Source organism: Streptomyces sp. NBC_01390, from assembly GCF_045040105.1.
Classification (GTDB): Bacteria; Actinomycetota; Actinomycetes; order Streptomycetales; family Streptomycetaceae; genus Streptomyces.
The window spans coordinates 7,107,380-7,221,322 of record NZ_CP109551.1 but is presented as its reverse complement, the minus strand read 5'-3'; the positions used below and the strand labels follow the sequence as shown (position 1 = coordinate 7,221,322).

General features: G+C 69.6%; 99 protein-coding genes and 2 pseudogenes (1 of these 101 running past the window's edge). 49 read left to right on the top strand and 52 right to left on the bottom strand.

Annotated elements, in window-relative coordinates; translation table 11 throughout:
- Nucleotides 1-42: 42 nt before the first annotated feature.
- Both OG241_RS32620 and OG241_RS32615 read left to right on the top strand, forming a co-directional pair.
- Complete coding sequence (locus tag OG241_RS32620) at nt 43-915, top strand: helix-turn-helix transcriptional regulator (RefSeq protein ID WP_405826523.1); 873 nt, start codon at nt 43-45, stop codon at nt 913-915.
- Nucleotides 916-925: 10 nt separating this feature from the next.
- Nucleotides 926-1,102, top strand: a complete 177-nt coding sequence (locus OG241_RS32615; protein ID WP_405820386.1) for a DUF397 domain-containing protein — start codon at nt 926-928, stop codon at nt 1,100-1,102.
- Here the strand turns inward: OG241_RS32615 and OG241_RS32610 are convergent.
- The gene (locus OG241_RS32610) at nt 1,092-1,835 is read right to left on the bottom strand and encodes an ANTAR domain-containing protein (RefSeq protein ID WP_405820384.1); all 744 of its coding nucleotides are present in this window, start codon (nt 1,833-1,835) and stop codon (nt 1,092-1,094) included. The genes OG241_RS32615 and OG241_RS32610 overlap by 11 nt on opposite strands.
- A 303-nt stretch (nt 1,836-2,138) precedes the next feature.
- Nucleotides 2,139-2,321 carry a hypothetical protein gene (locus OG241_RS32605; RefSeq protein ID WP_405820382.1) on the bottom strand — a complete coding sequence of 61 codons (183 nt, stop codon included), beginning with the start codon at nt 2,319-2,321 and terminating at the stop codon, nt 2,139-2,141.
- A gap of 43 nt (nt 2,322-2,364) precedes the next feature.
- Between OG241_RS32605 and OG241_RS32600 the strand changes: the two genes are divergently transcribed.
- Genes OG241_RS32600 through OG241_RS32590 form a run of 3 tightly spaced genes read left to right on the top strand, consistent with a single transcriptional unit; the run spans nt 2,365 to nt 3,725 of the window.
- Nucleotides 2,365-2,571, top strand: coding sequence for an anti-anti-sigma factor (locus OG241_RS32600; RefSeq protein ID WP_405820381.1), 207 nt, complete (start codon nt 2,365-2,367; stop codon nt 2,569-2,571).
- Entirely contained in the window at nt 2,568-3,527 is a 960-nt protein-coding gene (locus tag OG241_RS32595) for an anti-sigma factor RsbA family regulatory protein (protein ID WP_405820380.1), read from the top strand. The genes OG241_RS32600 and OG241_RS32595 overlap by 4 nt, the downstream gene beginning before the upstream one ends.
- Before the next feature lie 15 nt (nt 3,528-3,542).
- A complete protein-coding gene (locus OG241_RS32590) occupies nt 3,543-3,725 on the top strand; it encodes a hypothetical protein (RefSeq protein ID WP_405820378.1) in 183 nt (60 codons plus the stop codon).
- 21 nt (nt 3,726-3,746) lie between these two features.
- Here the strand turns inward: OG241_RS32590 and OG241_RS32585 are convergent, their stop codons facing one another.
- Nucleotides 3,747-4,121: a YybH family protein gene (locus OG241_RS32585; RefSeq protein ID WP_405820376.1), complete on the bottom strand. Its 375-nt coding sequence runs from the start codon at nt 4,119-4,121 to the stop codon at nt 3,747-3,749.
- Nucleotides 4,122-4,168: 47 nt separating this feature from the next.
- Between OG241_RS32585 and OG241_RS32580 the strand changes: the two genes are divergently transcribed.
- From OG241_RS32580 to OG241_RS32570, 3 genes are all read left to right on the top strand, one after another.
- Complete coding sequence (locus OG241_RS32580) at nt 4,169-4,420, top strand: hypothetical protein (protein ID WP_405820374.1); 252 nt, start codon at nt 4,169-4,171, stop codon at nt 4,418-4,420.
- 28 nt (nt 4,421-4,448) lie between these two features.
- A complete protein-coding gene (locus tag OG241_RS32575) occupies nt 4,449-4,616 on the top strand; it encodes a hypothetical protein (protein ID WP_405820372.1) in 168 nt (55 codons plus the stop codon).
- Between the two features lie 606 nt (nt 4,617-5,222).
- Complete coding sequence (locus tag OG241_RS32570; protein WP_405820370.1) at nt 5,223-5,897, top strand: hypothetical protein; 675 nt, start codon at nt 5,223-5,225, stop codon at nt 5,895-5,897.
- A 287-nt stretch (nt 5,898-6,184) separates the two neighbouring features.
- Here OG241_RS32570 and OG241_RS32565 read toward each other — a convergent pair whose 3' ends face one another.
- The 3 genes from OG241_RS32565 to OG241_RS32555 all read right to left on the bottom strand — a co-directional run bounded on the left by OG241_RS32565 (nt 6,185) and on the right by OG241_RS32555 (nt 10,626).
- Nucleotides 6,185-7,678 carry an aldehyde dehydrogenase family protein gene (locus OG241_RS32565; protein ID WP_405820368.1) on the bottom strand — a complete coding sequence of 498 codons (1,494 nt, stop codon included), beginning with the start codon at nt 7,676-7,678 and terminating at the stop codon, nt 6,185-6,187.
- Entirely contained in the window at nt 7,675-9,405 is a 1,731-nt protein-coding gene (locus tag OG241_RS32560; protein ID WP_405820367.1) for an amidohydrolase family protein, read from the bottom strand. Before OG241_RS32560 ends, OG241_RS32565 begins: the two co-directional genes overlap by 4 nt.
- Nucleotides 9,406-9,507: 102 nt before the next feature.
- Nucleotides 9,508-10,626, bottom strand: a complete 1,119-nt coding sequence (locus OG241_RS32555) for an LLM class flavin-dependent oxidoreductase (RefSeq protein ID WP_405820365.1) — start codon at nt 10,624-10,626, stop codon at nt 9,508-9,510.
- A gap of 183 nt (nt 10,627-10,809) precedes the next feature.
- Between OG241_RS32555 and OG241_RS32550 the strand changes: the two genes are divergently transcribed.
- A complete protein-coding gene (locus OG241_RS32550; protein WP_405820363.1) occupies nt 10,810-11,355 on the top strand; it encodes a GNAT family N-acetyltransferase in 546 nt (181 codons plus the stop codon).
- A gap of 63 nt (nt 11,356-11,418) precedes the next feature.
- On the opposite strand, the gene OG241_RS32545 is transcribed toward OG241_RS32550, so the two are convergent.
- Complete coding sequence (locus tag OG241_RS32545; RefSeq protein ID WP_405820361.1) at nt 11,419-12,195, bottom strand: SDR family NAD(P)-dependent oxidoreductase; 777 nt, start codon at nt 12,193-12,195, stop codon at nt 11,419-11,421.
- A 235-nt stretch (nt 12,196-12,430) separates the two neighbouring features.
- Between OG241_RS32545 and OG241_RS32540 the strand changes: the two genes are divergently transcribed.
- Both OG241_RS32540 and OG241_RS32535 read left to right on the top strand, forming a co-directional pair.
- Entirely contained in the window at nt 12,431-13,165 is a 735-nt protein-coding gene (locus tag OG241_RS32540) for a hypothetical protein (RefSeq protein WP_405820359.1), read from the top strand.
- 160 nt (nt 13,166-13,325) lie between these two features.
- On the top strand, nt 13,326-14,117 hold the full coding sequence (locus OG241_RS32535) for a hypothetical protein (protein ID WP_405820358.1): 792 nt from the start codon (nt 13,326-13,328) through the stop codon (nt 14,115-14,117).
- A gap of 47 nt (nt 14,118-14,164) precedes the next feature.
- Here the strand turns inward: OG241_RS32535 and OG241_RS32530 are convergent, their stop codons facing one another.
- The 6 genes from OG241_RS32530 to OG241_RS32505 form a co-directional block, all read right to left on the bottom strand.
- A complete protein-coding gene (locus OG241_RS32530; protein WP_405820356.1) occupies nt 14,165-14,953 on the bottom strand; it encodes a response regulator transcription factor in 789 nt (262 codons plus the stop codon).
- Between the two features lie 77 nt (nt 14,954-15,030).
- Entirely contained in the window at nt 15,031-16,026 is a 996-nt protein-coding gene (locus OG241_RS32525) for an LLM class F420-dependent oxidoreductase (protein WP_405820354.1), read from the bottom strand.
- Between the two features lie 101 nt (nt 16,027-16,127).
- A complete protein-coding gene (locus tag OG241_RS32520) occupies nt 16,128-18,536 on the bottom strand; it encodes a hypothetical protein (RefSeq protein WP_405820352.1) in 2,409 nt (802 codons plus the stop codon).
- Nucleotides 18,537-19,421 (bottom strand): hypothetical protein, encoded by an 885-nt coding sequence (locus tag OG241_RS32515; RefSeq protein WP_405820350.1) that lies wholly within the window; start codon nt 19,419-19,421, stop codon nt 18,537-18,539.
- A 2-nt stretch (nt 19,422-19,423) separates the two neighbouring features.
- Nucleotides 19,424-20,266 (bottom strand): vWA domain-containing protein, encoded by an 843-nt coding sequence (locus OG241_RS32510; protein ID WP_405820348.1) that lies wholly within the window; start codon nt 20,264-20,266, stop codon nt 19,424-19,426.
- Nucleotides 20,267-20,454: 188 nt separating this feature from the next.
- Nucleotides 20,455-21,693, bottom strand: a complete 1,239-nt coding sequence (locus OG241_RS32505) for an amidohydrolase family protein (protein ID WP_405820346.1) — start codon at nt 21,691-21,693, stop codon at nt 20,455-20,457.
- 200 nt (nt 21,694-21,893) lie between these two features.
- Here OG241_RS32505 and OG241_RS32500 point away from each other — a divergent pair, with 200 nt between their 5' ends.
- The gene (locus tag OG241_RS32500; protein ID WP_405820345.1) at nt 21,894-24,917 is read left to right on the top strand and encodes a BTAD domain-containing putative transcriptional regulator; all 3,024 of its coding nucleotides are present in this window, start codon (nt 21,894-21,896) and stop codon (nt 24,915-24,917) included.
- Nucleotides 24,918-25,135: 218 nt separating this feature from the next.
- Complete coding sequence (locus OG241_RS32495; RefSeq protein ID WP_405820343.1) at nt 25,136-25,336, top strand: hypothetical protein; 201 nt, start codon at nt 25,136-25,138, stop codon at nt 25,334-25,336.
- 139 nt (nt 25,337-25,475) lie between these two features.
- Here OG241_RS32495 and OG241_RS32490 read toward each other — a convergent pair whose 3' ends face one another.
- From OG241_RS32490 to OG241_RS32480, 3 genes are all read right to left on the bottom strand, one after another.
- Nucleotides 25,476-26,750: a hypothetical protein gene (locus OG241_RS32490; RefSeq protein ID WP_405820341.1), complete on the bottom strand. Its 1,275-nt coding sequence runs from the start codon at nt 26,748-26,750 to the stop codon at nt 25,476-25,478.
- A gap of 358 nt (nt 26,751-27,108) precedes the next feature.
- A complete protein-coding gene (locus OG241_RS32485) occupies nt 27,109-27,789 on the bottom strand; it encodes an ATP-binding protein (RefSeq protein ID WP_405820339.1) in 681 nt (226 codons plus the stop codon).
- Complete coding sequence (locus tag OG241_RS32480) at nt 27,786-28,013, bottom strand: hypothetical protein (protein ID WP_405820338.1); 228 nt, start codon at nt 28,011-28,013, stop codon at nt 27,786-27,788. Before OG241_RS32480 ends, OG241_RS32485 begins: the two co-directional genes overlap by 4 nt.
- 132 nt (nt 28,014-28,145) lie before the next feature.
- On the opposite strand from OG241_RS32480, the pseudogene OG241_RS32475 reads away from it, so the two are divergent.
- The 4 genes and pseudogenes from OG241_RS32475 (at nt 28,146) to OG241_RS32460 (ending at nt 30,105) form a co-directional block, all read left to right on the top strand.
- A pseudogene (locus OG241_RS32475) lies at nt 28,146-28,986 on the top strand (helix-turn-helix domain-containing protein).
- On the top strand, nt 28,967-29,170 hold the full coding sequence (locus OG241_RS32470; RefSeq protein ID WP_405820336.1) for a DUF397 domain-containing protein: 204 nt from the start codon (nt 28,967-28,969) through the stop codon (nt 29,168-29,170). Before OG241_RS32475 ends, OG241_RS32470 begins: the two are co-directional and overlap by 20 nt.
- Nucleotides 29,171-29,202: 32 nt before the next feature.
- Nucleotides 29,203-29,388 carry a DUF1737 domain-containing protein gene (locus OG241_RS32465; protein ID WP_405820335.1) on the top strand — a complete coding sequence of 62 codons (186 nt, stop codon included), beginning with the start codon at nt 29,203-29,205 and terminating at the stop codon, nt 29,386-29,388.
- A gap of 198 nt (nt 29,389-29,586) precedes the next feature.
- Nucleotides 29,587-30,105: a DUF4328 domain-containing protein gene (locus OG241_RS32460; protein ID WP_405820333.1), complete on the top strand. Its 519-nt coding sequence runs from the start codon at nt 29,587-29,589 to the stop codon at nt 30,103-30,105.
- Nucleotides 30,106-30,129: 24 nt separating this feature from the next.
- On the opposite strand, the gene OG241_RS32455 is transcribed toward OG241_RS32460, so the two are convergent.
- From OG241_RS32455 to OG241_RS32430, 6 genes are all read right to left on the bottom strand, one after another.
- Nucleotides 30,130-30,501, bottom strand: coding sequence for a fic family toxin-antitoxin system, toxin component (locus OG241_RS32455; RefSeq protein WP_405820332.1), 372 nt, complete (start codon nt 30,499-30,501; stop codon nt 30,130-30,132).
- Nucleotides 30,498-30,725, bottom strand: a complete 228-nt coding sequence (locus tag OG241_RS32450; RefSeq protein WP_405820330.1) for a hypothetical protein — start codon at nt 30,723-30,725, stop codon at nt 30,498-30,500. Before OG241_RS32450 ends, OG241_RS32455 begins: the two co-directional genes overlap by 4 nt.
- 59 nt (nt 30,726-30,784) lie before the next feature.
- The gene (locus OG241_RS32445; RefSeq protein WP_405820329.1) at nt 30,785-31,186 is read right to left on the bottom strand and encodes a PPOX class F420-dependent oxidoreductase; all 402 of its coding nucleotides are present in this window, start codon (nt 31,184-31,186) and stop codon (nt 30,785-30,787) included.
- Nucleotides 31,187-31,245: 59 nt separating this feature from the next.
- Complete coding sequence (locus OG241_RS32440) at nt 31,246-32,406, bottom strand: epoxide hydrolase family protein (RefSeq protein ID WP_405820327.1); 1,161 nt, start codon at nt 32,404-32,406, stop codon at nt 31,246-31,248.
- Between the two features lie 76 nt (nt 32,407-32,482).
- Complete coding sequence (locus OG241_RS32435; protein ID WP_405820325.1) at nt 32,483-33,058, bottom strand: PadR family transcriptional regulator; 576 nt, start codon at nt 33,056-33,058, stop codon at nt 32,483-32,485.
- A 271-nt stretch (nt 33,059-33,329) separates the two neighbouring features.
- Entirely contained in the window at nt 33,330-34,883 is a 1,554-nt protein-coding gene (locus tag OG241_RS32430; RefSeq protein ID WP_405820323.1) for an alpha/beta hydrolase, read from the bottom strand.
- Between the two features lie 128 nt (nt 34,884-35,011).
- Here OG241_RS32430 and OG241_RS32425 point away from each other — a divergent pair, with 128 nt between their 5' ends.
- A complete protein-coding gene (locus tag OG241_RS32425) occupies nt 35,012-35,311 on the top strand; it encodes a hypothetical protein (protein ID WP_405820321.1) in 300 nt (99 codons plus the stop codon).
- A complete protein-coding gene (locus tag OG241_RS32420) occupies nt 35,308-35,751 on the top strand; it encodes a VOC family protein (RefSeq protein ID WP_405820319.1) in 444 nt (147 codons plus the stop codon). The genes OG241_RS32425 and OG241_RS32420 overlap by 4 nt, the downstream gene beginning before the upstream one ends.
- Here OG241_RS32420 and OG241_RS32415 read toward each other — a convergent pair.
- Complete coding sequence (locus tag OG241_RS32415; protein ID WP_405820317.1) at nt 35,745-37,337, bottom strand: FadD3 family acyl-CoA ligase; 1,593 nt, start codon at nt 37,335-37,337, stop codon at nt 35,745-35,747. The two genes, OG241_RS32420 and OG241_RS32415, sit on opposite strands and share 7 nt — an antisense overlap.
- Before the next feature lie 176 nt (nt 37,338-37,513).
- On the opposite strand from OG241_RS32415, the gene OG241_RS32410 reads away from it, so the two are divergent.
- The 4 genes from OG241_RS32410 to OG241_RS32395 all read left to right on the top strand — a co-directional run bounded on the left by OG241_RS32410 (nt 37,514) and on the right by OG241_RS32395 (nt 41,002).
- Nucleotides 37,514-38,665, top strand: a complete 1,152-nt coding sequence (locus tag OG241_RS32410; protein WP_405826522.1) for a lipid-transfer protein — start codon at nt 37,514-37,516, stop codon at nt 38,663-38,665.
- Nucleotides 38,666-38,668: 3 nt separating this feature from the next.
- The gene (locus OG241_RS32405; RefSeq protein WP_405820316.1) at nt 38,669-39,085 is read left to right on the top strand and encodes a Zn-ribbon domain-containing OB-fold protein; all 417 of its coding nucleotides are present in this window, start codon (nt 38,669-38,671) and stop codon (nt 39,083-39,085) included.
- Nucleotides 39,082-39,852 (top strand): enoyl-CoA hydratase/isomerase family protein, encoded by a 771-nt coding sequence (locus OG241_RS32400; RefSeq protein ID WP_405820314.1) that lies wholly within the window; start codon nt 39,082-39,084, stop codon nt 39,850-39,852. Before OG241_RS32405 ends, OG241_RS32400 begins: the two co-directional genes overlap by 4 nt.
- Nucleotides 39,853-39,988: 136 nt before the next feature.
- The gene (locus OG241_RS32395; protein WP_405826520.1) at nt 39,989-41,002 is read left to right on the top strand and encodes an alpha/beta fold hydrolase; all 1,014 of its coding nucleotides are present in this window, start codon (nt 39,989-39,991) and stop codon (nt 41,000-41,002) included.
- 34 nt (nt 41,003-41,036) lie between these two features.
- On the opposite strand, the gene OG241_RS32390 is transcribed toward OG241_RS32395, so the two are convergent.
- Entirely contained in the window at nt 41,037-42,500 is a 1,464-nt protein-coding gene (locus OG241_RS32390) for a vanadium-dependent haloperoxidase (protein WP_405820312.1), read from the bottom strand.
- 476 nt (nt 42,501-42,976) lie between these two features.
- On the opposite strand from OG241_RS32390, the gene OG241_RS32385 reads away from it, so the two are divergent.
- The 4 genes from OG241_RS32385 (at nt 42,977) to OG241_RS32370 (ending at nt 45,234) form a co-directional block, all read left to right on the top strand.
- On the top strand, nt 42,977-43,366 hold the full coding sequence (locus OG241_RS32385) for a sortase-dependent protein (RefSeq protein ID WP_405826518.1): 390 nt from the start codon (nt 42,977-42,979) through the stop codon (nt 43,364-43,366).
- On the top strand, nt 43,363-44,013 hold the full coding sequence (locus OG241_RS32380) for a class F sortase (RefSeq protein WP_405820310.1): 651 nt from the start codon (nt 43,363-43,365) through the stop codon (nt 44,011-44,013). The genes OG241_RS32385 and OG241_RS32380 overlap by 4 nt, the downstream gene beginning before the upstream one ends.
- Before the next feature lie 131 nt (nt 44,014-44,144).
- Entirely contained in the window at nt 44,145-44,642 is a 498-nt protein-coding gene (locus OG241_RS32375; RefSeq protein WP_405820308.1) for an RNA polymerase sigma factor, read from the top strand.
- Nucleotides 44,626-45,234, top strand: a complete 609-nt coding sequence (locus OG241_RS32370; RefSeq protein WP_405820307.1) for a hypothetical protein — start codon at nt 44,626-44,628, stop codon at nt 45,232-45,234. Before OG241_RS32375 ends, OG241_RS32370 begins: the two co-directional genes overlap by 17 nt.
- 170 nt (nt 45,235-45,404) lie before the next feature.
- On the opposite strand, the gene OG241_RS32365 is transcribed toward OG241_RS32370, so the two are convergent.
- Nucleotides 45,405-46,787 carry a mucin-1 gene (locus tag OG241_RS32365; RefSeq protein ID WP_405820305.1) on the bottom strand — a complete coding sequence of 461 codons (1,383 nt, stop codon included), beginning with the start codon at nt 46,785-46,787 and terminating at the stop codon, nt 45,405-45,407.
- Between the two features lie 180 nt (nt 46,788-46,967).
- Here OG241_RS32365 and OG241_RS32360 point away from each other — a divergent pair, with 180 nt between their 5' ends.
- From OG241_RS32360 to OG241_RS32345, 4 genes are all read left to right on the top strand, one after another.
- Complete coding sequence (locus OG241_RS32360) at nt 46,968-47,990, top strand: LacI family DNA-binding transcriptional regulator (protein WP_405820303.1); 1,023 nt, start codon at nt 46,968-46,970, stop codon at nt 47,988-47,990.
- A gap of 118 nt (nt 47,991-48,108) precedes the next feature.
- The gene (locus OG241_RS32355; RefSeq protein ID WP_405820302.1) at nt 48,109-49,449 is read left to right on the top strand and encodes an ABC transporter substrate-binding protein; all 1,341 of its coding nucleotides are present in this window, start codon (nt 48,109-48,111) and stop codon (nt 49,447-49,449) included.
- A 61-nt stretch (nt 49,450-49,510) separates the two neighbouring features.
- Nucleotides 49,511-50,551: a carbohydrate ABC transporter permease gene (locus tag OG241_RS32350; protein ID WP_405820301.1), complete on the top strand. Its 1,041-nt coding sequence runs from the start codon at nt 49,511-49,513 to the stop codon at nt 50,549-50,551.
- 61 nt (nt 50,552-50,612) lie between these two features.
- Nucleotides 50,613-51,467 carry a carbohydrate ABC transporter permease gene (locus tag OG241_RS32345; protein ID WP_405820299.1) on the top strand — a complete coding sequence of 285 codons (855 nt, stop codon included), beginning with the start codon at nt 50,613-50,615 and terminating at the stop codon, nt 51,465-51,467.
- A gap of 98 nt (nt 51,468-51,565) precedes the next feature.
- Here OG241_RS32345 and OG241_RS32340 read toward each other — a convergent pair whose 3' ends face one another.
- Both OG241_RS32340 and OG241_RS32335 read right to left on the bottom strand, forming a co-directional pair.
- Complete coding sequence (locus OG241_RS32340) at nt 51,566-55,861, bottom strand: carboxypeptidase regulatory-like domain-containing protein (RefSeq protein WP_405820297.1); 4,296 nt, start codon at nt 55,859-55,861, stop codon at nt 51,566-51,568.
- A gap of 329 nt (nt 55,862-56,190) precedes the next feature.
- Nucleotides 56,191-59,199, bottom strand: coding sequence for a helix-turn-helix transcriptional regulator (locus tag OG241_RS32335; RefSeq protein ID WP_405820295.1), 3,009 nt, complete (start codon nt 59,197-59,199; stop codon nt 56,191-56,193).
- A gap of 313 nt (nt 59,200-59,512) precedes the next feature.
- Between OG241_RS32335 and OG241_RS32330 the strand changes: the two genes are divergently transcribed.
- A complete protein-coding gene (locus OG241_RS32330) occupies nt 59,513-60,367 on the top strand; it encodes a hypothetical protein (protein WP_405820294.1) in 855 nt (284 codons plus the stop codon).
- Nucleotides 60,368-60,489: 122 nt separating this feature from the next.
- On the opposite strand, the gene OG241_RS32325 is transcribed toward OG241_RS32330, so the two are convergent.
- Together OG241_RS32325 and OG241_RS32320 are read right to left on the bottom strand one after the other, a co-directional pair.
- Complete coding sequence (locus OG241_RS32325) at nt 60,490-62,541, bottom strand: non-reducing end alpha-L-arabinofuranosidase family hydrolase (RefSeq protein ID WP_405820292.1); 2,052 nt, start codon at nt 62,539-62,541, stop codon at nt 60,490-60,492.
- A 49-nt stretch (nt 62,542-62,590) separates the two neighbouring features.
- Nucleotides 62,591-64,225 (bottom strand): glycoside hydrolase 43 family protein, encoded by a 1,635-nt coding sequence (locus tag OG241_RS32320; protein WP_405826517.1) that lies wholly within the window; start codon nt 64,223-64,225, stop codon nt 62,591-62,593.
- A 468-nt stretch (nt 64,226-64,693) separates the two neighbouring features.
- On the opposite strand from OG241_RS32320, the gene OG241_RS32315 reads away from it, so the two are divergent.
- The gene (locus OG241_RS32315) at nt 64,694-66,340 is read left to right on the top strand and encodes a glycoside hydrolase family 27 protein (protein WP_405820291.1); all 1,647 of its coding nucleotides are present in this window, start codon (nt 64,694-64,696) and stop codon (nt 66,338-66,340) included.
- 64 nt (nt 66,341-66,404) lie between these two features.
- Nucleotides 66,405-67,673, top strand: coding sequence for a cellulose binding domain-containing protein (locus OG241_RS32310; protein ID WP_405820289.1), 1,269 nt, complete (start codon nt 66,405-66,407; stop codon nt 67,671-67,673).
- Nucleotides 67,674-68,345: 672 nt separating this feature from the next.
- Here the strand turns inward: OG241_RS32310 and OG241_RS32305 are convergent.
- Together OG241_RS32305 and OG241_RS32300 are read right to left on the bottom strand one after the other, a co-directional pair.
- The gene (locus tag OG241_RS32305) at nt 68,346-68,705 is read right to left on the bottom strand and encodes a hypothetical protein (protein WP_405820287.1); all 360 of its coding nucleotides are present in this window, start codon (nt 68,703-68,705) and stop codon (nt 68,346-68,348) included.
- A gap of 62 nt (nt 68,706-68,767) precedes the next feature.
- Nucleotides 68,768-69,214 carry an ATP-binding protein gene (locus tag OG241_RS32300; RefSeq protein ID WP_405820286.1) on the bottom strand — a complete coding sequence of 149 codons (447 nt, stop codon included), beginning with the start codon at nt 69,212-69,214 and terminating at the stop codon, nt 68,768-68,770.
- Between the two features lie 212 nt (nt 69,215-69,426).
- Here OG241_RS32300 and OG241_RS32295 point away from each other — a divergent pair, with 212 nt between their 5' ends.
- Together OG241_RS32295 and OG241_RS32290 are read left to right on the top strand one after the other, a co-directional pair.
- Complete coding sequence (locus tag OG241_RS32295) at nt 69,427-70,242, top strand: helix-turn-helix domain-containing protein (RefSeq protein WP_405820285.1); 816 nt, start codon at nt 69,427-69,429, stop codon at nt 70,240-70,242.
- 2 nt (nt 70,243-70,244) lie between these two features.
- Entirely contained in the window at nt 70,245-70,418 is a 174-nt protein-coding gene (locus OG241_RS32290) for a DUF397 domain-containing protein (protein WP_405820283.1), read from the top strand.
- Between the two features lie 42 nt (nt 70,419-70,460).
- Here OG241_RS32290 and OG241_RS32285 read toward each other — a convergent pair whose 3' ends face one another.
- Together OG241_RS32285 and OG241_RS32280 are read right to left on the bottom strand one after the other, a co-directional pair.
- A complete protein-coding gene (locus OG241_RS32285) occupies nt 70,461-71,606 on the bottom strand; it encodes a Fic family protein (protein ID WP_405820281.1) in 1,146 nt (381 codons plus the stop codon).
- 59 nt (nt 71,607-71,665) lie between these two features.
- Complete coding sequence (locus OG241_RS32280; RefSeq protein ID WP_405820279.1) at nt 71,666-72,373, bottom strand: TetR/AcrR family transcriptional regulator; 708 nt, start codon at nt 72,371-72,373, stop codon at nt 71,666-71,668.
- Between the two features lie 157 nt (nt 72,374-72,530).
- Here OG241_RS32280 and OG241_RS32275 point away from each other — a divergent pair, with 157 nt between their 5' ends.
- Together OG241_RS32275 and OG241_RS32270 are read left to right on the top strand one after the other, a co-directional pair.
- Nucleotides 72,531-73,658: an FAD-dependent oxidoreductase gene (locus OG241_RS32275; RefSeq protein ID WP_405820278.1), complete on the top strand. Its 1,128-nt coding sequence runs from the start codon at nt 72,531-72,533 to the stop codon at nt 73,656-73,658.
- Between the two features lie 80 nt (nt 73,659-73,738).
- On the top strand, nt 73,739-76,894 hold the full coding sequence (locus OG241_RS32270; RefSeq protein ID WP_405820276.1) for an ATP-binding protein: 3,156 nt from the start codon (nt 73,739-73,741) through the stop codon (nt 76,892-76,894).
- On the opposite strand, the gene OG241_RS32265 is transcribed toward OG241_RS32270, so the two are convergent.
- The 4 genes from OG241_RS32265 to OG241_RS32250 all read right to left on the bottom strand — a co-directional run bounded on the left by OG241_RS32265 (nt 76,875) and on the right by OG241_RS32250 (nt 81,390).
- Entirely contained in the window at nt 76,875-77,693 is an 819-nt protein-coding gene (locus tag OG241_RS32265) for an ABC transporter permease (protein ID WP_405820275.1), read from the bottom strand. The genes OG241_RS32270 and OG241_RS32265 overlap by 20 nt on opposite strands.
- Entirely contained in the window at nt 77,690-78,682 is a 993-nt protein-coding gene (locus OG241_RS32260) for an ATP-binding cassette domain-containing protein (protein WP_405820273.1), read from the bottom strand. The genes OG241_RS32265 and OG241_RS32260 overlap by 4 nt, the downstream gene beginning before the upstream one ends.
- A gap of 177 nt (nt 78,683-78,859) precedes the next feature.
- On the bottom strand, nt 78,860-80,275 hold the full coding sequence (dctA, locus tag OG241_RS32255) for a C4-dicarboxylate transporter DctA (RefSeq protein ID WP_405820272.1): 1,416 nt from the start codon (nt 80,273-80,275) through the stop codon (nt 78,860-78,862).
- The gene (locus OG241_RS32250) at nt 80,272-81,390 is read right to left on the bottom strand and encodes a PrpF domain-containing protein (RefSeq protein ID WP_405820271.1); all 1,119 of its coding nucleotides are present in this window, start codon (nt 81,388-81,390) and stop codon (nt 80,272-80,274) included. Before OG241_RS32250 ends, dctA begins: the two co-directional genes overlap by 4 nt.
- A gap of 145 nt (nt 81,391-81,535) precedes the next feature.
- Here OG241_RS32250 and OG241_RS32245 point away from each other — a divergent pair, with 145 nt between their 5' ends.
- Complete coding sequence (locus tag OG241_RS32245) at nt 81,536-82,441, top strand: LysR family transcriptional regulator (RefSeq protein WP_405820269.1); 906 nt, start codon at nt 81,536-81,538, stop codon at nt 82,439-82,441.
- 79 nt (nt 82,442-82,520) lie between these two features.
- Here the strand turns inward: OG241_RS32245 and OG241_RS32240 are convergent, their stop codons facing one another.
- Both OG241_RS32240 and OG241_RS32235 read right to left on the bottom strand, forming a co-directional pair.
- A complete protein-coding gene (locus OG241_RS32240) occupies nt 82,521-84,905 on the bottom strand; it encodes a PQQ-binding-like beta-propeller repeat protein (protein WP_405820267.1) in 2,385 nt (794 codons plus the stop codon).
- Nucleotides 84,906-85,145: 240 nt separating this feature from the next.
- Nucleotides 85,146-85,865, bottom strand: a complete 720-nt coding sequence (locus OG241_RS32235; RefSeq protein WP_405820265.1) for a VOC family protein — start codon at nt 85,863-85,865, stop codon at nt 85,146-85,148.
- 145 nt (nt 85,866-86,010) lie between these two features.
- Between OG241_RS32235 and OG241_RS32230 the strand changes: the two genes are divergently transcribed.
- Nucleotides 86,011-86,658: a TetR family transcriptional regulator gene (locus OG241_RS32230; RefSeq protein ID WP_319095383.1), complete on the top strand. Its 648-nt coding sequence runs from the start codon at nt 86,011-86,013 to the stop codon at nt 86,656-86,658.
- Nucleotides 86,659-86,778: 120 nt separating this feature from the next.
- Here the strand turns inward: OG241_RS32230 and OG241_RS32225 are convergent, their stop codons facing one another.
- Entirely contained in the window at nt 86,779-87,276 is a 498-nt protein-coding gene (locus OG241_RS32225; RefSeq protein ID WP_405820263.1) for a nitroreductase family deazaflavin-dependent oxidoreductase, read from the bottom strand.
- Nucleotides 87,276-88,463 carry an acyl-CoA dehydrogenase family protein gene (locus tag OG241_RS32220; RefSeq protein ID WP_405820261.1) on the bottom strand — a complete coding sequence of 396 codons (1,188 nt, stop codon included), beginning with the start codon at nt 88,461-88,463 and terminating at the stop codon, nt 87,276-87,278. Before OG241_RS32220 ends, OG241_RS32225 begins: the two co-directional genes overlap by 1 nt.
- Before the next feature lie 192 nt (nt 88,464-88,655).
- Here OG241_RS32220 and OG241_RS32215 point away from each other — a divergent pair, with 192 nt between their 5' ends.
- Nucleotides 88,656-89,825, top strand: a complete 1,170-nt coding sequence (locus OG241_RS32215; protein ID WP_405820259.1) for a thiolase C-terminal domain-containing protein — start codon at nt 88,656-88,658, stop codon at nt 89,823-89,825.
- Between the two features lie 201 nt (nt 89,826-90,026).
- Here OG241_RS32215 and OG241_RS32210 read toward each other — a convergent pair whose 3' ends face one another.
- Entirely contained in the window at nt 90,027-90,551 is a 525-nt protein-coding gene (locus tag OG241_RS32210; RefSeq protein ID WP_405820258.1) for a cysteine hydrolase family protein, read from the bottom strand.
- Nucleotides 90,552-90,688: 137 nt separating this feature from the next.
- Here OG241_RS32210 and OG241_RS32205 point away from each other — a divergent pair, with 137 nt between their 5' ends.
- Entirely contained in the window at nt 90,689-91,273 is a 585-nt protein-coding gene (locus OG241_RS32205) for a TetR/AcrR family transcriptional regulator (protein WP_405820257.1), read from the top strand.
- A gap of 117 nt (nt 91,274-91,390) precedes the next feature.
- Here the strand turns inward: OG241_RS32205 and OG241_RS32200 are convergent, their stop codons facing one another.
- Complete coding sequence (locus OG241_RS32200; RefSeq protein WP_006375535.1) at nt 91,391-91,801, bottom strand: Fur family transcriptional regulator; 411 nt, start codon at nt 91,799-91,801, stop codon at nt 91,391-91,393.
- A gap of 307 nt (nt 91,802-92,108) precedes the next feature.
- Between OG241_RS32200 and katG the strand changes: the two genes are divergently transcribed.
- Both katG and OG241_RS32190 read left to right on the top strand, forming a co-directional pair.
- Nucleotides 92,109-94,331, top strand: a complete 2,223-nt coding sequence (gene katG / locus OG241_RS32195; protein WP_405820254.1) for a catalase/peroxidase HPI — start codon at nt 92,109-92,111, stop codon at nt 94,329-94,331.
- Nucleotides 94,332-95,035: 704 nt separating this feature from the next.
- The gene (locus tag OG241_RS32190) at nt 95,036-97,441 is read left to right on the top strand and encodes an ATP-binding protein (RefSeq protein WP_405820252.1); all 2,406 of its coding nucleotides are present in this window, start codon (nt 95,036-95,038) and stop codon (nt 97,439-97,441) included.
- Nucleotides 97,442-97,640: 199 nt separating this feature from the next.
- Here the strand turns inward: OG241_RS32190 and OG241_RS32185 are convergent, their stop codons facing one another.
- Both OG241_RS32185 and OG241_RS32180 read right to left on the bottom strand, forming a co-directional pair.
- The gene (locus OG241_RS32185) at nt 97,641-99,194 is read right to left on the bottom strand and encodes an RICIN domain-containing protein (RefSeq protein ID WP_405820251.1); all 1,554 of its coding nucleotides are present in this window, start codon (nt 99,192-99,194) and stop codon (nt 97,641-97,643) included.
- A complete protein-coding gene (locus OG241_RS32180) occupies nt 99,187-100,119 on the bottom strand; it encodes a hypothetical protein (RefSeq protein ID WP_405820249.1) in 933 nt (310 codons plus the stop codon). Before OG241_RS32180 ends, OG241_RS32185 begins: the two co-directional genes overlap by 8 nt.
- A 922-nt stretch (nt 100,120-101,041) precedes the next feature.
- Between OG241_RS32180 and OG241_RS32175 the strand changes: the two are divergent.
- A pseudogene (locus tag OG241_RS32175) lies at nt 101,042-101,223 on the top strand (AraC family transcriptional regulator); the annotation flags it as partial.
- A gap of 46 nt (nt 101,224-101,269) precedes the next feature.
- Here the strand turns inward: OG241_RS32175 and OG241_RS32170 are convergent.
- Both OG241_RS32170 and OG241_RS32165 read right to left on the bottom strand, forming a co-directional pair.
- On the bottom strand, nt 101,270-101,521 hold the full coding sequence (locus OG241_RS32170) for a DUF397 domain-containing protein (protein WP_405820248.1): 252 nt from the start codon (nt 101,519-101,521) through the stop codon (nt 101,270-101,272).
- On the bottom strand, nt 101,518-102,333 hold the full coding sequence (locus tag OG241_RS32165) for a Scr1 family TA system antitoxin-like transcriptional regulator (protein ID WP_405820246.1): 816 nt from the start codon (nt 102,331-102,333) through the stop codon (nt 101,518-101,520). The genes OG241_RS32170 and OG241_RS32165 overlap by 4 nt, the downstream gene beginning before the upstream one ends.
- 83 nt (nt 102,334-102,416) lie before the next feature.
- On the opposite strand from OG241_RS32165, the gene OG241_RS32160 reads away from it, so the two are divergent.
- Both OG241_RS32160 and OG241_RS32155 read left to right on the top strand, forming a co-directional pair.
- Nucleotides 102,417-102,836 (top strand): hypothetical protein, encoded by a 420-nt coding sequence (locus tag OG241_RS32160; protein ID WP_405820245.1) that lies wholly within the window; start codon nt 102,417-102,419, stop codon nt 102,834-102,836.
- 25 nt (nt 102,837-102,861) lie between these two features.
- Nucleotides 102,862-103,545 (top strand): pyridoxal 5'-phosphate synthase, encoded by a 684-nt coding sequence (locus tag OG241_RS32155; protein ID WP_405820243.1) that lies wholly within the window; start codon nt 102,862-102,864, stop codon nt 103,543-103,545.
- 237 nt (nt 103,546-103,782) lie between these two features.
- On the opposite strand, the gene OG241_RS32150 is transcribed toward OG241_RS32155, so the two are convergent.
- Nucleotides 103,783-104,298, bottom strand: a complete 516-nt coding sequence (locus tag OG241_RS32150) for an ATP-binding protein (RefSeq protein ID WP_405820242.1) — start codon at nt 104,296-104,298, stop codon at nt 103,783-103,785.
- A gap of 147 nt (nt 104,299-104,445) precedes the next feature.
- On the opposite strand from OG241_RS32150, the gene OG241_RS32145 reads away from it, so the two are divergent.
- Together OG241_RS32145 and OG241_RS32140 are read left to right on the top strand one after the other, a co-directional pair.
- Nucleotides 104,446-105,390 carry a helix-turn-helix transcriptional regulator gene (locus OG241_RS32145; RefSeq protein WP_405820241.1) on the top strand — a complete coding sequence of 315 codons (945 nt, stop codon included), beginning with the start codon at nt 104,446-104,448 and terminating at the stop codon, nt 105,388-105,390.
- Nucleotides 105,387-105,587 carry a DUF397 domain-containing protein gene (locus OG241_RS32140; RefSeq protein WP_405820239.1) on the top strand — a complete coding sequence of 67 codons (201 nt, stop codon included), beginning with the start codon at nt 105,387-105,389 and terminating at the stop codon, nt 105,585-105,587. The genes OG241_RS32145 and OG241_RS32140 overlap by 4 nt, the downstream gene beginning before the upstream one ends.
- A 114-nt stretch (nt 105,588-105,701) precedes the next feature.
- Here OG241_RS32140 and OG241_RS32135 read toward each other — a convergent pair whose 3' ends face one another.
- The 4 genes from OG241_RS32135 to OG241_RS32120 form a co-directional block, all read right to left on the bottom strand.
- Nucleotides 105,702-106,553: a hypothetical protein gene (locus tag OG241_RS32135; RefSeq protein WP_405820237.1), complete on the bottom strand. Its 852-nt coding sequence runs from the start codon at nt 106,551-106,553 to the stop codon at nt 105,702-105,704.
- Nucleotides 106,554-106,619: 66 nt separating this feature from the next.
- A complete protein-coding gene (locus OG241_RS32130; RefSeq protein WP_405820235.1) occupies nt 106,620-107,471 on the bottom strand; it encodes a hypothetical protein in 852 nt (283 codons plus the stop codon).
- Between the two features lie 121 nt (nt 107,472-107,592).
- Nucleotides 107,593-108,075 (bottom strand): SMI1/KNR4 family protein, encoded by a 483-nt coding sequence (locus tag OG241_RS32125; RefSeq protein WP_405820233.1) that lies wholly within the window; start codon nt 108,073-108,075, stop codon nt 107,593-107,595.
- 16 nt (nt 108,076-108,091) lie between these two features.
- Nucleotides 108,092-113,943: the 3' portion of a ricin-type beta-trefoil lectin domain protein gene (locus tag OG241_RS32120; RefSeq protein ID WP_405820231.1), read on the bottom strand. Its footprint extends 2,212 nt past the window's final position; 5,852 of the gene's 8,064 nt are visible here — the last part of the coding sequence; its start codon lies off the right edge, out of view; it ends in the stop codon at nt 108,092-108,094.

Here is a 113,943-nt window from a genome sequence, read left to right as displayed (position 1 = left end):
TCCGGTCCCGATTCCCTCGTGCGAGTGACCCGCCGACGGAACATGTGTGCAGGAGGAGTTCATGTGCCCGCAAGACCCCGCCTGACGGCCCGCCGCCTCCGACTCGCCGTTGAGTTGCGCAAGATGCGCGAGCGCGCGGGTATGACGGCGACCGAAGCCGCCCGGGCGCTCGGCACGAGCCAGGGGCAGCTCAGCAACGTGGAGTCGGCCCGGTTCGGCGTGAGCCCCGAGCGTGTCAGGGCGCTGGCCGGCATCTACTCATGCCCCGACCAGGTGTTCGTCGACTGCCTGGTCGCCGTGGCCACCGACAAGACGTTCGGCTGGTGGGAGTCGTACCGCGAAGTGCTGCCGTCCGGGCTCCTGGACCTCGCTGAACTGGAGCACCACGCGACCGCCGTACGCACCGCCTACACCTCACACATGCCCGGCCTGCTGCAGACCGCTGACCATGCCCGCGAGATCTTCCGCCATGTGATCCCGGCGCCCACGCCCCCTGAGGTGGAGCACCGCGTATCCCACCGGGTCAAACGGCAGGGTGTGTTGTACGGAGCGGACCCGACCCCGTACCGGACCGTCGTCCACGAAGCGGCCCTGCGTATGCGCGTGGGCGGCCGGGATGTGGCCCGCGCCCAGCTTCGGCACCTGATCGACATGGGCGAGCGGGACCACATCACTGTCCGCGTGCTGCCCTTCGACGTGGGCGCCTTCCCGGGTTCGGGCCAGTCCATCAACTACCTGCACGGCTCCGTTCCCCAACTGGACACCGCCCAACTGGACCAGTTCCACGGCCCTGTACTCCTCGACGCAGAAGCCCACCTGGAGAAGTACCGGCTCCTTCTGGACACCGTCGAGGCCACCGCCCTCACCCCCGAGAAGTCCCGGGACCTCATCCTTGCCATCGCTCAGGACCTGTAGAGGAGCCCTTGTGCCCCAGTACATCTGGAGGAAGTCGTCCCGCTGCCAGGAAGGCGACGCCTGCATTCACATATCCGTCACCGGTGAAACGATCCTCCTCGCAGAGTCGGGAACGCCGGACCCCTCAGCCATCATCGCCGTCGGCCACGACCCCTTCGCCGCCTTCATCCGCATGCTCAAGAAGTGAGCCCCCGCCCACCCTGCTGGCGTCGCACCGCGTCCCGTAGTGCCGTTCGTACCGGCTCCGCCGGAGGGGGCCCGCCCGTGCTCACCGTGACGATCGCCTCGGCGACCTCGCGGAGTTTGGTGTTCGTGTGCTGGGAGGCGTCGCGCAGGGCGTTCCAGGCCTCGTCGGCCGTGCAGGCCTCGACGGCCATCAGGATTCCGCGGGCCTGGTCGATGACCGGGCGGGACTCGATGGCCTGCTGCAGTTGCTGAACCTCCGTCTGGAGTCGCCGCACCCGTTCCTCGCGTTCCGCCGCCACCGCCGAGAGGCCCTGTTCGGAGCGGAGGAGGGCGAGCAGCTCGCGGATGTCCGGCGGGAGCCAGGCGGAGAGGCAGCCGGTGGGGTCGGATGCGGCGGCGGGTATGGGCAGGCCGGTGAGCTCCAGGATGCGGAGGGGCTGGCCGTTCCAGTTGACGGTCCATAAGGGGATGCGGGCGTCGGCTCCGAAGTCCTCCAGGCGCTCCAGGAACTGGAGTCCGGCCGTATCCATGAAGGTGACCTTCGTCATGTCCAGGACCAGGCCGTTCGTTTCGCCGGGGAGCTTGCCCAGGGCAGGGTCGAGCACCGTGGTGCAGCCGTTGACGATTTCCCCGCTCGGTGCCAGGACCGCGGTGGTCGCCCACATCTCGGTGCGGATGGTCAGTGGGCCGTTGCCCAGTGACGGCAACGGTCGAGAAACGGGGCCGGCAGACATGTACTCACCTCAAGTCCGGGATCCAGATGGGGCGTCGGGGTCCGCGCCAGGCCGCGCACGGCGATGACATGGCCCGCGACTGTTTTGCTCCCGCGCCTTCCCCGTCCGGGACGGCGTATTCCGGCTGCGGCGTGGAGATACCGGGCCGGATCGCCGACCACGGGTGGGGCCAAGCATGAACGCGGTTCGACGGGGCAGGCGCATGGGGCAGCAGCGTGCTTGTCGTGCTGGAGGTGCGCTCAGCGCCTGTTCTCCGTCGGCGGCACGGTACGGAGATATCGGTACGGAGATAACCGTATGGAGTTACTGGAGCTGGGGTGCGACCGGCACATGGGGGTGGGGCGTGGACAGTTTGCGACGGGCGAATGCCTCGGCGTCGATGCCGGGTCCGTCGGAGGTCGGGGGCGGGGTCGGGGTCGGGTTGCGGATGCGCCCGTTGCCGGACCGGGCAGGCTGGCGGGCCGTCGGCGAGATCACTTCGGCCACGTGCCCGACCTGGGAGCAGACGCTTGGGCAACTGACCCGTCGTATGAACCTGCCCAAAGAGATCGTGTGCCATCTGGAGATGTCCGCCGTGACCTTCGTCGATGTCGCCGGTGCCTCGGCCCTGGCGGTTGCCGCTCAGGACCTTCCGGCCCAGCGGCGCATCGTGATCGAACGGCCGCCCGCCACTCTGCCACGGCTGCTTGATATGTTCTGGCCAGACTTGTCCGTGATCGAGGTGGTGGCCCGATGACTGCCACGAAGACCGCTGGGTCGACCGACGAGTCGGCCGCCGAACCGTTCGTTCATCCCGCCCTGTTCTACCGGGGTGAGGACGAGTACCTGGACGGCACGGTGCCCTTCATCCGTGAGGGGCTGCGGGCCGGCCACCCGGTCGCGGTCGCCGTGCCCGGCGCGAACCTTGCCCTGCTCAGGAAGAACCTGGGCACGGATGCCGCGTCCGTGCTCCTCCTCGACATGACCGACGCGGGCCGCAATCCGGGCCGGATCATCCCCAAAGTGCTACGCGCGTTCGCAGACGCCCACCCTCAGACGCATGTGCGGATCATCGGGGAGCCGATCTGGGCCGGCCGCAGCAGCGTCGAGTACCCGGCGTGTGTGCAGCACGAGGCGCTGATCAACCCGGCCTTCCAGGGCCGGGACGTGACCATCCTGTGCCCGTACGACGCCGTGCGCCTCGACAAGGAGGTGCTCAACGACGCGTATGCGACCCACCCGGTGATCATCTCGGGCGACAGCCGGCGGCCCAGCCCGTCCTACGCGCCCGCGCAGGTCGTCGCCGAGTACAACCGGCCGCTCCCGGAGGCTCCCGCAGCGGCCGAGCCCCAGCACTTCGGCCTCGACGAGCTGCCGGACGTCCGGCATTTCGCCGTCGCCCGGGGCGCCCGACTGGGGCTGTCCGGCGTACGTCTGGACGATCTCGCTCTCGCGGTGGCCGAGCTGACCACCAACAGCGTGGTGCACGGCGGCGGCTCCGGCAGCCTGCGGATCTGGTCCGAGGGCTCCCAGCTGGTGTGCGAGGTACGCGACGGCGGCCAGCTGGACGACCCCCTCGCCGGCCGCCGCCCTGCCACCCGGGACCAGCGGGGCGGGCGCGGCCTCCTGCTGGTGCACACCGTCGCCGACCTGGTCCGCATCCACACCGACCCGGGCGGTACGGCGATCCGGTTCTACCTCGACTGCCAGTAGTGGGCGAGGGCGCGATTGAAGGCCAAGGGGAACTCCTCCGCGTACACCGCCCGCATACTGCGCCGCGAGATGCTCTCGGAGGAGCTGGAAAAATCCGCGCACCTGCGGGCCGAGGCCGGAATCGTGACCACCGCTGCCGAGCCTGCCGAAACCGAGGACGCCACCTTGGAGCGTTGGGCGCGGGTGGCGGGCCGATGAAGCGTCGGTGCTGCCGCCTGGCTACGCGCTGAGGTGTTCGTGAAGCATCTGCCAGGTTCCGGCGTTGTTGACGAGCACGTTGGTGCCGCGGCCGCTTCCTGATCGCAGCTGGCCGTCGATGGTTCCGGTCCAGGTGAACCGGTAGCGGCATACCGCGTGGCCATCGCCGTGGGCGATCCACTCCAGGTCGTTGATCCGGTAGATCTCGTCGCGGATGGTGGCGAAGGTCTCGGCGATGGCGGAGAGGACGGCTTCGCGGCCACGGTGCGATCCGTCGGAGAACCAGTAGACGGCCTCGGGAGCGATCAGCGGGACGAGCTGCGTGATGTCGTGACTGTTGGTCGCCTGCTCGTAGGCGCGGATGAACTCCGTGAGTGGTGAGGTGGGTTCGGGCATTTACTGGTCCTTTGTGGAGGGAACGGCTTCGCTGGCACAATCACTGGATGACCAGCAATGACATCCGGTTCGAGTGCCGGCACCGTGGCGACGGCGGCCCGCTCGTGATCACCCCCCGCATCGACGGAGCACCACTCACCGAGCTGATCGACGGGTTCGAGATCGCGGCCGGGATGCAGCCCGCAGGCGACGCATGGCGGTCTGATCCCGGAGTTCTTCCGGTTCGGCCCGATGCAGGATCACTTCCTCGGACAGTCCACCAACACGATGGGGCCGAAGACACCCGTTCTCGGCTGTGAATGCGGCGAATGGGGATGCTGGCCCCTCATGGCCCGCATCACCGCGACAGCCGACCGCGTGACCTGGGACTCCTTCGAGCAACCTCACCGCACAGCACGCGACTACACGGCGTTCGGCCCGTTCCATTTCAAACAGCCCCAATACGGCGACGCCTTGCTCGCTCTGAGCGCGAAAATCAGCTCCGATAAAAGGTGAGTTCACCTGTGCCATCCCATGAAGCTCAGCAGGAGTCGCCGCATGAATCCAGCAGAAAGTCACACAGACAAAGTCGTGTTGAGCGCTGAAGAGTACGACGCCGTCAGGGCAGCTCTCTGGTGTCACCAGGACCGGACCTGGAGTACAAGCCCACTCCCTCTGCTCTCTCCTCGCACAGTGGGGCGCCTTGGTGGACGCGGTGGAAGAGGGCTACTCGTGGTGCGCGCCTGAGCTCAGCCACGACCTCAGGTGCCGGAACGCACTCGCGGGAGCCTGGCCGCTGCTGCCCTCACGTGTTCGCGCGATCAGGCAACCGGAACTCGATGGCATCGACGAGCGCTATCGCCGCGCCACGATTCCGTGGCCGAGCCGCCCCGAGGAAGATGCTCGATGGTGGACATGGCGTGTTCCCCGGCGCCTTGAGATCGAAGCTTCAGAGCGACGAGATCCGGACTGGCCGCTGGGATGGGAGATGATGCCGTTCCCTCGACCCGCTTCCGTGGAAGTCGTTACCTGACAATGCGTGCCGATCAGACCCTGACCAAGCTGACGTAGTTCAGAGAAGCCTGTCTCAGATGTCCCCTGCTCCTCGTGGACCCAGCCCAGATGTCACGCTTCCAGGAGATCCACGCCAACCTCATCGACCGCCTCCAAGAGGCCAAGGACGAAGGCTGGCTCGGCAAGGTCGCCGCCATCGAGACCACACTGGCCGCCGCCACGCAGAAAACGACAGTGTCCACCCCCGGGCTAAATGGGGCGAAGAACGGGGTCCATCTCGGCCAGGGCTTCGTGCATCTGACGAGCCCCCAGGGCAACGCGGTCGTCAGTGTCCCCCAGCATCTCCTCGCACAACTGCATCGCGTTGTCCCGGTCCTCGGAGAAAATGCTGAACACATCGTGAAGTGCGGTGTGGATCCAATCGCTGTGATTCGAGTCGGCGACTGCCAGTGCGGAGGCGACTACCGCCAACCCGATCCTGTCCTTTCGCCGAAGCAGGGCTTCCGCGGTCACCCGGGTGACGAAGGTGTCACCTGCGTCAAGTACGAGCTCCAGCAGTGGCCCGAGTGCCTCGTGCATCTCGGCGAAACCTGCCAGGCCGTGACCGGCATCCGCCCGGTCACGGTAATCGTGGCTTTGCCCGAGCTCGCGGAGAACCACGACAACTGCATGCCGCCGGTCTCTGTCCACCCGCCTACTCACCCCTCCCGCGATTTCAGGTCAAAATACCACTGGGGCATCCTCCAGATGATCGCTTCCTTCCTGCAGATCAAGGCGCCATAGGCTCCTGGATCCACTCTCCGGCTTCAACCTCAATAGTTCAGAGAGGCAGGGGTGTTCGTGCCCTTTAGGGGATGCCGTAGGGGCACCCGCAGGTGCCGAGGGAGACCTTGCGCAGCTCGAAGTGCTGTGTTGGTAGTCGTGCCACTCTGCCGCGGTCGGCTCGCGGTATTCCTCCTGGGGACGTTCGGCTCGGCGCCGGCGAGTCGTCCCGTAGTCCGGTCAACGCCTCTCTGACAGTCCCCGCCTCACCCCGAGGCGGAGGTTTCGGGCCGCGGCCGTACCCGCGTTCATCCCGCCCAGACCACCGCCTGCACCTCCCCGTACGCGTGCAGCGCGTACGACCCCACGTCGCGGCCGACCCCGCTCCGCTTGAACCCCCCGAACGGTGCCTCCATGTTCCGGCCGACGGTGTTCACGCCCACGCCGCCCGCCCGGAGGCGCCGGGCGACCCGGAACGCTCGGGCCACGTCCGCCGACCAGACGTAGTCGATGAGGCCGTAGTCGGTGTCGTTCGCCAGGGTGATGCCCTCCTCCTCGTCGTCGAAGGGGATGACGGTCACCACCGGGCCGAAGATCTCCTCCCGGGCCACCCGCATGTCGTTCGTACAGTCGGCCAGCAGGGTCGGGGCTACATAGAACCCCCGGTCGTGCGAAGGTCGTTCGCCGCCAGCGACCACCACCGCGCCTTCCTTCCGGCCTAGTTCGACGTACGCCTCGACCCGGTCCCGGTGCGCGGCCGAGATCACCGGCCCGACCACCGTGCCCTCCGCGCGCGGGTCGCCCACCTTCAAGTGGCCTGCGTACGCCGCCAGTTGCTCCACCAGTCGGCCGTAGACACCCCGTTGCGCCAGCACCCGTGTCGGGGCCGTGCAGATCTGGCCGCTGTAGAACGAGAACGTCGTGCCGATGCCCGCGACCGCCGAGCGGATGTCCGCGTCGTCGAAGACGAGTGCCGCGCCCTTCCCGCCCAGCTCCATCAGCTGGCGTTTCATGCCACGGCCGCACACCTCGGCGATCCGATGGCCGACCGCCGTCGAGCCGGTGAAGCTGACCATGTCGACGTCCGGGGAGTCGACCACCGCCTCCCCCACCTCTGCCCGCGTCCCACTGATCACGTTCACGACACCTGGGGGCGCGCCCGCCTCCGCCAGCGCCTCCGCCATCCGGTACACCGACAGCGGGTCCTGCGGAGCGGGCTTCACGACGACCGTGTTGCCCATGGCCAGCGCCGGGGCGATCTTGCCGGCCGGGTTGGCCCAGGGGTTGTTGTACGAGGTGATGCAGGCGACCACGCCCACCGGCTGGCGTATGGCCAGCGCGCCCATCACCGCCGCCTTCCCGAACGGGCCCCCCTCGTTGACCTGTGGCGCGATCGCCCACTCGGCCGGCTCCACCGTCGCGTACCGGCGGAAACGGGCGGCGCCCACGCCCACCTGCATCCCGCGCGCGGTCCCCGTCGTGGCGCCGGTCTCCGCCTGGGCGAGCGCCGCGTACGGCACCAGGTTGCTCTGGATGATGTCCGCGGCGCGGGCCAGGACGGCGGCCCGTTCCTCCGGTGAGGTGCGCGACCACGGCCCGAAGGCCTCGCGGGCCGCCGCCGCGGCGGCGTGCGCCTGCTCCCGCGAGGCCTCCGGCGCCCACCCGACGACGTCCTCGGTCGCCGGGTCGATCACCTCGTAGTGCCCGTCGGCCGGTTCCACCCACGAGCCGCCGACGAACAGCCGCTGTACTTCGCCCACTTGCGGCTTGCCGCCGCCGTGCAGCCGCTGCCCGTACGTCACTTGGTGCTCACCGTCTCCGTGTCCCGGCCCGAGCGAAGCACCGTGCCGGGTACCGCACCCGTCACCGTGTCGTCCCGGATCGTCTCGACTCCGTTGACCCACACGGCCGTTATCCCGATCGCCTTCGAGTCGAGCCGTGGGCTGTCGCCCGGCAGATCGTGCACCAGGGTGGCCTTGTCGGCGGCGATCCGCTCCGGGTCGAAGAGGACCAGGTCCGCGTGGAAGCCCTCCTGGATACGCCCCCGCTCCCGCAGGCCGAACAGCCGCGCCGGGTCGTCGGTCAGCATCTGCACCGCCCGCTCCAGCGACACGAGCTTGCGTCCGCGCAGACAGTCGCCGAGGAAACGGGTGGTGTACGGGGCCCCGCACATCCGGTCCAGGTGCGCACCGGCGTCGGAGCCGCCGAGGAGTACGTCCTCGTGCCGCCAGGTCTCGGCGCGCAGCGCCCAGGACGCGGGGTCGTTGTCGGTCGGCATGGGCCACAGGACCGTACGCAGTTCGTCGGCGACGCAGATCTCGACGAGGCAGCTGAAGGCGTCCTGGCCGCGTTCGGCGGCGATGTCCTCCACCACCCTCCCGGTCAGGCCCTCGTTCGCCGCGCTGTAGGTGTCGCCGATGACATAGCGCCCGAAGTCGGTCAGCCGCCGGAAGACGCCCACGTCCTCGCTCTGCGAGAGACGGACCAGTTCCGCCCGCACGGCGGGGTCGCCGAGCCGGTCGATCCGTTCCGGGACGGGGAGGCCGAGAACCGGGCCCCAGCCGGGGATCAGGTTCAGCGCGCAGAAGGTGCCCAGCGACATGTTCATCGGCGTGAGGATGGGCATGGTGAGCGCGACGATCCGGCCACCGACCTTACGGGCACGGTCACTTGCCTCAAGCTGGCGGGGTACGCGGTCCGGTACGGCCGAGTCGATCGTGAGCACGTTCCAGTTGAGGGGGCGCCCGGCCGCCACGCTCATCTCGACGAACAGATCGATCTCGGCGTCGCTGAACTGGTCGAGGCAGCCCGCGACGATCGCCTCGATCTGGGTGCCCTCGTGCTCGCCGACCGCCCGGGAGAGGGCGATGAGTTCGGCGGGGAGCGCGTGCCGGGACGCGACCGGTTGGCCGTCACCGTCGGAGTGCGAGGACGACTGTGTGGTGGAGAGTCCCCAGGCGCCGGCGTCCATGGCCTCGTGCAACAGCCGCAGCATGTCCGCGAGTTGGTCCTCCGTCGGCTGGCCGCCTACCGCCTCCGGCCCCATGACGTACCGCCGCAGCGCGCAATGCCCCACCATGAACCCGGCGTTGACGGCGATCCGCCCCTCCAGCGCGTCGAGGTACTCCCCGAAGCCGCTCCAGTTCCAGGGCGCCCCCTCCTCCAGCGCGACCAGGGACATCCCCTCGACCTTGGACAGCATCCGCCGCGTGTAGTCGGCGTCGCCCGGCCGGTCCGGGTTCAACGGGGCAAGCGTGAAACCGCAGTTGCCGGCGGCGACCGTCGTGACCCCGTGATTGAGGGAGGGCGTCGCATACGGGTCCCAGAAGAGCTGGGCGTCGTAGTGCGTGTGCGGATCGACGAACCCGGGCGCGAGCACAAGCCCGGCCGCGTCCTCGACCGTCCGTGCCTCCTCGCGCACGTCCCCGATGACGACGATCCGCCCGTCCCGTATCCCCACATCAGCGACGTATGCGGGCGCGCCGGTCCCGTCAACGACCAAAGCGCCCTTGATCAGATGGTCAAGCACGGCTACACCTCTTCCCAAGGCCCGCAGGGACGCGCCCCTCTTTTAGGGGCGCGGGGAACTGCGCGAACAACCACGACGAACCCGCACCCGCCGACGGGACCCTCAAGCCACCCCCCGGAACCGCGAAGTCCGATGCACAGGATCCGTGTCGATCTTCGGAATCACATGTTCCCCGACCAGCCGAATCGTCTGCAGCGTGTCCTCCCTGGAGATCCCGATCGGCATCCCGAAGCTCAGCTGATCCGCCCCCGCCTGCTCCCACCGCTTGCACTGCGTCAGCACCTCGTCCGGGTCCCCGCAGATCAACAGCTCCTCGGCGATGAGGAGTTCGATGATCTCCTCGTTGAACTCGGGCAGCGTCTCCGGCCACACCGGGAACCCCTCGGGGCGCGGGAAGGTGTCGTGGTAGCGGAAGAGCAGCGACTGCAGATAGTGCAGCCCACCGCCCGCCGCGATCCGTACCGCCTCCGCGTGCGTCGGCGCGCAGATGGCCGTCGACGTCACCATCACGTTGTCGTTGACGTAGTCCCCGACCGGCTCGGCGTCCACGATCGCCGTCTTGTACTGCTCCAGCACCCACTCCATGTCGGAGACCTTCTGCACGCTGAAGCCGAGCACGCCGAGCCCCTTGCGGGCGGCCATGGCGTACGAGGGCGGCGAGCCGGCGGCGTACCACATCGCGGGGTGCGAGGGCCCGTACGGCTTGGGCAGGACCTTGCGCGGCGGCAGCGACCAGTGTTTGCCCTGGAAGCCGACGTACTCGTCCTGTGTCCACATCTTCGGGAACTCGGCGATCGTCTCCTCCCACAGCTCCTTGGTGTGGTTCATGTCGGTGATGCCGGGCATGAAGCCGAGGATCTCGTGGGACCCGGCGCCCCGGCCGGAGCCGAACTCGAAGCGGTTGCCGGTGAGATGGTCGAGCATGGCGACCTTCTCGGCCACCTTCACCGGGTGGTTGACCGGGGCGAGGGGGTTGAAGATGCCGGAGCCGAGGTGGATGCGCTCGGTGGCGTGGGCGAGGTAGCCGAGGTAGACGTCGCTGGCCGAGATGTGCGAGTACTCCTCCAGGAAGTGGTGCTCGGACACCCAGGCGTACTTGAAGTTCGACCTGTCCGCCTCGATGACGTACTCGGTCTCCTCCATCAGCGCCTTGTGCTCCGCGAGCGGATCGGTCTCGGCCCGCTTGCCCACGTATCCCTGTACAAAGAGCCCGAATTCCAAGGAGGTTCACCGTCCCCAGTAACCGTTCCCGACGTTTCCAACGTTTCTGACGCAGCGTCAGATTCGATGTCGACTGTTCCACCGGGGGCTTGGAGCGTCAATAGCTGACGGGTCGTCAACTCACGCGTGTGGCGGGGTGGGGTCGGCGTCTGACGCCGGGCTGCGGGCGATAGATTGCCCGCCGTGACTGAACTGGGACCCGTCGCCTGGCCGCCTGCCCCGATCAGGACCGACCGGCTCGTGCTCCGCGAGTCCGAGGCGCGGGACCGTGCGACGTTCATCGAGCTGCTTGCCTCGCCGGAGGTGCACACCTACCTCGGCGGCCCCCGGCCGCGTGCCGAGCTGGAGCGCGAGCTGCCCGGGGTGCCCGAGCGGTGGCCCGGGAGTTTCGTGGTCGAGCTCGACGGGGCGATGATCGGCCAGATCCTGCTAAGGAGAGCGACCGAGCACCGCAGTCCGGCCGCGAGGGGGAAGGCCGACCTCGGCTATCTGTTCCTGCCGGAGGCGTGGGGATTCGGGTACGCAGCCGAGGCGTGCGCGGCGGCGCTCGACTGGTTCGACGGCGCGCTTCCCGGCGAGCCGGTGGTGCTCACCACCCAGTCCGCCAACGCCGGCTCGATGCGCCTCGCCGCCAAGCTGGGGTTCACGGAGGTGGAGCGGTTCCAGGCCTGGGACGCCGAGCAGTGGCTCGGCCTGCGATCACCGGTCGCCACCGCACCGCCCGTCTGAACCGGCCGCCAGGGCCTCCACTTCCGCCTGGGGGGGGGCCGCCGACCTCGGAGCGGTCGGGACTCAGAAGGCACTCACCCCCGCCAGCCACCCCCCGTCGATCACGAACGGCTGCCCGGTGATGTACGACGAGTCCTCGGAGGACAGGAACAGCGCCAGGCGCGCCACCTCCTCCGGGCGCCCGATCCGGCCCAGCGGCACGAGCTTGCGGTACAGCTTGTCCAGGCCCTGCGCGGAACCCTCCGCGTCCGCCGCCGGGTCCAGCACCGCCGGGTTGGACATCGCGGTGTCGATCGCGCCCGGGCACATGGCGTTGACGCGTATCTTCCGGCGGGCCAGCTCCAGTGCGGCGACCCGGGTGAGCCCGAGGATGGCGTGCTTGCTCGCCGCGTACGCCCCGACCGCCGCCATCCCGGTCATCCCGGTGTACGAGGCCGTGTTGACGATCGTCCCACCGCCGGCGTCGGCGATGCGCGGCGCGACCGTCTTGATTCCGAGGAAGCAGCCGACCTGGTTGACCTGCACGACCTGCATGAACTCGTCGAGGGGTGTGTCGAGAAGGGTGTTGAAGCGCAGGATGCCGGCGTTGTTGACCAGCCCGTCGATCCGGCCGTACGCCCTCTCCGCAGCGGCGACCACAGCCTGCCAGCCCGCCTCCTCACGCACGTCGAGATGGACGTACAGCGCGCCCAACTCCTTTGCCAGCGCCTCTCCTTGGTCGTCCAGCACATCCGCTACGACCACCCGGGCGCCCTCCGCCACGAACAGCCGGGCCTCCTGCTCCCCCTGACCTCGTGCCGCGCCGGTGACGATGACGACCCGTCCGTCGAGCTTGCCCATGCGGAACCCCTTCGCATCGGTGGAGGTCAGCATCGTACCGCCGAGTCTGACGATGCGTCAGATGGTGGACCACCCGCATCCCAGGGCATCGAACGGTGCGCGACTGTGTGCGCGAGCACACACCAAGTAACCGGGGAGTAGGGATATTTGACCCTGTCGCGGATCCACGACCGACGCCAATAATCCTCCACGAACAGGTAAAGCGAAGACCAAGATTCCCCAGGGACGGAGCGACATGGCCAAGAGGCGCCTGAAGAACAAGAAGGTCCGGCTCGTGGCGGTCGGATCGGCGCTCGCGACCGGTGGCGCGATCATCGCCCTCCTTCCGTCGGCGAACGCGGCCGAGGAGAGGACACCGGAGCAGATCATCCAGATGTGCGAAAGGTCCGCGGTGGTCAACGGAAAACAGCGGTCGGTGGAAGATTTCGGAGGCGCCTTCGCCGACGGATTCCAGGCCGACAACTGCGACTACGTCGAGACGAATTTCCAGCCGTTCGACGGCCCCACCGAGAAGGCGTCCATCGACTTCCCGAACTGTGAGCCGAACGCCACCGAACCGGCGAAGGTTTCGATCACCTGGAAGGCCACCGTAGCCCAGGGATCGGGCAAATACACCGCGACCCAACAGGGCGCCGGTGGCGGTCTCTTCGGCTTTCTGAGCGGGTCCTGGCTCAAGCACAAGGGAACGACCGACATGACGGTCAAGTCCGTTACCGCCGGCGACACGGAGAACCGGGAAGTACCGGTCGGCAAGGTCCTGCACATGGAGTTCACGCCGAAGATGCAGCGCATGACCGGCGAATGGCGGGTGCGGATCGACGCCGACCCGGGAAGCTTCGCCGTGAACCCCTCACCGGAGAAGAACTTCGTCGCGTCGGAACTCGTCGAGGGGCCTGCGATCCTGCCGGGCGCCGCCGGGGCCGCAGGCATCGCGGACGGAACCGTCACGCCCGTCCTGACCGACTGCTGACCGACTGCCGACGCCGCCTTCCCATGTCCCGCGCTTCCCCACCTTCCCCCCGCATCTCCCCCCACCACGCCTCCATCCGGCCTCTCACCTGGCCATTCACCTGGCTGAACGCTCGTAACTCCCCCCAACCTCCTCCCCCTTCCTCGCAAGGAGACGCACGATGACCCGCACCGGCCGCAAAGGAAGTCACCGGAGCAAGAAGAAGCGCATCGTCATGGCCATGGCCCCGGTAGTGGCCGTCGCGGTGGCTGTTCCGCTGATGAACCAGGCGGGTGCCGCCACCCCCTCCGAAGTGACCAGGGACTGCGCGCAGAACTCCCCCAAACTGGACGACTGCGTGTTCGTCGACGTCCAGTTCAAGAGCAACAACCTGGGACCCAACCAGCGCGTTTCCACCATTACCGAGAACTGCGGTTCCACCAGCGCCCTGTCGAAGAGTTTCAGCGTGTCCGCGTCGGTGACCAGGTCCATCACCCTGGAGGACGGGTTCACCGCTTCCGCCGACTCCAAGCTGGGGAACTCGTTCTTCGAGATCGGCGCGAAGTTCAACACGACGGAACTCACCCTCAAGCGTGACGACACGGGAACCGGATTCGACTTCACCCGGACCGACACCGTGCAACCCAACCACATAGGGTTCTTCATGTGGTCGGAGAAGCGAACCGACGTGAGCGGATTCCTCAAGGCCACGTACAAGGACGAGCAGGACGGCCAGAAGGTGTTCTTCTCGCCCAGCGAGGGCGCCACCAGCGTGCACGTCTTCTATCCGCAGCTCCTGAAGAACGGAACGCCGGACGGCCGTCTCTGGCTGCGTAACGTCGAGTGCGGAACTCCCCAGGCCAACGGACTCCAGAACTCGGAGAACAGCGCCAGGGCGGAACCCGGATTCGGCGAAGGCGGCGAGAACGTCACCGACGTGGAAATCCCGGTGGCGGAGATTCCCGCGCCGTAGCGCGAACCGGGACGGGAATCAGTGAAAAGGGGCGGCGCCGGTTGTTCTCAGATGCGAACAGCCGGGGTCGCCCCCAGCCATCTGAGGACCGCGTCCGTACTCCCCCGGGCGTCGAGCTTGGCGTAGATGTTGCTGAGGTTGTTGCGGACCGTCTTCTCGCTCAACCGCAGCCGCAGCCCGATCTCCTGGGCGCCCAGGCCGGTCGACAGCAGTTCCATGATCTGCCGCTCGCGCGGCGAGAGCAGGCTCCGCAGCCGTTCCATCGCCACCCCGGCGACGGACACACCCCTCGTCCCCTCCACGGACACCTGCTGGGCCCCTTCCCGGAGGGCGGCGCAGGCGATCGGCGAGAGGTAGGTGTGCCCGACCGTGGCCGCCACGACCGCCGAGGAGAGCATGCAGGTGCAGTAGTCGCCCTCGACCAGATATCCGGCCCCGCCCCGGAACACCTCCACCACGGTCTCCGTGTCCCGCCGGGGACTGACGACGATCACCGGAACACTCAGGGGCCCCAACGCCCGCAGCAGTACCGGGAACTCGGTCGCCGGTTCCTCGCAGCGCAGGACGACCACGTCCACGGCGCCCTCCTCGCGCAGTTCACGGTAGGGCGGCTCCACGCGCAACGCCCGCCCCACGTGCCGGTCTTCGGGCTCCGGCCAGTCGCCGTGCGGCCACTTCCCCTCGGCGCAGGCGAGGGCGACGGTCAGCCTGGGCGGGGCCGCGGACGCGGATGCGGACCCGGTGGCGGAGACGGGTGTGGGCGCGGATGCAGAAGCGGGCGAAGACGGGGGTGAGGACGTGGGTGAGTTGAGGTCAACGAGCCGGGAGGTGCGCACCGTGCATGTCCTTCCGCCGGAGTCATGACGTCCGTACGTTCATACGTACGCGCCCAGGCGTGGACATGTTCAAAATTTCAAAGAGAACCGGTCAGGCTGTCAGACAGGTTTCCTTCCGGTTCCCGCTCCAGCAGCGGGCCGACCTTGTCGCCGAACTCCCTTATCTGGTCGGTGAGTTCAGTGAGACCTCGGCTTCGAAACCGGACCTGGATCTGGTCCACGCCCATCGCCCCGTACGCCCGTAGCGACTCGGCGAGCACCTCCGGCGGCCCGCTGAGCGTCCGCCGCCCGACATCCCACCCGGGCTCACCGACGTACAGCGGCTCGGTGATGGCCCCGATGGTGAACGGGCCCTGGACGGCGGCCTCTTCGCGTATCCGCCGGATCCGTGCGATCTGGTCCGGGAGACGGTCGCGCGGGTCGCCCTGCGGCAGCCAGCCGTCGCCCTTGAGCGCCGCCCGGCGTACGGCGGCGGGGGACGACCCGCCGACCCAGAGCGGTACGCGTTCCTGCGCGGGCCGTGGCCGCTGACCGAGGCCCTCGAAGTCGTACAACTTGCCGTGGTGTTCCGGGAATTCGTCCGGCCCGAGCGCGGCACGCAACGCGTCGATCGTCTCGTCGAGTACGGCACCCCGGCGCTCGAAGTCGACTCCGAGGACCTCGAACTCCTCCTGTACGTGCCCTGCCCCGACGCCCAGGATCAGGCGCCCGCCGGAGAGGTGGTCGAGGGTGGCGTACTGCTTGGCGGTGAGGAGGGGGTGGCGCAGGCCCACGACAGCCACGTGGCTGAGGAGTTGGACGCGTTCGGTGACGGCGGCGAGGTGGGCCAGGGTGGCGACGGGGTCGTACCAGACGGTGCTCATCGCGGGGGCGAGTCGGCGCGGGACGGCCACGTGGTCGCAGCTCGCGACGTAGGCGAAGCCGGCGCGGTCGGCGGCGCGGGCGATCTCGACAAGGTCGGCGGCACCGGCCGAGGTTTCCCACGGTTCGGTGTACAGGGTGGACTGGGACTGGATGGGGAGTTGTATGCCGTAGCGGAGGTGGGGGCGGAGGGGCTCGTTGGTGGGGGGCATGGACGGGCCCCTTTCTCTGACGGTCCGTCAACTGTCGTCGCCCTGGCCATCGTTATCCCTGACGAGCCGTCAGGCAAGGGGCCTGCGGTGAACGGCCTCTCTCAGCCTCCGGTCAGCAGGAACCGCAGGTACTTGCCTGTGCCCAGCGTGCCCCGGGTCTCCGTACGCGTGACCGCCAGTTCCGCCTCGACCCGGGCTCGTTCCGCCTCCGCGCCCGCCAACTGCTTCTGCCTATGGAGGAGTTCGGCTCGCTTGCGCTGGGTGTCCATGGCGCGCTGCTGGCGCTGCCCGGTGAGACGGGCGCGCTCGTCGGTGATCCTTCGCTGCAGGGCGGCCTTCTTCTGCAGGGCCTCGGCCTCCGCCCCTTTGATCTCCGCCTTGTGGGTCCGCCGGAGTGTGCCGATGTCGGCCTTGATCTGGGCCTTCGCCGCCGGGGGCACCGTGGTCGGAGCGGACGCCCTGGCCCGGTGTTCCAGGCCCTGCCGCCAGTCGCTGAGGGCGGTGGCGCGGGCCTCTCCGATGCCGGGCACCCGTATCCGCTGGCCGCCGGGACGCACCAGGTACACGACGGACGGGTTGTGCGAGAAGTCCACGCCGATGAAGTCGGCCGCGTTGCGGATGCCCGCGTCCTGGAGGGCCCGCACCATCTTGGCGCCCATGTTGCTGAGCGACCGCGTCTCCTCGATCGACGTCCTGCGCAGCCTGTCCTGGATGTGCGCCCTGATCGCCGGCTCCAGCGCCTTGTCGATCAGGCGCCGCTCCTTCGCGGCCAGCCCCGCCAGCTGCTGCTGGGCCTGGTCCGTACGCCGGTTGAGGTCCATGGTGATACGGGCCTGGCCGTCGCGCAGCTCGATCTGCAGGGCCTGGATGCGCTGGTCGGAGGCGGTGTTGTCCTTGGCGAGGGCGTCGTCGAGGACGCGGATCTCCTTCTCCAGGCGCTGATGGGCGCTCGCCGGGTCGGCCAGCTCACGGGAACGCCGCTTGAGGTCGCGCACCCGCTTCCGCGCCGCCCGGTACTCGGGGCGCCTGCGTCGGCCGAACCCGACCAGGGCGGCCGAGGTGAGCAGGGCCACGCCCTGTGCGGCGGGCAGGGCGTCCACCGGTTGGGCCGCGGCGAGGACGAGCACGCCCGGGACGGACGTACTGAGCAGCGCGCCGAGGCCCGCGAACACGTCACGGGGGCCGCGCTTGCCGAATGTGGCGAACCCGGCGCCCTGGGTGGCGGGTTGCTGGGCTTGAGTCGGCGCGGAGGCTGCCGATGTGGATGCCGATGCGGCAGCGGACGTCGGGGCCGAGCGTGACACCCGGCCCGCCATCCAGGCCGGGACCCCGGAGACGGGCACCCCCGACGCGGACGTGGATCCGGACCCGGACCCTGAACCGGACCCGGTCGGCGTCCAGGAGGTGACCGTGGGGCGGCTGCCGCTGAGACCGGTCACGTAACCGCCCGCGCCCCCACCCCCACCTCCACCCGCACCCGGCCCGGTTCCGGTCCCCTTGTTCGACCCCGCGCCCGGTGCCGAGCGTTGCCCCGGCAGCCGTACGGCGTCGGCGGTCAGCGGAGGCACGGCGGACGTCGGCCTGCCGAGGAAGCCCCGCACCCGGCCGGCCATGTCCCGGACCCGCTGGTCCGGGTGGCTCAGCAGAACCGGCCAGGCGAGGGAGGTCGCCGGTTCCTTGAAGTCGGCCTCGGAGAGGATCAGGAACTCCCCGTGCCTGTCGTGCAGTTGGGTCCACAGGCCGGGGTCCGTGGCGACGGCGAGGAGGGCCAGTTCGATGGTCCAGGCGGAGAAGCGGTCCATGGCGGGGCCGAAGTCGGCGGCCGTACGGGAGGGCGACTGGTAGTTGCGGTGGCCGTTCTCGGTCGCCTGCTCGCCGCGCAGGGCGGGGACGTACATGCCGTCGTAGTCGACGAGGCGGAAGGTCCCGTCGGCGGCCACGAGGAGGTTGCCGTGCTGGAGGTCGCCGTGGGCGATGCCGTTCCGCTCCAGGTCGGCGGTCATGGCCAGGAACCGGTCGGCGAGCGCGTGCAGGAGGGCCGGGTCGTTGAGGTTGCGTTCGATCCAGCTGATGAGCCCGGTGCCCTGGACCCAGGTCATCTTGACCGCCGGATACCACTCCCGCCCCACCAGTACGCCCTGTTCGAGGAAGTCGAACCCGACCGGCCACGGCTGGGACAGCCCGCCGCCGGAACCGGAACCACCGTTTCCGCCCAGTCCGCCGAGTGCCGAGCTGATGGCGGAGTAGCGCTTGCCGAGGGTCGCGCTGTCCCGGGTGAAGCACTTCAGGGCGTACCGCTGCCCGTTCCGCGCCGTGATGGAGAAGACGCTCGCGAAATTCCCGGAGATCGCCTTCGGGCCCAGTACCGGGTCCTGTTGGACCTTGCCGTCCTTCAAGTCGGGGTCGCTGAAGCACAGTTCGGGGTGCTGCAAGGCCTCCGCGTAGTTCGCTCCCGTCGGAAACCTCCGGGCCGAGCCGGTTCCGGGGGCACCGCCGGGGGACACCGCCATCTACGCCTCCGCTCCCAACCTCGCCCGGACGAGCGTCACGTCATCGTTGCGCATCCGGGCGCGCGCCCGCTGGTCGTCCACCCAGTCGGCGAAGTCCCGCCGGTCGAACGCGGCGAACGCCGGAAGATCCACCGACCGTTCGCCCTCGCCCTTGCAATTGCCCCCGCCCTCGGTCCCGGCAGCCCGGGAGAGCATCCAGGCGGCCAACGCGTCCGTGACCAGCAGGAGTTCGTCGCCGGGCAGCAACTCACCGGACGCCACCCGCATCCGCTTCGCGACCAGCCCCACGTCATGGTTGCGGCTGCCGAGCAGCTGCGGGGTGATCCCGAACTCCTCGACCGCGCTCAACGGAAAGGAGTCGAGGAGGCGTCCGTCGCGCAGCTGGAACAGACAGCTGTCGCCGAGGGCGAAGGAGTACCAGCACCAGCGGGTAGTTCCGTCGTCCAGGACGGTGGCCCGGATCTCGGCCCCCAGCACCGTGGCGAACGCGCCTTTTTCCAGGCCGGGTTGCTCGTACCAGGCGATGGGTCTGCCCTGGCCGGCGCGCTCGGCCTGGTAGCGGGTGAGGAAGGCGTCCCAGTGCAGTGCCGAACGCTCCATCAAGTCCCGTACGAACGTGCCGGGTTCCTGCCACCAGTCACCGGCGAGCCGCATCGACTCGACGGCGTCGCGGACCAGGAGCGTGGCCCAGTCGCGGGCGAGCAGGCTCTCCGAGGCGCCGTCGGACACCGAGGCGTAGAGGGACGCGGCAGCCCGTCCGGCGCTGTCGACTCCCGCCTCGCCGGACTGCCAGACGTACGCGGCGTCCTCGCACTCCTGCTCGCTGCTGCCCGACTTCTGCGTCCACAACCACTGCGCCCGCGGCAGCGCCGGGATGTCCCCCATGGTCAGCGCAGCTCCGTCGCACGGGTGCCGATGTCGAGGAACTCCACGATGGACACGATGTCGGCGTTGTAGACGAAGCCCCGGGTCGTCTCGCTGACGTGGTGGCCCTGCGAGGCGGCGTACGAGCGCATGTGGCTGGGCAGCACGCTGGACATCTGGAACAGCAACTTGGCGTATGTGTCCGGGAGTTGCTCCTCGCTGTCCGGGAAGGTGATGGGGGCGCCACCACTGCCGGAGACATGCAGGTTGAAGAGGAGGACCGGGCCGTCGGCGGTGGCGTGCGAGGCCAGGCCGATGGCGGCGCTGGTCGGGTCGCCGTCGGTGGACTCCCCGTCGGTGAGGTTGAGGACGATGGGCGGGAAGCCGCTGGGGTGCGCGTCGACCCAGTTGGACACGAGTTTGTCCGCGTAGTCGAGGGCGCGCGTCATCGGCGTGCCGCCGTTGGTCACCGGGTCCATCCACACCGGGAACTGCACGGACGTCTCGACCAGTCCGCCGGCGCCGTCCGGCACCTTCTTCGTACGACTCTCCACCCGCGCCGGGTTGTTGGCGACCTCGCCCAGCGGAACGAGGTCGCGGCCGGCGAGGACGCCCTGGTAGGCGGAGCCGACGTGCTGATGGCCGTAGCCGATCACGGCGACGTGGAAGTAGTCGCGTACGCCTTCCTCCTTGGCGCACTTGACCGACAGTTCCGTCAGCAGCCGGTTGATGGCGTTGGACACGACCTCGGCCCGCGGCTGTGTCGTCTCACCGCTCGCCATGGGATCGCTCATGGAGGCGGACTGGTCCACGAGGAAGATGAAGCACCCCGGGTTGGTCCGGCTGATCTCGGCGGTGTACGGCAACGGACGGCCCCCGTTTTCCCTGTGCTGCGATCCCTGCGGTCGCTGCGGACGCTAGGGGGACAGCGGTGATCGGCAGCACGCCTTCACAGTCCGACCACTTGGCCCCCCAAGGAAGTTCACGGTACCGGATGACCAGCGACGCTATGGGTTCTACGCCGTTTCTCCCGCTACGCCGTACTCCTCTCCCGCTACGCGGCAGTCCCCGGACGCCACAGCCCGTCCGGTGTCAGCCCCAGCAGGTCGATCGCGTTTCCTCGTACGATGCGCTCCACGACCTCCGGGTCCAGGTGCCCCATCTGCCGCTCGCCGACCTCCCGCGAGCCGGGCCAAGTGGAGTCGGAGTGGGGGTAGTCGGTCTCGTAGAGGACGTTTCCGACGCCGATCGAGTCGAGGTTCCGCAGCCCGAAGGCGTCGTCGAAGAAGCAGCCGTAGACGTGCTCGGCGAACAGTTCGGACGGCGGCCGGTGGACCTTGTCGGCGACTCCGCCCCAGCCCCGGTTCTCCTCCCAGACGACGTCCGCGCGCTCCAGGATGTAGGGGATCCAGCCGATCTGGCCCTCCGCGTACATGATCTTCAGCTGGGGGAAGCGTTCGAACTTGCCGCTCATCAGCCAGTCGACCATCGAGAAGCAGCAGTTGGCGAAGGTGATGGTGGAGCCGACGGCGGGCGGGGCGTCGGCGGAGGTGGACGGCATCCGGCTCGACGAGCCGATGTGCATCGCGATGACCGTCCCCGTCTCGGCGCAGGCGGCGAGGAACGGGTCCCAGTCGTCGCCGTGGACCGAGGGCAGCCCGAGGTGCGGGGGGATCTCGGAGAAGGCGACGGCGCGGACGCCCCGGGCGGCGTTGCGCCGGACCTCGGCGGCGGCCAACTCCGCGTCCCAGAGCGGAATCAGGGTTAGGGGTATGAGGCGCCCCTGGGCCTGCGGCCCGCACCACTCCTCCACCATCCAGTCGTTGTACGCGCGTACGCCGAGCAGCCCGAGCTCGTGGTCCTTGGCCTCGGTGAAGGTCTGGCCGCAGAAGCGCGGGAAGGTCGGGAAGCAGACGGCGGACTGGACGTGGTTGATGTCCATGTCGGCCAGTCGCTGCGGGACGTCGTAGGAACCGGGGCGCATCTGTTCGTAGGTGATGACCTCGAGTTTGATCTCGTCCCGGTCGTAGCCGACGGCGGTGTCGAGGCGGGTGAGGGGGCGCTGCAGGTTCTCGTAGATCCACCAGTCGCCGATCGGGCCGTCGTCGCCGGGCTCGCCCATGACGGGCTTGAACCGGCCGCCGAGGAAGGACATCTCCTTCAGGGGCGCCCGCACCACGCGCGGGCCGACGTCCAGGTACTTCTTCGGCAGCCGGTCCTGCCAGACATCGGGCGGCTCCACCGTGTGGTCGTCCACCGAGATGATCTTCGGAAAGGTGTCGGTCGTCTCCATAACAGGCACGGTAGCGCTGATCTGACGAACCGTCAGCTACGCGGTCACGCACCCCTTTCCGTGGAACCCTGTGTGGATACGGTGTGAGAACCCCGCAACACCTCCTGCACCAACCTGTGATCGCTGTCTCGACAGCTGACGCATACGCCGGAGACAAGGCAAACTGACGTCCTGGTCTTGATGTTCTGCAGGGAGCTGTGATGGGTGACACACCGGCTGTACCGCGAGTGCCGGCACAGCGGGATCCCAGGGACTTTCCGGTGGAATCCCTGACTGACTCCACGGCGGACTCGCCGGCGACGCTGCGCTTCGGCGTGCTCGGGCCGGTGCGGGCCTGGCGCGACGAGGCGCCCCTGCCCACCGGATCGCCGCAGCAACGGGCGCTGCTGGCCGCGCTGTTGTTGCGTGAGGGCCGGACGGCGACGGCGGCCGAGCTGATCGACGCGCTGTGGGGCGAGGACCCGCCGTCGCAGGCGCTGGCGGCGGTACGGACGTACGCGTCCCGGCTGCGGAAGGTACTGGGCGCCTGGGTGCTGGTGAGCGAGTCGGGCGGGTACGCGATCCGTTCCCTCGCCGAGGGCGCGCTGGATCTGACGGTGGCGCAGGAACTGGCCTCGGAGGCGGAGAAGTCCAGGAGCGCCGGGGATCTCTCCCACGCCCGAGAGGTCCTCAACCGGGCGCTGGAGCTGTGGGACGGCAGGCCGCTGGCAGGCGTTCCGGGGCCGTACGCGGACGCCCAGCGGGCCCGGTTGGAGGAGTGGCTCCTCCAACTCCTCGAATCGCGCCTCGACATGGACCTCGAACAGGGCTGCCACGCCGAGTCGGTCAGCGAGTTGACCGCCCTCACCGCCGAGCATCCTCTCCGTGAGCGGCTGCGCGAGCTGCTGATGCTGGCGCTGTACCGCAGCGGCAGACAGGCCGAGGCCCTGGCGGTGTACGCGGACACGCGCCGCCTCCTCGCCGACGAACTCGGTGTCGATCCCCGGCCCGGCCTCAAGGAGTTGCAGCAACGCATCCTCCAGGCGGACCCCGGACTCGCCGAGCCCTCCGCCCCGCTCGCTCCCGAACCCGCCCCCGCCCTCGTCCGCCCCGCCCAACTCCCGGCCACCGTCCCGGACTTCACGGGCCGCGCCGCCTTCGTATCGGAGCTGAGCAAGGTCCTGTCGTCCGCGTCGTCGGCGTCCTCGGAACAGGGCCGGGTGATGGCCGTGTCCGCCCTGGCCGGTATCGGGGGCGTGGGCAAGACGACCCTCGCCGTCCATGTCGCCCACCAGACCCGATCCGCCTTCCCCGACGGGCAGTTGTACATCGACCTCCAGGGCGCCGGTACGCAGGCCGCCGAGCCGGAGACGGTCCTCGGGGCGTTCCTGCGCGCCCTCGGCACGGCCGACTCGGCGATCCCGGACTCGCTGGAGGAACGCGCGGCCCTGTACCGCTCGGTGCTGGACGGCCGCCGGGTCCTGGTCCTGCTGGACAACGCCCGCGACGCCGCCCAGGTACGTCCGCTGCTGCCGGGCATGGAGGGCTGCGCGGCCCTGGTCACCTCCCGGGTACGGATGGTGGACCTGGCCGGCGCCCATCTCGTCGACCTGGACGTCATGTCCCCCGAGGAGGCCCTCCAGCTGTTCACGAAGATCGTGGGCGAGGAGAGGGTCGCCGCCGAACGCAAGGCCGCCCTGGACGTGGTGGCGGCCTGCGGTTTCCTGCCGCTGGCGATCAGGATCGCGGCGTCCCGGCTGGCCGCGCGCAGAACGTGGACGGTGTCCGTCCTCGCCGAGAAACTGGGCGACGAACGCCGCCGCCTGGACGAGCTGCAGGCCGGCGACCTCGCGGTGAAGGCGACCTTCGAGCTCGGCTACGGCGCCCTCGACGGCCAACAGGCCCGCGCGTTCCGCTTGTTGGGGCTGGCCGACGGCCCGGACATCTCACTCGCGGCGGCGGCGGCCGTACTGGGACTGCCGGTCGACGAGGCGGAGGAGGTCCTGGAGTCCCTGGTGGACACCTCACTGCTGGAATCGGCGGCGCCGGGCCGCTACCGCTACCACGACCTCGTACGACTCTACGCGCGTTCCTGCGCCGAGCGGGACGAACACCCGCCCGGCGAACGGGAGTCGGCGATGTCCCGGCTGCTCGACTTCTACCTCGCGACGGTCGCCGCGACCTACCGCGTGCAGCGCCCCGAGGACAGGCTCGTCGACCACCTGGAGCACGCGGAGTATCCGGGGCTGACGTTCGCCGACAGCCACGCCGCGCAGGACTGGGTACACGCGGAGGCGGTGTGCGTACTGGCCTGCGTCCGGCAGTCCGCGACCCGCCCGAACATGCTGCGCCGGGCCGCCGACGTGCTCTGGGTGGCGGTGGAACTGGCCGAGTCCGGCACCAACTCCAAGGAGTACGAGGCGGTCGCGGCGATCGTGCGGGACGCGGCGCGGGCCGCTGGATGCCAGCGCACCGAGGCACGAGCCCTCACCACCCTGGCCTTCGTGCACCACGTCTCCGGAAGCCTGTTCGACGCGGCCGTCCAGGAATCGGAACGGGCCACGGAGCTGGCGCTCGCGGCCGACGACCAGTACACCGCCTGCTGGTCGTCCAACATCAGCGGAGTCGTCGCCCTCTACCAGAGCCGGCACGACGCGGGCGAGGCCCACTTCACCCGCGCCATCGAGAGCTACCGCGCCTTCGCCGACCACCCCGGCGAGGCGAGCGCCCTGTGCAACCTGTCCCGCATCCACCTCGCCACCGGCCGCACCGACAGCGCGGTCGCCCTCGCCAAACAGGGCACGGCGATGTACGACGCGATGGGCCATACCGTACGAGGGGCCAACGGCCGCTACGCGCTCGGCCTGGCGCTCACCCAGAGCGGCCAGTTGACGGAGGCCGCCGACCATCTCGACGAAGCGCTGCGGGTGTTCAGGGACAGCAGACAGCGCCTGTGGGAGGGCATGACCCTGTTCCGCCTCGCCGAGGTCGACCTCGCGGCGACCCGCTCGGCACGCGCGGCGGCCAACGCCGAGCAGGCCCTGACGGTGCTGCGCGGCATCGGCGGCGAGTGGCGGCGCGGCAACGTCCTCACGGTCCTCGGCCGCGCCCTGCACGGCATAGGCCAGCTGGACCGCGCCCAGGTGTGCTGGCAGGACGCGCTCGGCATCTTCGAGTCGCTGGGGGCGCCGGAGGCGGACGCGGTACGGGGGTTGCTGGGGCAGGCGACGCGTGCGACCTGCTGAGGGTTGCCCGGCGCGGCCGCGGACGATCGGCGTTCATCATTCGTTTATCGCGGTCCGGCAGGCTCGTCCCTGTCGAGCCGTCGCGTCGGGGGGCAGGCGGAACGACAGGGGGCCGGACCTCTTATGGTGAACCGGCCCAGGGCCCGCCCCGCAGTCCGCGGGGGAGTCGCGGGGTGGGCCCTCATTTCCACCGGTCACCATTCAGGGGAGACAGCAAGATGAGCGACACCGTCAAGCCGAACGACGTCCACGCGACGAGCGAGCCGGCCACCGCCACCACTCTGAGCGACGTCCACGCGACGACCGAACCGGCCAAGAAGACCAAGGCCACGGCGACGATCCTGGGCGACGTCCACGCCACGACCGAACCGGTCACCGCCAGCCCGAACGACGTCCACGCGACGGACGAGACGGCCTGAGCCAGACGTACACCTGCACACGGGGAACGACCGCGGCGGCGCGGAGGGGGAGCCGCCGCGGTCGTGGTGTGTCCGAGGGAGGACCCGGCTGTCCATCCGGCCCCTGGAAGGCTGGAAGGCCGGGGTATGCGGCGACGGCTCAGTGTTTTCCGGACGAGACGGTGGCGTTCGCGGGCGCCGACTTGGCTTTCGCGGGCGCGGACTTGGCGTTCGCCCGCTTGGCCTTGGCGCCCGCGACCTCGTCCGTGACCTCGGTGACGAATCCGGAGCCGTCAGTGCACTGCTCGGCCTTCTCGGCCGCGGTCATCTTCCGGGCTGCCCAGGTGACGGTGCCGTGCTTCTCGGGTGTGGGGCCGGTGGCGGTGAAGTCGTCGACGTACCAGAGCCGGTGGCCCCACTTGGGGTCGTCGTACTTCACCTCGAGGGTGCCGCCCGAAGTCTGCATTTTGGTGTTCCGGTTGATCCAGCCCACCTGTCCCGCCGGGACGGTGATGGGAGTCTCGTCGATGGCGGTGTTCTGCCAGTTCCACTCATGCCCGTAGGCGATCTTGAAGCTGTAGCTGAACTCCGACCCCAGGACGGAATTTCCTATCTTGTAGCTGGCTCCCAACTCCACTTCCAGCGAGTTCTTCCCACCGGTGGCGTCCCACCAGGCGATCTTCGTCTGCTGCGGGACGGTGGTGCAGTTGTACCCCCGCGCCACCTCATGGGTCCCGCTGAAGCCGTAGCGGACATCACCCTTCTGCTCGAACTTGCAGGTCGCCACCTTTTCGTCGCAGTCCTTCACCAACTGCTCGACGCTGGGGGACTCCGCGTAGGTGAACCGCATGGAGCTGGCCAGGTTGTCCAGGCCGTCGCGCACGAAGGTCTGTCGGCCGATCTGCCAGTTGCTGTGGTCGCCGTTCAGATCCGGGTCCGAGAAGAGCGCGGCCTGACAGTCGTTGAAGGTCTCGTAGGAACTGACGGCGTCGTCGAACCCCTCCGGCATCGAGGAGATCTGAAAGCCGTCGTTCTCCGGACTGCACTTGGTCTCGGCGGTGAAGCTCATGGACGCGCCTTTGAGATCGTTGTCCAGGTACACGGTGCCGACGACGAACGGCTGGTCGCCATCGGCGGCGGTGGTACCGGCGGCGTTGATCTTCGCTTTGAAGCCGGGGCTGCCCGCGGCGTCGCTCACGTTCGCGGGTGCGTCCTTGACCACACCTCCGGTGGCCGCGGCGATGGCCGCCCGGTAGGTGGTGAAGCATTTCACCGGGCCGCCGGAAACGTCGCTGGTGCAGTGGGAACCACTGCCTTGTTCGCTGTCGGGCATCTCCGCCATGGCGGCGACAGGAATGGCCAGGGCCAGTAGGCCGCTGGCTGCGGCGCCCGCCATCATGGCCTTCTTGGCGCGGCGGTTCAGCCGGTGCTTCATCTGTGCTGGTTCCTCTCCTGGGGGGATGGGCATCTACCGGCTGTCACGACAGGTGAATCGCCGCGTACAGCACGCCCCGGGCAAGAAGCGGACGTCTCGGTGAGTGATCCGTTGACGAAACGGGTGACGCCGTCCGTAGCCGGTGCGCGTCAAAGAGACTCCGCTCGTCCTTTGCCTCTCGGAGATACTGCCTGGGTAAGGAGACGGGTCGACAGAGTCAAATATCCCTACTCGCCAGTCACATCACCTATTCGCCAGCCTTTGGCCGGATGGTCTCCCGCAGGCACGCACAGCAGTGCCCGGACCGCCCTGGGAGCGCTGACACAGATCGTTCCGAAAAGCGCCGCCGCCCACCCGCTCACGGCATCCGCAAGGTCCCTCCCCTTGCCTCCGCCGGCGTCCTCCGCAACTCCCCCTTGACCCGCGTCACGTTGAAGCCCCGGACCAGCACCTCCCCGGGCTCGCCCACCGGCGCCTCAACCCGCACCCCGACGCCCGGGACGTGCCGCCCGCAGTCTTCCCGCCGTTGCGCCTCCGCCACCGCCAACTCCTCCCCGGTGACCGGCCGCCCCTCCCCCTCCGTCCACGCCACCAGCTTCCCGAGCCGCGCCCGCTCCCGGCACCGCTCCATGGCCAGCGGGAACCCATTGCCCGCCAACTCGCACCACACCGTCTTGCCCAGGGCCCCCACCTCGACACCCCACCGCACAGCAAGAGCACCCAGCAGAGCCAGCCCGCGCCCCGACTCGCTGTCTCCGACAGCACTGAGCAGCACGGGAAGCGCTCGCGGGTCGGGGTCACGCACCTCCACCCGGACCCGGGCGGTGTCCACACACGCCACCCGTACGGACACGGGCGTCCCCTCCCCCACATGCCGGATGACGTTGCCGACCAACTCGGTCACACACAACTGGATGTCCGCTTCCACACCCCCGTGCGCCGCCCCTCCGAACCACGCCCGCAGCGCGCGCCGCAGCTCCGGCACGGCCTTGGCGACAGCCACCAGTTCGGTACGGAAGTCCGTCACCGTCGTCTTCACCGCTCGGCCGCGTTCCGCAGCACGGCGGCCGGCTTCCGCGCTGTGGCCGCGTTGCAGCCGCCCAGCGCGACGAGCCCTCTCGACGGCTCGTAACTGCCCGCGAAACCCGCCAGATCGATCCGCAGGGACGGCAAGGTGATGCCATGCGCGTGGAGGGCGTCGCGGAGTTCCTCGACGCAAAGGGTGACGTCGGAGTCGGTGGGGTTCGGTTGCATCGGTTCCATTGCTGGGACCTCCCTGTTCAGCGCACATTCCAGTGCGCTCTGTGACGATTCCCTCACAGAGTGGCGTGACGGTGCGTACCGTGGAAGGGATTCAGGTTGCACAACGCAAATGAAAAGAGAGGGTGATGAGTTGTGCCCGTACGCAAGGATCCCGACGCGTCCGCGAACGTCCCGTCCTTCTACGGCGCCGAGTTGCGCTTCCGAAGGGAGCTGGCGGGCCTGACCCTGGAACAGTTGGTCGAGGGAAGCTGGCGCAGCGTGTCATTCCTGAGCCAGGTCGAGCGCGGCGAACGCCGGATGACGGACGACCTGGCCAAACACGTCGACCAGAAGCTGGGTACGGACGGCTTTCTCGTCCGGCGCTGTGAAGACGCGCGCAGGGCGAAGCAGTCGGGGCATGCGGAGTACTTCGCGGACGTGGCGGAGATGGAGCAGCACGCGGAGTCGATCGAGGAGTGGGCGCCAATGCTGGTGCCGGGCCTGCTCCAGACCAGGGAGTACGCCAAGAAAGTCATCGAGACCGGGATGCCCTGGCTACGCCCGGACACGGTCGAAAAGCAGGTCAAGGCTCGGATGGAACGCGCCAAGCTTTGGACACGCGAGGAGCCTCCCGCGTTCTGGGCCATCCTCCACGAGTCGCTGATCCGTGAACCGCTCCTGCCCCCCAAGGAGATGGCAGAGCAACTGGACCACATCGCTCACCTGATTCGTTCGACGCAGGGCATTCTGCAGATCCTGCCGAAAACGAGCGTTGCCCACCCGCTCATGATGGGCATGATCAAACTAATGACCTTCCCGGACGCTCCCCCGATCGTCTACACCGAGGGACTGCACAGCGGCCAACTGATCGACTATCCACAACTACCGCAGGTCGTACGATCTGCTCAGGGCCGCGGCACTCCCACCGGAAGCGTCCCTGTCCATGATCGAGCAAGCGGCAGAGGACTACCGAAATGGCAAGCATCCAGCGTGACTTGAGCACCGCAGTGTGGCGCAAGAGCAGCTACAGCAATGCCAGCGGCGGGGACTGTGTCGAAGTGTCCTCCGCCCCCGGAGTCATCCCCGTACGCGACTCCAAAACCGCCCCCCACAACGGCCCCGTACTCCTCTTCCAGGCCGGGGCCTGGGCAGCCTTCCTCACCGAGATGAAGGACTGACCGCACGGCACCCCGGCTGAGAAGCTTTCCCCATGAGCACACCACCAGACGGATTGCCCGTCTACCGCGTCGTGACCGGCCCGGACGACGCCGCCTTCTGCCACCGGGTGAGCGAGGCGATCGCCCTCGGCTACGCGCTGCACGAAGGCCCTGCCATCACCTTCAACGGCGAGAACGTCATCGTCGCCCAGGCCCTGGTCTGGCGGGCGTTGCCGTAGGGGCCGGTGGTGACCACGCCGGCGGCGGCCGTATGCACGGACGGTAAGCCGACCTTATGATCGCTCCGCCCCGGCGTCCGCTGCGGCCGCATACGCCTCCGAGACAGGCCACGGACGATGACAAGTACCACCCGCAAAGCTCCCTGGCTCCTTGCCCGCTCCGCCCAGGCGGCTATAGCAGCGGCCACCGTGGTGGACATGTTCCGGGCGGTGGCGGTCCGGGATCAGCACCTGCACCGCACTGATGCGTCCCTGCACAGGTCGGGCTTCGTTTCCATGGTCTTCCTCTATCTGATGACTGCCGCGATCGTCCTGTTCCTCGCGTGGCTCGCCCGGTCCCGGCGCAACGCCCAGGAGCTGTCCCCTCAGGCCTCGGTGCCGAGTCGGGGCTGGACGATCGGCGCGTGGTTCGTACCGGTGGCCAACCTCTTTGTCCCTCGCCGGCTCGTCCTCGACATCGGGCGCGCGAGCTCCCCGTCGTGGGAGCAGAAGCGGGACACCGCACGGGTCAACCTGTGGTGGGGCGCCTGGATCACCCACGCGCTGGTCCTGACGACAGTGGGCCAGACGGCCCCGGGGTCGATGCCCGTCCTCGTGGTGACAGAGGCGCTCATGCTCGCGTCGGCCGTGCTGCTGGCGCTCGTCATCGAACGCATCACCGCGCTGCAAAACTCCGCGCTCGGCGCCGCCGTTCCGGTCACGCCTCTCCCGGCGTGAGGCAGCTCCTTCAGCTTGTGTCCGTCACACAGCCCAGGACTTGAGCAACTCGGCAACGCTGCGGACCGTGCAGTTCTCCCTCTTCAGCTCGTTCGCGAGTGCGGACACCCGCTGCTGATCGAGCTTCGACGGAACCCCGGAAGCGACCAGATACGCGTGGGCAGCCGCGACGGCCACTTTGAGATTCGACCGCTCCAGCCAGCGCATACGGCCGAGGGTGTGCGCGAGTGCCGCAGCCTTGGCGTACGGCCCCTGGTAGACCTCGTGCCCGACGAGCACCGCTCGCTGCCGCTCGACGGCCGCGAGGGGAACGCCGTAGTCGTCGACGGCCGGGTCACTCTGACCTGCGCGCTGCGCGACCTGCAGGATCCATGCGAGGTCGACACTGACATTCACGTACGGGACTCCCCCTGCTCCCCCTCGATCTCGTCAAGGAGATCGCCGTACTCATCCAGCACTTCCTGGGCAGCCGCCATGAACACGGCACGCACCTGCTCGTTGTCGTTCCGAATGAGCTGCTCGACGTACTCGTTGACCGGTATACGCCTGGTCTCCGCCGCCTGCCGGGCCATCTCGGCGGTGTCGTCGTCCATGCGGATGTTGATCTGCGTCTTGGCCATAGAAGAGAAGGTATCACGTGATACCAGGCATTCTGCGACTTCAACGGTCCCTTTGGTCTTCAGTGCATGGGGGAATGGATGACGGAGTCGACGGTGATGGTCAGCAGGAGCCGGGTCTGGCCCGGGCCGCCGTACGAGGCGTAGGAGTGGCCTGTGTACTTCTGTGCGAGGTGTTCGATGCTCTCGGCGGCGCCGTCGGTCGTGGCGCTGGTGACGCGTCCCCGTACGGAGAAGTAGCGGGAGGTGTCATCGGGGTCGGCGATGCTGACGGCCACACGGGGGTCGCGTTGAACGTTTCTGGTTTTGCGGTAGCCCTCGACGGTGTTGATGAGGATGTGTTCACCATCGGTGTCGACCCAGGTCTGGGTTAGCTGAGGCGAGCCGTCCGGCATGGTGGTGGCGATGAAGCAGGGGCTGGGCCGGTTCAGCAGTTTGAGGAGTTCGTCGGGCAGGGGTGTCATGAGGTATCGCCCTTCCTGGGGGAAGCTGTCGGTGGGAGGTGCCGATGCCGGCGGTGCGCTCAGCGCAGGGAACGGAAGGTGGTCCGGACTTCGTCGACGAAGAGTGCCGGTTGTTCCAGGGCCGCGAAGTGCCCGCCCGCCTGGGGCTCGTTGAAGTGGACGACGTTGCTGTAGCGGCGTTCCACCCAGCGCTGGGACTTCCGGACGTGCTCCTTCGGGAACATGCTGAATCCGGTAGGCAGTGCGATCGGTGCGGCGGTGTTCGGCGCGGCGGGCCCCGACCGTGCCATTTCCCAGTAGGTCCGCGCAGAGGACGTCCCGGCGTTGGGGAGCCAATAGAGCATGATGTCGTCGAGCAGCTCGTCCAGGGTGAATGACGCTTCCGCGTCCCCCGGCGTGCCGCACGTGTCCTGGAACATCGCGTAGATCCAGGCAGCCAGGCCGATGGGGGACTCCGCGAGGGAGTAGCCGATGGTCTGAGGGCGGGTTGCCTGCTCCTTGGCGTAGCCCGAGAGGTTCTCCCAGAAGTAGGCCGCGCTGTCGAGCATTGCCTGCTCATGCTCGGTGGCGTCCCGGATCTCGTCGGGCGTCGGCGGGAACATGGCGAAGTTGAGGTGCAGCCCAACGCATCCGTCGGGGGCCTTGCGGCCGATCTCGTCGGTGACCGCGCATCCGAGATCGCCGCCCTGGGCGCCCCATCGCCGGTAGCCGAGCCGCTCCATCAGCGTGATCCAGGCATCGGCGACCCGGGGGAATCCCCAACCGGGTTCCGTAGGCCGGTCGGAGAACCCGAATCCCGGCAGCGACGGCACCACGAGATGGAAGGCGTCCCGTGGGTCACCGCCGTGGGTCGCGGGATCGGTCAGTGGGCCGATGACCTTGTGGAAATCGAGGACGGAGCTGGGCCACCCGTGGGTCATGACCAGCGGCAGGGCGTCCGGCTCGGGCGAGCGCACATGGAGGAAGTGAATGCCCAGACCATCGATGACGGTGCGGGACTGGCCTAAGCCGTTGAGGGTCTTCTCGCACCGCCGCCAGTCGTAGGCGTTGAGCCAGTAGTCGTGCAGCGCGCGGAGTTTCGCCAGCTGGGGTCCCTGGCTGGTGTCCGGAACGGTCTCTGGATCGGGCCACCGGGTGCGGGAAAGCCGCTCGCGCAGGTCGGTCAGCTGTTCTTCCGGCACGGTCAGGGTGAAGGGTTCGATGAGTTCGAGTTCGGGCATGGGGCGTGCTCCTTACCGGCGGTGCCGTGCCGACTGCGGCGCGGGTGGATTCAAGAGGGGGGCGGAATCCGGTGGTTCAGAGGGTGTCGGGCTGACGGGTCCGTTCATCGGTGACAATCTCGGGCACCGCGTCCAGGACCTCCTGGAGCCAGGCGATCTCGGCGCGCAGCCTGTGCGCACTGTGACTGACCGCCAGTGCCTCGCTCACCGTCAGGTAGCCGCCGTCGATGGCGTTGGCATTCAGCGCCTCGGTGTCCGAGAGCATGGAGGCGAGTTCATCCAGCCGGGATGCGATCACCGCGTGGAGCTCGTCCAGCTTCTCCGGGTCCAGGCGGGTGAGGGCCAGGTCGAACGGGTCCGGCTTCATCCAGATGTGGCGCAGACTCTCCAACTGGAGTTCCTTGAGACGCAGCCGCCCTTCACCGGTGATGCCGTACACCTGACGCTCGGGCAGATTGCCCTCCTTCTCGGTCCTGACCTCTTCGAGCAGGCCCTCAGCCAGCAGGCGCTTGATCGCCTGGTACAGGCTGCCCACGGACACGTCCGTCCACAGGTGCAGATGTTCCCGCTCGGCCTGGAGGCGCACCCTGTGCCCGTGCATCTCGCCGTTCCTCGCGAACGTGTCGAGGATGAACAACCTGATCGATGACATACGACTACTCTTGCATGAGTACTCATTCATAGGCAACTGGTCGATGTGCTGAACGGTGAGCGATTTCCAGCACGGGCGCGTCGAGGACTTCACCTCGAAGGCGAACACCGCGGACGCTCGTCCGAGCCCGCGCAGGAGGGAAACAGTCACAGGTCAGCCCTGGTACGGCCCCTACTCCTCTTCCGGGCCGGGGCCTGGGCAGCCTTCCTCAGCGGTGTGAAGGGCCGGCGAACCGGTGTACTGACCGCCGCCCGGCGGATCCGTGCGGGTCTCAGGACATGGTGCCTCGGCACACCGTTCCCTCGGCTGGGGTGCGGCCCGTGTGGAGGTACTGGTTGACGGACTTCGTGACGCAGCGGTTCTGCGGGTATGTGCCGTGGCCCTCCTCCTCGGCCGTCAGGAGCACGCCGACACCGTCGCCCAGGGCGCGGGCCATGTTGCGGGCGCCGGGATACGGGGTGATCGGGTCGCCGGTGCCGCCGACCACCAGGACGGGGGCCGCGCCGTCGGCGTTCACCTGGGGCGTGACGCGCTCGCCGTCGAACGGCCAGTCGTAACAGAGGTAGACGCCGCTGGACCAGGCCGTGCCGAAGACGGGTGAGGCGGCTTCGACGCGGACCGCGTCCCTGTCGAGGCGTTCGAAGCCAGGGCGCAGGCTGGAGTCCGCGCAGGTGATCGCGACCAGGGCGGCGCGGCTGCTCTCGCTCGGGGCCGGCGCGCGGTCGGCGGAGCCGAGGTCGTCCGCGCCTTTGCTCAGCGGACCGCCGTCGTTGTGGTCGATCAGCGCGGTGAGGGCCTTGGCGAGCGGCGACCAGCCGTCCGTGCCGAGAAGGAGATGGTCGTTGACGCCGTACGCGAGGCCGTCGGCGTCCAGGTTCCGTCCGCCGCCGGCCGGGGCGGGCTTCTTCTCCAGGCGGTCGGCCAGGCGTGCCATGCGTCGCGCGGCCTCCTCGGGCCCGTCGCCGGTCGGGCAGTGGCGGATACGGGCCGCGCAGTGCGCAGCGAACCGGTCGAACGCCGCCTGGACCGCCTTGACCTGCGACACCTGCCCCTCGGCGAGGTCCTCGGTCGGATCGACGGACGCTTCGAGGACGAGCCGCCCGACGTGCGACGGGTACAGGTGGGCGTAGACCGCGCCGAGCGCCGTTCCGTACGAGACGCCGAAGTAGTGCAGCCGCCGGTCGCCGAGGAGGTAGCGCATCAGGTCGAGGTCGCGCGCGGTGTGCGAGGTGCCGACGTACGGGAGGAGCGCCCCGGAGTGCTCGGCGCAGGCGTCGGCCCCGTCGTAGCCGGTGTCGTCCGCGGTCTTTCCGCAGCGCACGGGGATGGTCGCGCCGACGCCGCGCGGGTCGAAGGAGACCAGGTCGTAGCGGTCGAGGAGCGGCTTGTACTGGTGGATTCGTACGGGCAGTCCGCTCACGCCGGACACGCCGGGGCCACCGAAGTTGAGGACGAGCGAGCCGATGCGCCGGGCGTTCGGGCCGGTGGCCTTACGGCGGATCAGGGCGACGTCGATCGTCCTGCCAGCTGGTTTCCGGTAGTCGAGGGGGGTCTTCATGACGGCGCAGTCGTAGCCCGTGCGCGCGGTGGGCGGCGAGGTGCAGCGGGACCAGCGGAGGTGCTGGCCGGTGGTGAGCGCGGTGGGCAGACCGGCGGGCGGGTTGTTCGCGGTGAACTCCGTACGCGGCTCCGCACTTTGGCCGCGAGCATCGCGCTGGAGCCAGGCGGCGACGGCCCCGAACGCGACGAGGAAGACCCCGGCGATGATCAGCGCACCGACCGAGAGGCCCGGTCTGCGGCTTCGTATCGGATATGCGTCACTCATCGAAATCCCCGCGCTCCCGCCCCTGGCGTACAAGCCGTCCACGGCAGCAGCTCAGCTCCTGGCGTCACGGATCCCCAACCCGGTGAACCTATACGGTCACAGCACTGGCCGAAGCCGAACGCCGAGGGATGGGGGACGAGTTGCCGACGTTCCACGGCTCACCTGCCGAGCACTGGATCAACATGCGGATCACGAACCCCATCAAGTGGACCTTCGCGACCGTCCGCCCCGGGACGGAGTTCACCGAAGGCGAGGGCAGCCACCCTGCCGCGCGCGCGACCGCGACCCCGAGCGCGTTCAAGCTCGTCGAATCCGACCAGGCCCGCCGGCGCCCCGCGACCGCACCTCGCCCCGTCGCTCCCGGCCGGGCAGACGCCCCCTTCGAACGCGGTCACCTCGTCGAGCACCCCGAGGCGGTGGCCGCGTGAACCGGCCGACGCACGGGACGTTGCACCACGTCGAGATCTGGGTGCCCGACCTCGACCGCGCACTCGCCTCGCTCGGCCGGCTGCTGGCGACGCTCGGCTACACCGTCTCCCAGAGCTGGGCCACCGGCCGCAGTTGGCTGCTCGGGCCGACCTACATAGTCCTCGAGCAGTCTCCCGCCCTCACCGCCGACCGACACGACCGCCGTCGCCCCGGCCTCAACCACCTCGCGTTCCACGTCGAGGACGCCGCCACTGTCGAGCAACTGGCCCTCGACGCCGCCCGCAACGGCTGGCGCCTGCTCTTCCCCGAACTGCACCCGCACGCCGGCGGCGAACAGCACTACGCCGCCTACCTGGAGAACGACGACGGCTTCGAGGTCGAACTCGTCGCCATCAGCCCGCCCGAACGAATGCGGGATCAGCTGCTCCACAGTTATTGACGACTACTCCCCGCCCGCAACTCCCCCTTGACCACCTTCCCCCCGGCGTTCCGAGGCAGGCCGGACACGAACTCCACCGCCCTGGGCACCTTGTAGTTCGCCATCTCCCGTCGCGCCCAGGCGATCAGGTCGTCCGCCGTGAGCGACACCCCCGGCCGCCGCACCACGTACGCCTTGCCGACCTCCCCCAGCCGTGCGTCCGGTACGCCGATCACCGCCACGTCCGCCACGTCGGGATGCAGTCCGAGCCGCTGCTCGATCTCCGCCGGGTACGCGTTGAAGCCGCCGACGATGAACATGTCCTTGAGACGGTCGGTGATCCGCAGGTTGCCGTCGGCGTCCAGCACTCCCACGTCCCCTGTCCTCAACCAGCCGTCCCCCGTGATGACTTGGGCCGTGCTCTCCGCGTCCTCGAAGTACCCGCGCATGACGTTGAAGCCGCGCACCAGCACCTCCCCGGGCTCACCCACCGGCGCCTCGACCCGGACCTCCGTCCCCGGGATCGCCTGCCCCGACGTCGACGCGATCACCGGTGCCGCGTCGCCCCGGCGGCACATCGTGACGATGCCGCTCGCCTCGGACAGGCCGTACGCCGTCAGGACGGTGGACACGCCCAGCTCCGTGCGCAAGCGTTCCACCAGCCGCAACGGGACCACCGCAGCCCCCGTCACCACCAGCCGCAGCGTCGACAGGTCGTACGCGTCCCGGGACGGGTGGTCCAGGACGGACTGCAGCAGCGTCGGCGGGCCGGGCAGAACCGACACCCGCTCCGCCGCCACGTTCGCCAGCACCGTGTCGACGTTGAACACCGGCTGCGGGATCACGGTCGCGCCCCGCATCAGGCACGCCAACACCCCTGCCTTGTAACCGAAGGTGTGGAAGAAGGGGTTCACGACGAGATAGCGGTCGCCCTCTCGCAGCCCCGCCAACTCGCTCCAGATCTCGTACGCGCGCAACGACTGCGCGTGCGTGATCACGGCCCCCTTCGGCCGGCCCGTCGTGCCCGAGGTGAAGACGATGTCCGAGGGGTCGGGGCCCCTGACCGCCTCCGCCCGCGCCTGTACCACCCCCGCGTCCACGCCGTCCCCGGCCGCCAGGAAGTCCTTCCAGGTACGGAACTCGGCGGGCGCGTCCTCCCCCAGCACCACCACGTCCGTCAGCTCCGGGAGTCCTGGGAGCGGTCCCTCGCCGTCCCCCTGTCCCGCCGCCCTCCGCAGCGAGGCCACGTACGACGTGCCCAGGAACGTCCCCGTCACGAACAGCAGCCTCGTCCGGCTGCGCGCCAGTACGTACGCCGCCTCCGAGCCCTTGAAGCGCGTGTTCAGCGGTACGAGCACCGCGCCCGCCGAGACCGCGCCCAGCGCGGACACCATCCAGTCCAGGGAGTTGGGCGCCCAGATCGCCACCCGGTCACCGGCCTCGACCCCGCTCGCGACGCAGGCCGCCGCCGCGCGCTCCACCCGCGCGCCCAACTCCGTGTACGAGATGCGCGTACGGCCGTCCACGACCGCCTCGGTGTCGCCGTATCGCTCCGCCGCCGCCCGGACCAGCCTCGGAATGCTGCCCCACTCCACGTCACCGCGCACCGCGCGCCTCCCCACAACACCTCACCGCACAAGAGCTGACTGACCGTCAGATTAGCTGTAACCTGACGCCCTGTCAGCAGCCGGGCACGCGTGCGGAGGTGTGTGCAGACATGGCAGTCGACCCACCAGTTACGGCCAGAAGCAGGGGCGCCACCGGCGCCCCCGACATCGGCGTCATGGCTGCCGGTATCAAAGACGCCACCGCCATCGCCGGGATCGGGCAGACCCCCTTCGCCCGGCAACTGCCCGAGGACGAACGGACATTGGCGTGCCGGGCCATCCTCGCCGCGCTCGACGACGCGGGCATCGCGCCCACCGAGGTCGACGCCCTCGCCTCCTACACGATGGAGGAGACCGACGAGGTCGAGGTCGCCAAGGCGCTCGGTCTCGGTGACCTCACCTTCTTCTCCAAGGTCGGCTACGGCGGCGGCGGTTCCTGCGCCACCGTCGCCCATCTCGCCGCCGCGATTGCCACCGGGCAGGCCACGGTCGGCGTCGCCTGGCGGTCGCGGAAGCGGGGCTCCGGGCCCCGGCCGTGGCGGAACACCAGCGCCCAACTCCCCACCCCCGCCCAGTGGACGCGCCCCTTCGGGCTTCTGCGCCCCTCCGACGAGATCGCGATGCTCACGCGCCGCCACATGCACGAGTACGGCACGACCCGCGACCACCTCTTCAACGTCGCCCTCGCCTGCCGCAACCGGGCGAACCAGAACCCGGCCGCGATCATGTACGACCGTCCACTCACCCGCGAGATGTACATGACCTCGCGCTGGATCAGCGAGCCGCTATGCCTCTTCGACAACTGCCTGGAGACGGACGGGGCGTTGGCCTGTGTCGTCGTGTCGGCGGAGCGGGCGCGTGACTGCCGCCGGGCCCCCGTCTACATCCACTCGGCCGCCCAGGGCCTGCCCGCCCAGCACCACGGCATGGTCAACTACTGGAACGACGACCCGCTGACCGGCCCGGCCTGGACAGCCGCCCGACACCTCTGGAAACACGCCGACTTCACCCCGGACGACGTCCATGTGGCCCAGATCTACGACGCGTTCACCGCCCTCATCCCCCTCTCCCTGGAGGGCTACGGCTTCTGCGGACGCGGTGAGGGCGGCGCCTTCACCGAGGGGGGCGCCCTGGAGAGCGGCGGCCGGCTGCCGATCAACACCGGCGGGGGCGGTCTCAGCGAGGCGTACGTCCATGGCTTCAACCTCATCACCGAGGGCGTACGGCAACTGCGCGGCACCAGCACCGCACAGGTCCCGGGAGCCTCCACCTGCCTGGTCACCGCCGGTGAGGGTGTGCCCACCTCCGCCCTTCTGCTGAGGAGTTGAGAGATGCTGACCCCTGTGGTCGACGAAGACGGCGCCCCCTTCTGGGAGCACGCGGCCCGGGGTGAACTCCGCGTCCAGACCTGCGCCGACTGCGACGAACCCCGCTTCCCGCCCCGCCCGTGCTGCCCGCACTGCCAGTCCTTCGCGAGCGAGTGGCGCCCGGTCAGTGGACGCGGACGCGTCTGGTCGTACGTCGTCCCGCACCCCCCGCTCCTCCCGGACTACGCCGAGCTGGCCCCGTACAACGTGATCGTCGTCGAGCTGGCGGACGCACCGCGCATCCGGCTGGTCGGCAACCTGGTCACCGGCCCCGACGCTCCCCTCAACTCCCTGCCCCTCGACCGGATTCGCATCGGCGCGCGGGTGCAGGTCGTCTTCTCCTCGACCGGGCTTCCGCAGTGGATCCTGGAGCGCCCGTGAGCCTGCGCATCGCGACCGACAAGGAGACCGGGGTCGCCGTCGTCACCCTCGACCGGCCCGAGAAGCTCAACGCCCTCGACCTCACCACCGCCGCCGAACTGGCTTCCACCTGGCGGGACTTGCGTTTCGACGACACCGTACGGGCCGTCGTGCTCACGGGCGCCGGGACGCGCGCCTTCTGTACCGGCCTCGACCGGACAGCGACCGTTCCGCAGCCCGACTCGCCCTACATGGTGGACGATCCGCTGGAGAGAATCGGCCCGAAGACGAACGACCTCTGGAAGCCGGTGATCGCCGCAGTGAACGGTATGGCGTGCGGCGGCGCCTTCTATCTCCTCGCGGAGTCGGAGTTCCTCGTCGCCGACCCGAGCGCGACCTTCTTCGACCCGCACACCACGTACGGCATGGTCAGCGCGTACGAGACGATGGGCATGGCGCAGCGGATGCCGTACGGGGAGATCGCGCGCATGGCGCTGATGGGAACGGCGGAGCGGGTGTCGGCGGCAAGGGCGTACGAGATCGGGCTGGTGAGTGAAGTCACCTCGCCCGGTGGGTTGTTGGCGGCTTCCGTGGAGCGCGCCCGGGTCATCGCGTCGTATCCGACGGAGGGCGTGCAGGGCACGGTGCGCGCGGTGTGGGCGGCGAAAGAGGCGGCCCGCGCACACGCCCTCGCGTTCGCCCCGCACCTCGTCAGGCTCGGCAACCTCCCGGGCGACCGCCAGGCGGAGCTGTTCGCGGCCAGAACCCCGGATTTTCGATTGCGATAGCAACGCATATTCTCGCAACATGGATGAGCACCGCACAGTGGATGAGCATCACGCAGGGGCCGGGGCCGGAAATGAGGCAGGGGCCGGGAGCGGGACCGGGGCGGGGGCCGAGAACCGTCCGGTCGTCGCGCACCGCATGGTCGAGGTGAACGGCGTCCGGCTGCACATCGCGGAGGCGGGCGAGGGGCCGCTCGTCGTGCTGCTGCACGGCTTTCCCGAGTCCTGGCACTCCTGGCGCCACCAGTTCGGCCCGCTGGCCGCCGCCGGTTTCCGGGTCGTCGCCCCCGACCAGCGCGGATACGGCCAGAGCGAACGCCCCGAGGACGTGTCGTCGTACAGCATCCTGCACCTGGTCGGCGACGTGGTCGGGCTGATCCGGGCGCTCGGCGAGGAGACGGCGTACGTCGTCGGCCACGACTGGGGAGCGCCGGTGGCCTGGCACACCGCGCTGCTGCGTCCGGATGTCGTGCGCGGGGTGGCGGGCCTGAGCGTGCCGCCGCCGTTCCGGGGCGACCGCCGGCCGCTGGGCGTGATGGAGGCGATGTTCGGGGGCCGTTTCTACTGGAACCACATCAACCGCTCGCAGGCGGTCGACGCCGAGCTGGCCCGCGACCCGCGCACCACCCTGCGCAGGATGCTGTACGCCTTCTCCGGCGACAACCCCGAGTCGGGCACGGGCAGGCAGCCGCTGATCGAGCCCGGCCAGGGATGGCTGGACACGATGCCCGACCCGGAGAAGCTCCCGGACTGGCTCACGGAGGCTGACCTCGACTCCCTCACCGAGGGCTTCGCGGGCAGCTTCACCGGCGCCCTCAACTGGTATCGCAACATCGACCGCAACTGGGAGCTGACGTCGGCCTGGCACGGGGCGGTGGTCAGTCCGCCCGCGTTGTACGTGTACGGCGACCGGGACCTGGTGCCGGCGTTTCCGGGCACGCCCCAACTCATCGAGCGGCTGCCGGAGTTGATGCCGAACCTGCGGCGCGCTCCGATCCTGCTGGAGGGCTGCGGCCACTGGACGCAGCAGGAACGGCCGAACGAGGTCAACGCGGCACTGGTCCCGTTCCTCACGGAGTTGAGGGACGCCACCAGCCAGGAGCGGCCGAACACGAAGGGAACCCCTGTCGATGAGCAGGGGTTCCCTTCGTGATCGGCGTGTTCGGCGTGATCGCGAGGAGGCAGGGCTAGAGCTTCCGCAGCTTCGTGGTGAAGACCTGGGCCGCGACCTTGTCACCCAGGGTGAGGCCGTCCTCGGCGTCCCACGGGAAGTGGACGCCGAGCCAGACCCTGCTGTAGGCATCCTCGTTGGCCGCCGCGCTGAAGCTGGTGAAGTGGCGGGAACGCACCGGCGACTGGGGCTCGTCGGTCGTCAGGTCGAAGGCGATGTTGTCGCTTCCGAAGTAGCGCTTCATCACTCCGGCCCAGGCCCCGCCGAACGTCGCGTGCCCCGATGCCCAGGCCGGGAAGCACGGGTTGACGTTCACGCCCGCCCGGGTCTTCAGCAGCGGCTTCCACTCCGGGTCGAGCCCGCCTTCCCGGATCGCGGACACCGGCCGCCACAGGTCGATCGGCGTCAGGAACTTCACGTCCCGTACCGCGATCCCGGAATCGGCCATGGCGAGGGAGACAAGCGCGAACAACCGGGCGTTCTCGTACGTGTTCAGGTTGCGGGCCTGGGAGACCTCGCGGGTCGCCTGCAGCAACTGGCCCGGCGGCTTGTAGGTGCCGTCCTGGTCGTTGGCCCAGAACCAGGCCGCCGCCTCCTGGTCGGGGGTCCGGTTGACGACGGGTGTACGCGCGGTCGGTTTGTCGGCGCCGGCCGACCGCACCGCCTCGACCTGGGCCTTGTAGGCGTCGCTGGCCAGCAGCTTCTCGTACGTCCCGTAAAGGCCCGGGGTCGCCGGGCGGAACTGCGAACCGGAGGTGAGGGAGAACGGCTTCACCTGGCCCCAGAACGGTGTGACGGCCTGGCTGTCGCGTTCGCAGGAGGGATCGGGCATGTCCGGGTAGCTTGTGGGCCGCCACGCGCCCGGCTTGTTGTCGCCGACGTACACCTGATCGTTGTCGGAGCCGTCGCCGTTGCGCGCGTCCCTCATCTGCGTGACCATGCGGTTGACCACCGTGATGTCGAGCAGGTCGAACCCGGTCGGCTCGCTACCGAACCGCTCACGGAACTTCGAGTCGAGGAACTGCGTCTGGTTCCTGCCGTACAGCCCCAGCAGGATGTTGTACGCCGTACGGCCGATCACCCGCTCCTCCTCGTCGGGACCCTCGACCCAGCCGTCGTACTTCTGAGCGGAGATGTACGGCTCCGAGGTGATCTTGCCCTTCCACTTCAGCTGGTACGAGCTCTCCGCGTCGTAGATCGCCGCGTTCAGCATCGCCGCGGACCGGGACATCGGTCCCGGCCCGCCCCCCTCACGCCGGATGACCTGGAGCAGGACGTCGTTCCAGTAGAGGACGGGATCGACGATCTGCTGGGGCGGCAGCGCCGCCCGCGCGGGCTGTGAAGTGACGGTGAGCACGCTGCCGGTGGCGGCCAGCACCGCCGCCGTGGCCAGCACCCGGCGCCACGTCCTCATGCTCGGCCGGACGGATCTGGTGCTCACGGAGCCGGAGTTCACGGATCTCGCCATGTTCATGGGCATGCCAATCTCCTGTCAGGGTGTGAAGACGCTGGTCGTGCGGTCCTGCCCCTCCGGGCCGGTTCTCGACTCTCCCGCCGACCGCGCAACTCCCCGGCGGTGGCGCGGCAGCTGGAACGCCCCTCGGACGCGTATGCGTCGTGGTGCTGGTCCAGGACGCTACGGGCGGGCCTCGGGCGTCGTCGTCCCACGCTGGTTGGCACTCCGGGCCGATCCGGCGTGGTAGTCGCCCGGTTCCTGCAACTTTCGCGGTACCGCGAAAGTCTGACGCAGGGCGCGGGCCGTGGTCGTCGCGTATGAACCGGGACTCGTGACCCCGGGCGGACAGCGCTCGGCGACTTTGCCATCTCTTTACAACCTGTCCGGCCGCCGGGTCGTCTCTCCGCTCGATCCTTCACAGCCCGCCCAGCCCAACCAGCCCTCCTCCGGGCTCCGTTGGGGGCGGACCGACGAAAGAGAGCGATTCCATGCGCCGTACCGTGCGCCGTACCGTCCTCAGCGCCGTGGCACTCGCGGCCACCGCCGTACTGGCGGGCACCGCACCCGCGTTCGCCGACGGCACCAGCCCGACCCCGTCCGCCTCCACCGCGCCGACCGAGGCCACCCCCGTGCCGAGCGCCGAACCGACCCAGACACCGGCGACCGAGGCAGACAGCCCGGCGCCCAGTGAGGCCCCCACCACCGACGCCGACGCCAGCCCGTCCCAGGTCGCCGCGGTTCCGGCCGGCGCGCCCAACACCGGGGTGACGCCGACGTCGACGGACTCCGGAACGCCGGGGGCCCTGATCGGCGGAGGCGCTGCCGCCGCGTTCGCCGTGGCCGGCGCCGCGGTGATCGTCGTACGCCGTCGGCGGGCGACCGGAGCGTGACCGTGCTCTCCAGGCGCGCGTTCGGCACGGGGGCCACGGCTGCCGCGGCCTCGCTGCTCGTGGGTTGCTCCTCCGGCGCCGGGGGCGTACGGACGACGGGGACCGCGAGTCCCGACGCCGTCGCGTCGCAGTCGACCGCCGGCCGGCACACCTCCGCGCAGTCCGCGAAGTCCGGCCGGGCGGTGGGCCGTTCGGCTCCTGTCCGGCTCAGCGTCCCCGCCATCGGGGTCGACACCCCGGTCATGCGGCTGGGGCTGGCCTCCGACGGCACGGTGCAGGTCCCTCCGATCAGCGACCACGACCAGGCCGGCTGGTACGAGCACTCGCCGACGCCCGGCCAGACCGGCCCGTCGGTGATCCTCGGCCATGTCACGGTCGGCGCGTACGGGGACGGCGTCTTCCGCGGCCTCTCGCGGCTGCGCCGGGGCGAGAAGATCGTGGCGCGTCTGGAGAACGGCACGGAGACGGAGTTCACGGTCACCTCCGTGCGGACGGTGGCCAAGGCCGACTTCCCGACGAACGACGTCTACGGCAACGTGAGCCGGCCCGAGCTGCGGCTCATCACCTGTGGTGGCCCCCGGGACGAGGACGGCTACCTCGACAACGTGATCGTCTTCGCCGCGCTGACGTCGTCGACGATCCCGTGAGCACACTGGACCAACTGGACCACCTGGACCACCTAGAACACAGAGAACGGCGGGCCGCCGGAACGTACGCCGTCGGCCCGGCGTCCTCCCCCACGAGTGCCACGACGGTGGCAACAGGCCCATGGAGAGCGTTGAAACGGTCCCGCGAGAAAGCGGCGGCAGCTTCCGAGCTGTTCGCCGCCCTCTACCCGCGCCTGGCCGGCTGGTGCCGCCGTCTCGTCGACGACGACGAGACGGCCCACGAGATCGCCTCGGAGGCGTTCACGCGTCTGTGGGCCCGCTGGACGTCCGTGGAGGAGCCGCGCGGCTTCCTCTATGTGACGGCGGCGAACATCGTCCGGGACCACTGGCGCAAAATGGAGCGCGAGCGAAAGGCCATGCGGCACGTGACCACGGAAGCGGCACTGCGCAGCCACGCGGAGCCGTCGGACCCGTCCGTACGTCTCCTCGTCCAGTCGTTGCCGGAACGACTGCGTGTGCCGATTCTCCTCCACTACTACGCTGACATGCCCATCCGGGAAGTGTCCGCGCTGACCGGACGCAAGGAAGGAACCATCAAGGCCGACCTCCACGCGGCCCGTGAACAACTCCGTGCCCACCTGAGGAAAAGTCTTGACCACACGCTTTGACGACGACGAAGACCCGGAGTTCGACCCCATCGGCGCGGACCACGACCCCGACGACCCGCTCCTGATCCTCCTCGGGCCCGCGTCCGCGTCCGCCCCCGCCTACCTGGGTGCTCCCCCGGGCCGCTACGAGGAGATCCGCCGCACCGCGACCCGCCGTCGCCGCACCCGCGCCGCGGCCGGAGTGGGCGTGGCCTGCACCATCGCCGCCCTCATCGTCCTCCCCCTCAACCTGACGACGGGCTCCGAGTCCCCCCGCTCCCCTACGATCCCCATGGCCCCGCCCGTCTCGACGATCCCGGCGACGCCGGTTCCCTCACCGGCACAGTCCAGGGCGATCTCCCCCGATCCGGCCACCGCCATCCCCTCCGAGGGGGCCGACGAGGTGCCCCCCACCGAGCCCACGCCCGAGCCCACCCAGGAGCCCCACCGCGACGTCGAGCCGTCCCTCGCCCCGCCCGACCACACGCCCGTGCCGACCCCGGCGGCCTCGACGAGCCCGACCACGGCGGTGGAAGCACCCACGACGAACAGCGACGCGAGCACGGCGGCGCAGGCCAGCAACTCGGCGCAGGACAGCACGACCGCGCCGTAGAGCGGGACAGCTCCGTAGAGCGGAAACGCCTGTCACCGGTTGGCGTCCGTCACCGGTCGGCGCGTGGCAGCAGTCCCTTGTGGGCGAGGCCGCCGAGCCAGACCGCGGAGGGCTTGGGGGTGCGTTCGAAGGTGTCGGGGTTGACTGGGCCTTCCTGAGGGGAGTTCGGGTCAGCGCGGGGACGGGCCGGGCCAGACGGCCGAGGCGTCGTCGCGGTGCGGGTCGGGCAGCCGCACCGGGCGGACGGGGACGGTGTGTCCGTGTCCTTCGGTGACGGCGGTCCAGGGGGCGGGGTACCCGGAGTAGCACAGCGTGGTGAGGACGAAGACGTTGTCGGCGTAGACCTCGACGTATTCGCCGACGGTGAGGATGCGCAGGGTGGTGGCGGGGTCCGTCAGGACGGTCTCGCCGAGCCGGTTCCCGTCGGGGCCGGTGATCCAGAGGTTCTTGCCGTCGCAGCCCACGGCGAGGGCGGGACGGTCGCCGTCCGGTGTGTCCGTGCGCAGGGTGATCTCGACCGGCCCGGTGATGCCGATGTCGCCGACCGCGTGCGGGGTGGGGCGGTCCGTCTCCTCGCCGAGCCAGCCGTCCAGGCCTGGCCACCATTCCAGTCGGGGGGCCGAACTCTCGCTCACGACAAGGGACTTGGGCTGGGCGAGCATGCCCCGGCAGCGTTCGCCGGTGTCGCTGAGGCCGATGCGCCGGGGCGTGGTGTGCAGGACGACGCGCGAGCCGTCGGGGGCGGGGACGACCCGGGGGGCATACGAGCCGGTCGGGCCGAGCGGGCCACGGCGGGTCCAGGGACCCCTGAGGCGAGGGGCGGTCCACGACTCGAAGCCCCGGGTGGCGCCGATCGAGCCGAGCAGCAGCCAGGTCCCGTCGTCGAGGCGCTCCAGGACCGGGCACTCCAGCTCGTCGACGTCACCGGGTGAGATCAGCGGCGGGTGGACGGTCCAGTGCTCCAGGTCGTCGGAGGTCGCCAGGGCGACACAGCCGCCGACCTCGACGGGGAGGGAGGCGTCACTGGCACAGACGACCATGACCCAACCGCCCGTACCGTCCGTACCGCCCATGTCCTCCGTCTCGTCCTCGTCGTCACGTACGACGAACGGGTCGCGCCAGCCCATCTGCTCACCGGTGCGGTACCAGCGCGGATCCGCCTCGACGACCGGCCCGGTGCCGTGGCGCCGCCAGCCCGTGCCGTCCGTGCGGTCGGAGTACGCCAGCCCGACCGACTGCAGCGGCCAGCCGCCCGGCGTGAGACCGGAGACACCGGTGTAGAACATCGCCATTCCGTCGCCGTGCGGGATCGGATGCATGGTCCACACCGCCTGCTGGTCGAAGCGGCCCGGCAGACCGTTGCCGAAGGCGGTGCCCTGCGGCTCCCAGTGGACCAGGTCGGTGGAGGTGGCCCGGCCGTAGGAGGTCTCCATCCGCAGATGGTCGAACTCCGGCGTCCAGGGCCCCTGCAGATGCAGCACCGCGTACGTGCCGCCCTCCTCGCGCAGGACGGCGAAGTCGTTCACGCAGAGGCCGGGCGGGGCGTATCGCATGCACAGGTCCTGTCGGTCCACAGCGCCCAAACGTATGCGCTGACGCTGGATAACAAAAGGGTCTCTTGAGAATCGGCCCAAGTAAATATGAACGCAAACGCTTGCGCAACAGGATGGGCGGGTTTACGGTCACGTCACTCGCAGATCACACCGACGTGAAATCAACGGGAGGTACCCGCCGTGACGGCCAGCATCACCGATGTCGCCCGCACCGCCGGAGTCTCGGCGTCCACCGTGTCCCGTGCCCTGCGCGGACTCCCGGGGGTGTCGGACGAGGTGCGGGCGCAGATCGCGGCCGTCGCCGCCCAGCTCGGCTACACCGCCTCACGTTCCGCCTCCAGCCTGGCCAGCGGGCGCACCTTCACCATCGGGGTCGTCGTCCCGTACGTGGGCCGCTGGTTCTTCGGCACCGTGCTGGACGCCGCCGAGCGCGAGTTCAGCGCCGCCGGCTACGACGTACTGCTCTACAACCTCGGCTCCCCGGAGACACGCAAGCGTTTCTTCACCAGGCTGCCGGTCCGCAAGCGGGTGGACGCGGTGCTGTCGCTCCTCATTCCTGACAATGCGGAGTCCGCGGCGCTGCGCTCACTGGGGGTGCCGCTGGCCACCACGGTCGGCGGCACCCGGCCCGGCTTCACCGTCGTCGGCATCGACGACCGGGCCGGCACCGAGAGCGCCGTACGGCATCTGGTGAACCTCGGCCACCGCCGTATCGGCATGATCAGCGGCTCCAGCGGGCCCCTGCACTGGACCACCCCGGTCGAGCGCCGCAACGCCTACCTGGCCGTACTGGCCGACGCCGGGATCGAACACGACCCGGCCCTTGAGGCGGACGGCGACTACACCGTCGAGGGCGGCGAGCGGGCCATGACCGAACTGCTGGCCGCCGCCCGGCCGCCGACCGCCGTGTTCGCCCAGTCCGACGAGATGGCGATGGGCGCGCTGCGCGCACTGCGCAGGCACCGGCTGAAGGTGCCGGACGACGTGTCCGTCGTCGGCTTCGACGACCACGAACTCGCCGACGTGGTCGGCCTGACGACCGTCGCCCAGCCGGTCGCCGAGCAGGGCGCCGAGGCCGCCCGGCTGCTGCTGCGCCAGCTGGACGAGCCCGACACCGAACCTCCCGCGGAGCAGGTGCAGATGCCCATCCGCCTCGTACTCCGCGAGACCACCGCGCCGCCCCGCCCGCGCGGACCGCACTGAACCCGCACCCTCCCCCCGTTTCTCCGCACCCCCCACGCCTGGAAAGCACGTCAGCACGCCTGAACGCACGCCCGCACGTGAGCACCACGAACCCTCGCCACAGCACGGAGGCACAGCCATGAGCTCGACCAGCGACAAGTACCGACGCATCGCCTGTACGGGCCTGGCCCTCGCCCCTGTGGTGGCGCTGGCCGCGTGTGGCTCGGGAGGCGGTACCGATGCCTCCGCCGAGGCCGGCAGCGGGAAGGGCACCATCAGTGTCTGGGCCCACCAGGGTCAGAAGAACGAGGCCGCCGCACTGCAGAACGCGGTGAAGGCCTTCAACTCCTCGCAGAGCGCGGTCAAGGTCGACCTGAAGCTGATCCCCGAGGCCGACTACACCAAGACCATCACCGCCACCAGCGCCTCAGAGCTGCCGGACGTGATGGAGTTCGACGGCCCGACGATGGCGAACTTCGTCTACAACAAGAAGCTCGCGCCGATCGACACGTACGTGTCCGCCAAGACCATGGCCAACGCCACCGACGCGAGCAAGGCGCAGGGCGAGGTCGACGGCAAGCACTACGGCCTGGGCATGTTCGACTCCGGGCTCGGCGTCTACGGCAACAAGAAGCTCCTCGACGCGGCCGGGGTGAAGTACCCGACGGGCCTGTCCGACGACTGGACGGCGGCGCAGTTCACCGCCGCGCTCAAGGCGCTGAAGGCCAAGGACTCCGACGGCAAGACCCTCGACCTCCAGGAGACCGGCGGCTACGCCAACGAGTGGGGCACCTATGGCTTCGCCCCGATCGTCTGGTCGGCGGGCGGCTCCCTGATCAAGGACGGCAAGGCGGAAGGCGCCCTCGACACCCCGGCCGTGGCCTCTGCGATGAAGACCTTCCAGTCCTGGAAGACCTACGTCGACCCGAACACCGACGGCAACGCCTTCGCCAAGGGCCGCGTCGCCCTGAGCTGGGTCGGCCACTGGATGTACCCCGCCTACAGCGAGGCCCTCGGCAACGACCTCGTCGTGCTGCCGCTGCCCGACTTCGGCAACGGCCCCAAGACCGGCCAGGGCTCCTGGGCCTGGGGCATCGGCGCCGACTCCAAGAACGCCAAGGCCGCCGGTACGTTCATCGACACCCTCCTCGACGACACCAACGTCTCCGCCATGACGACGGCCAACGGAGCGGTGCCCGCCACCAGGACGGCCCTCGCCAAGAGCAGCCTCTACAAGCAGGGCGGCCCCCTCCAGCTCTACGCCGACCAGCTCGCCAAGCCCTGCGGCGACACCGACATCACCAAGTCCTGCGTCGCCGTCACCCGCCCGGTGACCGCCGGCTACCCCGTGATCACGTCGAAGTTCAGCGAGGCCGTGAACTCCATCTACGGCGGCGCCGACCCCAAGAGCGCCCTGGAGAAGGCCGCCCGCGCCATCGACCAGGACTTCTCCGACAACGCCGGTTACAAGATCCCGTAGGACCGTCGGCCGGGGCAGACGCGGCAGCCGCGCCCGCCCCGCCGGGAACAGGACCCACACCGTGAATCCCGTGGAACCCGCGCATGCCGCGCCACCGCCCGGCCCGGAGCAGGAGCCGTCCGTGACGACCGCGACACCCGTGACATCCGTGAAGCCCGCGCGGTCGACACGATCATCGACGCGATCAGCGCAGCCGGGCCGCAAGAACCGCGACTGGCTGCACGGACTGCTCATGTCCGCCCCGGCCGTCGTCGGGCTCATCGCGTTCGTCGGCGTCCCGTTCGTCTACGCCGTCGTCCTCTCCTTCTACAACGTCCGCCTCGGCTCGCCGCTCGCACCGTCGTTCTTCGGTCTGGAGCAGTACCGGCGGCTGTTCACCGACCCGGACCTCTCCGGCCCGTTCCTGCGCGCCCTGCTGAACAACCTGACCTTCGCCGTGGTCGTCGTACCCGTGCAGACGGGCCTGGCGCTCGGGCTGGCCATCCTGCTCAACCGGAAACTGCGGGCGATCGGCGTCTTCCGGTCCCTCTTCTTCATGCCGGTCGTCTTCCCGATGGCGCTGGTCGCCGTGATCTGGCGGCTCATCCTGGCCCGCAGCGACCAGGGCATGCTCAACTCCGCGCTGCACGCGGTGAGTTTCGGCAACTGGGGTGCCTTCGACTGGCTCGGCGACTCCGCCACCGCGATGGCCTCGATCATCGTGCTGTCCGTCTGGCAGGGCGTCGGCTTCCAGATGGTCATCCTGCTGGCCGGCCTCCAGCAGATCCCGGGCGAGCTCTACGAGGCGGCCCGACTGGACCGCGCCACCCTCTGGCAGCAGTTCCGGCACGTCACCCTGCCGGGCATCCGTGGCACGCTCGTCTTCGTCGCGATGCTCACCTCGGTGCTCTCCTTCCGGGTCTTCGACCAGGTGTACGTCCTCGTGCGCGGCGGCGGCCTCGACGAGGACGCGACCCGCACCGTGATGTACGAGGCCGTCACCACGGCCTTCGACCGGAACAACGTCGGCCAGGCAGCCGCGATCACCGTCGTCTTCTTCCTGATCGTCGTCGCCCTGACCCTCGTCCAGCGCCGAGTGGTCCGCGCCGACAACGAGGACTGAGGGCAGCGGAGTTGAGGACCAAGGACTTGAGGACTGCGAACGTGAGGAACGAGAGCCGACCATGAACACCGCCACGGGCCCGACCCGCGCCCCCCTGCGCCGCTTCCTCGACTACGCCGTGCTGAGCGTGCTGGCGTTCGTCTTCACGCTGCCGGTCCTCTATCTGCTGATCGGCAGCCTCAAGCCGTCCGACGAGGTACTGAACGGCCTCTCCGGCTTTCTGCCCACCCACCTGTCCTTCGACAACTACACAGCGGTCCTCGACAGCCTCAACTCCGACAGCACCGGCTACTTCTGGCGCTTCATGGGCATCTCGCTGCTGCTGGCGTTCGTGGTGGTGACCGGCGGCCTGTTCGTCAACTCGATGGCGGCGTACGGGCTTTCACGGCTGAAGTGGCGGGGCCGGGACGCGGTGTTCACCCTCGTACTCCTCCTGATGCTGGTCCCGTTCGAGTCGGTGGCCGTCCCGCTCTTCTACATGTTCAACGACCAGCGCAACACCCTCTACATCCTGGCGCTCCCGTTCGTCGCCAACGCCTTCTCGGTCTACCAGTTCCACACCTTCTTCCGCTCGATCCCGCCGAGCATCGAGGAGGCCGCCCGCATCGACGGGGCGGGCCCGTGGCGCACGTTCTTCGCGATCGTCGTCCCGATGTCGAAGCCGGCCTTCGCGTCGGTCGCGATCCTGACGTTCCTCACCCAGTGGGGCTCCTTCCTCTGGCCGGTCCTGATGGTCTCCGACCCATCGGTACGCCCCCTCCCGCTGGAGATGAGCGTCTTCCAGGCCCAACTGCCCCCGGACTGGGGCCAGACGCTCGCCTTCGGTGTCCTCCTGGTCCTGCCCGTACTGATCGTCTTCGCGTTCTTCCAGCGCTGGTTCGTCCAGGGCGTCGCCAGTTCGGCGGTCAAGGGCTGAGGACGACCGCCGGAGGGACGTGCCGACGCGCACCGCGCCCACCCGGCAGAGTTTCCGGGTGGGCGCGGTGCGAGCGGTGCGAGCGGCAAGCGGTGGGGTCAGATCGCGGTCAGCGACAGGTCGGCCGTGGTGGCGCGGCCCGGCCGCAGGGTCACCTCCTTGGTTGCCGGGCGGTGGCCGTCGGCCGAGGCGGTGATCCGCAGGGGGCTCGGGCGGGCGTCCAGCCAGAGGTCGTAGCGGCCGTCGGAGTCGGTGCGTACCGTGCGTACGGTGTGGGTGCGGCGGTCGCAGCCGGGCGCTCCGGCGTGTGCCGCCGGGCAGATCTGGACGGTGGCTCCGGCGAGCGGCGCTCCTGTGCGCCTGTCGGTGACCGTTCCGGAGAGGTGGCCCCAGGTCCGCGGGATCGTGACCTTGAGGCTGACCTCGACCGAGGCTCCGGCGTACGGGGCGTCGGTGCTGTAGGTGAGTCGGGCGGTGTAGGTGCCGGCCGTGGTCACGGCGGAGGCGTCCGCGCGGACGGTGACCGTGGTGGAGCGGCCGGGGGCGAGGTCGAACGAGGTCTTGTCCACCGACAGCCAGGTGACGTCGTCGCCGTCGCACTGGTCGTGCCCGGGCAGGACCTCGGCCGAGGTGACGGCGTCGTAGGTCGTGGTCATGCCGCCGACGCGGTGGATCCCGCAGCCGCCGCCGGCCCGGATGACCGTGGAGGTGGTGTTGGGCAGGCTGGACCAGGTGTTGGACACCGGGTCGTATTCGACGACGGTGTTGACCGCGTCCAGTACGGCGATGCCGCCGACGGCCTGGAGCTTGCCGTCGTTCCCGCCGGCGACGGCGCCCCAGCGCGGGTCGGGCATGTCGGCGGCGCGGGTCCAGGTGTCGGCGGAGGGGCTGTAGCGGTAGGTCTCTCCCCTGGCGGTACTGGCCGAGATGCCTCCGGCGCAGACCAGTTCGCCGGTGATGCCCGCGCAGGCCGCGCGCATCATGGGGAACGGGTAGTCGGCGCGGCGGGTCCAGGTGTCCGTGGCCGGGGTGTAGCGGTAGACGGTGCTGACCATGTCGTTGCAGCCGGATCCGCCGCAGCCTCCGATGACGTACAGGCTGCCGTCGAGGACGGTCACGTTCGGCATGCCGACGGCCTGGGGCAGATCGGCGAGGCGGGTCCAGGTGTCGGTGGTGGGGTGGTAGGCGTAGAGCGTGGCGCGGGCGCCGCCGCCCCCGCTCCAGCCGCCGACGACGTACATGGTCCCGTTGACGAACGCCCCGCCCGGTGACTCCAGAGCCTCGGGGAGGTCGGCGATGGGCGTCCAGGCGTCGGTGGACGGGTCGTGCACATAGCCGCGGCTGAGGAACTCCCCACCGAAGAGACCGGTGATCCCGCCGACGGAGTAGACCTTGCCCTGGTAGGTGCCCACCGCGTTGTCCATGACGGGCGCGGGGTAGTCGGCGATGCCGGTCCAGGGGCCGGTCGATGCGGATGTCGTAGTTGTGGCCGACGGCGCGTAGCTCGACGTGCTCTTCGGGGCCTTGGAGGTGGAACTCATGGGTCCGGGTGTGTAGTTGCCCTTGACTCTCCGCGTCGGGGCTCCTGCCGAGGAGTCCGAAGTGGTGGTGGGGGTGCCGGTCGGCGAGGTGTAACCGGTGCTCTGCTCACCGAGGTTGACGTGCAGCGGGGCCTGCCCCTTGTTGGTGAAGGTGACCTTCCTGCTGCCCGATCCGCCCAGTGACTCACTGACGGAGAGAGCATCCGAACTCAACCCCAGGCGGCCCGCCTTGAGCGTGCGGTCGAACCGGTTGACCTTGTCCGGCCGCGTCGTGACGGTGCCGGTCGAGGTGGTGTAGCGCGCGGCGGCCGTCCGGTAGGTGTGACGTCCGGTGGGCTCGCTGAACATCCAGTAGTAGCCGTCGGCCAGCGCCAGGTCGTCGGGGGTCTCCACGGTCGTCGCCGTCGCGTAGCGGTCGGCGGTGTCGGTGACGGTGGCGGGCGTGACGGCGGCGCCGGTGTTGCCGTCGACGACCTGTCCGGCGACGATGCCTCCGCTCACGGCCGCGCAGGAGCCGACGGTGACGGTGTCGAGCTGCCAGACCGACAGGCCGCTGCCGGAGTAGTGGAAGCGCACCTTCACGTTCTTCGCGTTCGCCGCCCGGGTCAGGGGGACCTCGACGTGGCTCAGCAACTCAGCCGTGTCCCGGTGCCACACCGTGGTCCACGTCGCGCCCGAGTCGAGGCTGAGGTCGACATCGGCCACCGAGTCCTTGCTGGGAGCGTAGATGGTGTCGAAGCCGAGCACGGGTGAACTCTGGCCCGCCAGGCTGAAGGTGGGCGAGACGAGTTCGGTGTCCTCGTGGACACCGCCTCTGCCCCAGGGGTCGGCGGTGGCCCAGTTCCCGGTTCCGCCTGTCCAGTTGGGCAGCAGGCTGTCGGAGAAGTCCCAGGCGGCGCCGTCCGTCCCGTGATCGACGACCGTCCAGCCGTGCTCGGGAGTGGTGCCGGTCCAGCCTTCGAAGCCGGTCGCGGCCGGGTAGGCGTGGCCGGGTGCGACACAGGCCGTCAGGTCCACGTCCGACGCGACGTCGGTACGTACATCGGCCTTGCCCACAGGGATGCTCAGGTCGGTGCTCAGGTAGCCGGGGTAGACCGGGGCCACGTGGACGTCGTAGGTGGCCTGATCCGGAAGCTCCACGCTGTACTTGCCGGTGTAGGGGTCGGTGTAGAGGGCGCCGTTCGGATAGCCGTCGATGGTGATCTTCGCGTACATGGGCCAGCCGTGCCCGCTGCCGTCCTTCACGGTGCCGGACAGCGTGCGGGTGGGCAGTTTCACCAGGGTCAGGTCGGCGGTGGTGCTCCGGTTCTCGGCGACACTCACCCCGGAGCGGGTGTTCTCCCGGTAGCCGAAGTCGGTGGCGGTGATCCGGTAGTCGCCCACCGCGACGGGCAGGCTGTACGCCCCGTCGGCGCCGGTGACGACGCGGTACTCCCGGCCATCTGCCGCTCCTCCTCCTGCTGCTCCTGCCGCTGCTCCTCCTGCCGCTTCTTCGGAGATGGTGAGCGCCGCACCGGCGAGCGGGGCGCCTGACCTGCTGTCGGTGACTCGTCCGGACAGCGTTCCGTGGGCGCCGAAGGCCAGCGCGGACACGCCGGCCGGGGTGCCGAGACCGGTCGGGCCGTCCCAGTCGGCACCGGCGGTGCACCCCACCGTGCCGCAGTCGTCGTTCGACCCCTCGGTGACGTCGGTCAGCCCGGAGCCGTTGATGTACGGGTAGGTCACCGGGTAGGTGTCCTCGACGGGGGTGCCCGCGAGCGCGTACATCGCCGTGATCAGCGGTGCGGAGAGGCTGGTCCCGCCGACCTGCAGCCAGCCGTCCTTGCTCACCGTGTCGTACACGGCCAGGCCGGTCGCGGGGTCGGCGACCGCGGAGATGTCAGCCGTCGCCCGGGTGTCGCAGCCGGTGGCGAGCCCCCGCTGGTAGACGGGCTGGGCCTCGTACAGGGAGCAGCCCGAGCCGCCGGAGGTCCAGGCGGACTCCGTCCAGCCGCGCTCGGTGCCCGCGGCGCGGGTCAGCCGGGTGCCGCCGGCGGCCACCACGTTGGGGTTGGTGGCGGGCCAGTTCTGGACATGGCCGGTGTCACCGGTGGACGCGACCACGGCCACACCGGGATGTTCGTAGTGGTGGTCGTACGCGGTCTGCAAGGCGCCCTCGCCGGGCAGACCGTAGGAGTTGGAGACGTACTTGGCGCCCAGGCGTACGGCGGTGTCGACCGCGGTGCCCAGATCGTCCAGGCTCGCCGAATCACCCTGCACGAGAAGGATGTTGCACGCCGGACAGGCGGCGGACACGGCGTCGAGGTCGAGCGCGGTCTCCAGCGCCCAGCCCGCGTCGTCGGCGGGGTAGTCCGTGCCGCCGTTCTGATCGACCTTGCGGAAGCAGCCGTTGGCGGTGGTGCACTCGGGCAGCCCGTAGTGCTTGCGGTACTCGGCCAGGTCGGCCTCGGCGTGGGAGTTGCCGTACGCGTCGACGATCGCCACCGTCCTGCCCTCGCCGCCGGCGGGAAGGCCGTACGCCGCCTGGATGTCGGCCGGGCCCAGCGCCTGGGAAGGGGGCGCGCTCGCCTGCGGCTTGACGATGTGGTCGGAGTCAGTGACCACGTCGGCGAAGCACTGGGCCACGCCTTCCTCGACGCTCGGGTTGTTGCAGCCCGCCGGGACGTAGTTCTGCGGGACGTTGTCCTGCGGCACGGCGTTGAGCAGGTCGGAGGCACGGGAGGGGTCGGCGTCCGATGACGAGGCCGAGGGACCAGGAGTGGCCGCGGCGGCGGTGGCCGGTGGTGTCGCGGAGAGAGCCGCGGCACCGAGACAGCCGGCTATGAGGAGGGCGAGCGGCGCGCGGACGCGCACACGTCTTTCGGACAGAGAGGACAGCAAGGGGCACCCTTTTCGTCGCGTTCAGGGACCGGTCGGGCCGGGATCAAAGAGGTTCGTAACCGCTGTACATGTCGTCCCCACAGGCGGGGTCTTCCGCGGAGTCTTCCGTCGTGTCGTCGGCAAGTACGCCCGATGCGGCGGGCGGCACGTCGGGCTTCGGTTCAGGTTCAGGTTCAGGAGGTGTGCTGCTCATCCGACGGATGGATGCCTCTCCGGTCATGTCCAGGTGAAGGCGGGCTCGCGGGCCCTGCGCGCACTGAGTATCAACGGCCGCCGTGTGTCCTCGCGATGGGGCGGATGACCTAAAGATCGGAGCCTTCGCCGGAGCCCTCGCCGGAGGCATGGCCTTCCGACGGGGTGATTCCGGCCTGTGTCAGGCTGACCGCCAGTGCGGTACGCGAGGTCACCTTGTACTTGCGCATCGCGGAGTTCAGTTGCGCGGCAACGGTCTTCGGGGAGCGGGAAAGCGCCCGTGCGATGGCCGGGTTGGTCAGTCCGGTGAGCATCAGCCGGACCACTTCCAGTTCACGCGGGGACAGTTGGTCACCGTAGCCGCGCCGCCCGCCGCGCCACACCTCGCGTACCGGCGCCCCGGCCGCACGGCGCGCCGCGTGCACCCGGGCGGCGTCCGTCCGGGCTCCAAGTGCCGCGAACCCGGCCTGTGCGCGGGCGAGTTCGGCCAGTCCGGTGTCCCTGTCTCCCGCCACCAGCAGGCAGTCGGCCCGGCGTTCGGTGGCGAGCAGTGCCTCGTACGGCCGGGGCAGGCGCTGCCAGGCGGTGGCGGCCCGGCCGAACGCGGCGGCTGCCTCGGCGCTGCGGCCCTCTCCCTCTGCCAGCACTCCACGGCAGGTCTCCAGCGCGGCGTCCGCTGCCGGCAGGTTCCTGCCGCTGAGTCCTTTGGCCAGGTCCGCGACGAACTGCCGTGCCTGGTCCGGCCGTTCGACCGCGAGAAGCGCGCCGGTTCGCACCGGTGCGAACTCGGTGGCCCACAGCCAGATGTCCTTGCGGGCCACGACGTCGGCCGGCCCCTCCGTCAGCTCCAACGCCTTGGCGGCCGACCCCTCGGCGAGCCGGATCCGCGCCAGCGCCGCCGCGGGTTCCAGCGGCACATCCACGACGCCGCGCCGCAGCCCCGCGTCGAGCACCAGGCGCAGCCGCTCCTCGACGGTCCCGAGCCCGCCTTCGGCCGCGGGGCCGGGGCCGGGGTTCGCTGCGCTGCCGCCGACCGCCCCGTCCAGCAGGGCCGTGACCAGCAGTGCATCCAGTTGGAGCAGGGGTTCCTCGTCCACCGCTGCCAGGGCGGCGGCTCGCTCGGCCAGTCCGTCCCAGTCGCCGGTGAACCAGTCCAGGTGCACCAGCGTCACCAGGATGATGTCGTGGAGCCGCTGGTACCGGTGTTCCTCGGCTCTGGCCAGCCCGGTCGTCAGCAGTGCTCTGGCCTCGTCGTAGCGGCCCCAACGCATGGCCGCGTTGGCGATGTTGAGTCCGCTGCGGGCCAGCTGCATCATTCCTTCCGGGGTTGCCGCGGTGTCGGGCAGTTCCGCGGCCACGGCCCAGCCGACCTCATCGCCCATGTCCAGCAGGGCAGTTGCCCGATCCACCACGAGAGCCAGCCGCTGGTCCGCCGTCATCGGCAGCCGGGCCGCGTCGGCCGCCCGGTCCAGCCAACGGCGGTGCTCCCGGGCGGACATCAGGGTTCCCGGCGGGCTGCCGAGCGTGTTCATCGCCCAGGCCGCCTGGAACGGTTCGTCGGCCAGATCCGGAATCGCTCTCTCCAGTTCCGCCGCGCCGGCGGCGTACTCGCCCGCGTGCAGCAGCATCCTCCCCAGCTGGATACGGACGGCCGCGCGGTCGTGCGGGGCGAGCGCCTCCCCGTCCAGCACCCTGCGCAGCGCGCGGCTCAGGTCGCCGCGGCCGACGAATCCGGTGAAGGCGAGGACCGGCATCTTCTGTGCCCACCGGGCCATCGAGGCGGCGGGCGGCTCGCTCCCGGTGAGCAACTCGTGCAGCAACCCTACGGCGGTGCGGTGGTCCCCGGAGGCCAGCGCGAGGTCGGCGGTCAGTTCCGCGTACTCGCGCCACCGCCCGGTGTCCCCCGCCTCCCGGTAGTGGTGGGCGAGCCGGGACACCGGCTGCGGTGTCAGGGCCCGCAGTGAGCGGGCCGCTCTTCGGTGCAGGGCCCGGCGGTCGGGCGCGGGCGTCATGTCGTAGACCGCGCGGGCCGCCAGGGCGTGCCGGAAACTGACCCGGCCGGCCCGGTCCTCGCCGAGCAGTCCACTGCGTACGGCGGCGTCGACGGCCTGCCCGGCAACGTTGTCCGGGAGACCGCTCACCGTCGCGAGGACGGCCGGGCCGACCGGCTCGGCCAGTACGGAGGCAGCCCGCAGCACGCGTTGCGCGTCCGGGGTGAGGCGCGAGGCGCGCTCGGCGACGGCGTCCCGGATGGTGGGCGGCACAGCGATGTCGGCCAGCGTCCTGCGGACCCACTCGCCGTCGCGCCGGACCAGATCGGCCCGGTCGCGCAGCAGCCGTACGGACTCCTCGATCGCCAGCGGCACACCGTCGGTCCGTTCCTGGAGGAACGACGCGAACGTCTCGGAGACGTGCTCCCCGTCCAGCATCGACGACATCAGCTCGGCGGTCTGCGGCACGTCCAGCGCGCCGAGGCGGATCCGTACGTACCCGGTGCCGGGCGGGGGCCGGGAGGTCAGTCGCATCAGCGCGGAGTCGGGCGGCACGTCCTCGGGGCGGTAGGTCAGCACCAGGCTCATCCGGCGGGACCGACGGGAGGCGAGGAACAGCAGGAAGTCCAGGGTGGCTTCGTCGGCCCAGTGGACGTCCTCCAGGACCAGCACGCCGACGCCCATGGCGTCCAGCAGTTCGGCCAGTGCGCGAAAGAGCCGGTGCCGGGCGGCACCCGCGTCCGACAGCGTCTCGGGGGCCGGCGGCAGGTCCTGCCCCCACTCCGGGAACAGCGGGCGCAGCACCCCGGCGAGGGGAGTGAGAACCAGCTCGGCCACATCAGGTTGGGCATCACGGGCGGCATCGACGACCGGGCCCAGGGTCAGAGCCTCCCGGAACGGCGGGCACATGGCGGCCAGCGGTCGTCGAGCGGCGACACCGGGCTCGTCCAGCACCTCCTGAAGGAGCCGGCTCTTGCCGATCCCGGCCTCACCCTCGACGAGAACGGTGGCCGGCGGCCGGGCCAACGCCTCGGTCAGCCGGTGCAGTTCGGCCGCCCGCCCGACGAAGCGCGGAGCGCTGAGGCTGGGCAGCACAGGCGGAAGGCCGCCCTCCGCAGAGCGCTCCATCCGACCGCCTCCCCCACCCCACCCGGAGCCTGCACACCCGGATCACCGAACGCCCGTACGAGTCCCGACATCGCAGCATGCCACGCCCCCACACCGACCGCGCCGAGCCGCGCCGGTCCGCGCCAACTACGGCCGCCCGAAGGTTTTCTGACGCTCGTCGCCCGCATCCCCCACGTCCCCTAAATCACGTTACCCACTTATTGCCCAAGGGATCTTCATGAACGTTGCGTCAGGTTCGTACGATATGCACATCAACGGGCCTGGCCGGGAGCAGACTTGGGCAGGCCTCTCGCGTTCTCATGGGGGGATCCGTATGCGTCATCACGTCTCGGCCACCGTTCTTTCCGGTGCCGTCGTTCTGTCCGCGCTCGCTCTTCCGGCAACCGCCGCCCAGGCGTCGGAGCGTACGGGCACGTCGGCGAAGCTCAGCTCCTTCGCCCCGGAGACCGTGCGTCCGAAGGACTCGCTGGGCAGCATGAAGTTCTCGAACGCGGTCATCAACGGCGGCAAGGACATCGTCCTCGGCGTCACGACCAAGAAGGCCGTCACCGTCACGTACACCGCCACCAGCGACAGCGGCGTCGCGCTCACGCAGGCCTTTCTGTGGCAGGGCACCGACAGCTCCGACACGGACACCATCACCGGCTCCCTGGGCACGGACGACGACCCCGAGTGCACGGAGTCGACCACCCAGACCGGCACCTACAGATGCACCGCCGTCTTCCACGTCAACGCCGCCACGGACCTGAAGAAAAACGGCGTCGCCGGGGTCTGGAAGTTCTTCCTGGGCGGCTACGACCTCTACGCGAACGCCAGTTACAACGACAACGTCGCCACCACCAAGATCAAGAAGGTGTCCCAGCTGACGCTTGACGCCACCCCGGAGCCGGTGACGAAGAACAAGAACATCACCGTCGCGGGCAAGCTGAAGCGCGCCAACTGGAACGACGGCACGTACGCCAGCTTCCCGGGCCAGAAGGTGCTGCTGCAGTACCGCAAGAAGGGCAGCAACACCTACACCACCCTCAAGACGCTCACCAGCGGCACCGGCGGCACGCTCAGGACCGTCGTCAAGGCCACGGCGGACGGCTACTACCGCTTCACCTTCGCGACAAACCTCAGCACCGCCGCCTCGACGTCGGCCGCCGACTACGTCGACGTCAGGTAACCTTCCCGGCCTTCCCCCGCCGTACGAACCCGGCGCCGGCCCACCGTCCACGACGGCACCCGGCGCCGCGGCCCCCTGACGGGGAGCGCTCCCGTCGGAAGCGCTCCCCGCTGCTCGGTCGGTCAGCAGGTCGAGTTGGTCTGGGTCAGGAGGCCGAGCCGCCACGGGAGGAGGTCGTAGTCGCCGCCCGCGTTGGGGTTCAGGCCCTGGTAGAGGTACTGGAGCCGGCAGGAGGGGATGGTGAGTGTCTGGTCGTAGCCCGCGCGGATCATCTCGCCGTGGCTGACGTCCCGGGTCCAGGCGCCCGCGGGGAAGCTGACGTTGTTCGCCCGGGCGAAGGGATTGCCCTCGGACGCGGCGAGCTGTGTCCAGGAGCCGCCGAGATTCGAGGCGGTCCAGGAACGGAAGTAGCGCCGCCCGTCGGAACCGATGGCCTCGACGAGGAGCAGGTACTGGTTGCTGCCCTGCACCTTGTAGACGTTGCTCGCTTCGAACAACGCGTTCTTGGAGTCCTGCAGTGCGATGACGGTGTTCGTGAATCCGTTCGGGAACTGGCCGACGGTCGTCTGCGAGCGGTAGAGGTGACCGTTGTCGTCGGAGGAGAACAGGTAGCAGTTGGCGCTGTCGCAGATCACCCACATGTCGACCCAGAAGCCCCTGCCGATGTTCTGCCGGATGATGTCCGGCATCGACGCGTAGAAGTTGCGCGGGGCGCTCCACCCGTTGGGGTTGCTGATGTCGGGGTTGGTGGAGTACGAGGCGTTGCCGGTCTGGTAGACGAGGTACCACAGGCGTTGCGGCGCGTTGTAGAAGACCTGCGGCGCGGCCCGGTAACCGGTCCCGATGGCGGTGCGGTCCAGGTAGTGGTGGGTGGCCGAGCCGGCCTGGGACCAGTCGCTGAAGTTCAGGTAGACCAGGTTGTAGCCGGAGCGGCTCGCGGTACTGGCGAACACGTGGTACTTGCCGTTGTACTGGACGACCGTCGGGTCCTTGAGGCCCGCGATGTTGTGCGTCGCGTCGGACTTCGGCCCGATCATGGCGCCGCTGGAGCTCCACGAGTACCGGTTGGGCAGGGCGGTGGCGTCGGCGGCGCCGCGGGTCGTGGCAGGGGTGCCGCCCATCGCCGTCAGCGCCGAGTTGTACGCCGACTTCTTGTTGCCGTTACGGTCGAACAGCAGCGGGTTCTCGTTGCTTCGCCAGGAGTCGCTGTCGCGGATGCCCCAGACCGTGATGCCGGTGCAGCGCGCCACGTTCATACAGGCCCTGACCGTGTTCGCGTACGCGTTCGGCGACGCCTGCGCGATGTCCAGTTCGGTGATCTGGACGTCCACGCCGAGTGCGGCGAAGCTCGAGATCGTCGTCTGGAAGCTGCCAGGGGGACCGCCGGCGCCCAAGTGGGCCTGGAGGCCGACGCAGTCGATGGGTACGCCGCGTGACTTGAAGTCGCGCACCATGCGGTAGACGCCCTGGGTCTTGGCGGCGTTCCAGTCGTCGATGCTGTAGTCGTTGTAGCAGAGCTTGGCCCCTGGGTCGGCCGCCCGGGCCGTGCGGAACGCCTCCTCCAGGAAGCCGTTGCCCAGCACGTCCCGGAAGACCGAGCTGCGGAGCTGGCCGCTGCCGCCGTCGGCGAACGCCTCGTTCACCACGTCCCAGGTGTAGATCTTGCCCTTGTAGTGGTTCGCCACCGTCCTGATGTGGTTGTTCATCACGGATCGCAGGGTGTTCGCGTCCCGGATGGAGCTGACCCAGCCGGGCAGTTGGGAGTGCCACACCAGGGTGTGGCCACGCATGCGCTGACCGTGGGACAGCGCGCGGTTGACGATCTGGTCGCCGGGGCCGAAGTTGAACGAGCCGCGGGACGGCTCGGTGGCGTCCCACTTCATCTCGTTCTCGGGCGTGACCATGTTGAACTCACGGTCCAGGATGCCGGTGTACGTACGGTCGCCGAGCCGGCCCGCGGCCACGGCCGTTCCGAAGTACCGTCCGGACTGGGCCGCCTGGGCGCCCAGGGTGGAGGCCCGAACGGCGTCGGGCGCGGCGGGTGCGGCGGGCGTGGCGGGAGCGGCTATGGTGCCCGCCGCGCCGATCGCGGCCCCGGGTGTCGCCAGTACGGTCGCGGCCAGCAGGCCCAGGACCGAGGCTCGGCGATGGCCGAGCCGTTTCAGCGGGTTCATGTTTCTCCTGTCGGGATGGGGGGTTGAGTGGTGCGATCGGTGGAACCGCTCAGGGCGTGGCCAGCTCGAACCGTGTGCAGCGGACCGCGCCGCCGAGCGCCTGGGTGGCGTGGTTGAAGAGGGCGAATCGGTAGCCCATGAAGAACCGCCAGTCGTTGCCCAGCGAGAAGGTGGGTCCGAGGCGGGTGAACGTGGTGCCGTCGGTGCTGTACGAGAAGGTTCCGGGGCGTCCGGTGCCGGGACGGATGTCCGCGCTCGCGCGCAGCCAGACGCGGCTGCCCGAGACCGGCGCGCCGGCGACCTCGGTGCCTACGTTGGTGGTGTTCCAACTGCCGTCCATGGTCAGCCCGTTGACCATCACGACTCGGGTCGTGCCGCCGTCGCGCCTGACGCCGATCCAGGCGGAGGAGTCACGCAGCAGTGCGAGTCCGGCCCGGTCGCCGTCGCGCATCGCCGAGAAGTCGAGCTGGACGGTGGCGGTGGAGGTGGGGCCCTGGATCCGGTGGGTGAGGGTGTTGCGGGCCCAGTAGAGGTCGCCTGTGACCGTCGCGGTCCGCAGGGTCAGGCCGTTGTTCACCGACCACTTGGTGTTGTCCGGGTTGTGGTTCCACTCCCATCTCGGCTTGAGGGCTGTGCCGTCGAAGGTGTCGACGCCGGTCATGGGGGTGACCTGCCGGGGCGGAGGGGGCACGGCCGGGCTGGGATACGTGGTGCCCCACGCGCCGTTGACGAGCTGCACGACCGGCCAGCCGTCCGCGGTCCAGGTGACCGGCGCGAGGGCGGGCATCCGGCCACCGGGGTACGCGTCGACGAAGGCCAGGTAGTACCAGGCGCCGTTCTGCGTCTGCACCAGCCCGCCCTGGTGCGGGACGCCACCGCCTGGGATCGGCCCGCGCAGGTCGAGCAGGACCTGCCGCATCGTGTACGGGCCGAAGGGGCCGCTCGACGACTTCAGGATGTACTGGCCGTTCGCGGGGCGGGTCACGAAGATGTAGTACTGCCCGTTGATCTTGTAGAAGCGGGAGCCCTCCAGGGTGCCCACGCTCGACGGAGTGGTGAACACCTGCTGGGTACGGACCTGGTTGCGGCCGTCGGGCGAGAGCTGGGCCACGCTGATCGTGCTGTTCCCGTACGCCACGTAGAGGGTGTCGTCGGTGTCGACGAGCAGCCCCGCGTCGTAGTAGGGCGTGCCGATCGTCGTCAGCCTGTTCCACGGACCCTCCGCGGCGGGGGCCGTGTAGACGTACGTCCTGGCGAAGTCGATCTGGCCGAGCCAGTAGAACGTCCTGTTGCTCGGCCGGTAGGCCAGTGACGACGCCCAGATTCCCCGGACGTAGCCGCGGGCACCGTTCAGGTCGTACTTGGCGCCGAAGTCGAGCACGGGCACCGAGTGACCGGCGATCTCCCAGTTGACCAGGTCGTACGACCGCAGGACGGGCGCGCCCGGCGAGTAGTGCATGGTCGAGGCCGAGGCGTAGAAGGTGTCACCGACGCGGATGACGTCGATGTCCGCGAAGTCCTGCCAGATCACCGGGTTCGCGTAGGTCGCCGCGGCGGCGAGGGCCGGCCCCTGGGTGGGGGCGGTGCCGGGGACCGCTGACGGAGGGAGCAGGGAGCCGACGGCCAGGCCGGTGGCTGCCGTCAGTGCGCGGCGACGGGACAGGGCGTGATGGGTCCATGACATTTGCACGGGTGGCGTTCTCCTTCTGTGGCCCAGCCGTTGATGGATGGCGTTGTCCGGAGGTGCCCTGCTGGTTCGCTCGGAGCGACTGCTCTGTATACGAGATATCGAACGCGGATCGGCTTGTCGAGCAATTTGGATGATAGGGGGCCGGTGAATCACGTCAATACTTCTCGCATGAATCGTCATCTACTTCGAAACATTCGAAGATATTTGATCCCATGTCATCGCAGGCCAGCTGTCCGTATGGTGTGGATGCGCCACCTTCGGCGAGCCTTTATGGCCGGATCATGGAGGCAGTGCGGTGATGGGTGTTGACATGTTCGATGACCTCCCTAGTATCCGTGGGGCCCTAGTTTCCGAATGGTTCACGAAATTTCGAACGCCCATCTCTTCTGCTGTCCAGTGTCATGCGCGTGACATTGATCTTCGTGTCACCGCCCATGACGCCCTTCCGTGAAGGAGCCCTTGGTGCCCAGACGGTCAGGCGGACGACTGCTCCGCCTCCTCGCGACCATCGTGCTGACGGTCACCGCGTCGGTGACGGCCTCCGTCCACTCCACCGCCTCGGCGGCGCCCGGCAGCCCGGCACTCACGCCACCACTCGGCTGGAACAGCTGGAACAGCTTCGGGTGCGGAGTCACGGAGGCACAGGTTCGCCAGGCCGCCGACGCGATGGTGTCCTCGGGCATGCGCGACGTCGGCTACCGGTATCTGGTGGTCGACGACTGCTGGTTCGACCCGAACCGCGACGCGGCAGGCAACCTGCGGTCCAACCCGACCAAGTTCCCGAGTGGGATGAAGGCGCTCGGGGACTACATCCACAGCAAGGGACTCAAGTTCGGCATCTACCAGGTGCCGGGCGACCGCACCTGCGCACAGACCAGCGGCGGCTATCCCGGGTCGACGGGCAGCAGGGGACACGAGGCCCAGGACGCCACCACGTTCGCCTCGTGGGGCGTCGACTACCTCAAGTACGACTGGTGTTCCTCCAGCGGTACCCGCGATGAGCAGGTCGCGCGCTTCACGCTGATGCGCGACGCCCTGCGCGCCACCGGGCGGCCGATCGTCTACAGCATCAACCCCAACAGCTTCCACGCCATCACCGGCTCCACCTACAACTGGGGCGAGGTCGCCGACCTGTGGCGGACGACCGAGGACCTGCTCGACATCTGGCAGAACGGCAACACCAACAGCTATCCGATGGGCGTCGGCAACGTCCTCGACGTCACCGCGCCGCTGGCGGCGCAGTCCGGTCCCGGACACTGGAACGACCCGGACATGCTGGTCGTGGGCCGTCCCGGCCTGTCACTGACCGAGTCCCGCTCCCACTTCGCCCTGTGGTCGCTGATGGGTGCCCCGCTCATGGCCGGCAACGACATCCGCACCATGTCCGCCGACGTCAGCGCCATCCTGCGCAACCCGCGTCTGCTTGCGGTGAACCAGGATTCGCTGGGGGCCGGCGGGCGCAGGGTGCGCGACGACGGCAACACCGAGGTGTTCGCCAAGCCCCTGTCCGACGGCTCGGTCGCGGTGGGCCTGTTCAACCGGGGCGGCAGCACCGCGACGGTCACCACGACAGCGGCACAAGTCGGCCTGTCGGGAGGGTCGTTCACCCTCACGGACCTGTGGACCGGCGGCACGTCGAGCACGTCGGGACAGATCTCCGCGAGCGTGCCGGCGCACGGCGTGGCCGTGTTCAAGGTGACCGGCGGCAGCCCGCTGGCCGCCACCACCTCGCGTCTGCGCGGCACCGGATCCGGCCGCTGCCTGGACGTGGACAACGCCTCCACCGCCGCCGGTGCCACAGCACTCCTCTGGGACTGCCACACCGCCGCCAACCAGCTGTGGACCACATGGGCCGGCGGCGAGATCCGCGTGTTCGGCGACAAGTGCCTGGACGCCTACGACCAGGGCACCGCCAACGGCACCCGGGTCATCACCTGGTCCTGCAACGGCCAGGACAACCAGAAGTGGACCGTCGGCTCCGACGGGTCGGTCCGCAACGTCCACGCGGGGCTGTGCCTCGACGCCGACCGGTCCGGCACCGCCAACGGCACCCCGCTGGTCCTGTGGGCCTGCGACGGCCGGGCAGGGCAGAAGTGGAGCCGGTCATGAGGGAGTTGGGTACCTCTCCGAACCCGGGGCGATCACCCGTCGGCACTGTGAAAGGAGATCCGACATGAGAGGGAAACGTTTTCCCTTATGGGGTGCCGTGCTCGCGGTGCTGCTCGTCCTGACCACGGGAGGAACGGCACTGGGCAGCGGCACTCACGGCGCGAACACCTCGCTCGCCGCCCCGACCGCGGGGTGCGGCAAGGCCCCCACGCTGACGAGCGGAACGTACACGATCCAGAGCGGCGGCAAGAGCCGGACCTTCATCCTGCGGGTCCCGGACGGCTATGACCGCAACCACGCGTACCGGCTGGTCCTCGGGCTCCACTGGCTGGGCGGCACCTCCACCGACGTCGCCACCGGCCGCACCGTGGAGACGGGCACCTGGGCCTACTACGGGCTCCAGCGACTGGCGAACAACAGCGCCGTCTTCGTCGCTCCCCAGGGCCTCAACAACGGCTGGGCCAACAGCGGCGGCGAGGACGTCACCCTCGTCGACGACATACTCCGGCGCATCGAGACGGACCTGTGCGTCGACACGACACAGCGCTTCGCCCTGGGATTCAGCTACGGCGCCGCCATGTCGTACGCGCTCGCCTGCTCCCGGGCGACGGTCTTCCGGGCGGTCGCGGTCCAGAGCGGCGGGCAGCTCAGCGGATGCAGCGGCGGTACCCAGCCCATCGCCTACCTCGGGGTGCACGGCCTCAGGGACAACGTCCTCGGCATCTCCGGTGGACGGGCGTTGCGGGACAGGTTCGTCAGGAACAACGGTTGCACCGCCCAGAACCCGCCGGAGCCCGCCCAGGGCAGCCTGACGCACCGGGTCACCACCTACTCGGGCTGCTCGGCCGGGCACCCGGTCGCCTGGGCCGCCTTCGACGAGGGACACATCGCCGCTCCGCAGGACGGGGCCGCGGGTGACAGCGGATCCCGGACCTGGCTGCCGGCGGAGGTGTGGAAGTTCTTCACGCAGTTCCGGACCTCCGACCCGTCGCCGGGGACGGCGACCTGCCGGGTCACCAGTACCGTCACCGCCTGGAACACCGGGCTGACGACGAACATCACCATCGCCAATACCGGCACCACCGCGATCGACGGCTGGTCCCTCGTCTTCACCCTGCCCGCCGGCCAGACCGTCACCTCGGGCTGGAACGCGGACTACTCCTCCGCCTCCGGCCAGGTGACGGCCAGGAACGTCGCCCACAACGCGACGATCGCTCCAGGTGCGTCCGTCGACGTCGGATTCCAGGCGACCCACACCGGAAACACGGCTCCGCCGGGCTCGTACACCCTCAACGGCACGGTCTGCGCCATGACGGCTTCTGCGCCGAAGTGACCCTTGGTTGCCGCGCACCCGGGGGGCGGGCCCTTGGCCCGTCCCTCCGGCTCATGCCGGGCGAACCTGCTCGCCGTGCCGTTCGAGCACAAGGCGGGCCGTACGGGCCATGGCGTCGTCGAGCTCACCTGGGACGACCTGGCTCGGGCCCGCAACGGGGTGGCGGCGAGGGGTGCCTGGGGACGTCGGCGCCTCGCGAAACGGACATCAAGCGCCTTTCGGCACCCGGAATGTCATGCACCGGTAAAGGTGATCAGCGAAAACGCCCCAAACCGAACCACCCGCAACTTTATTCCAAGTCCACGCTCTGCAGCCCCTGTTAGGTTCGTCGGCGGCCCTGGGAGCACAACGACCAACCCAGGGTGAACAAAAAACGGGACAAAAAATGCGCAAGTTGGCTGTTGGCGCGCTCGTCGGATACTCGCCACCACAGGCGTGGTGGCGACCGCCGCGATGGGCTCGTTGCCGCTGGTGGGCCGCCGTATCGACCCGGAACTGATCCGCCGGGACTGACGGCCCTGAGGAACCTGACGGGACGGCCCCGCACGACGGTGACCGTCCCGTCAGGGAACAGCTGGTGGCAGGGGCCTTCGGCCGGTGCGGCACGGAGTCGCACCGGCCGGCCCGACCCTCGTACCCAAGTGCATCGCCCTGGAACAACTCCAGCGCCAGTCAGCCACCGGCGACCTCGCGGTGAGCCGCCCGTACGATCTCGCCGGCCTCCTGGATCGCCCGCTCCCGTACGTCAGGATCGGCGCTGCTGATCGCCTGCTCGGCGGCGTGCAGTCGGCGCGCGGTCTCGGGGTGTCTCTCGATCTCGACCACGACGCCCCACGTCCGGTAGAACATCCGGATCGGCACGACGCTGTCCTCGTCCCCGGCGCGTACGAAGGCCTTCTGCAGGTCCTCGAAGAACTCGGGCAGCCTGGACGGCACAACGGTGGCGACAGCCTGCCGCAGGTCGGGCAACGTCAGCTCGGGCCGGGGAATGAGCGGACCGTCCCCATCCCGATGCGTGTACGGCATGGTCATCGGCCGCCCCTTCCACTCGTCGAGCCGCGTTCCGGCACACGCCCACGCTAACGCCATTCCCATCACTTCTTGACGCCGATGAGCGCAACGGCATCACACGAGGCAGCGGCCAGCCCCCACTCCGCCCAGACCGTCTTCCCCACCCCGTCCCGGGGCCCCACCCCCCACTGCTCGGCCAGCGCCCCGACCAGCAACAAGCCCCGCCCGAACTGGTCGTCGTCGGTCACCTCACGAGGGCAGGGCATCCGCTCGGCACGCGGATCACTGACCTCGACGCGCAGCGCGGCGGCTGTGACGGCGAGACGTACCCGGATGAGGCGTCCCCGGAGGCTTCCGTGGAGCAGCGCGTTGGTCATCAACTCCGAGACGACGAGGGCGGCGTCCCCGGCCAGCTCCGGGTGCCCCCATTCGATGACCAGTCGAGCGGTGCGGTGCCGGGCGAGGGGGACGCTGCGGGTTACGGGGGTGTAGTTGAGGCGGTCTTCGTGGAGGAGGGGTTCGTCGGGCATGGGGGCACCTCCGAGTGCTTGGGGCGATCGGTGAGCACCGAAGGTAGCCACGCTTGCACTCTCAGCACAATCGAACTGAGGAAGTTCTTCCTGAAAGAGGGAAGCCATTCGACTGGGTAACGGCGGTGAGACACACTGTGGCCGTGACGAGATCGACTCAGCCGCGACAGGGACAGGTGTCAACCGTCCTGGCGCGCAAGCTAGGTGGGGAGTTGCTGCGTCTGCGCGACGCTGCAGGCAAGACCCAGCAGCAGGCCGCCGAGTCCATCAATGCGACCGGTACCAAGATCGTGAAGATGGAGCGCGGCTGGGTGCCGATGCGCGACCCGGACATCCGGGTGCTGTGCGAGTTCTACGGGCTGGCGGACCCCATGGCCCTTGCCCGGCTACTGGAGTTGGCCCACCTGGACCGCGAGCGGCGCAAGGCGAGGGGCTGGTGGCGCAACACCGTCGACAGTGGTTCCACAGCCGAGTACCTCGGGATGGAAGACGTCGCCGAGCGCATGCGTAACTGGCAGTCCTCGCTGATCCCAGGGCTGTTCCAGACTTCCGATTACACGCGGGCTCTGGCCACTGACGAAAGCAGCACTTGGGGAGCTCCGTTCGATGTCGAGCAGTGGGTCGAGGTCAGGCGTAAGCGCCAGGAACGGCTGGTCGGTGAACGTCCCATCCAGATGCACGCGGTGATCTGGGAAGCGGCGCTGCATCAGCAGATCGGCGGCGCCTCCGTCATGCGCGCCCAACTGGAACGCCTCCTAGAAGTCGCCGAGCTGCCGAACGTATGTCTGCAGGTGCTGCCGTTCCGGGCCGGCGCGCATCCCTGCATCTCCGGCGCGTTCTGCATCCTCTCCTTCATGGAGAACGAGGCGTTGGACGTGGTCCAGAGCGACACCATGAAGGGCATGGTGTGGGCGGAGAACGAGGAGGAGAGCAACCTCTATGTCGCAGCCTTCGACAGCACGTCCCGCCTCAGCCTGACCCCCCACGATTCCATCGCGCTCATCGGCGACCTACGCAAGGAAAAGTGACCGTGCCCAAGTTCGACTTCGTGAAGTCCAGCTACAGCCAACTGGCACAGGAGTGCGTCGAAGTAGCCCGCAACCTTCCCGGCGTCGTCGCCGTCCGCGACTCCAAGACTCCGCCCGACGCCCCCATACTCCGCCTCTCCCCCACCGCCTGGCGGGCGTTCACCACCGCTCGGTGAATCGGGCGCCCTGACTGGTATGCGCCTGATCAGATCCGCCTCTCACGGCTGACCGTACGGCTCGCGGTACAGATCCGCATGGACCTCCGCATGCACCTCGGCACGGATCTTTCGGAGAGCAGTGCCTCCGATGTACCTCTGGGTGCGGGCGTGGCCGACAGACTCGATGAGGTCCAGGCGGCGCAGAGTGCGGAGGTCGGCCAGGGCCTGGTCGCGGGTGAGGGCTTCCTCGGCCTGGTAGGTGGTGCGCCGCAGGTGCCCTTCGGCGGCGGCGTACAGGGCGGAGACGGTGCGTTCGCCGAGCCGGTGCTGCTCGGCGAGGCGCTCCAGGCGGAACCAGACCCGGGACGCCGCTTCGAAACGGCGCTGCACCTCCTGGGCCTGGAGGTGGTGGGCGGTGAGGCAGAACCTGATCCAGGAGGCGGCATCACGCTCCGGCTGCCAGGAGCCGCCTTGGACAGTGCGTAGGGCGCCGTAGTACTCAAGGGTGTTGAAGTCGTCCGCGCCGAGCCACTCCTCGATGCTGGAGAACTCGGGGGCGAGGATGCCCTCGCGCGCCAGGACGAGGGTGTGCACGGCACGGGACATCCGGCCGTTGCCGTCACGCCAGGGGTGGATGCAGACGAGGTTGAAGTGGGCCATGGAGGCACGTACGAGGGCCGGAGCCTCGAGGTCACCTTCGGCAAGCCAGTGGACGAGCTCGTCCATGAGAGCGGGTACGCGCTCGGGTTCCGGGGCGGTGTAGACCGGCGGACGGTTCGGGCCGCCGGAGACCCATACCCCGCTGGTGCGGTACTCGCCGGGGCGCACATCCCGGTCGACGCCCCTGGCCATCATGAAGTGCAGGGCCGAAAGCAGCGTGTGGTCCCAGGCGAAGACCTGGAAGTCCGCAGCGTGCTGGATGTAGGTGAGGGCGTCGCGATAACCGATGACGGCGTTACGAGTGGCCTCGTCGGTCTCGGGGGAGATGTCCCCGCCGGCGATCAGGGTCTCGGCGTCCTCGGAGCTGATCGTGTAGCCCTCGATACGGGTCGAGCCTCGAACGGCGGCCGCAGTGAGCGACCGGCGGAGCTGCCCCTCCCAGCGGCGGGGCTGAGCGGGCCGGTGACGGAACTCGGACCGGAGCGCCTCGATCTCGTCGACTACACGACGGTCGTCCGGGGTGAGGGAAGGCGTGGCGAACAGCATTCTTCGACACTACGACACACGTAGGGTCTCAGGGTCAAGAAATTCCGCCTGGCGGGAGTTCACGGCCGCGCGGTGATCCCGTAGGTTCCGATGATCCCCGCGACGATCAGGTCGATCCCCGCCAGGAACTCCTCCCGGTCATCGTGATCCCGTAGCTGCTCCGCGACGCCACGCGTGAACGCGTACTCCTCGGGGTCGAGGTTCGCCCAGGAGTCCGAGACCGTGCCCAGGAACTCGGTCCGGGTGTCGCCCGGCCGGTGATGGCGCGCGTTGGCCGCGTTCTGGCCGCCCACGCCGAGGATGTAGTTCAGCAGCGCGGACGCGGCCGTGAACTGGGCGGCGTGGGGCACCCCGAGCGCCTGGACCTGGCGCCCTAGGTGCTCGAAGACCCGTAGCAGCGGCGACTGGGCCGGTGCGCGGGCGAGTTGCGTGCCGATCCACGGGTGGACGTCGATCGCGTCGAACACGCCGACCGCGAGGGCCCGAACCGCCTCCACCGGTGACGAGCCGGGGGTGGCGGCGGTGGCTTCGGCATCGACCATGGCGTCGGTGACGACGGCGTCGGTGGCGGCTGCGAGCAGCTCGTCCTTGCCAGTGACGTGCCAGTAGATCGCGCCGGGCCCCGTGGCGAGCCGTCGGGCCAGCGCGCGGAACGTGAGTCCGCCCTCACCGGTCTCGTCGAGAAGTGCGATCGCCGCCTCGACGATGCGCTCCCGGGAGAGCGGTTCCTCCCGTCGCTCCGGGCGACGCGTCCTCGTTTCAGCCATGCGGCCATCCTGACACACACCTGGAACGCCGTTCCATCTTGACAACTCTGGAACGACGTTCCAGGCTGACACCTGAGCGCACTGGAACGGCGTTCCAGAAGCCCCGACCGACCGTCCACCCGGGCGGCAAGCCACTCAACAACTTACGGAGCCCACCATGACCACCACCCACGTCACGATCATCGGCGCCGGACTCGGCGGACTCACCCTCGCCCGAGTCCTCCACGTTCACGGCATCCCGGCGACGGTCTACGAGGCCGAGCCCTCCGCGACCGCCCGCGCGCAGGGCGGGATGCTCGACATCCACGAGCACGACGGGCAGCGCGCCCTCAAGGCCGCCGGCCTGTACGACGAGTTCCGCGGCCTCGTCCTGGAGGGCCGCGAGGCGACACGGATCCTCGAACGGGACGGCACCGTCCTGTTCGAACAGGACGACGACGGCACGGGTGGACGCCCCGAGGTGCAGCGCGGCGCGCTACGACAGCTGCTGCTCGACTCGCTCCCGGCGGGCACCGTCCGCTGGGGGCAGAAGGTCAGCGGCACCCGTACCCTCGGCGACGGCCGCCACGAGGTGACCTTCGCCGACGGCACCACCCTCACCACGGGCCTGCTCGTCGGCGCGGACGGCGCCTGGTCCCGCGTCCGGCCGCTGCTCTCCGACGCGACACCCGAGTACGTCGGCATGTCATTCATCGAGACCTACCTGATCGACAGCGACACCCGGCACCCGGCGCACGCGAAGACGGTCGGCGGCGGGGCGCTGTACGCGCTCGCGCCGGGGATGGGCCTCGGAGCCCACCGGGAGAGCGGCGGCACCCTGCACACGTATGTGATGCTCACCCGGCCGCAGGAGTGGTTCGCCGGCATCGACTTCACCGACCCCGCCACGGCCATAGCCCGGATCGCGCAGGAGTTCGACGGCTGGGCACCGGAACTCACCACACTGCTCACCGACGGCGAGACCGCCCCCGTCCTGCGCGTCCTCCACGCCCTGCCCGTCGACCACCGGTGGAACCGGGTGCCGGGCGTGACCCTGATCGGCGACGCCGCTCACCTCGCGCTCCCGAACGGCGAGGGCGCCAACCTGGCCATGCACGACGGCGCCGAACTCGCCAGGGCCATCGCCACCCACCCCGACGACATCGAGACCGCGCTCACCGAGTACGAGGAGGCCATGTTCCCCCGTAGCGCCACAGCCGCCGCCGACGGCAACCAGCTCCACGAGCTGCTCTACGGCGACGACACCCCCCACGGCCTGATCAACCTGTTCACCGGAGCCGCGTAGCCCCGACAGCCTCTCGTCCAGCCCGAGTTCGGCCCACCGGCGCCCGTTCCAGTAGCCAACCCCTTGGCTACGCTGCACGCATGCCCACCGACCTGACCCTCCTCCCGCGTGTCGCCTGTCGCGGGCAGGAGGTCACCGCGCCCCGTCTGCGCGCCCTACTCGCGCTGCTCGCCGGCGATCTGCGCACCGGCTGCAGCATCGAGCGGCTCGTCGAAGGGCTGTGGCCGCCGGACGAGTTGCCGGAGCGGCCGGGCAAGGCGCTGCAGGTTCTCGTGTCCAGGGCGCGGGCGCAGCTCGGTGCCGACGTCCTCACCAGCACGCCGACCGGATACCGGCTCGCCCTCGCCGAGGAGCAGGTCGACAGTTCCGCCCTGCTCCTGCACGCCGCCGCGAGCGCGGAGCGGTCCAGGGCCGGGGATCACGCGGGGGCGCTGGCCGCCGCCGAGGCCGGGCTGGCGCTGTGGGAGGGCACGTCTGACCGGCACCGTGACACCGACGACCCCGTGGCCGCGTTGCGCGCCGAGCGTGCCCCCGTACGCGGCACCCTCGTCCGTGCGCGGGCCCTCGCGCTCGCCCGGCTGGGGCGGCGTGCGGAGGCCGCCGGGCCGCTGGCCGCTCTCTTCGCCGAGCACCCGCGCGACGAGGAGGTGCTCGCCGAACTGCTGCGCGCCGAGGCGGCGTCGGCCGGGCCGTCCGCCGCGCTGACCCGGTACGAGGCGTACCGGAGGGAGCTGCGGGACGGGCTCGGTACGGATCCTGGGCCGCAACTCAAGCTCGTACAGCAGGAGTTGCTGTCCGGCGAGGCGCCCGCCGTCCGGCACGGGGTGCCGCACGAGCCGAATCCGCTGCTCGGGCGGGACGAGGACATCGCGGAGGTCGAGCGGTTGCTGCGTACCTCCCGTGCCGTCACCGTCGCCGGGCCCGGCGGGCTCGGCAAGACGCGGCTCGCGCATGCCGTCAGCCGCCGCGCCGAGCAGCGCGTGGTGTACTTCGTGCCGCTCGCCGGTGTCACCGAGGACAAGGACGTGGCCGCCGAGGTGGCCTCCGCGCTCGGCGCGGGCGAGGGGCGGCCCGGCGCCGCGAGCGGCCACGACCCGGTGTCCGGCATCCTCGGCGTGTTCGGGTCCGGGCCCGCGCTCCTCGTCCTGGACAACTGCGAGCAGGTCGTCCGGGGCACCGCCGACCTCGTACGGGCCCTGGTCTCGGCCTCGAAGGACCTGCGCGTGCTCGCCACCAGCCGGGCCCCGCTCGGTCTCACGTCGGAAGCGGTGTACGCGCTTCCGGAGCTCCAACTCGCCACCTCCATCGAGCTGTTCACCCAGCGGGCCCGTGCCGCCCGGCCCGGTGTGGAGCTGCCGGCGGACGCGGTGGCCGGGCTGTGCCGTCACCTCGACGGGCTGCCGCTCGCCGTGGAGTTGGCGGCGGCGCGGGTACGGGTGCTGTCGGTGCCGGAGATCGCACGCCGGCTCGGCGACCGGTTCGCGCTGCTGCGCGGCGGGGCACGGGACGTGCCGGAGCGGCACCGCACGCTGCACGCGGTCGTGGACTGGAGCTGGAACCTCCTCGACGGGGAGGCCAGGGCCGCGCTGCGCCTGCTGTCCGTGTTCCCCGGCGGCTTCTCGGGCGAGACGGCGGAGCAAGTGCTGGGCGCGGACGCGCTGTTGCTCCTCGAGCAGTTGGCCGACCAGTCGCTGCTCACCGTCGCCGACACCTCGACCGGCGTGCGGTTCCGGATGCTGGAGACCGTACGGGAGTTCAGTGCGGCCCGGCGGGCGGAGGCGGGCGAGGAAGAGGAGGCCGTCGGCCGATTCCTCAGCTGGGCGCGGGAGTTCGGGGTGGCGTACCACGACTGGTACTTCGGCTCGGAGCCGCTGGCCTCCGGGGAGCGGATCAGGGCCGAGCAGGACAACCTCGTACTGGCCCTCCGGTACGCCCTGGCCCGTACGGACAACCCGACCATCGCCGCCCTCACCGCCGTCCTCACCGCCCTGTGGTCCACCGGCTCCAGCTATCGCCGCCTCGCCGCCCTCGCCGTGGACACCGGGCCGCCGCTGTCGCACTACCACCCCGAGCCGGAATACGTCGAAGTCGCCCGCGCCGCCGCGGTGTTGTCCACGGCGAGCCTGTTCATGGGCTACGGCCCCGTCGCCGTACGCCAGTTGGTCACTCTCCGACGGCTGCCGTCGGCCCCGCCGGACACGTTGGCGCGGGCCGTCGCGGTGGTACTGAGGGCGATCCCCGAAATGGTGGCGCCCGACTACGACGTGCTGCGGGAACTCTGCGCCAGCGACCAGCCGTTGCTCGCCGGTATCGCCGAGTGCGTCGCCACCTATGTCTGGGAGTACGAGCACGACATCGACCGCGCGCTCGCCTCGGCTCGCCGGATCGTCACCGCGCTGGCGCCGGTCGACAACCCGTTCCTGCAGGTCCTGGGTCATGCCCGGCTGAGCGAGCTGTGCTTGCAGACGGAGCGGGGCGAGGACGCGTACACGCATCTCAGGGTGGCGCTCGCGGCGCTGCCGCGGCTCGGCGACGAGCACGACTCGATCGGCGTCCGAGGGGGTCTCGCTCTCGCCTGTCTGCAGCGCGGCGATCCCGACGAGGCCGAGTACTGGCTGCGGCAGGCCGAGGACGTCAACGCCTTGCGGACGGACGACGCCGAGAGCTCCGACCTGGGCGGGCGCGCCGAACTCGCTCTGGCCCGTGGGCTGACGGAGGTCGGGCTCGGCCTGTGGCGCGGCGCTGTGGAGGGGGTGATCGGTGCCGGCGCGATGTACGACGGCGATCCGTTCCTCGACCGGTGGTCGCTGCAGATCCAGTCGACGGCGGTGACGGCGCACGCCCACGCCGACCGTCTCGAACTGGTCGCGGAGCTGGTCGACCGGCTGCGGCAGGGGCTGCGGACCCTGTTCTCCGGCCCGCCTCGGCCCATGGAGCTCCCGATGCTCGGGACGGCGCTGTACGCCCTCGGCATGGCGGGGCTCACGTCCGGCGACGACGCCTCCACCTCCGTACGGATGATCGCGCTGGCGGAACGGCTGCGGGTGCTGCGCGACTACCAGCCGACGATGTCGACGGACCGCGCGCACAAAGCAGTCGAGGCGGCCGGGAACGGGGCCAGGGCGGCGTACGCCGACGCGGTGTCGGAGTACGCCGCCCTGGGGCGGGACGAGTTGCGGGAGGCTGCCCGCGCCGTCATGGCGACTACTTCGGGTCCTACTTCGGGTCACGGTTGAACTGGGCCATCGACCAGCGGTAGCCCAGGACGGTCAGGCCGACGCACCAGGTGACCGCCATCCAGCCGTTGTTGCCGATCTCGGTGCCGAGGAGGAGTCCGCGGAGGGTCTCGATGGCCGGGGTGAAGGGCTGGTACTCGGCGATCGGCTGGAACCAGCCCGGCATGGTGTCGGCCGGGGTGAAGGCGCTGGAGATGAGCGGGAGGAGGATCAGCGGCGTCGCCATGTTGCTGGCGGCCTCTGGGTTCGGGCTGGCCATGCCCATCCCGACTGCGATCCAGGTGAGCGCCAGGGAGAACAGCGCGAGCAGTCCGAACGCCGCGAGCCATTCCAGGGCCGTGGCGTCCGTGGACCGGAAGCCGATGGCCACGGCGACCAGGCCGACGAGGACCAGGCTGGCGAGCACCTGGAGCACGGTGCCGAGGACGTGCCCGACGAGCACCGACCCGCGGTAGACGGCCATGGTGCGGAAGCGGGCGACGAGCCCCTCGTTCATGTCCATGGAGACGGAGATCGCGGCCCCGATCACGGTGCTGCCGACGGTCATCACCAGCAGGCCCGGAACGATGTAGGCGATGTAGGCGGAACGGCCCCCGCCGCCGTCGCCGATGCCCGCGCTCATCGCGGATCCGAAGATGTAGACGAAGAGCAGCAGCAGCATGATCGGTGTGAGCAGCAGGTTCAGGGTCATGGACGGGTAGCGCCGTACGTGCAGCAGGTTGCGGCGCAGCATCGTGGTGGAGTCGCGGACGGCGAGGGAGAAGCGGGACGGGCGGGCGGGAAGCTGGACAGTGCTCATCGGAGGGTCTCCTTGGGCTGGTTGGGAACCTGGGGCTGGTTGGGAACCTTGGCTCCGCCGGTGAGGGCGAAGAACACGTCGTCGAGGTCGGGGGTGTGCACGGTCAGTTCGTCGGCCTCGACGCCGGCCGTGTCCAGCCAGTCGAGGATGGAGCGCAGTTCGCGCTGGCTGCCGTCGCTGGGGATCTGCAGCGCCAGCGCCTCGTCGTCCCTGGTGACCTCGCGCAGGGCGACCGCGGCGGACCGGTAGGCGCCCGGGTCGGTGAAGCGGAGCCGGACGTGACCGCCGGGGACGAGCCGCTTCAGTTCGTCGGCGGTGCCCTCGGCGGCGATCCCGCCGTCGTTCAACACGGCGATACGGTCGGCGAGTTCGTCCGCCTCCTCCAGGTACTGGGTGGTGAGGAAGACGGTGACCCCGTCGGCGACGAGCCCGCGGATGATGCCCCACATGTTGTGGCGGCTGCGCGGGTCGAGGCCGGTGGTCGGCTCGTCGAGGAAGATGATCCTCGGGTCGCCGACCAGCGTCATGGCGAGGTCGAGGCGGCGTTTCATACCGCCGGAGTAGGTGGAGGCGGGCTTCTTCGCGGCCTCGGTGAGGTCGAAGCGCTCGAGGAGTTCGGCGGCGGAGCGCCGGCCCTCCTGCCTGGACAGGTGGTGCAGGTCCGCCATGAGGAGCATGTTCTCCTCGCCGGTGATCAGGCCGTCGACGGCGGAGAACTGCCCGGTGACGCCGATCGCGGCGCGTACGGCCTGCGCGTCGGTGGCCAGGTCGTGGCCGCCGACGTGCAGTTCGCCGGCGTCGGCGGTGATGAGGGTGGAGAGGATCTTGACGGCGGTGGTCTTGCCGGCGCCGTTCGGGCCGAGGAGGGAGAAGACGGTGCCGGCCGGTACCGCCAGGTCGATGCCGTCGAGGACCGTCTTGTCCCCGTAGGCCTTCCGCAGCCCCTTGGCCGCGATGGCGAGTGGTGAGTGCGATGTCGTCGATGTCATGCCGCAGAGACTGCGGCAGGGCGCATTCAGCGCGGTTTCACGACGGTTTCAGTGCCCTGGAACCGGGCGCGGCGAAGAGTCGGTGCCATGAGCCCGTACGGCGAGTACGACGTCCTGTCGGGGACGTGGACGGGCCGGCCCGGGGCAGCTGCTCCGGGCCGGCCCGTCCACGCGATGTCAGCTTGTGGCGGGGACCGGGTCGCGGGACGGGCCGGGTATCGCCTCGGGTGCGGGCGTCTGCTTCGGATCGGGCTCGGCCGTCACCGCGGAGGGAGCGGGGGCGGGGACGAAGGGGATCTCTCCGCGCAGGACGGCCTTGGCGCGGTCCTCGTCCAGCTCACCCTCCCACCGGGCGACGGCCAGGGTGGCGACGCCGTTGCCGACCAGGCTGGTCAGGGCGCGGGCTTCGGACATGAACCGGTCGATGCCGAAGATCAGCGCGAGGGCGGCGACGGGGACGTGCGGGACGGCGCTGAGGGTGGCGGCCAGGGCGATGAAGCCGGAGCCCGTGACGCCCGCGGCGCCCTTGGAGGTGAGCAGCATGACGGCGAGCATGCCGAGCTGCTGGGTGAGGCTGAGGTCGATACCGAGGGCCTGGGCGAGGAAGACCGAGCCCATGGTCAGGTAGATGGCGGTGCCGTCGAGGTTGAAGGAGTACCCGGCGGGCAGCGTGATGCCGACGACCGGTTTCGAGGCGCCCACGTGCTCGAGCTTGGCCATCATGCGCGGCAGGACGGGCTCGGTGGAGGAGGTGCCCAGGACGATCAGCAGTTCTTCCTTGATGTAGCGCAGGAAGGGCAGCAGCCGAAGTCCGTTCAGGCGCATCACGGTCCCGAGGACGACCAGCACGAAGAAGAGAGCGGTCAGCCAGAACGAGCCGACCAGCAGGGCCAGATGGCGCAGGGTGCCCAGGCCGTAGTTGCCGATGGTGAAGGCCATCGAGCCGAACGCGCCGATGGGGGCGAGCCGCATGATCCAGCGGATGAGCGTGAACAGGACCGTGGAGAACTTCTCGATGCTGCGGGCGATGCCCAGGCCGGCTTCTCCGCTGGCGTGCAGGCCGAATCCGAACAGCACGGACACCAGCAGCACCGGCAGGATCTCGTTGCCGGTCAGGGCGCTGACCAGGGTGGCCGGGACGATGGCGAGGACGAACTCGGCGAAGCCCTCGTGGGTCGTGGTCGCCGCCGGCGGCAGGCCCTTGGTGGACAGGGTCGAGATGTCGACGTGCAGACCGCTGCCCGGCTTGACGACGTTGACGACGACCAGGCCGATCACCATGGCGATGGTGGTCAGCACCTCGAAGTAGACGAGTGCCTTCAGGCTCACGCGGCCGACAGCGCGGGCGTTGCCCATGGAGGCGATGCCGTGGACGACCGTACAGAAGATGATCGGCGCTATGAGCATCTTCACCAGGGCTATGAAGCCGTCACCGAGCGGCTTCAGCTCGGCGCCGACGGACGGCCACAGCCAGCCCACGGCGGCGCCGAGGAGGACGGCGATCAGGCACTGGACGTAGAGGTGGGACAGCATCCGGCGGATGCGGCCCGCTGGTGCGATGACGGAACCCGGGGCAGCGTCGTTGCGGCTCATGCGGGGCGTCCTTCCAGGACGGGAACGAGGAGTTCGGCTCGGGCGATACGTCGGGCGGCGCGGTGCAGCAGCACCGTAGGAGACGTGCTGTCCGGTGTGGGGACGGCTTGGGTGGTGACCACGCCGGCGGGGGTGCCCAGGCGCAGCGTGCCGTCGGCGGTCTGCCGGGCGGCGCGGTGGGCGAGGGTGCCGGGGGTGGCGGCGGCCACGGCCAGGGCAACGGCGGAGGTCAGACCGATCGCCGGGTGCGGAGCGTGCATGGAGACCATGCGTACGGCCAGGTCGTACTCGTCCTGGTTGACGAGTACGCCCTGTGCGGTGCGATAGGGGGCGGGCCGGGCGACGATGCCCGCCTTCGGCACCGCGTGGCTGACCGGATCGCCCTCGCGGGCCAGGCCCATGGCCAGTGCTGCCTGGCGGCGCAGCAGGGTCAGCGCGGGCACCACGGTGGCGAACTCGGTGAGGGATTCCGTGCCGTCGAGGCCGAACGCCTTGGCCTCGAAGAGTGCGGCCGGAGCACCGGCGTCCACCAGGGACGCCTCGACGGGTCCGTCCGGGCCGACCAGCTCGTCCAGTGCCCGGCCGGTCGGAAGAGCGCGGCCGGTCGCCGAGCCCGCCGGGTCCTGGAAGCCGAGCAGGACCGGCACGCCCGGCGCCGAGGTACCCGGGACCGTGGCCGTGCCCTCCTCCGGGACCATGCCCCCGGGGGTGGGGATCGTGCCGGTGAGGCGGGCCCCGGTGTTGATGTTGAGCATGCGGACGGTGGTCGTGTCCGACGCGATCGGCACGAGATCGTGGTGGACGGCGTACAGGGCCACGGCTGTGGCGCAGTTGCCGCAGTTGCTGGCCCACTCCACGCGCTCGTCGCCGATTCCGACCTGTGCGAAGGCGTACTCGACATCCACGCCGGCCCGGGTCGACGCCTGGACGACGGCGGCCTTGGAGGTGGTGGAGGAAGCGCCGCCCACGCCGTCGATCTGACGGGGGTCGGCGGCGTTGAAGGCGGCGAGCAGCAGGGCATCGACATCCACGCCCGTGGCGGCCACGTCCCGGTGGTCGAAGATCCAGCACTTGCTGGTTCCTCCGCGGATCATCTCGCCCTGCAGACGCAGCACAGCCGACTCCTTGCACACATGGAAGGGGGAGCCCGCCGACGTGTTCGCTGTGCGGGACGTCCTCCACGGTGGGTTACGGCAGCGTGAAGTACAATCTCGGAAATCTGCATGGCTATTAAGCTGAAGTTAACGCCAGGGGGGCGGCATGCTCGATGTCCGACGCATCCTGCTGTTCACCGAGGTCGCCCGGCGCGGCTCGGTGACAGCGACCGCCCGCGCCCTCAACTACACACCGTCAGCGGTGTCCCAGCAGATCAGCCGCCTGGAGTCGGAGGCAGGACAGCCCCTGCTGGAGCGTCATGCCCGGGGCGTCAGCGTCACCGACGCCGGCCGGGCGCTGGCCGAACGAGGGGAACGGATCGAACGCGAACTGCGGGCCGCGGAGAACGAACTCGCCGACTTCGCCGGCCTGCGCGCGGGCATCCTGCGCATTGGCACCTTCCCCACCGTCGGCGCCTCGCTCCTCCCACAGGCCGTGATCGCCTTCCGGGACGCCCACCCCGACGTACGGCTGACCGTCCGCAGCGCCCGCATCGCCGGGCTCTGGACGATGCTGGAGAACCGGGAGATCGAGATGTCGCTGATGTGGGACTACGACTGGAGCCGGATCGACCGCAAGGACGTCGTCGTCACGCCTCTTCTCGATGACCCGCCGGCCCTCCTCGTCAGCGACCGCCATCCGCTCGTCGGCCGCGGCGCCGCCTCACTCGCCGACTTCGCGGACGACCCCTGGATCACCCGCGCCGAGCATCACCCGGTGGCCGAGGCCCTCGTCCGCGGCTGCCGCGCCCTCGGCTTCGAGCCCCACATCGCCTACGAGGCGCACGACTACCAGGAAGCCCAGGCCATGGTCGCCGCCGGCATCGGCGTCGCCCTCGCCCCCACCCTGGCCCTGGAGGGCATCCGGCCCGGCGTCGCCGTCCTGCCGCTCCAGCCGCCGGGCCCCGTCCGCCGCATCCTCCTGGTGCGCATGAGCGACCACCCCCTCACCCCCGCCGCCCTGACCTTCGCCGGCCTCCTCCGCGACGCCGCCGCGGCTCGAACACCCTGACGCCGACACGAACCCCGCCCACCGGTCGGACGACGGTCACGCTCGTGCACGTACTCGACGGCGATCTCGGGGTGCCGGCTCAGGCCGTCCGGGCCGTCCCCGTCCCCTTCTCCGCGTCCAGTGCGTACACGCACCGGTCCTTGCTGCACGCGTACACCACGCCGTCCTTGACCACCGGGGCGCCGGTGATCTCGCCGCCGGTCGCCAGTTTCCATCTGAGGCGGCCGTCGTCGGCCTTCAGGGTGTACAGGAGGTGGTCGGTCGAGCCGAAGTGGATACGGCCCTCGGCCACCGCCGGGGCGCCGACGATGTCGCCGCCCGCCTGGAAGCGCCACTTGGGCGTGCCCGTCACCGCGTCCAGGGTGTACAGGCCCTTGCCGCTGCCCACGTGGACATGGCCGGCCGCGACCAGCACCGGTTCGATCGACGCGCGCGACTCGGTCGCGATCCGCCAGCGGTCCCGTCCGTCCGCCGCGTCGAGGGCGTAGACCGTGCCGAGGTAGTCGGCGAGGTAGACGCCGCCGCCCGTGACCGCCGGGCCGGGCGCGAAGGTGGGCGGCGAGAGGAACACCGCCGGGGCCTCGAAGTGCCAGCGGACGTGGCCGGCGGCGACGTCGATCGCCAGGACCCGGGTGCCCGCGGAGACGTACACCTGGCCGTCGGGGCCCGGGGTCAGCCGTACCGGGACTCCGCCGCAGGAGGCGGTGTCGCCGATCGGGTAGGACCAGCGCTCGTCACCCGTACGGGCGTCCAGGGCGCGCAGGCGCCCCTCCTGCCACACGAACACCGTGCCCTCGTGGACGTGCGGGCCGGCCTCCGGGGACTCGAAGTCCGTCTGGGCGCCGGTGTGCTCCCACAGCTTCCGGCCGGTGGCCGCGTCCCAGCCCTGGACGCCGCCGCCGCGCGTACCGGTGACGACCGTGCCCCGGTCGGCCTTCAGCGAGTACACCCAGGCGTCCGTGGACAGACGCCACAGGTCCATGCCCTCGCGGGCGTCGAGCGCGAACAGGGTCGGTCCGTCGGAGGCGTGGATGCGGCCGTCCGCGACCGCCATCGACCAGGCGACGTCCCGCGTCTTGAAGCGGCGGCGGCCCGTCATCACGTCGAGGGCGTGCACCTCGAAGGAGGTGACGTAGACCAGGTCACCGGCGACGGCCGGGGTGCCCCAGACATCGTTCGACATACGGAAACGCCAGGGGCGCCAGCCCGCGGGCGACTCCGGGGGCAGCTGCGGCGCGACCGGCACGGGGTTGGGGTCGGCGCCGTTGACGCCGGGGCGGGGGCGCGACCAGGAGGCGACGAGGCCGGACTCCGGCGGGGGTGCCTGGACGGCGGCGGCGCGGGCGTCCGAGACACGCGGACCGGGGCCGATGGGCACGGGTGCGCCGGCCAGCCGCACGGGGCCGGTGTCGGGCGCCCCGGTGGGCAGGGCGGACGGCATCGGGCCGGGTACGAGACCGGGTCCCGGGCCGCGTCCGAAACCGGGCGCCGGGTCGTGCGAGGGCGGCGGCGGGATCGCGAGCCTGCCGCCGCTGCGGCCACCGGAGGACTGCGGCTTCGCCGCCGGACGGCCTCCCCGGCGCTGCTCGATGAGGGCCGTCGCCCGTTCGGGCAGCCATGCGGAGGCCGTACCGCTGTCGTCGGAGCCGGAGCCGAAGAGGTGGGGGGCCAGCTGCGCCTGGAGGTCGGCGGGGTTGGGGCGGTTGGTCGCCTCCATCTGCATACAGGACTCGATGAGGGGGCGGAGTTCGTCCGGCAGCCCTTCGAGGTCCGGGCCCTCGCGCAGCAGCATGAAGACCGTCTCGACCGGGTTCGCGCCGTGGAAGGGGGCGTGGCCGGTGGCCGCGAAGACCAGCATCGAGCCGAGCGAGAACACGTCGCTGGCGCCGGTCACGCTCCGCGAGTCCTTCGCCTGCTCGGGGGACATGTAGGCGGGCGTACCGACGGCGACGTTCGTCATCGTCAAACGGGTGTTCGAGACGCCGGACGCGATACCGAAGTCGATGACCCGGGGCCCGTCCTCGACGACCAGTACGTTCGACGGCTTCAGGTCGCGGTGGACGAGCCCCGCGCCGTGGATGGACTGCAGCGCCTCCGCGACCCCCGCCGCGAACCAGCGCACCGCCTGGGCCGGCATCGGCCCGCACTCGTTCACTATCTCTTCAAGGGAGGGCGCGGGAACGTACGCGGTGGCGAGCCACGGCACGGCGGCACGCGGATCGGCGTCGACGACGGCGGCCGTGTAGAAGCCGGAGACGGCCCGCGCCGCCTCCACCTCACGGGTGAAGCGGACCCGGAACAGCTGATCCTCGGCGAGTTCCGTCCGGACCGTCTTGATCGCCACCCGCCGGCCCGAGGCCGAGCGCGCGAGATAGACCAGCCCCATGCCGCCGGCACCCAGCCGTCCCAGCACCTCGAACGGCCCGATCCGCCGCGGATCGTGCTGCGTCAGCTGATCCACCACTTGCCTGCCACCTCCCCGTACGAGCCGCGTCACCTACATATGTACGCGACCCCGTGCAGCGTCTCACCACCGCCACCGCCTTGGCGGCACGCACCCCGATTCTTCCTGGCCGGGGCACAGGTTGCGAACTCGCGTCCGAAACGGGATGTCTCTACCCAAACAGTCACAAACACCCTGCACGCGGGCGCTCTCGCGACGGCTCACGCCCGTTCCTGGCGGTTCATGACAGCTGCTGGCGGCTCATTTTCGGAGGAGTGCGAACGACGCTCCCTGATTGTCCGTGACGACCGCCACATTCCCGTACGAAGTGTCGAAGGGCGGCACCTGGACCCGGCCGCCGAGCCGGTTCACCGTCCCGAGCGCCTCCGTCATGTCCTCGACGGCGAAGTGGACCAGGAAATGCGGCGGCATCTCGGCCGGGAACACCTCCGAGACCGCGGCCCGGCCGAAGTCGGGGGTCGCGTCCGGGCCGAAGAGCGCCTCGTGGAAGAGGTTGCCGTAGAAGGTGTTGGCGACGGCCGTGTCCCGGGCGTACAGCTCGGCCCAGGCGAAGGTGCCGGGCTCGTGGCGGCGGCCGAAACCGTCGTGCGTACCGGCCTGCCAGAGGCCGAACACGGCTCCCTCGGGGTCGGCGGCCAGTGCCATGGTCCCCAGTTCTCCCAAGGGAACCGGCGCGGTGATCACCTGCCCTCCGGCCGCGTGGATCCGGGCGACGAGAGCGTGGACGTACGGGCTGGCGAAGTACACCGTCCACACGGTGGGCATCCGGCCGTCGGCCTTGTGGGCGAGGGAGGCGACGGGCTCGCCGTCGCACAGGGCCTGCGTGAGGCCCTCCTTCTCCTGGAAGGTCCACCCGAAGAGCTCACCGTAGAAACGCTTGCCCGCCTCGACATCGGGCAGCTGGGCGTCCACCCAGCAGGGGACGCCCTCTGTGCGGGCGGATGCCCTGTTTTCGGCCATACCGTCAAGTTAACGGTCCTTCACGCATCCCGCAGAGCAGGCGCGGGACCAGGCAAAGCCGCCCCTGAGCGCCCACAGATCACCATTGCACCCCATTTGCAGTCGGCCGAATCGCGCTCCGATCACCCCTCGGTAAGCTGACGGCATGACAGGACAAGTGCGTACCGTCGACGGCCGAGTGGCGGGTCGGCGTGGGCAGGCGACCCGGCAGAAGCTGCTCGACTGCCTCAGCGAGATGCTCAGCTCCTCCCCTTACCGGGACGTCAAAGTCATCGATGTCGCCCGGAAGGCGGGGACTTCACCCGCCACCTTCTACCAGTACTTCCCGGACGTCGAAGGCGCCGTCCTGGAGATCGCCGAGCAAATGGCCACCGAGGGCGCCGGGTTGACCCAGCTGCTCGCGGGGCGGTCCTGGGTCGGCAAGGCCGGCTGGCAGACCGCCCAGGAACTCGTCGACGGGTTCCTGGAGTTCTGGCGGAAGAACGACGCGATCCTCAGGGTCGTCGATCTCGGCGCCGCCGAGGGCGACAAGCGGTTCTACAAGATCCGCATGAAGATCCTCAACTCCGTGACCAACTCCCTTACGGACACGGTCACCGAGCTCCAGGCCAAGGGCAGGGTCGACAAGGACGTCAACCCCGCCGCGATGGCCGGCTCCCTCGTCGCGATGCTCGCGGCGGTGGCCTCACATCAGAAGGGCTTCCAGACCTGGGGTGTGAAACAGGCCGAACTGAAGCCGAACCTGGCCCAGTTGGTCCACCTGGGCGTGACGGGGAAGAAGCCGACGAAATAGCGCCGGCCTTCTATTCCAGATTCCGTGGCCGCCTCAATCGGCCCAAGTCCTGTCACACAGGCGGTGGTTCACTACGGTGACCACCGCCTGTCGCGCACCGGCGACAAGTTCGCCCCGTACTCAGCGCCGTACGATCCGGAAGATCCGGATCTCCCGCTCGACCCGCGCCTGATAGGTCGCGTACGGCGGCCAGAACGCCAGCAGCGCCTTCCAGGCAACGTCCCGCTCCGCACCGGCCAGCAGCCGGGCCGTGACCGGGATGTCCTCCCCTTTCCAGCTGACCTCGGCGTCCGGATGGGCGAGGAGGTTGGCGGTCCAGGCGGGATGACCGGCACGCCCGAAGTTGGACCCGATGAGCAGCCAGCTGTGGTTGGAGTCCTTCTCCGCATCCTCCGGCATACAGGCGAGCGGGGTATGCCGTGGCAGCCCGCTCTTCGCCCCGCGGACGGTGAGCACCACCCCGGGCAGCAGCTGGGCGCTGAGCAGCACCTTTCCCCTGGTAAGCCGGTGTACGGCGCGGTCGAGCGCGGGGACGACGTGCGGGGCGATCCGCGCGAAGGCCGGCGCCGAGGACATCTTCTGGACCGCTTTCACGACCCTCGTCGCTGTCACAGGCATCAGACGGTCACCTCTCCCGTGTCGAAGAGCCGCGCGGCCTCGGCCGCGTGCGCCCGGAGGCGGTGCACCGGCCCGAACAGCAGCTCGTCACCGGCGGCGCGCTTGAAGTACAGCTGGGCCTCGTGCTCCCAGGTGAAGCCGATACCGCCGTGCAGCTGGATGCCCTCGGCGGCGGCCGTCCGGAGGGAGTCGAGGGCCTGGGCGAGGGCGAGCCCGCCAACTCTCTCACCCTCGTGGGCGGTTGCCCAGGCCGCGTAGTAGGCGGCCGAGCGGGCCGCCTGGACCTGGACGTACACATCGGCGAGCCGGTGCTTGACGGCCTGGAACGACCCGATCGCCCGCCCGAACTGCACACGCCGCAGGGCGTGTTCGACGGTCAGCCCCAGAATCCGGTCGGCGGCCCCGACGGCCTCGGCGGCGAGCACCGTGGCGGCGACGTCTCCGGCGAGGGAGAGGCAGCCGCCGACGTCGGCGTCCTCGTCACCCAGCAACTCGGCGGGCACGTCCCGCAGTTCGAGGCGAGCCTGGGAACGGGTGGCGTCGAGGGAGGTCTGCCGGGTGCGGACGAGGCCGGGAGCGTCGCCGGGGACGAGGAAGAGAAGGGTACGCGAACGGGCGTAGCCACCGGCGTGCGCGGCGACGAGCAGGAGCCCGGCGCTGTGTCCGTCGAGAACCTGCCCGACCTGCCCGTACAGCCGCCAGCCCGCGTCCTTCCGGGTCGCCTGCACCCCTCCGGCCCGCCCTCCCCCGGCCCAGTCGCGGTCGGGCACGCCGCCCAGGGAGAGCACGGCGGCCAGTGCGGTGCCGGGGACGGCGAGCGTGGCGGTCAGGGCACCGGAGGCGATGCGCGGGAGGAGGTCGGCGCGCTGGGCGGGGGTGCCGAGGGCGGTGATGAGAGGGGCGGCCAGTACGGCGGTCGCGAGCAGCGGAGAGGGTGCCAGGGCCTTCCCTAACTCCTCTGCCGCGAGGGCGAGTTCGGTCGTTGTGCCGCCGACCCCGCCGTGCGCCTCCGGGAGGGCCAGGCCGGGCAGACCGAGGTCACCGGCGAGGGCGGTCCAGAGGGCCGGGTCGTACCCGGCGGGTGTGTCGACGGCGGCCCGTACGTCGCCGGGTGCGCACCGCTTGTCGAGCAGTTCGCGGAGGGTACGGCGGATGTGGTCCTGCTCGGGGGTGAAACGGGCGTCCATGACCTGCCCCTCCTGGGCGTCCGCGGCGCCCGTTCAGCGGGAACTGACGGATCTGACGTATTCGAGTTGGAGCATCTGACGGACCGTCATATTAGGGCGGACGGACCCTGCCGCACAGTGTCGGAGCTGATATACCGTCAGATTCATGCTGAGTCGACAACGAACGGGCGACGGACGGCGGGAGGACGGGCGATGAGCCGGAAGGTCGCGATCGTCGGGGTGGCCCTGTCGGACTGCGGCCGGGTGGACGACGTCACCCCGTACGCGCTGCACGCGCAGGCCGCCCGGCGGGCACTGGCGGACTCGGGGCTCGGCCGGGGGGTGGTGGACGGTTTCGCGTCCGCGGGTCTCGGCACACTGGCCCCCGCCGAGGTGGCCGAATACCTCGGCCTGCGCCCCACCTGGGTCGACTCCACCTCGGTCGGCGGCTCGACCTGGGAGGTCATGGCGGCGCACGCGGCGGACGCGATAGCGGCGGGCCACGCGAACGCCGTACTCCTCGTCTACGGCTCCACGGCCCGCGCGGACGTCAAGGCGGGCCGCCGGACCGGGAACCTCTCCTTCGGCGCGCGCGGCCCCCTGCAGTTCGAGGTCCCGTACGGCCACACACTCATCGCCAAGTACGCGATGGCCGCGCGCCGGCACATGCACGAATACGGCACGACGATCGAGCAGTTGGCGTCGGTCGCGGTCCAGGCGAGGGCGAACGCGGCGCTGAACCCGGAGGCGATGTTCCGGACGCCGATCACCGTCGACGAGGTGCTCGACGGCCCGATGATCGCGGACCCCTTCACCAAGCTCCACTGCTGCCTGCGCTCGGACGGGGGCGCGGCGGTGCTGCTGGTGGCCGAGGAGTACGTACGGGACTGCCGTACGCGGCCGGTGTGGATCCTGGGCACGGGGGAGCACGTCTCGCACGTGAGCATGTCGGAGTGGGAGGACTTCACGGTGTCCCCGGCGGCGGTGAGCGGGCGGATCGCCTTCGAGCGGGCGGGAGTTCGGCCTGACGAGATGGACTTCGCGGAGATCTACGACGCGTTCACCTATATGACGCTGGTGACGCTGGAGGACCTCGGCTTCTGCGGGAAGGGCGAGGGCGGGGAGTTCGTAGACGCCGCTAAGGGCCGTCTGAGGGTGGCTGGCGGCGAGCTGCCGGTCAACACTGACGGGGGCGGCCTCTCGGCCCAACACCCGGGAATGCGGGGCCTGTTCCTGCTGGTGGAGGCGGTGCGGCAACTGCGCGGGGACGGGGGTGCACGACAGGTCCGTACGCCTGCGGGAGGCCTGCCGCAGCTCGGGGTGGCTTCCGGCACCGGGGGCTGGTTCTGCTCGTCCGGGACGGTGGTGCTGGGGCGGGGGTGAGCCGGGAGATGAGCGCGGGCGACCCGTCAGCGGCTCGGCCGATCTGGGCCGCGCCCTGTGCTGAGCGCTTTGTGCGGGGCCATTTCTTTGACTGCGGGCCCGTTGTGGCTGGTCGCGCAGTTCCCCGCGCCCCTGAAGGGCGCGTCCTGGGCAGCGGAGTTCGCACGACACCCACGTGACCCCGGTTCCTCTCGTCTCCCGTCACGGGCGCAGCTCGGGGATCTCGTCCGCCGGCAGGACGTCGGCGATGCGCCACAGGCCGATCCAGCTCTTCGGGGCGGCCGACTCGTCGAGCAGTACGGCGTTGATCTCGGGGTCGGGGTCGTCGCAGGCGTCGGCGCAGACGGTGACCTGGAAGCCGGTGTCGACCGCCCACCGGGTGGTGGACAGCACGGTGCCTGAGGTGGCGACCCCCGCGACGACGAGCCGGCCGACGCCGGCGGCCTCCAGCAGCTCGCGGAGGTCGGTGGTGGCGAAGGCGCTGAAGCTGGTCTTCGTCAGGACGGTCTCCCCCTCGACGGGGGCCAGGAGCGGGTGTATCTGCTCCGCCATGCCCTGCGGGACGACATGGAAGACGGGCAGCCCGGCCGTACGGGCGGCGGCGAGGGCGTGTGCGGCGCGCTCGGCGACCGAGGGGTCGTGGCTGAAGTTGTCGACGATGTAGGTGACGTAGTCGAGCGCGAGGAACGCCGTACGGGGGGCGGGGGCGGCGTCAGGGATGGCCACGGGGTTCTCCTTGTGGGAGGGGCGGAAGCGGCAGCGGCCGGGACTAGAATCGGAGAGTGCGCCCCGGTTAGATACTGACACCACCGTACCGGAGACAGCGCCCCGTTTACCTGGTGCACGACGAGGGAGACCCGGAGATGGCGACCGAGAACCGACCCCTGCGCGCCGACGCCCGCCGCAACCGGGACCGACTGCTGGCCGTGGCGAGGGAGGCGTTCGCCGCCGAGGGGCTCTCGGTGTCCCTGGACGAGATCGCGCGCCGGGCGGGCGTGGGGCCGGGCACGCTGTACCGGCACTTCCCCACGAAGGAGGGCCTGTTCGAGGCGGTGGTCCATGAGCGGCTCGACCCGCTCCTCGCCGAGGCCCGCACCCTGCTCGACGCACAGGACCCGGGCGCGGCACTGTTCACGGTGCTCGACCGGCTGGTGACGGACGCGGTGACGAAGGCGGATCTGATCGACGCCATCGCCCACGCGGGCCCCGAGGTCCGGGCGACGGTCGACGCGACCTCCGCCGACCTGCGCCGCGTGATCGGCCACCTGCTGACCCGCGCCCAGTCCGCCGGCACGATCCGCGCCGACATCGGCATCGCGGACCTGATGGCGATCCTGTCGGGCATCCTGCTGGCCCTGCGCCACCGGGCGAACGCGGCCGCGGACCCGCGCCTGGCCCTGGCGGTGCTGTGCGACGGGCTGCAGGCGAGGACACCGAGGCAGCCTTAGGCGGTCCGGCGAAACCTGCGGTGCGACAGCGCCCCGACAGGGGCGCGGGGAACTGCGCGACAAGCCACGACGGCGCCGCAAGAGGAAAACAACCCCCCGCGGCACCCCGGCGGAGGGCTACGCGCAGGCGCCGCACAGCCCCCGATAAGTGACCTCCACCTGGGACACCGTGAAGCCGAAGCGTTCCTCCGCCGGGAGGTCCGCGAGGGGGTTGCCGGTGGGGTGGACGTCCCTGATCGTGCCGCAGTTGGAGCAGATCAGGTGGTGGTGCGGGTGGTGCGCGTTCGGGTCGTAGCGCTTGGCGCGGCCGTCCGTGGCGACCTCTATGACCTCCCCGAGGGAGACCAGCTCACCCAGGGTGTTGTAGACGGTCGCACGGGAGATCTCCGGCAGCCGCTGGGCCGCGCGGGCGTGCACTTCGTCGGCCGTGTAATGGACGTGCTCGCCGTCGAGGACCTCCGCAACGACACGCCGCTGGGAAGTCATCCGCCAGCCGCGTCCACGCAGTCGCTCCAGCAGGTCGCTCATATGGTTCACCTATTCAGGTTCGGTGGAATACACGGATTTTACCAGTGGACGTCCGGGTTCCGATAGGATATGGATTTGTCACACTTCTTGACTTGGACCTTGTCCATTGTAGGATCGCTTACGGCGATGGCCAAGTGAGCCGAGGGACAGGAAGAGACTCCAGTACGGCATACGCAGGAGACAGTGAGACGTGACGGCGTGTGTGACCTCCTCCACGTGCCCGACCGACCCACCACCCCCACCCCCCAGTTCCTGAGCACGCAGTTCGTGAGCGGTACCGAGATCTGCCCCGTCCGGAAGGATTCCCATGTCTGAGAACCACGACGCGATCGTCACCGACGCGAAAACCGAGGGCACGGGCGGCTGCCCGGTCGCGCACACGCGCGCCGCGCACCCGACCCAGGGCGGCGGCAACCGCCAGTGGTGGCCCGAGCAGCTGAACCTGAAGATCCTCGCGAAGAACCCGGCCGTCTCGAACCCGCTCGGCGAGGAGTTCGACTACGCCGCCGCGTTCCAGACCCTGGACCTCCCGGCCGTCAAGCAGGACATCGCCGCGGTACTGACGGACTCCAAGGACTGGTGGCCGGCCGACTTCGGGCACTACGGCCCGTTCATGATCCGTATGGCCTGGCACAGCGCGGGCACCTACCGCATCAGCGACGGCCGCGGTGGCGGCGGCGCCGGTCAGCAGCGCTTCGCCCCCCTGAACAGCTGGCCGGACAACGGCAACCTGGACAAGGCCCGCCGTCTGCTGTGGCCGGTCAAGAAGAAGTACGGCCAGAACCTCTCCTGGGCCGACCTCATGATCCTCGCGGGCAACGTGGCCCTGGAGTCGATGGGCTTCGAGACCTTCGGCTTCGGCGGCGGACGCGCGGACGTGTGGGAGCCCGACGAGGACGTGTACTGGGGCCCCGAGAAGGTCTGGCTCGACGACGAGCGCTACACCGGCGACCGTGAGCTGGAGGAGCCCCTCGGCGCCGTCCAGATGGGCCTCATCTACGTCAACCCGGAGGGCCCCAACGGCAACCCGGACCCGCTCGCCGCGGCCCGCGACATCCGCGAGACGTTCCGCCGTATGGCGATGAACGACGAGGAGACCGTCGCCCTCATCGCCGGTGGACACACCTTCGGCAAGACCCACGGCAACGGCCCGGCGGACGCCGTCGGCCCCGACCCCGAGGCCGCCCCGATCGAGCAGCAGGGCTTCGGCTGGAAGAGCACGCACGGCTCCGGCAAGGCCGGCGACGCGATCACCAGTGGCCTCGAGGTCACCTGGACCGCCACGCCGACCCAGTGGAGCAACGGGTTCTTCACGAACCTGTTCGAGTACGAGTACGAGCTGACCCACAGCCCGGCCGGCGCCCAGCAGTGGGTGGCGAAGAACGCCGAGGCGATCATCCCCGACGCGCACGACCCGTCGAAGTCGAAGCTCCCGACGATGCTCACGACCGACCTGTCGCTGCGCTTCGACCCGGCGTACGCGGAGATCTCCCGTCGCTTCTACGAGAACCCGGACCAGTTCGCGGACGCCTTCGCCCGCGCCTGGTTCAAGCTGACCCACCGTGACCTGGGCCCCGTCGTCCGCTACCTCGGCCCCGAGGTCCCGTCCGAGACGCTGCTGTGGCAGGACCCGCTGCCCGCGGTGACGCACGAGCTGGTCGACGCCGCCGATGTCTCCGCCCTCAAGGCGCAGATCCTCGAGTCCGGCCTCACCGTGTCCCAGCTGGTCTCCACCACCTGGGCGGCCACGTCCTCCTTCCGCAGCAGCGACAAGCGCGGCGGCGCCAACGGTGCCCGTATCCGCCTCCAGCCGCAGGCCTCCTGGGAGGTCAACAGCCCGGACGAGCTCGCCACGGTGCTGCGCACCCTGGAGAGCGTGCAGTCGTCCTTCAACGCCGCGCAGTCCGGCGGCAAGCAGGTCTCGCTGGCCGACGTGATCGTCCTCGCGGGCGCCGCGGGCGTCGAGAAGGCGGCCAAGGACGCCGGCTTCGACATCGAGGTCCCCTTCACGCCGGGCCGCGTGGACGCGACGCAGGAGCAGACGGACGTCGAGTCCTTCGCCGCCCTGGAGCCGACCGCCGACGGGTTCCGCAACTACCTCGGCAAGGGCAACCGCCTTCCCGCCGAGTTCCTGCTGCTCGACAAGGCGAACCTGCTGGGCCTGAGCGCCCCCGAGCTGACCGTCCTCGTCGGCGGCCTGCGCGTCCTCGGCGCCAACCACCAGGGCTCCTCGCACGGCGTCTTCACCGCCACCCCCGGCAAGCTGACGAACGACTTCTTCGTCAACCTGCTGGAGCTGGGCACGGAGTGGACGGCCACCTCCGAGGACAAGAACACCTTCGAGGGCCGCGACGCCTCGGGCCAGGTCAAGTGGACCGGCACCCGTGCCGACCTGGTCTTCGGCTCCAACTCCGAGCTGCGCGCGGTCGCGGAGGTCTACGCGAGCGACGACGCCAAGGAGAAGTTCGTCAAGGACTTCGTCAAGGCGTGGGTCAAGGTGTCGAACGCGGACCGCTTCGACCTCGTCTGATCCGCTGATCGACTGAGTCACGACGTCCAGGTCGGCCCGTACACACGTACGGACCGACCTGGACGTCTTTCGTTTCCGCTGCCGAGGCGGGAGGTGTTCGACGGGACGCCGTGAAGCGGCTCACACCCCGTCTGAGCAGGTCGCATGTCGTCTGAGCGTGCACCCCATGCGTAGGCAAAGCATTCCGGGCCCCGGGTCAAGAAATGCTCAAATCAGCATCAAAAGTGCACAGGTCGAGCGCATTTACCCGGGGGTAGCGCGTCCACTGAGGGCGTCCACTGGATGACAGGGCTCCACCGGCCCCACCAGCGGAACACGGGAGCGGCACGAGTCTCCTCGGCGCTCAGCGCCTCCCGTCAGGGCACGCCAGTTGGCTGATGCCAAGGGCCGGTCGGCCCGGGTCGGCACATGAGCCATGATGCGAGGGAAGCCGAAGACGGGCAATGACGCCTGATCCGGGCTCCCTCACCACCGCGCTCTACGAGAGAACCGGCGATCATGCTGAACAAACCGCCACATCCGGCACCGCCCGGGCCCCGCGATGGCGAGCTGGTCACCCTCGCCGTGACTCAGGCCCTGCTCGGCTCTCCCTCCGAACGTCGCGGAATCCGCCACGCCCGCGCTCACCCGAGCCACCTCTCCCCGTACTGCCCGGACAGCCCGGTGTGGACCGGTGCCGACCCGCGCTCGAGAGAGAGAACCGGATGACCGCCGTTGAGCACGGGAATCTGCCCACCCCCTTGACCACTTTCGTGGGCAGGCGGCACGAGATCGCCGAGATCCGCCGCCTGCTTCGGACACGGCGGTTGGTGACGCTCACCGGCATGGGCGGTGTGGGCAAGACACGGCTGGCACTGGAGGTGTCCGCCGCGGCCCGGGAGTCGTTCCCGGACGGGGTCTGGCTGGTGGACCTCGCCCCGGTGAGCGGCCCCTCAGCGGTGACGGCCAGGGCGGCCGGCGCGCTACGGGTGCCCGACCTCGGGGCCCTGCCCGTCCTGGACCGTCTCACCGGCTACCTGGCCGGACGGCGAGCCCTGCTGGTGCTCGACAACTGTGAGCACCTGATCGACGCCTGCGCCGAACTGGCCACCACCCTCCTGGCAGCCGCTCCCGAACTGCGCATCCTCGCCACCAGCCGTCACATCCTGGACGTCCGGGGCGAGCAGATGTTCGCCCTCTCGCCGCTTCCGGAGGCCGAGGCGGTGGAGCTCCTGCTGGACCGTGCCACCGCCGTCCGGCCGGACTTCCGCGTCGATGAGGCCGACCGGCCGGGACTCTCCCGCCTGTGCGCGGACCTGGACGGGCTGCCACTGGCGATCGAGCTGGCCGCGTCCCGGCTGCGCACGCTGTCCGTCGGGCAGCTCACAGAACGCCTGGAGAACCGCTTCGCGCTGCTCACCGGCGCCAGCCGGACGACCCCGGTCCACCACCGCACCATGCGCGGGGTGATCGACTGGAGCCACGAGCTGTGCACCCCGGCCGAGCGGCTGCTGTGGGACCGCCTGACAGTCTTCGCCGGCGGGTTCAGCCTGGAGGCCGCCGAAAGCATCTGCTCCGGCGACGGCATCGACAAGGCCGAGGTGCTGGACCTCCTCGACCGGCTGGTCGCCCAGTCCGTCGTCCTGACCTGCGAAGTCGACGGTCTGCCGCGCTACCGGCTGCTGTCCACCATCCGGGAGTACGGCCGGGAGCGGCTCAGGGAGTCCGGCGAGCAGGATGAACTGCGCCGCCACCACCGCGACTTCTTCCTCGCCCTCGCTCAGCGCGTGGACCAGAGCTGGTACGGGCCCGGCCAGTCCGAGAAACTGGCCCGAATGCGCGCCGAGCACGCCAATCTGCTGGCCGCCCTGGACTACGACGGCGATCCGCGGGCCCGGTTCGCCCTGGCCGCCTCGCTGTGCTGGCACTGGTCCACCGGCGGCTTCCTCAGCGAGGGGCGCCGCCAGTTCGAGCGGGCGTTCGCCGCCTCGCGCGAGCCCAGCCCCGAGCGTGCCCGCGCGCTCCTCTGCGCCGCCTGGGTTGCGCAGACGCAAGGCGACCTGGCGACAGCCGACGGCTGGCTGGACGAGGCCGACGCACTGGGCGAGTCGTCGGGTGACACTTGGGTGCGGAACAGGGCGAGCGGACTGCGCGGCGTCTCGGCGCACTACCGGGGGCAGCTCGAGGAGGCCATCCGCCGGTACGAGACTGCCTTGTCCGCCGCGACGGAGCTGGGCGACGAGCACGAGGCGACCTCCTGGCGGCTCGCGCTGGTCAGCGGCCAGACGTACGCCGGTGATCCCCGGGCGGCGGAGACCGGCGAACGCGTCGTCGCCGCCTCCGAGGCGAGCGGCGAGCGGTGGGGCCGGGCCCTGACTCTGATGGCCCTGGGCCACGACGCATGGGCCCGCGGTGACCGAGAGAGGACCAAGAACCTGGTCAGGGCCGCGCTGGAGAGCATGCGGGGTTTCGACGACCACGCGATGGTCGCCACGATGCTGGGGCTGCTCGCCTGGGCCACCGCCGAAGGCGGCACCCACGAGCGGGCCGCCCGGCTGCTCGGTACGGCGGACGTCCTGTGGCGCGACGCCGGCAGCTCGATCTCCGCGTTGGGGCCGCAGATGGCCGAACAGCACGAGCGCTGCGAGCGGGCCGTCATCGACGCGCTGGGCGAGGCGCCGTACGCGAAGGCCTTCGCCGAAGGCTGCGCGCACGACACCCCCGGCCGGGCCGTCGACTTCGCCCTGACCGCCGAATCCGACGGTGGCACCGAGCCCGGGGAGAGCACCCGGCCCGTCCCTGTGGAACCCGGCCACCAGGTGCGGGCCGCCGACGACCGGCGGCCCGGCACGTTCCGATTCGGCGACGTGGCGTACTGCACCGCGTCACTGGAGGTGTACCGGGGCGGGGAACGCCTGCACCTGACCACGACCGAGCTGAAGCTGTGGCGCGCGTTCGCCGCCTCTCCCGGCACGGTGCTCACCCGGGAGATCCTGCTGGAGCGGGTGTGGGACAGCGCCTGGGCGGGCGACACCCACGTGGTGGACGTGCAGGTGATGCGCCTGCGCACCAAGATCGGCCGAGAGCGGATCGAGACGGTCCGCGGCTTCGGCTACAAGCTACGCGGCTGAGCCGGGGAGACTCGTCAATCTTCCGACGGACGCCAATCGCCGTCCCGGGTCGGCCAGTTGCCCCGGGTCGTCGTCTGATCGACAACGAGGGAGCGGAGCGCGACACATGAACCGGTCCGGGTCGCGCACGACAGGTGCGCGCGCCCCGGGCCGGTTCGTCGTCCGCCCGGGCCATGCCCGCGGCGCCGACCGCCACTCGTCAGCTGATCGGAGTCAGCTGCCAGAGCTCGGAATCGGTCCCGTTGTCGGTGTTCTGGAGCGCGCTCGCTCCGGGGTCGGTCGAGGCTCCGTCGACGTCCAACGGGAGCCCGCTGCGCATGTTGACCAGCTTGACGTAGCCGCGGTCGGCGTCGACCACCTTCCACAGGTGGTCGTCGTGGCCGTCGTCGTCCCATTGCACGGCGGGGGCGCCCGGGTTGCCGACGCCGCCGGCGATGCCGAGCAGCAGGCCGCTGTTGACGTTCTTGAGCTTGTACTGGTCGTTGCCGGCGTAGATCAGCCGCCACTGCTGGTTGGCGGTGGCGTCCGCGGTCTGCTGCTTGACCCCAGCGTTGTACGCGGTGGAGGCGCCGTCGATCCCCAGGTCGAGGTTGCTTTTCTTGTTGACGATCTGCATCGCCGGGGCCGTCTGGCTGTGGATGGTGACCTGGTCGGGGTAGGCGGCCACCAGTGGGTCGGTGACCGAGGAGGGGGCGTCGGTGCTCACCACGATCCGGTCGCTCATCCCGTCGTAGTGGGCGGCGGCGTAGTAGATCGTCGAGCCGACCGGCTCGATCTGCGCGACGGCGGCGGTGATGATCTTCTGAACCTGCGCGGCGGTGAACTTGACGCTGCGGGCAGTGGTCGGGGTGGGCCAACTGGTCGGGGTGTTGCCGTTGGAGTCGGTCCAGTGTTGCGGGATCTGCAGGTTGTCGATGTCACCGGCGTAGTCGGACGGGAAGACCATCGCCGGGCCGTTCTTCGGGTCCTGGAAGGCGGACAGGGCGCAGTTGTAGTCGGCCAGGGCCTGCAACTGCTCGCTCGCCGCGGTCGCGCCGCCGGTGTTGCCGGGGTTGGACGTGAGCGAGGTCTGCGGCACGCACGTGGCGGGCGGGGTGGTGTTTGCGGGCGGGCCCTGGATGACGACCTGGTTGGGGTACTGGGCGGCCAGCGGGTCGGTGATGGGCGAGGGGGCGTTGGTCTGCGTGATCACCCGGTCACTCGTGCCGTCGTAGGTGACGGCCAGGGAGTACTTGGTGTCGCCGTTGGGCTGGATGGCGTTGGCGACCGCGTTTTGCACGCTGTTGAGCTGGTCCTGCGTGAACACGGCGCTTTTGGCGGTCGTGGGGGTGGGCCAACTGGTCGGCGTGGCGCCAGTGGAATCGGTCCAGTCGCTCGGGTGTTGCAGGTCGTGGATGTCACCGGTGTAGTCGGACGGGAAGATGATCGTCGGGCCGCTGTTCGGGTCGTCGAACGCGGTCAGGGCGCCGTTGTAGCCCGCGAGTTCCTGAACCTCCTCCCAGTCGGCGCTGGTGGCGGTCGTGGTGGTGGTGTCGGCGTGTGCGGGCGCGGCCGGCAGCAGCGACCCGCCCGCCAGCAGAATTGACAGGAGGGCGAGCAGGGCGGAGCCCGGCCGCTCCCGCAGCGCGGAGCGCGTGCGGTGCAGCGCTGTCGACGCGTCGTTCAACATGGTCTTCCTTGGGTCCGAGGAGCGGGCGATCACGGCGGCGTCCGCGTGGCCGGTTGTGTCGAGAGTCGAGCCGGTTTCAGCCATTGCCGTCCCTGCACCGGTTGATTGCACTGCAGCCGCGGGTATACGGGTTCGCCGCGGGCGCGGGCACGTTGAGGTAGGTGCGCCAGTCGAAGTGGGCGCCCGGGTCGGCGGCCGGGTCATAGGTGCCCCGCGCCTGGGCATGGGCGGGATTGCCCATGAAGCGGTCGTACCTGAACGTCTGAGACCTGAAGTCGATCCTGCCATTGTTGTCAACTTGCGCCCTCATGCGGTACACGCGCACGCCGGCGACCGCAGTGTTCGGGATGTGGTGGATGTACGCCCACTCCTGCTGGCTCGCGTAGCGCCCCAGCGTGGCGTCTCCGCGCACCTGGTCGGGGATGTACAGGGCGTTTCGCGCCATGTGGGAATCGATGACGTACACGTAGCTGTCCGCCTCCACCCATCTGTTGGTGCACTGACCGGTCAGGGTCCAACCCATCCCCGGAAAGGGAGTCCACTGCGCAACCGGGCGGCCGGTCCGGCAATTGGGCTGCGCCGCCATCGAGTCGAGATTGCGGCCACCCTGGCTACGGGCGAAGACTTCCGACTCCGACAGCGCCGCGCTCGTGGAGATGTAGCCGCTGCGGGCGTTGTTGCCGCCTTGCACGTGGCGCCGGATGTCGTAGTCGCCGCCGATCGCCGTGAAGCCGTTGTTAAAGATCTCGTACGGCGACCGCGAGTCCCCGCGGTACACCTCGGACGGCAACTGCCGTTCGCTGACAGTGTCGTTGTTGGAAATGTTGGAACACGAGGAGGAGTTGCCGAAGCCGCTCGGGCAGTTGTTCCAACTTGCCGCGTGCGCCGGGCTGGTCGAGACGACGGCCTGGGTCAGGATGATCGCGACGGCGGCGAGGAGCGCCGCGAGTGCTGATATCCGGTAGCGCATCCGCCACATGGGCAGAAACGTTTCTGCTCGATTGAACATGAGCTCTCCGTGTCGGGAAGTGGTTGCGGCCGTGCCACTGCACGCGCCGGTTGGAGTGCGAGAGCGTCCCCGCGCGTTATCGGGCCTTCCACCTGTGTGGATGGCATCGAAAATGCAGGTGAGGGGCAGGCCGAAACAATGGGGGACGCACTGAATGGGTAGGCGGCCGTCCTGGGACGGGTAGGGCCGATGACGCCGGCCGCCCCGGCGGCCACTGCGGGTGACCGGATCGGGGCGTCCCGTGAAGGACGGTGGTGGTGTGGCGCCCCAGCAGGGATCTCAGGGGCTTGGCCGGGGCTTCGTGTTCGTTGGCGCTCACCCCCTGAGGGGGGTTGTTGCACGTCTGGGTGCAGGTACCGGGGGGGGCGACTGGGCGAACGCGCCGCCGGCCTCGGCAGCCGTACCTCCCAGCAGGGCGAGCAGACGCTCGCGACGGTCAGTATCCGGCGGCGACGGCGGATCGGGGGCTTCTTGCGGCGTTCCGCGTCAGACGCGGGGGTTCTGGTCAAGGGCGGTGGACATCACGTGCTCCCTGGCTCGTTCGAGTGTGGCCCGGAGCCGTTTCACCCCGATGCCGACAGGAAACCGGCCGTCCGTATCAGTGGGCTCTCAGTCGGATCACAGCTGCCTGACAGGCGGAACTGATACTCGGTCGTGAGAAAGCCGGGCGTCCACGGGATCAGGGTCGCCGATCCGGGCGTCCTCCCCTGCCTCGGCCGGCCTACGAGCCGACCGGGGGGCTGGGCCCGCCACCTGTCCGGGAATCCGGTGGGGTGGTCACCGATGGCGCGGTGGCGAGGAAGTCCGGTTCAGGCGTCACCACCCGTCTTCGGACTCCCTCGCTTCATGGCTTACGCGCCGGCGAGCCCCCTGGCGTCAGCCATCCAGCCGATGCGGGCGTGCCGGAGCCACTCATCTCGACATGCGGTCGGGCACGGCGGAAGGGGCCCTCGCGAAAGCCGCGTCGGTCGGGGTGACGACGGTCGCCCAGGTCGGCTGCGACGTACGGAGCTCCCAGCGAACGAGGCGCTGCGCGTCGTGCACGGCGACCCCGACAGCTGGTCCCGGCAGGGCGCGCGGACACCGGGTGGTGCGGTAGCCCTCTTCCAGCAGCCTTCACCCCCACGGAGTGGCCCGACGGACGCGTACGTCAGCCGACGGTACGGAGGAATGTCGTCCAGGTGACGGGCGCGACGGCGAGGGTGGGGGCGTCGGCGTCGAGGCTCAGGTTCTTGGAGTCGCGGATGTGGATGGTGTGGGGGCAGGCGGCTATTTCGACGCACTCTCCGCCCTCGTTGGTGCTGTAGCTCGACTTCCGCCAGGTGTAGGCGACTTCGAGGCAGGCGCCGCCTTCGTTGGTGCTGTAGCTGGACTTGAACCAGTCCAGTTCCGTCGTGTTCACAGTTGCCCCGCTTTCCTCTCGATGAGTTCCGCGGACTCCCAGGGTGTGAGCGCCTGGGCCCGCAGCATCCCGAACAGGTCGAACAGCCCGTTGACCTGCTCCGGCTTGGAGATCAACGTACTGCCTGCCTGGGACTCGACGAACACCAGATTGCGGCCTTCCTCGGTACTCATCAACTGCATTGGCCCTTGCAGCCCGGCGTGTGCGTGCCGTGCGTTCGGCATGACCTGGACCGTCAGATGGTTCAGCGTCCGCATGTACTCCAGCAGCTGCAACAGCTGTTCCTTCAGCACTGCCGGACCGCCGAACTCCTTCTCCAGCGCGCTCTCTTCGATCACGTAGCTCAGACGGGGCGGCGAGTTCCTGGTCAGGACCGACTGGCGTTCCAACCGGGCGTCGACGTGACGCTCGATCTCCTCCTCCGTATAGGCGGGCACGCGGGACTCGTACAGCGCACGTGTGTACGACCGTGTTTGGAACAGGCCGGGGATCACCATCACCTCGTAACCGCTGATGATCTGAGCCAGCCGCTGCAACCGCACCCAATTCGCGTACTTCGGCGGGTACTTCTCCTCCTCCATCATCTCGATGCAGGCGATGAGCGCGCCGCGCGCGTCGAGCCCCGGATCCGCGTCCCGCAGGAAATCGGTCGTCGGAATCCGCTCGCACCGCTCGTACGACCCGTACGTGGACTCCGCGACGAGCAGCACGTCTGCCGCCTGTTTCTGCGTCAGCCCGAGCCGAACCCGTGAGATCCGCAGCAGCTCCCCCACAAGCTTCCGCTCCTTCGACACCTCACCGTTCGATCCCACAACGACCACCGTCCTCCCCACAACCACTGAAGTACACCGCGTCCTGCTGGTCACGCTACGTATTCAGCGGAATTCTTGTGGTTATGACGAGCAAACTCCCCCCGAATTGGGTCCCCAAGTCCGGCCTTCAACTACGTCTCGCCGGAGTGCAGTTCGACGCCGTCCGCGTGGACGGGGTACGCGGCGAGGCAGCCGTGCACCATCTCCTGACCCTTACCGACGGACGGCCCGGCCCCGTCGTACGAGAGGTGAGCGGGGGCCGCTCGACGTACTTCCTGCTCGCGCCCGGGGAGAGCAAGGAGTACGAATGGCCGCCGGGGGCACGGAGTTTCGCGCGGTCGGCGGCGCAGGCCGCGTACGTCGGGGTACCGGCGACCGAGGGCAACACGTACCCCCTGAGCTGGCGCTGCGGGCCGCCGGAGGCGGGGGAGTTCGTGGACGCGGAGCTGCTGCACGGGCTGCTGATGGCGCAGCTCGCGCACGGCTGCCAGGGCCCTGAGTGACCCTCGTACCGGCGATACTCGTCCCATGGAACCGGAACCGGATCTTCACGACCTGCTCAGGACCCTGCGGGTGTGGTCTCCCGAGGTCACGACCCTCCCCGCCTTCGACCCGGACACGGCACCGCCCGAACCGCTCCCCCTCTTCACCACCTGGTTCGCGGAGGCGGTGGCGGCCGGGCAGCCCGAGCCGCACACCATGTCCCTGGCGACGTCGGACGCGGACGGTCTGCCCGACGTACGCACCGTGATGCTGCACGGCGCGGACACCGACGGCTGGTCCTTCGCCTCCCACTCCGGGAGCGCCAAGGGCCGCCAACTCGCGGCGCGCCCCTACGCGGCGCTCCACTTCTACTGGCCCGCCCTCGGCCGCCAGATCCGGCTCCGGGGCCCCGTCGAGTCGGCCCCCTCGCCCGAGGCACAGGCCGACCTGCACGCCCGCTCGACGGGAGCACTGGCCGCCGCGCTGACCGGCCGCCAGAGCGAAGTGCTGGGCTCCCTGGCCGAGTTGGCGCACGCCTCCCAGGACGCCTGGGAACGGGCGCAGCGCGAGCCGACCGCACCGGCTCCCACCTGGACGTTGTACCGACTGCGCCCCGACGAGGCCGAGTTCTTCCAGGGAGACGTTCAGCGCCGTCACGTACGCCTCAAGTACCGCCGTACGGACGGGAGTTCGTCTGCGGGCTGGCTCAGGGAGCTGCTGTGGCCGTAGGCGATCCCGTCCGCCTCGCCTTCGAGACCCGCCTGTGCGGCGTCCCGCGATAGATCCCCATGTACTCGGCGACCTGCTCGACCGTCTTACCTGGCTCGACGTCCACGGTGGTGGGGTGGACGAGTTCGAACCGGCCTCGGACGGACGCGTGGTCCTCACTCTCACACCCGAAGCGTACGAGGACGTCGGCGTGATCACCGTCCATCCGGACGACACCATCTGACAGCGGACACGGCGTCACCATCCCCGCGCGTACTCCGCCCACACCGTCTTGCCCGGCCCGTCCGCGCGCGGGTGCCAGTCCCAGCGGGTGGCCAGACGCGATACGAGGAGCAGCCCACGGCCCGTCTCCTCGGCGCCGTCGAACTCCGGGACGGCGGCCGGGCGCCGGGGCAGCCGTTCGGCGCGGGTGTCGGTGACCTCGACGCGGACCGTACGACCGTCGGCCACGGTGTGCACGGGGAGGTGGAAGTCCCGGCCGGGAACATGGCCGTGGAGTACGGCGTTCGCGGTGAGCTCGCCGACGATCAGTACGAGGGTGTCGTGCGCGACGGTCCCGTACGGGATGCCCCACGAGTCCAGACGCAGGGCAGCCAGGCGGCGGGCGAGGCGGGCTCCCCGGGGGGTGGAGGTGAAGCGCATCTCGAAGACGCGGGTGGCGGGCTGCATGTCAGGGGTGGGTGTGGGGGTCAAGTGGCGGGTGGGGGCGAAGGGTTGGGTGGCGCCCGTGGGGCCCGCAGGTTTGGTCGTCATACCGACAACGGTGCCGCCCGTCGCGTAGCGTGACCAGCGGTGACGCACCGACGTGAACCGGTTGTACGCGCGATGCCGGTACGGGTACGTGGCGCGCGGCGTTACGGCGTCCGGTGGGCGGGCGTTGGGCCGGGGAGGCGAGGGTCGATGACCGAGGGTACGGCGGGTACGGCGGCGGCGAGGGGCGGGGTGCTTGCGGATGCCGGTGGCGAGTGCGCCGAAGGCGACGGGGCGGTGAGTCTCGGCGAGGGGTGGGAGAGCGGCGACGAGGGTGGGCGGCGGCCGGAGGACGGGGCCGGGAAAGGGTTCGTCGTCGTGTTCGGGCAGACCATGAAGACATGGCGAGTGCGGGCGGGGATGGACCGCGAGGAGTTCGGGCGGCGGATCGGGTACTCGGCGGCGACCGTGGCCTCGTACGAACAGGGACGCAGGATTCCGTCACCGAAGACGATCGACCGCGCGGATGAGGCAGTGGGTGCGGGTGGGTTGCTGAGCCTGTGGAAGGAGGAGGTGGAGAAAGCCCAGTATCCCGTCTTCTTCCAGGGGATGGCGGCGCTGGAGAAGGAGTGCCTGGAACTGCTCATGTATGACACGCATGTTGTCAACGGCCTCCTCCAGAACGAGGAGTACATGAGGTCCTTGCTCGCCATGCGGCGTCCGTCCCTGGACCAGGAGATCGTTGAGCAGCGAGTAACGGCACGGATGGCTCGGCATGGCATCTTCGACCGGCGGCCGTCGCCACTGTTGAGCTTTGTGATGGATGAGGCGGTGTTGCGGCACCGATACGGTGGCCAGGACGTGGTGCGGGGACAGCTGGAACATCTGCTCCTGATCGGCGAGAAGCGCAACGTCGAGATCCAGGTCATGCCGATCGACTGCGAGGACAACGCGGGCGTGAACGGGCCGTTCACGGTTGTCACGCGGAAGGACGGCAAGAAGTTCGTGTATGCCGAGACACACGCCACCAGCGCGCTTGAGACCGACCCGGAACAGACGGTTCTCGCCGCCGCACGCTATGGGATCATCCGATCACAGGCTCTCAGTCCGCGAGAGTCATTGAGGTTCATCGAAGGGTTGTTGGGAGCGCTATGAACAACGCTGAGTCCTCGACCGTCGCCTCCGGCCTCGCCTGGTTCAAGAGCAGCTACAGCGGAACCGAGGGCGGCCAGTGTGTAGAGGTCGCGGTCGGTACGGCAGTTGTGCACCTCCGGGACTCCAAGGCCGTGACCGGCCCCATGTTCACCGTGTCGCGTGAGGCGTGGGCGGGGTTCGTCGGGCGGGGCGTCTGACGTTCGTACGGTCGCGAGAGCCCTGCCGGTTCCACTCGGACGGCGGGGCTTCTCACGTGAGTCCAGCTCGTCGTCACCAGGAACTCCACCCCCGCTCCCGCATCACCGGCCCACTCAGCCAGCCTCAGCGAGCTGGGTGAGCTGGGCCTGGATCAGGGCGGCGGGGAGGGTGAAAGCGTCCCCGGTGGTCTGGGAAGCCGGGTTCGTGGCGGGGAAGTAGCCGACCGTTCCGCCCTCCCGAACCACGACCACCCGCACCGGTCCCCTCACCCCGTCGACCGCGACGGTCAGGGTCGCCGCGATCACCTCGTCCGCGCCGCCGGTACCGGCCGGCGCACCCGTCTTCTCCACCTTGACCGTCTTCACCCGATCCTTGCCGGCCACCGTGTACACGAACCCGCCCGCACACTCCCGCACCGCCCGGCCGATCCCGGCCATCACGGCCTTCGCCGCCGACTCCTGCGCGTACGAGGCCAGCGAAACGAAGGACGTCGTCGCATCCAGCGCCGCAGTGGCCACTTCCTTCTCCGACGGATCCGCCCCCAGATCCCCCTCGGACGTCTCCTGCGGCCCGATCCACATCCGCCGCACCACCGACACCGGCGCCCCCAGTACCGACCCTGCCTGCACCGCCGCCAACGGCGTACACACCGCCTTCGCCGCAGCCACCGTCCCGGCGTTGGGGAAGTCCCGGTCCGACACCTGCGCCGTCACCGTGCCCCCGGCGACCACGTCCCCGTCCACCAGCGCGACCGCCTCCAGCCCCTCCGGCGACAGAGCCACAGCACCAGCGCCCACACCTTCGCCCGCCACGGCCGACGCCGACGCCTCCGCCTCAGCGGAAACAGCCGCCGCAACATCGTCACCGTCCGCCTCGCCCCCGGACCCCGAACACCCGGCCAGCAACGCCCCCGCCAGCACCCCGGCCACCGCAACTCCACGACGCCGCACGGCGCTTCTCCTCATGATTCCGCCCCTTGCTCCCGCCACATCCCGCCCGACGCCCAGGCCCGCCCCCGGCCCTCGCCCGCGCTACCGCACGTCGACGTAGTCCCCTACGGACACCTGAGAACCCGACGTCGAGTTACCCCCGTACGACCAACGCCACGACCCGTCCACCGACGCCGTGACCGTCGCCTTCAACGCCCCCGTACTGCTGGACGTCACCGTCTTCACCGTCCTGTACGAGCTCGCACCGGCCGCCTTGAACTGCAGCCTCACCGAGCTCCTCGCATACCCGTCATACCGGTGACTGGTCCAGTTCGCCCGCGTGATCTTCCCCGTCACCGTGACCGTCTTGCCCGCCACCACCGGCTCCGGCGCCGCATCCACCGTCAGCCTCACGTGCCGCTTCAGGCTGACCGTCGCGGACGTCTTGTCGGTGTCGGAGCCACCCCCCGTCGTGAACGCCCGCCCATACGTCTTCCACGCCTTGGCATCGGAGTTCACCAGATTTCGCAGGTCACCCTGAATCCCCCGAGGATCGACGGCGACGATCCTCTCGCAGGTCCGGGTCGTCACCCCACCGCTGGTCGATTTCCGACATGCGGACTGCTGCTCCCAGAGCCCCCCGATCTCCCCGTAGTCGACGCCCTCGGTCCCCCGATAGGCGAACACATCGAAGGAGTCGTTGATCGCCACGCGACTCTTCACCGTGAACGTCAACGACACATCCACGGAATTCACCGTCCCCACCACAATCGGCTTCCCGCCGTTGAAAACAATCTTCGAGAACGTAATATCCGACTCCGCCGCCCCCGCCGGCACAGCAGAAACTCCCAACACTGCGAGCCCCAACACGCCGGCGCCGACCGAAAATCCTATACCTCTACGCATACTCATATCCATTTCATGCATCAGAAAGAAGCCCCTCCAGTAAATCATCCGACATCCATGGCGAGGGGGACTCCGGTCCGACCCATGAGGCCCTGAGGAGATCCACCAGAACGTGCCTCAGCAGACCCGCCGAGAACCCGGCGGGGCCTCTGTCGGCACTGATCATAAATCAGTCCACGTCATCACCGTATGTTCGGCACGAGACAAGGCCGTGCAGAAATTCTGCAAACGAATTCGCGATACGTCTCGGCACCCTGTCCTCATCGATGTACGCCACCGAAGGCTCACCAAGCGGTCCGCTCTCAGAATAGTCGAGCATTACCGTGTCATGTCCAGCGGAGGGAGTGACGCCAAAAACGACACCGATTTCGGGGTACTTCCATTCAGCGATCATACTGGGCGACACGACATCTACTCCGTATACACCCCCGACCCCCCAGATCGCGTCGATACACACATGGTCCGGCGCCCACGAATTTGGGAATTCGGTAGGGAAGCAGCGATTTCGCAATACGCCGCCGTTCTGCGTACGAATCAGATCGATATAACTATTCGGCAGGCGAACCTGAAGCGTCTCCTCGGCATTCCGAATCATCTCGGCGTCTACCGGCGGGCCAATGTACTCAGATTCATCCACTTGATCGAATATCATGAATTCTCCTCCCGATCTAGCATATCGAGAATCCGCCAGTGTGGCCGGTTTTTGCATGAACGGCCATATCGACGAGCTGCATAACTCCGCAATTCTGGTGATGATTCCACGTCCACCTCCCCTTCCGATATGCCGCCGTAATTCCAGCCGCCTTGTCTGCAGCCGCGAAATCCTGCCTCCTGTTACCGGTCAAGGCAATGACGACATCGGGCGTGCTCGGATCCCTGTAAGCGCTGAAGTCCGGGAACCCCTGGGCATCGAACGGCACCCCCGTGACCGGGTGAGTACTACCAGCGAGGTTAGCGTTGATCGGCCCAACGGGAGGCCCGCCCGTGGCGCACGCGCATGCTGAGGTATGACCACGTACCGAACCCCCGCAGTTGTGCACGAGTACGGACGTCTCACCTGCCAGCACATAGTACGTGTGGACGTCGCTGACGGTCAGGTCGTGCGTGACCTGCGTCTTGGTGTAGCGGGTGATCGCGGTGATCTGGACGTGGGTGCCGGTGCTGGTCTGGAGCCACTGGCCGGACTTCAGTGCGCCACCCTCCACCCAGGTGCCGTCGGTGGGATCGGCGGCGGGGTCGGTGACCCAGAAGGGGTGGGTGTCGGTGGTCGTCAGCTTCGACGTCGTGCCGTCGGCCGTCTTGACGGTCAGGACCGTGAAGTCCTTGTCGTCGTAGGTGGTGATGGTAGCCGTGGCGATCTCGGTGGCCGAGGTCGTCGAGGTCTCCGGGTCGTTGGCGGCCAGCTCGTCGCCGTTCTCAACGTCCTCGATGGCCTTGGTGGTGCCGTCCGCCATCAGGACCTGGGTGCCGGGCAGGAAGCTGTGGTCGGGCGCTTCGCAGGACTCGGCCGAGCCACTGTCGCCGGGTGCCGAATCGCTGTCATCGACATCCGTGCTGTCGCCGCCGTCGGCGTGGTTGTCCTTGGCTCCCTTCGAGCCGTTGGACTTGGCGCCGGCGGACGCCTTGGTCTGTTCGGCCTTGCCTGCCGTGCCCTTGGAACCGGTGCCCGTCTTCTTCTTCGCGGCGGCCTTCGCCGCCAGGGCCTTCTCCTTGGCCTTCTTCAATGCCTCGGCGGCCTTGCGTTTCGCTTCGGCCTTGGCCCGCTTGATGGCGGCCTTCGCCGCCTTCAGGCTGACGATGGTCTTACGCGCGACTTCCTTGGCCTTGTTCAGAGCCTTGATGCCGCTGATGATCCGGCCCACGACCTTGGCGACCTTGTAGGCCAGCTTGAAGACCTTCGTCCACGGGATGGCGTCCACCAGGAGAGAGCCGCACGCCCACAGGTCGCCCTGCGTGAAGCAGCCCATGACGTCGTCCCAGCCGATGAACTCCTTGAACAGGGCCCACCCGTACGTCCGCACGATGTCCGCGACCGACCCGGACAGGATCTTCTCCTGCGCCGCGATCTGCGCGTCCAGCGCCGCCTCGGCCGCGTCGAACGTGGAGGCCGTCGACGTCAGACCGGTCGGGTCCGCGTGGGTGACGGGGTTGTTGTTGGCGTAGTTGTAGCCGTTGGCCTGGAGCGGATCGGTGAGGTCCAGGACCGGGTCCGCGGAGAGAAACCGGCCGGTGGACGGGTCGTACTCACGCGCTCCCAGATGGGTCAGACCCGTGGTGTTGTCGTCGGTGCCGCCCACATAGCCGGTGTGGGAGCGCCAGTTGGAGCTCTCCGTACGCTCGTTGCCGTACGGGTCGAGCCTGGAGAACTGGGTCTGGTTGCCGGTGGCGAGCTTGATCTCGGCCATCGGTGTGCCGTGGTGGTCGGCGACCAGGGCGTACAGGTTCTCCTCACCCGCACCCCGGCGGACCACCGTGGGCGCGCCCGGCTGGACGTAGGACCGCTCGATGTAGTTCACCGCACCCGTGGAGCGCAGCGAGAAGGTCGTGTCGTCCAGGTACAGGGTCCGGTCGCTGACCGTCGTGGAGATGATCCGGCTGCCGAACGCGTCGTACACGTAGGACGTCTTGTCCGCCGGGTTCCAGGCCTGACCCGTGCTCCCGTCACAGGCGCCGAGCACCAGATCGACGCCGGAAGTGGTCGAGTTGGCCGGGGAGACCAGACACATCGAGGTGGCCGCGTACTTCAGGGCCCCGGTCGAGGTGACCGTCCACTGCTGGGCCGCCGTGTCGTCGCAGGCCGCGACGACGACCGCGGTACCGGCTGTGACGGCCTTGCCCGTCGGCTGTACGCAGACCCCGGCCACCTGCAGGGCGCCCTTGGTGGTGGTGTCGGTGGTGACCGCGTCCTCGACACGGAACTGCTCGGCCTTGCTGCTGTTGCACGGCCACATCTGGATCGCGGTACCCGGCGTCGTGGACGCCGAGGAGAGGTCCATGCACAGGCCCGCGTTCAGGCCCGACGTGTAGGCGCCCTTGCCCGCCGCCCCGAAGCCCGTGACCGTCTGAGCCTTGCCGTCCCAGGTCCAGGTGATTGCCTGCGCGTCCCCGCCGATGGTCCGCGAGGTGGTCTGCCCCAGATCGTCGTAGCCCAGGGTGGAGGCCGCGGTCACCTTCGAGTTGGCCGCGTTGGTGTAGGTGGACGTCATCGAGGTCAGGGTGTGCGGCTGGGCCACCCCCGAGCCCGAGGTGGCGTCCTGCTTGCCGTAGACGTAGGACGTGGTGGAGTCGGCCGCGGTGTTCACCGACCCGTCCAGCAGGAACGACACCTTGGCGTTGTGGGTGTTCAGGGTCTTGCGGTTGCCCAGCTGGTCGTAGCTGTACGACTGCCAGTACCCGGCGTTGTCGGCGGTGACGTTCACCGTGCCGTCGGCGGCGACCGGCACGGTGCACCCGGTGCGCTGGGTGGTCCAGGCCTCGGTGAGCTGGCCGATCCCGTCGTAGGTGAAGCACTGACGGTCCACGACGGCCGCGTAGGTGTCGGCGGTGGTGGTGATGTTGCCCGACAGGTCGTAGCCGTAGGTACGGGCGTTGACCCGGTTCCCGGTCAGTCCCGAGGTCGCGTCCGAGGTCGACTCGCGGTCCACCAGGGTCGTCTCGACCTGGCCGGTCGCCTCGTCGAACAGGTTGGTCGTCCACACCCGTGAGCCCTGCTCGCCGGTGGTGGTGCGCAGGACCTCCCCGTACACGCTGTACGAGGTCTGGGAGGTGTACCAGTCGGTGCCCGAGGTGGAGACGGGCAGCCCGTCGGCGTTGTAGCGGACGATCACCTTCTCCTCGGGCAGGCCGCCCATCGCGGGAGTGGTGTAGGAGGCCAGCTGACCGGACTCGGTGTACGTGTAGCTGGTTTTGTAGGTGGTGGCGAAGCCCTCTGCCGTCGAGAGCAGCCCCGACGCCACCGCGGGCAGGGTCAGGGTCTTGGACGTCGGGTTGCCGTCCAGGGTGTAGCCGCCGACCGAGGTGGTGTACGCCTTGCCGTCGGTGTAGCGGGTCGCTTTGGCCGGCTGCCCCACCCCGTTGGCGACCGTCGTGTCGTCGTACGTGTAAGACAGCAGGTCGGTGCCGGTGCTGTTGTCCTCGACCAGGAGCGGGCGGTCCAGGACGTCGTAGCTGGTCTTGGTGGTGAACCCGGCCTGGTTCTTCGAGGTCGCGACCCGGCCCAGGGTGTCGTAGGTGAGCGTGGTGGTGCCGGTGTCGGGGTCGGTGGAGCTGTCCGGCTGGCCGATCGCGTTGTAGGTGGTCTTCCAGACGTTCCCGGCGCTGTCGGTGACGCCTGTCTGGTCGCCGCGCGCGTCGTAGGTGTAGCGGGTGGACTTGAAGTCGGACGCGGTGAAGGAGTTGGACGCGGCGGCGGACTTCGAGGTGAAGGTGTCCATCCGGGCGGTGCGGCCCAGGGTGTCCACCCAGGTGCGGGAGGAGGCCGAGCCGGTCGGCTGGACGACGGTGGTGTAGTCCAGGCCGTAGAGGTAGGTGGTGGTGCGGTTCTGGGACTTCGTGCCGTCGGCGTCGGTCGTGCCGTCCTGGACGTAAGAGTTGTAGACGGGGGTGATGGTGGTGGTGCGGCCCAGCCCGTCGTACGTGTACTGGGTGGCGTTGGGGATGGTGGAGGTGGAGGCGGCGGCGAAGACCGAGGTCTCGGGGTCGCCGTCGGTGTAGTAGGCGTTGTTGGTCGAGCCGATCTGGCCGTTGCCGTTGTAGAGGGTGTCGGTGATCAGGCGGCCCTTGCCGCCCACCGCGCCGGTCTGCTCCTGCCGTACCCGGCCGAGGCCGTCGTAGATGACGGTGGTGTCGGTGTAGGTGCCGTCGTCCTTCAGACCTGAAGTGACCACCGACACGGGCTTGTTGGGGTCGGTGTTGTAGACGAAGGTCGCGTTCGGCCTGCCGGTGGACTGCTCGTCCCAGGTCGTCGGGGTCTCACCGTCGTCGCCGACGGGCAGGTCCTCCTCGCACACCGGCCCGTAGGTGGTGTTCGGGGTGGTGCCGGCCTCCCAGCCGGCGCACACCCGGCCCAGCGGGTCGTAGGCGACGTAGGAGATGTTGCCGTTGGCGTCCTTCTCGGACAGCCCCACGGCGCGGCCCGGCTCAAGGGTGGAGGTCGAGGACTGGCTCTTGGCGTTGGTCGACGTGACCGAGTACACCTGCCCCTTGTCCGGGGTGAAGGTGATTGTGTCCTGGTTGTCCTGGTAGTCCTTGGAGGAGACCACCCGCCCGTAGTCGTCGTAGCCCGTGGTGGAGGACGGAACGGTGTTCCAGGAGGTGCCGGTCGCGACGGGGTCCCACACCTTGGTGACCTGGCCCTTGGTCAGCGTCTGGCCGGTCGAGGCAGCGGTCGCCCCGTCGTAGGCCATTTTCGAGGCCGAGAGCAGTGTCGACGCGGTCGACGAGGAAAGGGCGGTCGCGCAGCTCGTCCCGGTCACCGAGATCGTCGAGGAGACCAGGCCGATCAGGTTCAGCGTGGTGTCGTTGACGTAGGTCGTGTAGGTGCAGGACTCGTCGCCGGTCACCGCGAGGTCGCCGTCGGAGACGACCTTGGTGGGCAGACCGTAGGCGGAGTCGTACTCGGTCCGGGTGGAGACCGTGCGCAGGGGGGAGGAGTCGTCGCCCTTGCCCGAGGACCTGGTGACCGTCCTGGTGGCGCCGAGGGTGACCCGCCAGGCGTACAGGTCGGGATCGTCGGTGATCACCCGGCCGGTGTCGGTGTCGGCGACCCCTCGGACCCGGGTGGCCAGCACCGTCGGGTCGTCGGGGACGTTGACGGTCCGCGACACCCAGTCCGCGGTGGAGGACCCGTCCGCGTACACGAGCGCCTCGGCGACCATGCCCGCGTACGGTTCCTTGTCCGCCTTGACGGTCGCTCCGGCGGCGTCCGTCATGGTGATGTCGCGCGTCTTCCACACCGCGCTGGTCCCGCTGCCGGAGACGTACAGGTCGTCGCTCATGCCGCGGAAGTAGCGGGTGGCGGTCTTGGTGGCCTTGGAGCCGGTGCGGTCCGAGCCGACGGTCACGGCGACCCGGACATAGCCGCGCCACTGGTCCCAGGTGCGGGTCTTCTTGCGGGTTCCCTCGGCCCTGTTGTAGGCCCACAGTGCCCCGTCGACCGCGTCACCGAAGGTGGTGTAGGCGTAGCTGGTGGTCTTGTCGTCGAGGCCGGTCATGTTCGGCATCTCGACGACCTGTTCGACCACGTACTTCTGGAACCAGGAGATCTTCTGGTCGGCGAGTTCGGGGTCGGCGTGCCAGTACACCGGATAGCACAGCAGCTGGTTCTCGTCGGGATCCGGGAAGCCGGTGCCCGAGGCGCACGCCCCGCTCGGGGTGGAGTAGGTGATCTGGGTCTCGCCGCCGTACTCCGAGACCACCCTGTCGATCCTCAGCCGGTCGAAGGTCGGGCCCTCGTCGGCGGAGCTGGTGGGTATCCGGTTGGGCAGAAGCTTGCTGTGGAACGACACCGGGTTCAGGGTCT

What these genes read in the sequence shown, in the direction of transcription:
- OG241_RS32620 (WP_405826523.1), top strand. Translation starts at nt 43, where the DNA reads ATGTGTGCAGGAGGAGTTCATGTGCCCGCAAGACCCCGCCTGACGGCC.
- OG241_RS32610 (WP_405820384.1), bottom strand. Translation starts at nt 1,835, where the DNA reads ATGTCTGCCGGCCCCGTTTCTCGACCGTTGCCGTCACTGGGCAACGGC.
- OG241_RS32600 (WP_405820381.1), top strand. Translation starts at nt 2,365, where the DNA reads ATGAACCTGCCCAAAGAGATCGTGTGCCATCTGGAGATGTCCGCCGTG.
- OG241_RS32595 (WP_405820380.1), top strand. Translation starts at nt 2,568, where the DNA reads ATGACTGCCACGAAGACCGCTGGGTCGACCGACGAGTCGGCCGCCGAA.
- OG241_RS32585 (WP_405820376.1), bottom strand. Translation starts at nt 4,121, where the DNA reads ATGCCCGAACCCACCTCACCACTCACGGAGTTCATCCGCGCCTACGAG.
- OG241_RS32580 (WP_405820374.1), top strand. Translation starts at nt 4,169, where the DNA reads ATGACCAGCAATGACATCCGGTTCGAGTGCCGGCACCGTGGCGACGGC.
- OG241_RS32575 (WP_405820372.1), top strand. Translation starts at nt 4,449, where the DNA reads ATGGCCCGCATCACCGCGACAGCCGACCGCGTGACCTGGGACTCCTTC.
- OG241_RS32570 (WP_405820370.1), top strand. Translation starts at nt 5,223, where the DNA reads ATGTCACGCTTCCAGGAGATCCACGCCAACCTCATCGACCGCCTCCAA.
- OG241_RS32545 (WP_405820361.1), bottom strand. Translation starts at nt 12,195, where the DNA reads ATGGGCAAGCTCGACGGACGGGTCGTCATCGTCACCGGCGCGGCACGA.
- OG241_RS32540 (WP_405820359.1), top strand. Translation starts at nt 12,431, where the DNA reads ATGGCCAAGAGGCGCCTGAAGAACAAGAAGGTCCGGCTCGTGGCGGTC.
- OG241_RS32535 (WP_405820358.1), top strand. Translation starts at nt 13,326, where the DNA reads ATGACCCGCACCGGCCGCAAAGGAAGTCACCGGAGCAAGAAGAAGCGC.
- OG241_RS32525 (WP_405820354.1), bottom strand. Translation starts at nt 16,026, where the DNA reads ATGCCCCCCACCAACGAGCCCCTCCGCCCCCACCTCCGCTACGGCATA.
- OG241_RS32520 (WP_405820352.1), bottom strand. Translation starts at nt 18,536, where the DNA reads ATGGCGGTGTCCCCCGGCGGTGCCCCCGGAACCGGCTCGGCCCGGAGG.
- OG241_RS32515 (WP_405820350.1), bottom strand. Translation starts at nt 19,421, where the DNA reads ATGGGGGACATCCCGGCGCTGCCGCGGGCGCAGTGGTTGTGGACGCAG.
- OG241_RS32505 (WP_405820346.1), bottom strand. Translation starts at nt 21,693, where the DNA reads ATGGAGACGACCGACACCTTTCCGAAGATCATCTCGGTGGACGACCAC.
- OG241_RS32500 (WP_405820345.1), top strand. Translation starts at nt 21,894, where the DNA reads ATGGGTGACACACCGGCTGTACCGCGAGTGCCGGCACAGCGGGATCCC.
- OG241_RS32495 (WP_405820343.1), top strand. Translation starts at nt 25,136, where the DNA reads ATGAGCGACACCGTCAAGCCGAACGACGTCCACGCGACGAGCGAGCCG.
- OG241_RS32490 (WP_405820341.1), bottom strand. Translation starts at nt 26,750, where the DNA reads ATGAAGCACCGGCTGAACCGCCGCGCCAAGAAGGCCATGATGGCGGGC.
- OG241_RS32480 (WP_405820338.1), bottom strand. Translation starts at nt 28,013, where the DNA reads ATGGAACCGATGCAACCGAACCCCACCGACTCCGACGTCACCCTTTGC.
- OG241_RS32470 (WP_405820336.1), top strand. Translation starts at nt 28,967, where the DNA reads ATGGCAAGCATCCAGCGTGACTTGAGCACCGCAGTGTGGCGCAAGAGC.
- OG241_RS32465 (WP_405820335.1), top strand. Translation starts at nt 29,203, where the DNA reads ATGAGCACACCACCAGACGGATTGCCCGTCTACCGCGTCGTGACCGGC.
- OG241_RS32460 (WP_405820333.1), top strand. Translation starts at nt 29,587, where the DNA reads ATGTTCCGGGCGGTGGCGGTCCGGGATCAGCACCTGCACCGCACTGAT.
- OG241_RS32450 (WP_405820330.1), bottom strand. Translation starts at nt 30,725, where the DNA reads ATGGCCAAGACGCAGATCAACATCCGCATGGACGACGACACCGCCGAG.
- OG241_RS32445 (WP_405820329.1), bottom strand. Translation starts at nt 31,186, where the DNA reads ATGACACCCCTGCCCGACGAACTCCTCAAACTGCTGAACCGGCCCAGC.
- OG241_RS32440 (WP_405820327.1), bottom strand. Translation starts at nt 32,406, where the DNA reads ATGCCCGAACTCGAACTCATCGAACCCTTCACCCTGACCGTGCCGGAA.
- OG241_RS32435 (WP_405820325.1), bottom strand. Translation starts at nt 33,058, where the DNA reads ATGTCATCGATCAGGTTGTTCATCCTCGACACGTTCGCGAGGAACGGC.
- OG241_RS32430 (WP_405820323.1), bottom strand. Translation starts at nt 34,883, where the DNA reads ATGAGTGACGCATATCCGATACGAAGCCGCAGACCGGGCCTCTCGGTC.
- OG241_RS32425 (WP_405820321.1), top strand. Translation starts at nt 35,012, where the DNA reads ATGGGGGACGAGTTGCCGACGTTCCACGGCTCACCTGCCGAGCACTGG.
- OG241_RS32410 (WP_405826522.1), top strand. Translation starts at nt 37,514, where the DNA reads ATGGCTGCCGGTATCAAAGACGCCACCGCCATCGCCGGGATCGGGCAG.
- OG241_RS32405 (WP_405820316.1), top strand. Translation starts at nt 38,669, where the DNA reads ATGCTGACCCCTGTGGTCGACGAAGACGGCGCCCCCTTCTGGGAGCAC.
- OG241_RS32395 (WP_405826520.1), top strand. Translation starts at nt 39,989, where the DNA reads ATGGTCGAGGTGAACGGCGTCCGGCTGCACATCGCGGAGGCGGGCGAG.
- OG241_RS32390 (WP_405820312.1), bottom strand. Translation starts at nt 42,500, where the DNA reads ATGCCCATGAACATGGCGAGATCCGTGAACTCCGGCTCCGTGAGCACC.
- OG241_RS32365 (WP_405820305.1), bottom strand. Translation starts at nt 46,787, where the DNA reads ATGCGATACGCCCCGCCCGGCCTCTGCGTGAACGACTTCGCCGTCCTG.
- OG241_RS32355 (WP_405820302.1), top strand. Translation starts at nt 48,109, where the DNA reads ATGAGCTCGACCAGCGACAAGTACCGACGCATCGCCTGTACGGGCCTG.
- OG241_RS32345 (WP_405820299.1), top strand. Translation starts at nt 50,613, where the DNA reads ATGAACACCGCCACGGGCCCGACCCGCGCCCCCCTGCGCCGCTTCCTC.
- OG241_RS32335 (WP_405820295.1), bottom strand. Translation starts at nt 59,199, where the DNA reads ATGGAGCGCTCTGCGGAGGGCGGCCTTCCGCCTGTGCTGCCCAGCCTC.
- OG241_RS32330 (WP_405820294.1), top strand. Translation starts at nt 59,513, where the DNA reads ATGCGTCATCACGTCTCGGCCACCGTTCTTTCCGGTGCCGTCGTTCTG.
- OG241_RS32325 (WP_405820292.1), bottom strand. Translation starts at nt 62,541, where the DNA reads ATGAACCCGCTGAAACGGCTCGGCCATCGCCGAGCCTCGGTCCTGGGC.
- OG241_RS32320 (WP_405826517.1), bottom strand. Translation starts at nt 64,225, where the DNA reads ATGTCATGGACCCATCACGCCCTGTCCCGTCGCCGCGCACTGACGGCA.
- OG241_RS32310 (WP_405820289.1), top strand. Translation starts at nt 66,405, where the DNA reads ATGAGAGGGAAACGTTTTCCCTTATGGGGTGCCGTGCTCGCGGTGCTG.
- OG241_RS32305 (WP_405820287.1), bottom strand. Translation starts at nt 68,705, where the DNA reads ATGACCATGCCGTACACGCATCGGGATGGGGACGGTCCGCTCATTCCC.
- OG241_RS32300 (WP_405820286.1), bottom strand. Translation starts at nt 69,214, where the DNA reads ATGCCCGACGAACCCCTCCTCCACGAAGACCGCCTCAACTACACCCCC.
- OG241_RS32285 (WP_405820281.1), bottom strand. Translation starts at nt 71,606, where the DNA reads ATGCTGTTCGCCACGCCTTCCCTCACCCCGGACGACCGTCGTGTAGTC.
- OG241_RS32280 (WP_405820279.1), bottom strand. Translation starts at nt 72,373, where the DNA reads ATGGCTGAAACGAGGACGCGTCGCCCGGAGCGACGGGAGGAACCGCTC.
- OG241_RS32275 (WP_405820278.1), top strand. Translation starts at nt 72,531, where the DNA reads ATGACCACCACCCACGTCACGATCATCGGCGCCGGACTCGGCGGACTC.
- OG241_RS32270 (WP_405820276.1), top strand. Translation starts at nt 73,739, where the DNA reads ATGCCCACCGACCTGACCCTCCTCCCGCGTGTCGCCTGTCGCGGGCAG.
- OG241_RS32265 (WP_405820275.1), bottom strand. Translation starts at nt 77,693, where the DNA reads ATGAGCACTGTCCAGCTTCCCGCCCGCCCGTCCCGCTTCTCCCTCGCC.
- OG241_RS32260 (WP_405820273.1), bottom strand. Translation starts at nt 78,682, where the DNA reads ATGACATCGACGACATCGCACTCACCACTCGCCATCGCGGCCAAGGGG.
- dctA (WP_405820272.1), bottom strand. Translation starts at nt 80,275, where the DNA reads ATGAGCCGCAACGACGCTGCCCCGGGTTCCGTCATCGCACCAGCGGGC.
- OG241_RS32245 (WP_405820269.1), top strand. Translation starts at nt 81,536, where the DNA reads ATGCTCGATGTCCGACGCATCCTGCTGTTCACCGAGGTCGCCCGGCGC.
- OG241_RS32235 (WP_405820265.1), bottom strand. Translation starts at nt 85,865, where the DNA reads ATGGCCGAAAACAGGGCATCCGCCCGCACAGAGGGCGTCCCCTGCTGG.
- OG241_RS32230 (WP_319095383.1), top strand. Translation starts at nt 86,011, where the DNA reads ATGACAGGACAAGTGCGTACCGTCGACGGCCGAGTGGCGGGTCGGCGT.
- OG241_RS32225 (WP_405820263.1), bottom strand. Translation starts at nt 87,276, where the DNA reads ATGCCTGTGACAGCGACGAGGGTCGTGAAAGCGGTCCAGAAGATGTCC.
- OG241_RS32220 (WP_405820261.1), bottom strand. Translation starts at nt 88,463, where the DNA reads ATGGACGCCCGTTTCACCCCCGAGCAGGACCACATCCGCCGTACCCTC.
- OG241_RS32215 (WP_405820259.1), top strand. Translation starts at nt 88,656, where the DNA reads ATGAGCCGGAAGGTCGCGATCGTCGGGGTGGCCCTGTCGGACTGCGGC.
- OG241_RS32205 (WP_405820257.1), top strand. Translation starts at nt 90,689, where the DNA reads ATGGCGACCGAGAACCGACCCCTGCGCGCCGACGCCCGCCGCAACCGG.
- OG241_RS32200 (WP_006375535.1), bottom strand. Translation starts at nt 91,801, where the DNA reads ATGAGCGACCTGCTGGAGCGACTGCGTGGACGCGGCTGGCGGATGACT.
- katG (WP_405820254.1), top strand. Translation starts at nt 92,109, where the DNA reads ATGTCTGAGAACCACGACGCGATCGTCACCGACGCGAAAACCGAGGGC.
- OG241_RS32190 (WP_405820252.1), top strand. Translation starts at nt 95,036, where the DNA reads ATGACCGCCGTTGAGCACGGGAATCTGCCCACCCCCTTGACCACTTTC.
- OG241_RS32185 (WP_405820251.1), bottom strand. Translation starts at nt 99,194, where the DNA reads ATGGCTGAAACCGGCTCGACTCTCGACACAACCGGCCACGCGGACGCC.
- OG241_RS32180 (WP_405820249.1), bottom strand. Translation starts at nt 100,119, where the DNA reads ATGTTCAATCGAGCAGAAACGTTTCTGCCCATGTGGCGGATGCGCTAC.
- OG241_RS32160 (WP_405820245.1), top strand. Translation starts at nt 102,417, where the DNA reads ATGACGAGCAAACTCCCCCCGAATTGGGTCCCCAAGTCCGGCCTTCAA.
- OG241_RS32155 (WP_405820243.1), top strand. Translation starts at nt 102,862, where the DNA reads ATGGAACCGGAACCGGATCTTCACGACCTGCTCAGGACCCTGCGGGTG.
- OG241_RS32150 (WP_405820242.1), bottom strand. Translation starts at nt 104,298, where the DNA reads ATGACGACCAAACCTGCGGGCCCCACGGGCGCCACCCAACCCTTCGCC.
- OG241_RS32145 (WP_405820241.1), top strand. Translation starts at nt 104,446, where the DNA reads ATGACCGAGGGTACGGCGGGTACGGCGGCGGCGAGGGGCGGGGTGCTT.
- OG241_RS32140 (WP_405820239.1), top strand. Translation starts at nt 105,387, where the DNA reads ATGAACAACGCTGAGTCCTCGACCGTCGCCTCCGGCCTCGCCTGGTTC.
- OG241_RS32135 (WP_405820237.1), bottom strand. Translation starts at nt 106,553, where the DNA reads ATGAGGAGAAGCGCCGTGCGGCGTCGTGGAGTTGCGGTGGCCGGGGTG.
- OG241_RS32130 (WP_405820235.1), bottom strand. Translation starts at nt 107,471, where the DNA reads ATGATTTACTGGAGGGGCTTCTTTCTGATGCATGAAATGGATATGAGT.
- OG241_RS32125 (WP_405820233.1), bottom strand. Translation starts at nt 108,075, where the DNA reads ATGATATTCGATCAAGTGGATGAATCTGAGTACATTGGCCCGCCGGTA.